Origin of the sequence: Saccharomonospora cyanea NA-134, from assembly GCF_000244975.1 — a bacterium.
In the GTDB taxonomy this organism is placed as follows: domain Bacteria; phylum Actinomycetota; class Actinomycetes; order Mycobacteriales; family Pseudonocardiaceae; genus Saccharomonospora; species Saccharomonospora cyanea.
The window spans coordinates 955,068-1,069,342 of the sequence record NZ_CM001440.1 but is presented as its reverse complement, the minus strand read 5'-3'; the positions used below and the strand labels follow the sequence as shown (position 1 = coordinate 1,069,342).

Genomic DNA, 114,275 nt, shown 5'->3' with positions numbered 1-114,275 from the left:
AGTTCGGTGACCTCGCGCAGCAGCGACTGGCTGCGTTCCTTCTCGCGGTACGCCGACAGGTCGATGGGCTCACCGACGGAGTGCACCACGGTCTTGCGGGGAAACGGGCGGAACTTCTTCGTGTAGCCGTTCCAGATGTCCTGCGTGCCCCAGCGCGCGACGGGGATCACGGGCACGTCGTTCTCGAGTGCGAGCCTCGCCACACCCGTGTAGGAGCGTTTCGGCCAGCCCTGCGGGTCCTTCGTGATCGTCCCCTCGGGATAGATGAGCACCACCTTTCCCTCGCGCAGGGTCTGGTGCGCGGCCCGCAGGCTGTCGCCCGCGTCGCTGGAGTTCCGGTACACGGGGATGCCGCCCGAACCGCCGAGGATCTTGCCGAAGATCGGCACCCGGAACAGGCTGGCCTTGGCCATGAACCGCGGCACCCGCTTGTTGCGGTGCACGAACACGGCGTCCACCGCGGGATCGAGATGCGACACGTGGTTCATCACGAGCAGCACGGGGCCGCTTCGCGGAATGCGGTCGGCGTTGTGGTACACGCTGCGGCCCATCCAGGTCAGCGGGTAGAACAGGACCGCGGCCGCACCGACCCAGAAACCGCCCTTCTCGCGCTCTGCCAAGGCTGTTCCTCCCGAGGTCTTCCCGAACCGTCTCGTGGGTGTCCGATCGATCCCGTCGATCCTGCCACGAGCCGCCGTGCGGCGACGGCAGGGCCACCCGTCGCCGACCGCCGTGGGTGTGTTTTGCGGTAATGATGGTGGCGTGGCTGTCGATCTGATCGTGCCGCTGAAGAGGCCGAGCCTGGGCAAATCCCGGTTGCGCGGCGTGCTCGGGGACGCGGACGGCGAGTACTCCCATACCGATCTGGTGCTCGCGCTCGCGTTCGACACGCTGCGCGCGGCCACCGCCGCGGCCGGCGTCGACCGTGTCCTGGTGGTCGGCTCCGATCCCGCGGCGCTCGCGCTGCTGCGGGAGCTGGAGGTGGACGTCGTCGGCGAACACGCCGTCGGCGGCCCGCCGGACGGCGGTCCACACGACAACCTGAACACGGCACTACGCGCCGGGGAGCGGCTGCTGCGGGCCGACAACCCGGGCGGGACGATCGGCGCTCTCCAGGCGGACCTGCCCGCACTGCGACCGCACGAACTCACCGAGGCCATCACCGAGGCGGGCGGGCGGCGGGCGTTCGTCGCCGACCGGCACGGCACGGGCACCACGCTCTTGCTGTCCTCACCCGGTGGGCGACTGCGCCCCCGCTTCGGTCCCGGTTCGGCCCGCGCGCACACGCTCTCGGGTGCGCGGCCACTGACGGCGGCACTGCCGTCACTGCGCGGCGACGTCGACACCCCCGGTGATCTCGACCACGCTCGCCTGCTGGGGCTCGGCGACCGCACCCGGGCCGTGCTCGACCGCGCCTGCCTGCTGTCCTGAGGCCCCGGCGAAAGCACCGGCCGACTGCGGCGCCGCTCTTCAACAGCGTCACGACCTCACCGATTGGGGGACAATGGCCACGTGAGCGACGAGACCCAGACCCCCGCGGCCAGCAGCTCCGAAGCCTCCGCAGCCTCCGAAGCCTCTGCAGCCTCCGAAGCCCCCGGCGGCTCCCGGCCCGGCGAGCGGGCGGACCTCGGCGACCCCGGGCGTCGGCCCGCCGTCACCTCCCCGCTTCCCCGGCCCGTCGACGGGCACCGCGACTTCGGCTCCGTGCCGTCCGCACCGCCCGCCGCCACCCACAACGGCGGACCTGGGGACGAGCTGCCCGACGACCGGTACTTCAACCGCGAACTCTCGTGGCAGGACTTCAACGCCCGGGTGCTCGCGCTCGCCGAGGACCCGTCACAGCCGCTGCTGGAGCGAGCGAAGTTCCTGGCCATCTTCGCGTCCAATCTGGACGAGTTCTACATGGTCAGGGTCGCGGGGCTGAAGCGCCGCGAGCAGACGGGCCTTCCCGTGCGCAGCGCCGACGGGCTGACCCCCAGCGAGCAGCTCACCTACGTGGCCGCACGCAACGCCGAGCTGGTCAAGCGCCACGCGCTGGCGTTCGAGAAGGGGGTACGCCCCGCGCTCGCCGACGTCGGTATCCGCATCGTCGCCTGGTCGGACCTGGCCACGGACGACCGGGCCCGGCTGTCCGAGTACTTCACCAAACAGATCTTTCCCGTGCTCACTCCCCTGGCCGTCGACCCGGCTCACCCCTTCCCCTACATTTCCGGTCTGTCGCTCAACCTCGCCGTCACCGTCCGCGACCCCGACGACGGCACCGAACGCTTCGCCAGAGTGAAGGTGCCCAACAACGTGCCCCGCCTCGTCCGCATCGAGCGGAGCCGGGACAGCCGCACCGCGACGTTCCTGCCGCTGGAGGAACTCATCGCCGCTCATCTCGACGAGTTGTTCAGCGGGATGCAGGTGAGTGAGCACCACGTGTTCCGGGTCACCCGCAACGCCGACTTCGAAGTCGAGGAGGACCGCGACGAGGATCTGTTGCAGGCCCTCGAACGGGAGCTCGCGCAGCGCCGGTTCGGCCCTCCGGTGCGGCTGGAGGTCGCCAGCGACATGAGCGAGCACGTGCTCGAACTCCTGCTGCGCGAGCTGGAGGTCGATCCGCAGGACGTCGTGGAGGTCCCCGGTCTGCTCGACCTGAACTGTTTGCACCAGCTCCACTCGCTGAACCGCAAGGAACTCAAGGATCCACCGTTCGTTCCCGCCACCCATCCCGCGTTCGGGGAGCGGGAGACGCCCAAGAGTGTGTTCGCGACCCTGCGCGAGGGCGACGTGCTGGTGCAGCACCCCTACCACTCGTTCTCCACGAGCGTGCAGCGGTTCATCGAGCAGGCCGCCGCCGACGACAAGGTGCTGGCCATCAAGCAGACTCTGTACCGGACGTCGGGCACGTCCGGCGAGTCGCCCATCGTGGACGCGTTGATCGAGGCCGCCGAGCGCGGCAAGCAGGTCGTGGCGCTGGTCGAGATCAAGGCACGGTTCGACGAGCAGGCCAACATCGCGTGGGCCCGCACGCTGGAACGCGCGGGAGTGCACGTGGTGTACGGGCTCGTGGGACTCAAGACACACTGCAAGATCGCCCTGGTGGTACGCCAGGAAGGGTCCACGATCCGCCGCTACTGCCACGTCGGCAGCGGGAACTACAACCCCAAGACCGCGCGGCTGTACGAGGACATCGGGCTTTTCACCGCCGACCCCTCCGTCGGCGCCGACCTGACCGACCTGTTCAACGTCCTCACCGGCTACTCCCGCCAGCAGACCTACCGCAACATCCTCACCTCCCCCAACGGCATCCGCCGGGGGCTGCTGCACTTCATCGAGAACGAGATCTCGTTGGCACACGCGGGCAAACCGGCGGGCGTGCGGATCAAGTGCAACTCGCTCGTCGACGAACAGGTCATCGACGGCCTCTACCGCGCGTCGCAGGCCGGTGTCGACGTCGACGTGGTGGTGCGGGGCATCTGTTCGCTCAAGCCCGGTGTTCCGGGGCTCAGCGACAACATCCGGGTGCGCTCGATCCTCGGGCGTTTCCTCGAACACTCGCGTGTCTTCCACTTCCGGGGAGCCGACACCCACTGGATCGGCAGCGCCGACATCATGCACCGCAACCTCGACCGCCGGATCGAAGCGCTGGTCCGGGTGTCCGATCCCCGGCTCACCGCGCAGCTCGACGAGCTGCTGGACTCCGCGCTGGATCCCATGACCCGGTGCTGGGTCCTGCACGCCAGCGGTGAATGGGTACCCTCTCCGACGGACAGCGGGCAGGTCCGCGACCATCAGATGGAAATGCTGCGCAGGCACGGAGCCACAGGGTGAACAAGGTCGTGAAAGCCGCGGGGGCGGTGCTGTGGCGCCGGAGCCCCGCGGGCAGTGAGATCGCGGTCGTGCACCGGCCGCACTACGACGACTGGTCACTGCCGAAAGGCAAACTCGACCCAGGGGAGACCGCCCCCGTCGCCGCCGTGCGGGAGCTGACCGAGGAAACCGGCTACGACGCCGTTCTCGGGCGCTTTCTCACCACCGTCGAATACAGCGTGAACGGCTCGGCGAAAACCGTGGACTACTTCACGGCGACGCCGGTTTCGGGTGAGTTCACTCCCAATGAGGAAGTGGACGAACTCCGGTGGTTGCCGATGTCCGACGCGCGGTCGCTGCTGACCTACGAAGGCGACCGAGACGTGTGCTCCCGCGCCGAGGAACTCCCGGTCGACACCGCCACCGTGCTGCTGGTCCGCCACGCGAAGGCAGGCAGCCGGGACGACTGGGTGGGCGACGACGACCTGCGTCCCCTCTCGGACGCGGGGCGGCGACAGGCTTCGGCGCTGCGGCCGCTGCTGCGCGCGTTCCGGCCCGAAGCGGTGTACTCGGCGCCACGGCTGCGTTGCGTGCAGACGGTGCGCGCCGTGGCCGAGGACATCGACGGCGATGTGCGGCTCGACCCGCTGATGTCGGAGGAGACGTACCGCAAGGACCCCGAGGGCGGGGTCGAATCGCTGTTGTCCGTGGCGAACTCGCACACCACCGCGGTCGTGTGCAGCCAGGGCGGTGTCATCCCCGGACTGGTGGACACGCTGGCGCAGCGGGACGGCGTCACACTGACCCGTAAGCTCACCGGAGAGGTACCGAGCAAGAAGGGCTCGGTGTGGGTCCTGTCCTTCGACACCCGTTGCGGTGAGCCACGGCTCGTGGCAGCACACTACCTGCCCAGCGCGCTGCCCACACCCTCCTGACACGGCAGGGCTCCCCCACTGCGAGCACAGGAGCCCTGCCGGGAGAACCGGACGCCGCGGAGCGCGGCGCCCGGTGTCACTTCGTCGTCTTCTTCGTGGTCCTCTTCGCCGGCGACGTGGTGCGTGCGGTCGCCCTCGCGGTGGTCCGCGGCGTCGTCTTCGCAGCCGCCTTCGTGGTCTTGGCGGGGGTCTTCTTCGTCGTCGACCGCGTCGAGGTCTTGGCGGCGGTCTTCGGCGCCGACTTCGTGGTGCTCGACTTCGCGGCCGTCGTCTTGCTCGCCGCCGACTTCGTGGTCGTCTTGGGCTTGCTCGCGCTCGCACGCGTGGAAGTCGACTTGGTGGTCGACTTGGCGGTGGTCTTCGGTGCCGCCTTGGTGGTGCTCGCCTTCGTCGTCTTCGTCGTGCTCTTCGGCGCGGCCTTGGTCGCCGTGCTCTTGGCGGCGCTCTTGGCCGGCGTCGCCTTGGCCGTACGAGCCGAGGTGGCACGAGTCGTCGTACCCGTGGTGCTGCGCGTGCGGCTGGTGGTGGTGCGCGTGGAAGTGGGACGCGTCGCAGCCGTCTTCGAGGTGCCCGAGGTGGCACGCGAGGTGGAAGCCGTGCTCCGCTTGGTGGTGGCCTTCGGAAGCTTCTTGGCTCCGCTCACCACGTCCTTGAACGTCGTGCCCGCGCGGAAGGCGGGAACGTTGGTCTTCTTCACACGCACGGTCTCGCCGGTGCGCGGGTTCCTCGCGGTACGTGCGGCACGAGCGCGCTTCTCGAACACACCGAAGCCGGTGATGTTGACCTTCTCGCCCTTGTTGACCGTACGGATGATGATGTCGACGAGGTTGTCGACAGCCTGCGCCGCGACCTTCTTGTCGCCCAAGCGCTCGGAGAGCGCTTCGATGAGTTGGGCCTTGTTGGCCATTCCAGTCCTCCAAGAAGAACTACGTGTTACCCGGCCACACCGGCCGACATGCGCACACGGTATTACCAACTCAGCACAAATTCCAAACGGCACGCGGATTTTTTCCTTATCGTGTGCGCCGTTACGCCTCCACAGGTCCTCCAGAGCCTGTTTCCGCGTGCCGTTCGGCGTGGTGTGGGGCCGGTTCTCACGACCGGGTACAAGCCCCGGATTCCCTTTGCGGCGGCAAGGGAATCCGGGGCCGCTGCTCTACCTCGGAGTGGTGACGGGTTTGTGCGACGGGCGCTGCTTCTCGAACGCCGCGATGTCGTCGGCGTGCCGCAGGGTCAGTGCGATGTCGTCGAGCCCTTCCAGCAACCGCCAGCGCGTGTAGTCGTCGATGTCGAAGCGGGCGACGAAGTCCTTTGCCCGCACTGTCTTCTCCCGCAGGTCGACGGACACCTCGGTGCCGGGCTCGTTCTCCAGCAGCTTCCACAACTGCTCGACGTCCGTCTGCTCGCACTGCGCCGTGACGAGCCCCTGCTTGCCCGAGTTGCCGCGGAAGATGTCGGCGAAGCGGGAGGAGATGACGACCCGGAATCCGTAGTCCATCAGCGCCCACACCGCGTGCTCACGCGACGACCCGGTGCCGAAGTCGGGGCCGGCCACGAGCACGGAGCCCCGGCGGTAGGGCTCGTGGTTCAGGACGAACTGCTCGTCGGCACGCCAGCTCGCGAACAAGCCGTCCTCGAAGCCGGTCCTGGACACCCGCTTGAGGTAGACGGCCGGAATGATCTGGTCAGTGTCCACGTTAGACCTGCGCAGGGGCACCCCGACGCCGGTGTGCGTGGTGAAAGGTTCCATGACGTGTGCTCCTCGTCGGTGGTTCGGTGGCCGGGACGTCAGTCGAGGTCCTCGGGCGAGGCCAGGGTGCCCCGCACGGCGGTGGCGGCGGCCACGAGCGGCGACACCAGATGGGTCCGGCCACCCTTGCCCTGCCTGCCCTCGAAGTTGCGGTTGGAGGTCGACGCGCTGCGCTCCCCAGGCTTGAGCTGGTCGGGGTTCATGCCCAGACACATCGAGCAGCCTGCCGCCCGCCATTCGGCTCCCGCCTCCGTGAAGACCTCGTGCAGGCCCTCGGCCTCGGCGGCCTGCCGCACCCGCATGGAGCCGGGCACCACGAGCATCCGCACGCCGTCGGCCACCTTCCTGCCCCGCAGCACCTCGGCGGCGGCCCGCAGGTCCTCCAGACGCCCGTTGGTGCACGAGCCGAGGAAGACCGTGTCCACGGCGATGTCCCGCAGCGGGGTTCCCGGCTCCAGATCCATATAGGACAGGGCCTTCTCGGCGGCGAGACGCTCGTTCTCGTCGGCGATCCGCTCGGGGTCGGGCACCGACTCCGCCAGCGGCAGCCCCTGCCCGGGGTTCGTTCCCCAGGTGACGAACGGCGTCAGCTCGGAGGCGTTCAGGTGCACCTCGGCGTCGAACACGGCGTCGTCGTCGGTGCGCAGCTCACGCCACTCGGCGACGGCGGCGTCCCACTCGGCGCCCTTCGGCGCGTGCGGGCGGTCCTTCAGGTACGCGAAGGTCGTCTCGTCAGGCGCGATCATGCCCGCCCTGGCGCCCGCCTCGATGGACATGTTGCAGATGGTCATGCGCGCTTCCATCGACAGCGACTCGATGGCGCTGCCGCGGTACTCCAGCACGTAGCCCTGTCCACCGCCGGTCCCGATCTTCGCGATGACGGCGAGGATGATGTCCTTGGCGGTGACGCCGGGACGCAGCTCGCCCTCCACGTTGACGGCCATGGTCTTGAAGGGACGCAACGGCAACGTCTGCGTGGCGAGCACGTGTTCCACCTCGGACGTGCCGATGCCGAACGCCATCGCACCGAACGCACCGTGGGTCGAGGTGTGACTGTCACCGCACACCACGGTCATGCCGGGCTGTGTGAGCCCGAGCTGCGGGCCGATGACGTGGACGATGCCCTGTTCGTCGTCACCCATCGGATGAAGCCGGACACCGAACTCCTCACAGTTGCGCCGAAGCGTCTCCACCTGCGTCCGCGACACCGGGTCGGCGATCGGGAGTTCGATCCCGACGGTGGGCACATTGTGGTCCTCGGTGGCGATGGTGAGGTCGGGTCGCCGCACCTTCCGGCCCGCGAGCCGTAGCCCGTCGAACGCCTGCGGGCTGGTGACCTCGTGGACGAGGTGCAGGTCGATGTAGAGCAGATCCGGTTCGGCACCGTCGCCTCGACGCACCGTGTGTGCGTCCCACACCTTTTCCGCCAGTGTGCGGCCCCGCCGTTCGGTCATCAGGGCTCCTCCATTGAACGTGTCAGTCGGAAAGCGAGCGGACTCACTTCGTGAAACGTGGACTTCCCAAATCTCGGGATTGTAGTATCGCCTCGTGGGACAACCCGATGTTAGCAACAGTGGTGCCGAGCAGGTCCAGCAGAGCGGGATCGGCGTTCTGGACAAGGCGGTGTCCGTCTTGCACGCGGTGGCGGAGCAGCCGTGCGGGCTGGCGGAGTTGTGTGCGCGAACGGGGCTTCCCCGGGCGACGGCGCACCGGCTCGCGGTGGGGCTCGAAGTGCATCGGATGCTGCGGCGCGGTCCGGACGGCCGGTGGCGGCCGGGGCCGGCGCTCGCGGAGCTGGCGGGCGGGACGGTGGATCCGTTGCTCGACGCGGCGGGCGTGGTGCTGCCGAAGCTGCGGGATCTGACGGGCGAGAGCGTGCAGTTGTACCGCCGTGACGGCATCGTCCGGGTGTGCGTGGCGGTGGCGGAGCCGCCGAGCGGGCTGCGGGACACGGTGCCGATCGGTGCGCGGCTGCCGATGACGGCGGGGTCGGGCGCGAAGGTGCTGGCGGCGTGGGCTGACGCGCACACGCGGCAGGCCGTGCTGGCGGACGCGGTGTTCGGCGAGCGCACGTTGTTGGAGGTACGCCGCCGTGGCTGGGCGCAGAGCGTGGCGGAGCGGGAACCGGGTGTGGCGAGCGTGTCGGCACCGGTACGTGACAGCACGGGCAACGTGGTGGCGGCGGTGTCCGTGTCGGGCCCCGTGGATCGCATAGGCCGCAGGCCGGGTGCGAAGTGGGCGGGCGATCTCCTGCAGGCCGCCCAAGCCCTCCAGGAACGCCTCTGACGAAGCGGAACGAGCGCGCGAAGGCGCAAGCCGAGCAAAAGGGCCGAGGCGAGTGAAGCGAAGCCAACGGCCCGTCACCAAGCGACGGCACACGAGGGACCACGGCGTGTCTGTGAAGTGCGAACACGCGTACAGGAACCGCGGACACGCGTTCGTAGCCTGCGGACACGCCGAGGGAGCGAGCGAAGCGAAGCGCCCAGCGGCACCCCGGCCGGGAACAGCACCCAAGGCGAGACCACCGACCGACGGGCCCGGCCGAGGGTCCGGGGGCGTGCCCCCGGCTGGGGTGTGGGGGCCCAGCCCCCACAGGACACAAAGAAAGAGCCCCCTCTGCGCTTTCCGCAGAGAGGGCTCTCTCGCTCTTTCCGTACCCCCGATGGGATTCGAACCCACGCTACCGGCGTGAGAGGCCGGCGTCCTAGGCCGCTAGACGACGGGGGCTTGTCGTTCTTTGCGAAGTGAAGCTTACCAGATCGGTTTTTTCGCTTCGCGCTGGGGTACCAGGACTCGAACCTAGACTAACTGAACCAGAATCAGTCGTGCTGCCAATTACACCATACCCCATCGCGGCCCCTCACCGAATCTCTCCGGATCGGCGCCGCTGGAAAGAAATACTAGAGCATGCCCCGAAACGGCCTCACACGGGGGTCCCCACTTCAGCGCTGAGCGGGGACGCCGAGCTTGGCGAACTCGGAAACCAGCAGCTCAGGGAGGTGGGCGAGGGTGGCGAGGACGTGCACGCCCGTCGGGACGTCGGTGTCGAGGCCGCGCCGGTCGAGCCATACACCTCCGAGCCCGGCGTCGCGCGCCCCGACGGCGTCGGTGGTCAGTTTGTCCCCGACGTGCACGGCCTGCGCGGGTTCACAACCGATGGCGGAGCAGACTTTGTGGAACATCACAGGATCGGGTTTGGCGACTCCCATTTCGCCCGCGATGGCGACGTGGTCGAAAAAGCCACCGAGCCCGAGCCGGGCGAGTTTGTCTCGTTGGTGACCGCCTGAGGCATTGGTCACAGCCGCCAGTTTCACTCCCGCGGCGACGAGCCATTCCAGGCAGGGCAGGACGTCGTCGAACAACCGCAGGGAACTCCACAGGAGCTCCTTGCGGCGTAGTTCGAACTCCGCGGCCTGGGCGGCGTCGACGACCACGCCGTGTTCGGCGAGGAACGCCCGGGTGCGCGCGGTGTGCATGTCGGCGTAGGCGAGCTCACCGGACACGACCCGGGCGACGTGGTCGTCCGTGATGCGTTCCCACAGCGGCCAGATGTCGGCCCTGCCGATCAGACTTTCCAGCGAGTTCCGGCCCGCCGCCGTGAAGTCGATCAGTGTGTCGTCAATGTCCAAGCACACCAGTCTCAGCTCGGGCGGTGTCCAAGGAGGAGCACCGTCGAGTTCCGAGGCAGCGTGCGATACCGATGGAAAGCCAGGAGCGAAAGCCACCCACGCGAGGCTAGGGGAGATTTCGCGTCACCAACTCTGCTGAGTAGGTGATAAAACAGCCTCCGTTTCGCCCAGTGGTATCTACGCTCAGTGGCCTGCCAGCGCGCGACGCAACCGCCCGAGTGAAATCTCGCGGCCGAGCAGCTCCATCGATTCGTACAACGGCGGTGACACAGTGCGCCCGGTCACAGCCACTCGCACGGGCGCGAACGCCTTGCGCGGCTTGAGACCCAACCCGTCGACGAGGGCTTCCTTCAGCGCCGCCTCGATGGCGTCGGTGCGCCAGTCGTCGAGCTTTTCGAGAGCCGTCACGGAGGCACGCAGCACGGGCTCGGAGTCGGGGCCGAGGACCTTGGTCGCGGCGGCCTCCTCCGGAGCGAACGTGTCCTCGTCGACGAAGAGGAAACGCACCAGGTTGACGGCGTCCGACAGGACGGTGACGCGTTCCTGCACGAGCGGCGCGATGACGCGGAGCTTGTGCATCTGGTCGTCGCCGGGCTCCTCCGGCAGCACGCCCGCCGCGGTCAGATACGGCACGGTACGCCGGACGAACTCCTCGACGGGCAGCGCACGCACGTGCGTGCCGTTGATGGCCTCGGCCTTCTTGGGGTCGAACCGCGCCGGGTTGGCGCTGACCTTGGTGATCTGGAAGGCCTCCACGAGCTCGTCGACGGTGAACACGTCGCGGTCGTCGGCGATCGACCAGCCCAGCAGGGCGAGGTAGTTGAGCAGACCCTCGCGGATGAAGCCCTGCTCGCGGTAGTTGAACAGGTTCGACTTCGGGTCGCGTTTGGACAACTTCTTGTTGCCCTCGCCCATGACGTAGGGCAGGTGCCCGAACTCCGGGGTGAAGTCGGTGATGCCCACCCGCCGCAGCGCGGCGTACAGGGCGAGCTGGCGCGGCGTCGACGGCAGCAGGTCCTCTCCGCGCAGCACGTGGGTGATGCGCATGAGCGCGTCGTCGACCGGGTTGGTGAGCGTGTAGAGCGGCTGTCCGTTGGCCCGCACGAGGACGGGGTCGGGAATGGTGCCCGCCTTGAACGTGATCTCTCCGCGCACGAGGTCGTTCCAGGTGAGGTCCTCGTCCGGCATCCGCAGGCGGAGCACGGGAGAGCGCCCCTCGTCGCGGTAGCGCTGCTTCTGCTCGTCGGTGAGGTCGCGGTCGAAGTTGTCGTAACCGAGCTTCGGGTCCTGGCCCGCGTCGCGCCGACGCTGCTCCACCTCTTCGTTCGTGGAGAAGGCCTCGTAAAGCTCGCCCGCGTCCAGCAGCTTCCGCGCGACCTCGGCGTAGATGTCACCGCGCTCGCTCTGCCGGTACGGCCCGTACTCACCGCCGGCCTCGGGCCCCTCGTCCCAGTCGAGGCCGAGCCAGCGCAGCGCGTCGAGCAGCGCCGCGTAGGACTCCTCGCTGTCGCGCGCGGCGTCGGTGTCCTCGATGCGGAACACGAGGGAGCCGCCGTGGTGACGGGCGAACGCCCAGTTGAACAGCGCCGTTCGGATCAACCCGACGTGCGGGGTTCCGGTGGGCGACGGGCAGAAGCGGGCACGTACAGCCTTCGTCTCACTCATAGCTCTGTCAGAGTATCGCCCTTGACGGCCGTCGCGACTTCGTGCATGGTGAATTTATTCAACATCCATTGAAATTAGGAGCGGCGATGAGCGAGCGGACGAGTTGCGTCGTTATCGGCGCCGGCCCTGCGGGGATGGTCCTGGGCCTCCTCCTGGCCAGGGCGGGCATCGAGGTGACCGTGTTGGAGAAGCACGCCGACTTCCTGCGCGACTTCCGCGGCGACACCGTGCACCCGTCCACGATGAGACTGCTCGACGATCTCGGGCTCGGCGAACGGTTCGCCCGGTTGCCGCAGACGAAGGTCACCGAAGTCGCCTTTCCCTCCGGCGACGGTGGGCGCATCGTCGTGGGTGACCTCAAGCGCCTGGGCAGGTTCGGTCACCCCTACCCCTACATCGCCATCACTCCGCAGTGGGACTTTCTGAACCTGCTCGCCGACGCCGCGGCCGAGGAACCCACCTTCACGCTGCGCATGCGCTCGGAGGTCACCGAGCTCGTGAAGGAGCGGGGGCAGGTGAAAGGCGTGCGTTACCGCACCGAGGACGGCACCACGCACACGCTGCTCGCCGACCTCACCGTGGCCTGCGACGGGCGTTGGTCGCTGGCCCGTGAGCAGGCGGGGCTGCGGCCGAAGGAGGTGTCCGTGCCCATCGACGTGTGGTGGTTCCGGCTCGACCGCAAGCCGGGCGAAGGCCCCGACCGACTCCAGCCGCACATGCGTGGCACGAAGTTCGGCATCACCATCCCGAGGCGGGACTACTACCAGGTCGCCTACGTCGGCAGGAAGGGACTGGACGCGGAACTGCGCAGGCGGGGCGTCGACGCGTTCCGTCGTGACGTCGCCGAGCTCGTGCCCGAACTCGCCGACCGCGTCGGTGAACTGACCACGATGGACCAGGTCAAACACCTCGACGTGCGGCTGAACCGGCTCGAGCGGTGGCACGCCGACGGACTGCTGTGCATCGGCGACGCGGCACACGCGATGTCACCGATCGGCGGCGTGGGCATCAACCTCGCCGTGCAGGACGCCGTCGGCGCCGCACGCCTGCTGGCAGCCCCGCTGCGCCGGGGCCGGATCGACGAGCGGACGCTGGCGGCCGTGCGACGCAGGAGGATCGTGCCGACCCTCATCGTGCAGACACTGCAACGCATGCTGCACCGCGTCGTCGTCTCACCGGTCGTGGACGGCAGGCGCCCGGGCCCACCGAAACCGTTCACGACGTTGATGCGGCGAGCACCGTGGCTGTCGACCGTGCCCGCCTTCATCGTCGGCGTCGGGCCGAGACCGGAGCGGGCGCCCGCGTTCGCGCGGCGGTGAGTCAGGCGTCCTGGACCGGGTTGGTGAGGGTACCGATGCCCTCGATGGTGATCGACACCTGCTGGCCCGCCTCGATGCGGCCCACGCCCTCCGGTGTTCCGGTGAGGATCACGTCGCCGGGCAGCAGGGTCATCACCGACGACACGAACGCCACGAGGTCGTACACCTTGTGCACCATCGCCGAGGTACGCGCGTCCTGCTTCACCACGCCGTCGACCTCGGAGGTGAGCCTCAGGTCGCTCGGGTCCACCTCCGTGGAGATCCACGGACCGAGCGGGCAGAACGTGTCGAAGCCCTTGGCCCTGCCCCACTGGCCGTCGGAAGCCTGGAGATCGCGTGCGCTGACGTCGTTCGCGACCGTGTAACCGAGAATCGCGGCGGGAGCAGCCTCGGCGGAGATGTTCCTGACGGGCCTGCCGATGACCACGGCCAGCTCGCCCTCGAAGTCGACTCGCGACGAGGCCGGCGGCAGCTTGATGGCCGCGTTGGGCCCGATGACGGTCGTCGACGGCTTCAGGAAGATCATCGGGTCGGACGGGACCTCGTTGCCGAACTCCTCGGCGTGCTTGGCGTAGTTGCGCCCCACCGCGATGACCTTCGTCGGCAGGATGGGAGCCAGCAGCCGGACGTCCGCGAGCGGCCACCGCTTGCCGGTGAAGTTGGGCTGCCCGAACGGATGGTCCGCGATCTCCAGGACCTGGGCCGCGTCGTTGTCGTCGCCGTCGGCTTCGATCGAGCCGAACGCGACACCGTCAGGATGAGCGATCCGAGCCAAACGCACGGCGCCATCCTAACGCGCGCCGTCCACCCCGAGCCCGACACGTCGTGTCCGCAGGCTGCGTACGAGTGTTCGCACCTCACGCACGCGTGTCCGGGGCTTCCGGACGGGACACCGCCAGGGACTTGTGCACGAGCGCGTCACACAGGGCCAACCAGCTCGCCTCGACGATGTTCGGGTGCACACCCACGGTGGTCCAGCTCCGGTCACCGTCGCTCGACTCCACGAGCACGCGGGTGACGGCGTCCGTGCCCGGTTTGCCCGCGAGGATGCGCACCTTGTAGTCGGACAACTCCACGCTGTCCAACCAGGACAGGTGCGAACGCAGTGCCTGCCGCAGCGCGGCGTCCAGCGCGTGCACGGGACCGTTGCCCTCGGCGGTCGCGATGACCCGCTCCCCGCCCACGTGCACCTTGACCGTGGCCTCCGACACGACGTCGCCGCCCATGCGGCGGTCGAGCACCACGCGGTAGGACTCGAGCCGGAACGGCGCCTCGGCGGGCAGGTCGTCGGCTTCCGCGCGCAGCAACAACTCCAGGGACGCGTCGGCGGCCTCGAAGGACCACCCCTCCGCCTCCAGCGCCTTCACCTTCTTCAACGCACTCGCCAACGCCTCCGGCTTTCCCGCGAGGTCGACACCGAGCTGCCGCCCCTTGAGCTCCAGGCTCGCCCTGCCCGCCATCTCGGTCACGAGCACCCGCATGTCGTTGCCCACGACCGCCGGGTCGATGTGGTTGTACAGCAACGGATCCACCTTGATCGCGCTCGCGTGCAGGCCTGCCTTGTGCGCGAACGCCGACGCGCCCACGTAGGCCTGGTGGGTGTCGGGCGCGATGTTGGCCAGTTCGGCCAGCGCGTGCGCCGTGCGGGTCAGTGCCGCCGTGCGCGCGGGCGGCAGCACCGGCATCCCGAGCTTCGCAACGAGGTTGCCCGCCACCGCGAACAGGTCCGCGTTGCCCGCCCGCTCGCCGTAACCGTTGGCGGTGCACTGCACGTGCGTCACCCCGGCCTGCACGGCGGCGACGGTGTTCGCCACGGCACACGCCGTGTCGTCCTGGCAGTGGATGCCCAGGCGCAGGCCCGTCCGCCCCGCCACCTCACGCACGGTCTCGGCGATACCCAGTGGCAGTTGCCCGCCGTTCGTGTCGCACAACACCACGACGTCCGCGCCCGCCTGGCCCGCCGCGTCGAGTACCCGCAACGCCGTGTCCGGGTCGTGGGCGTAGCCGTCGAAGAAGTGCTCGGCGTCCACGAAGACCCGCCTGCCCTCGCCGACGAGGAACGACACCGTGTCACGCACCATCGCGCACGCCTCGTCGACGTCCACACGCAACGCGCGCTCGATGTGCCGGACGTCCGACTTCGCCACGAGCGTCACGACCGGGGCCCGCGAGTCGAGCAGCGCCCGCACCTGGGGATCGTCGGCGACGGCGACACCCGCGCGCCTCGTGGACCCGAACGCGACGAGCACCGCGTGCCGCAGTTCCAGCTCCCCCTCGGCCGCGCGCGCGAAGAACTCGGTGTCCTTCGGCAGTGCGCCGGGCCAACCGCCCTCGATGAACCCGACACCGAGGTCGTCGAGCAACCTCGCCACGGCCAGCTTGTCGGTGATGGAGTACGAGATGCCCTCCCGCTGGGCTCCGTCACGCAGCGTCGTGTCGTACAGGTGGAACTGGTCCCCGAGCGGGGTGTCAGCGGGTTCCGTGCGGCTCACGGGATCTCCTTGCGAGGATGGGCGGACCAACAAAAAAGACCCCCCGCTGGGATGCGAGAGGTCTGCGCGCCGGTGCTGGAGCTTCTCAGCACTACCCGGCGCGCCTGCCGATAATGATCACGCGAGAGGTGGTCATGCCCCACATCCTGCCACAGTCACGGGCAGGCACGCCCGTGAGTCCGTTCCGTGAGAAGTCCGAGGAACCCACCGTGCCGGAGCCGGTGCGCCTGATTCAGGAGAGGACGGCCCGGGCCGTGCCCGCCGAAACCGTGCGGCGTGCGGACGGCTGGTGGTTGCGTGACGCTCCCGCCGCGGCCTGGTGGGTGCGGTCGGTGCTCCCCAACGCGGACGCCTCGGGTGAGCGACTGGTGTGCCGGGTCGAGGCGGCGGAGGAGTTCTACACCCGCCGAGGTTCACTCGCCCGGTTCCAGATCAGTCCCGGGGCGTGCCCGGACTCTCTCGACTCCCTGCTCGCCGAGCGCGGTTACCGCGTGGAGAGCCCGATGTCGTTGCGAACGGCCTCCGTCGCTCGGGCCGTCGACCTCCTCGGCCCGCCTCCGGCGTGGGTGGTGGTGGACGAACACCCGACACGGGCGTGGTTCGACACCTGGCACGCCGTGCACGGCGGCGACTCCCGCGCCGAGTGGGCGCTGCTGGAACGCGTGAGGTGTCCCTCCGGGTTCGCCCGCGCGGTGCTCGGCGGCGACGTGGTGGCGGTGGGCCGGGCCGTCGTCGACACGGGCTGGGCGGGGTTGTTCGGGATCGCGACGCTTCCGCGGGCTCGGGGCAGGGGTGCGGCACGCGCGGTGGTGGCCGCGCTGGCCCACTGGGCGGCCACCCGGCACGCCGACCACCTGTACCTCCAGGTGGAGCGGGACAACGTCGCGGCGTGTCGCCTCTACACGCGAGCCGGCTTCAGGGAACTCTGCGGGTACCACTACCGCACGGCGGCAAGGCCGCCCCACACCGGGGACGGCCCGTAGGCCGAGAAGCCCTGCCGGTGCGGTGTCAGTCCTCGCTGCGCCGCTCGGCCCCGGTCTCGCCGGCGTAACCGAGGTCGTCACCTTCGATTCTGCCGACGAACGTGTCGTTGTGGCCCGGACCGGTGGACGACGGGTTGTCACCCCGCTCGTCACCGGGCCTGCCGCCCGTGGGCCGCGCCCGTGACACGGCGGGGTCGTCGGCGGCGTCGGCCTCCGGCGCGCTGGACGACGCGGGTTCCCGGCGTCCCAGCAGGTTCTTCAACCAGGTGCGCATGGGCGGCGAATACCCCGGGACCGGATGCGGAAACGGCGGTCCGGTCCCGGGCGGCGCTCAGCTCGCCTGGCGGGTGTTCGAGGAGACGAGCGCGGCCAGACGGTCACCGATGGCCTGGGTGCTGCCGGGGGAGTTCTGGTCGCGGGTGGCGAGGTCGAAAGCCACGGACGCCTCGATCCGGCGTGCGGACTCCCGCTCGCCGAGGTGGTCGAGCAGCAACGCCACCGACAGCACGGCCGCGGTGGGATCGGCGAGGTTCTGGCCCGCGATGTCGGGGGCGCTGCCGTGCACGGGCTCGAACATGCTGGGGTTGCGACGCGTGATGTCGAGGTTGCCGCTCGCGGCGAGCCCGATTCCGCCGGTGACCGCGGCGACGAGGTCGGTGATGATGTCGCCGAAGAGGTTGTCGGTCACGATGACGTCGAACCGGCTGGGGTCGGTGACGAGGTGGATCGTCGCGGCGTCCACGTGCGAGTAGGCCACGGTGACGTCGGGGTGCGCCAGCGACTCCTCCTCGACGATCCGCGACCACAGTGAACCGGCGTGCTCGAGGACGTTCGTCTTGTGGACGAGCGTGAGGTGTTTGCGCGGACGCTGCTCGGCGCGGGCGAAGGCGTCGGCCACCACCCTGCGGATGCCGAAGGCCGTGTTGACGCTGACCTCGGTGGCGATCTCCTGCTCGGTGTCCTTGCGCAGCAGGCCGCCGTTGCCCGCGTACGGGCCTTCGGTGCCCTCCCGCACCACGACCATGTCGACCTCGCCGGGGTCGGCCAGCGGGCCGCGCACGCCCGGGTAGAGCCGTCCGGGCCGGAGGTTGACGTGGTGGTCGAGCTCGAACCGAAGCCGCAGCAGCAACCCGCGTTCGAGGATGCCGCTCGGCACGCTCGGGTCACCGACGGCGCCGAGCAGGATGGCGTCGTGCTGCCGCAGCTCACTCAGCACCGACTCGGGCAGCAACTCGCCCGTGGCGTGCCAACGGGATGCGCCAAGGTCGTACTTGGTGATCTCGGCACTCGGGACGACCTCGGCAAGCACCTTCAGCGCCTCGGTCACGACCTCGGGCCCGATCCCGTCGCCAGGGATCACAGCGAGCCGCATCCACACACCTCCGTCAGTCAGGCACCCGGCGCTCCGGAAGCCCATCCGCGATCGAACTCCAGCGACGGCAGGTTACCGTTGGTCGTCGATCGGACGAAGCACGACCACCCATACGCCGCAGCCGGGCAGACACTCGTCACTCAATCGTGTCACAAGGACCGAGGAAAACGGCACCCGAAAGGGGTGCGGTTCACCACGCGTCCGCGAGCTCGATCCATAGTGGAGACTTCGCGGGCACGGAAACGACCCCCACCGGCTCGCGCCGACGGGGGCCGCAGAAGTCCGAAGGGTCAGTCGAAGTCGACCGCCCGGATCATCCTGGCGTCGACCGTGGCACCGATCGGTTCGAGCATGTGACCGCCGACGGCGCGGTCGACCCGCAGCAGCATCACAGCGTCGGAACGGTCGGTGGTCTGGCTGATCTGCGCGGCCTCGATGTTGATGCCCGCCTCGCCGAGCAGGGTGCCGACCCGGCCCATGATGCCCGGCCGGTCGGGGTACTCCAGCAGCAGCATGTGGCCCTCGGCGCGGATGTCGAAGTGCCTGCCGTTGACCTCGATGAGCTTCTCGACCTCGTCCTTGCCCGTCACGGCACCGGACACGGAGTGCGAGCTGCCGTCGTCGTGCACGACGCGCACGGTGACCTGGCTGCGGTAGTTCTGGCTCTCCGGCTCGGTGGACACGCTCACCTGCACGCCGAGCTCCTCGGCGAGACGAGGCGCGTTCACGAACGTCACCTGGTCCTCCACGACGCCGGCGAAGACACCGCGCAGCGCGGCCAGCTGGAGCACGCTCACGTCCTCGGTGGCGAGTTCGCCCGCCGCCGTCACGGACACCGACGCCGGGGCCTTGGTGCTGAACGCGGACAGCACGGTGCCGAGCTTCTGGGTGAGCGACAGGTACGGCCGGACCTCCTCACCGACCGTGCCGCTGGCGACGTTGACGGCGTCCGGCACGAAGTCACCGCGCAGCGCCAGCAACGTCGACCGGGCCACATCGGTGCCCGCCCGGTCCTGCGCCTCCCGCGTCGAAGCGCCGAGGTGCGGCGTGACGACGACGTTGGGCAACTCGAACAACGGACTCGACGTCGTGGGCTCCTCGGCGAACACGTCGATGCCCGCACCGCCGACACGGCCCTCGCGCAGTGCCTCCGCGAGCGCGTTCTCGTCGATCAGGCCGCCCCTGGCCGCGTTCACCACCAGCACGCCCGGCTTGACCTTCGCCAGCGCGGCGGCGTCGATGAGTCCCTTGGTCTCGGGTGTCTTGGGAAGGTGGATCGAAATGGCGTCGGATCGCTCCAGCAGCTCGTCCAGCGACACCAGTTCGACCCCCAGTTGCGCCGCCCGCGCGGCCGAGACGTAGGGGTCGTAGGCGAGCAGCTTCGTGTCGAACGCGGCGAGCCGCGCGGCCACGAGCTGACCGATCTTGCCGAAGCCCACCACGCCGACGGTCTTGCCGGACAGCTCCACACCCGTGTAGGCGCTGCGCTTCCACTCGCCGCTCCGCAGGCTCTGGTCGGCCGCGGGAACGCGACGGGCCACGGCCATCAGCAGGGCGACGGCGTGCTCGGCCGCCGACACGATGTTCGACGTGGGCGCGTTGACCACCAGCACACCGCGCTCGGTGGCGGCGGGGACGTCGACGTTGTCGAGGCCCACCCCGGCCCGCGCGACGACCTTCAGCTTCGGGGCCTCGGCGAGAACCTCCCTGTCGACCTTGGTGGCGGATCGCACCAGGAGCGCGTCGGCCTCCTTCACGGCCTGCAACAAAGCGGGACGGTCGGTGCCGTCCACATGCCGGACCTCGACCTCGTCACCGAACACCGCGACCGCGGACGGGGCGAGTTTCTCGGCGAGGAGAACGACGGGCTGGCTGGAATTGCTCACGATGCGCCTTTCGTCTCAGAAGGTTTGGGGCCGTTCGCAGACGCTCACTTGCAGGCCACGACACTGTGTCCTCGAAGCAGGAAGTCTAGTCCCGGACGACCCCGCCACCGCAACGCGTCCGAATGAAGAGAACAGTAAGAGACAGGAAGAGACCCGGTCCGGACACGGCCACGCACGCGGACGGAGACCGCACGTCCGGCACGCAGCGAACAAGCGCAGGGGTCAGTACGAGCGGTCGAACTCGCCTGCCCTGGCGCCGAGGAGGAAGGCGTCCCATTCGGACGGCGTGAAGACCAGAACGGTGCCGCCCCGGCCCGCCGCCTGCCGTAACGCCACATACGTCACCGAATCGCTGTGTGTGACGAAGGCGTACTCCACAGTGCCGTACTTCTCGGCACCGGCGCCGACGCCGCTGGGAAGGCGCCGCCACCGCGCGGAGGAGAGATCGAGGCCTTCACGAACACCGAACTTGTCGTCGACAACGGAGGAATCGTTTTTCATGGAGGCACGGTAGGGCATCCCGCGGTTCGCGGGCACTCGGAACGGAGCCGGGATCCTCGGGGAATCCCGGCTCCGTCGAGGATCAGGCCGTCTCGGTGATCGGCCGGTCCACCCACGACATCAGACCGCGCAGCTTGCGGCCGGTCTCCTCGATCGAGTGCTGCTCACCGGCCTGCTGCAGCTTGCCGAAGTTCGGGCGTCCCTGCTCGTCCTCGGTGACCCATTCCCTGGCGAACGTGCCGTCCTGGATCTCCCGAAGAATCGCCTTCATGTTCTCCTTGACCTCGGGCGTGATGACCCTCGGGCCGCGCGTGAGGTCGCCGTACTCCGCGGTGTCCGAGATCGAGTACCGCATACGCGCGATCCCGCCCTCGTACATGAGGTCGACGATCAGCTTCAGCTCGTGCAGCACCTCGAAGTAGGCGATCTCCGGCGCGTAGCCCGCCTCGGTCAGCACCTCGAAACCGGTCTGCACGAGCGCGGACGCGCCGCCGCACAGCACGGCCTGCTCACCGAAGAGGTCGGTCTCGGTCTCCTCGGTGAACGTCGTCTTGATGACGCCCGCCCTGGCGCCTCCGATGGCCGCCGCGTACGACAGCGCCAGCGCCTGCGCGTTGCCGCTCGGGTCCTGCTCCACCGCGATGAGGCACGGCACGCCCTTGCCGTCCACGAACTGCCTGCGGACCAGATGCCCCGGGCCCTTGGGCGCCACCATCGCGACGTCCACATTGGCGGGCGGCTTGATGAGGCCGTAGCGGATGTTGAAGCCGTGACCGAAGAACAGCGCGTCGCCGTCCTTGAGGTTCGGTGCGATGTCCTGCTCGTAGATCGCGCGCTGCTTCGTGTCAGGCGTGAGGATCATGATCAGGTCGGCCTCGGCGGCCGCCTCGGCGGTCGTGAGGACCCGCAGGCCCTCGTCCTCGGCCTTGGCCCGCGACTTCGACCCCTCGGGAAGCCCGATGCGGACGTCGACGCCGGAGTCGCGCAGGCTCAACGCGTGCGCGTGTCCCTGGCTGCCGTATCCGATCACGGCGACCTTGCGCCCCTGGACGATACCGAGGTCGGCGTCGGCGTCGTAGAAGATTTCGACTGACATGAGGGGTGGTACTTCCTTTCGATTGGGTTGGGCGAGCGAGGCGTCAGCGGGTCGCCGTCGCCGTGATCGAGCGGGCGCCCCGGCCCACCGCGACCATGCCCGACTGCACGAGCTCACGCACGCCGTACGGCTCCAGCATGCGCAGCAGTGCGTTGATCTTGTCGGCGGTGCCGGTGGCTTCGATCGTCAGAGCTTCCGGCGAGACGTCGACGACCTTCGCCCGGAACAACTGCACGGTCTCCAACACCTGGCTGCGCACCGTCGCGTCGGCCCTGACCTTCACGAGCAGCAGTTCCCGCTGCACCGACTGGGCAGGGTTGAGTTCCACGATCTTGATGACGTTGACGAGCTTGTTGAGCTGCTTGGTCACCTGTTCGAGTGGTTGTTCCTCGACGGCGACCACGATCGTCATCCGGGACACCTCGGGGTTCTCCGTGGGTCCCACGGCAAGGGATTCGATGTTGAAACCACGGCGGGAGAACAGGCCGGAGACCCTGGCGAGCACGCCGGGCACGTTCTCGACCAGAACGCTGAGAGTGTGGTTGCTCATGAGCGCTTCCGCTCCTTTCGCTCCTCGGTACGCGGAAACCTCACTGCGACACCTCGTCCTCGTCGAACAGCGGTCGGATGCCCCGCGCGGCCATGATCTCGTCGTTGCTCGTCCCGGCAGCCACCATCGGCCACACCTGGGCGTCCTTGCCCACGACGAAGTCGATCACCACCGGACGGTCGTTGATCTCCATGGCCCTGCGGATGGTGTCGTCGACGGAGTCCTTGGTCTCACACCGCAGGCCCGCACAGCCGAGTGCCTCGGCGAGCAGCGCGAAGTCCGGGATGCGGTGCTTGTGCGTGCCGAGGTCGGTGTTGGAGTACCTCTCGGCGTAGAAGAGGTTCTGCCACTGCCGCACCATGCCGAGGTTGCCGTTGTTGATGACGGCCACCTTGATGGGCGCTCCCTCGATGGCGCACGTGGCGAGTTCCTGGTTGGTCATCTGGAAGCAACCGTCGCCGTCGATGGCCCACACCTGCTTGTCGGGCCTGCCGAACTGGGCGCCCATGGCCGCGGGCACGGCGAACCCCATCGTGCCGAGACCACCCGAGTTGATCCACGTTCGCGGCTGCTCGTAGGAGATGAACTGGGCCGCCCACATCTGGTGCTGCCCGACCCCGGCCGCGTAGATGGCGTCGGGTCCCACGAGTTTCCCGATGCGCTCGATGACGTACTGCGGCGCCAGCGTCCCGTCGGACGGCCACTCGTAGCCCGCGGGGAACGTGTCCCGCCACGAGTTGAGCTGCAACCACCACGCGGCCAGGTCCGCGGACTCGCCGTAGGACGTCTCGTTCCGCACCGCGTCGATCAACTCGGTGATGATCTCGGCGCAGTCACCCACGATCGGCACGTCGGCCTTGCGGTTCTTGGAGATCTCGGCCGGGTCGATGTCGGCGTGCACCACCTTCGCCTCGGGGGCGAACGACTCCAGCCTGCCCGTCACCCGGTCGTCGAAGCGCGCGCCCAGCGCCACGAGCAGGTCCGCGCGCTGCATCGCAGCGACCGCCGCCACCGAGCCGTGCATGCCCGGCATACCGAGGTGCTGCCGGTGCGAGTCGGGGAACACGCCGCGGGCCATCAACGTGGTCACCACGGGAATGCCGGTGAGCTCGACCAGTTCACGCAACTGCTCGGCCGCCCCGGCCTTGAGCACTCCGCCTCCGACGTAGAACACGGGCCGCCTGGCCTGTGTGATGAGGCGCGCCGCCTCCCTGACCTGCTTGCCGTGGGGACGCAGCGTGGGCCGGTAGCCGGGCAGGTTCAGCTCAGGCGGCCACGCGAACGACGTCGTCTCCTGGAGCACGTCCTTGGGGATGTCCACCAGCACGGGGCCGGGCCGTCCGGTGCTCGCCAGGTGGAACGCCTCGGCGATCACCCTGGGGATGTCGGCGGGCTCGGTGACGAGGAAGTTGTGCTTGGTGATGGGCATCGTGATGCCGCAGATGTCGGCTTCCTGGAACGCGTCCGAGCCGATGAGCGCCCGGGTCTGCTGCCCGGTGATGGCGACCACCGGAACCGAGTCCATGTACGCGTCCGCGAGCGGCGTCACCAGGTTGGTCGCACCCGGCCCGGACGTCGCCATGCACACGCCGACCCTTCCGGTGGCCTGCGCGTAGCCGGTCGCCGCGTGGCCCGCGCCCTGCTCGTGCCGCACGAGGACGTGCCGCACCTTGGTCGAGTCGAGGAGCGGGTCGTACGCGGGAAGGATCGTGCCACCGGGGATACCGAAGACCACCTCGACGCCGACGGCTTCGAGGGACCGCACGAGCGACTGCGCGCCCGTCACCCGAACGGGTACTCCTGCGGGCGGTGTCGGCTTGGGGCGGGGTCCAGAGTTGGCGGGTGACGCCGAGTTCGGTGTCGACCCGGCGGTCGCGTCCGATCGCGAGGTGGCGCTGGTCATCGGTTCTCGCCTCGTGGGATTGTCCGGGTTTTCGGTCGGGGTTCTTCGGTCGTCGTCGCCTGGGGAGCTCCCGCTACGCCGTCCGCGCAACAAAAAACCCCCGCCGACCAGGTGTGGTCGCACGAGGGTCGCGCGTCGACGCAGAGGGACTTCCCCTACGCGCCGACGCGCGGGGAAATTACGAGAACAAGCTGCGGTGTCACGGCGATGACGTTAATCGCCCACGACGAGAAGTGTCAACTCTGCGGGATGGTGATCCCGGATACTGGACCCTCCGACCGTCGGACGCCCCCGGGTGGCACCGCCTCCCACCTGCGGTGCACCATCGTGGAGTGGCGGATCGAGGGCAGGACACGACCATGACGGCGACACGACGCGACGACGAGCACGGCACCGGCTCGGGTGCCGGCTCCCCCGAAAAGGGCAGCAAGGCGGTGTTCCGCGTCCCGGGAACCGCGCTGATCGGCGTGCTGATGTTGTTCATGTGCATGTTCCCGTTCGCGGCCGCGCTGCCGTACCTGCTGGTGCTGCTGCTCGTGCCCATCGTGCTGGCGCTGTGGATCGTCAGGACCCGCACGGTGGCCACCCGCGAGGGTCTCACCGTGCGCACCCTGCTGGGCACCCGCGACCTGCCGTGGGACGCGATCAAGGGCTTCACCATCACCCCGAAGTCCACGGTCGTCGCCGTGCTCGCCGACGACACAGGTGTGCCGCTGCCCTCCGTGCGCACCCGGCACCTGCCTGTGCTGTCGCTGGTCAGCGAGGGACGCGTGCCCGACCCCTCGGGTGTGCTCACCGAGCCCGAGGAGCCGGGCACCGGCGAGCCCGCGGCGAGCGACGAGTCCGGCGAACGCTCCGGCGACGAGAGGCCCGAGGGGCGGTCCGGGGACGACGACGCCCGGTAGCGGGCGCCGACCGGCGGCTTCGGGATCCCCGGCCGGGCGTACAGTTTGCCCATGCCTGCTCTGCGTTCCCGAACCACGACCCACGGCCGCAACGCCGCGGGAGCCCGCTCCCTGTGGCGCGCGACCGGCATGACCGACAGCGACTTCGGCAAGCCCATCGTCGCGATCGCCAACTCCTACACCCAGTTCGTGCCGGGACACGTACACCTCAAGGACCTCGGTGAGGTCGTCGCCGAGGCCGTGCGCGAGGCCGGCGGTGTGCCCCGCGAGTTCCACACCATCGCGGTGGACGACGGCATCGCCATGGGTCACAGCGGCATGCTCTACTCGCTGCCCTCGCGCGAGATCATCGCCGACTCGGTCGAGTACATGGCCAACGCGCACCAGGCCGACGCGCTGGTGTGCATCTCGAACTGCGACAAGATCACGCCGGGGATGCTCAACGCCGCCATGCGGCTCAACATCCCGACGGTGTTCGTCTCCGGCGGTCCCATGGAGGCCGGCAAGGCCGTCGTGGTCGACGGCGTGGCGCACGCACCGACCGACCTCATCACCGCGATCGCGGCCTCGGCCAACTCGGCCGTCGACGACGCCGGCCTTTCCGTCGTCGAGCAGTCGGCCTGCCCGACGTGCGGGTCGTGTTCGGGCATGTTCACCGCCAACTCGATGAACTGCCTCACCGAGGCGCTGGGGCTCTCGCTGCCCGGCAACGGGTCCACTCTGGCCACTCACGCCGCGCGCCGGGAGCTGTTCACGGAGGCGGGTCGGACGGTGGTGGAACTGGCCAAGCGCTGGTACGGCGAGGACGACGAGTCCGCGCTGCCCCGCTCCATCGCCACCAAGCAGGCCTTCGAGAACGCCATGGCACTCGACATGGCGATGGGCGGCTCCACCAACACCGTCCTGCACATCCTCGCCGCCGCGCGGGAGGGCGAGATCGACTTCACACTCGACGACATCGACCGGATCGGCCGCGAAGTGCCCTGCCTGTCCAAAGTGTCGCCGAACTCCGACTACCACATGGAGGACGTGCACCGGGCGGGCGGCATCCCCGCCATTCTCGGGGAGCTGCACCGGGGCGGGTTCCTCAACACCGACGTCCACTCCGTGCACTCCTCCTCGCTCGAGGAGTGGCTGTCCACGTGGGACATCCGGGGCGGTTCACCGTCCGAACGCGCGCTGGAGCTGTTCCACGCCGCGCCGGGCGGGGTGCGCACCACGGAGGCGTTCTCGACGTCGAACCGGTGGTCGTCACTCGACACCGACGCCGCGAACGGCTGCGTCCGCGACGTCGAACACGCCTACACCGCCAGCGGTGGCCTCACCGTGCTGCGCGGAAACCTCGCCGAGAACGGTGCCGTGATCAAGTCCGCCGGTATCGACGAGGAACTGTGGCGCTTCCGCGGCCCCGCCCGCGTGGTGGAGAGCCAGGAGGAGGCCGTCTCGGCGATCCTGAACAAGGAAGTGCGGTCGGGCGAGGTGATCGTGGTCCGCTACGAGGGCCCCGCGGGCGGTCCCGGGATGCAGGAGATGCTGCACCCGACGGCCTTCCTCAAGGGCGCCGGACTCGGCAAGGTCTGCGCGCTCATCACCGACGGCCGTTTCTCCGGTGGCTCCTCGGGAATCTCGGTGGGTCACATCTCCCCCGAGGCCGCCGCGGGCGGCACCATCGGGCTCGTGGAGAACGGCGACGAGATCCTCATCGACGTGCACGAGCGCAAGCTCGAACTGCTCGTGGACGCCGAGGTGCTCGCCGAACGCCGCGCCAAGATGGAGGCGTCCGAGCGGCCGTGGCAGCCGGTGAACAGGCAGCGTCCGGTCACCGCCGCGCTGCGCGCCTACGCACGCATGGCCACCTCCGCCGACACCGGCGCCGTGCGCGACCCGGACAAGTGATCGACCGTGTGTGGGGCGGGCCGCGCTCGCCCCACACACGTCGACGGGACAGCATGGCGAACCGGACCGACCGCATCGCCATCTTCCAGGCGGCGGGGTTCACGGTGCTCGGCGAGGCCGCGGACGCCTCCGGGGTCACTCCATCGGCAGCGATCCGGGCGGTGGCCTCGACGGCCGTGGTTCCCCGCGTACGCATCGGCCTCACCGACGACGGCAGCCTGGTCGCCACCGAACGAGCATGGTGGGAGACAGCCCGCGACGTCGGCCTGTTCGACGAGCACGGGACGTGCTACTTCTGCATCACCGGTCCCGGCGCGTCCACCCTGCCCTGGCTTCGCGCCCGCGCGCCCGAGCGGAGCGGATTCCTCCCGGTACTGTGGGAGAAAACCGGTTCTCCCGACTTCGTCGCTGTCTCAACGCTGGGCACCCCGGTCGTCGGGGTGTCCGAGGAAGAGGACGAGAACTGGATCGTCGTGACGTGATCCGATGAGCGTCGGATCCCCGGGCACCACTCCCGACAAGGGTGACTGTCCTGAACCGACATTGCCACCGGCCGGTCCCTCACAGCTTCCGGGCTCACAGAACGTCGGCGGTGGGTCACCCGCCGAGGATCAGTACTCGCCCTGCACCAGGTTGTCCGGCAGCTCCCCGCGCACGTAGCGCTCGATCTCGGCGGCCACCACCCGGTACGAACGGCGCCGCGCGTCGCGAACGGCCCCGCCGACGTGCGGAGTGATGACCACGTTCGGCGCGGTCCACAACGGGTGGTCGGCGGGCAGCGGTTCCGGATCGGTGACGTCCAGCGCCGCGCTCAACCGGCCGGTGGTGAGCTCGGCCAGCAACGCGTCGGTGTCCACGACCGGTCCACGGGAGGCGTTCACGAGCAGTGCACCGTCGGGCAGCGCGGCGAGGAACGCGGCGTCCACCATCCCCCTCGTGTGTGACGTCAGAGGCGTCACCAACACCACCACGTCGGTGTCCGGCAGGAGCTCCGGCAGTTCCTCGACCCCGTGGACGCCCTCACGGGGGGTGAAGCCCACCATCGTGACCCACGCGTCGAACGGGACGAGCCTGCGCCGCAGCTCGTTGCCCACGTCGCCGGCACCCACCACCAGCACCCTGCTGCCCTGCAACGTGCGTCCGGTGCTCGGGCTCCACGTCCTCGCCCGCTGGGCTTCGGCGAACTCGGGAAGGCCCCGATAGGTGGAAAGCAGCACCGCCATGACCCACTCGGCGGTGCTGCCCCCGTGGGCGCCCCGGCAGGTGGACAGCAGCACCCCGTCCGGCACCTGGTCGGTCCAGTTCTCGGCGCCCGCCGACAACAGCTGGATCAGTCGTAACCTCGGCATGGCATCGAGCAACGGCAGCAACGCGGCGGGCTTGGCGCCCGGAATGAGCACCTCGGCCTCGGCGGCCTCGGCGGGCACGCCCTCGGCGAGGGAGTCGACGTGGTAGCGCACGGCCCGCACGCCAGGCACCTCCGACAGCGCCGTCACGCCGTCGTCATCGGGAACGAGAACGGTGATGGTCACCCCACCATCGTGGCCGATGTGTCGCGACCCACTTACCCGAGGTTCACCTCGGGCCGCCTAGGCTGGACCACTGTGCGCAGGGGTCCGAGACGCTCGTGGTCGATAGCGGTTCTGGCCGCTGTGGCCGTCGTGCCCGTCGGTTGTGCGCGGTTCGACGACTCGACCGCCGCCACCGACTGGCGGGACGCCCCGGAACTCTCGGCGGAGGTGGCACCGCAACCGGAGCTTCCCGAGGTCGACGAGAGCCCCGCTCCCCGCGGGCCCTCCCAGTCGGAGACTCCCGTGCCCCCGCCCGAGGGCTGCACCGACTACGACAAGGCCGTCATCGCCACCTGTCTCGACACGGTGTCAGCCGTCGCGCCGCTGCCGTCAGACGGATCCACCGTGACCGCTCTCGCGGGCGAGCGTCGCAGCGGCCGGGTGTTCCTCGTCGGTACCGACGGTGAGCAGCAGGAGTTCGCGACCCTGGACGTCGAGGCCACCGGTGACGGCGGTCTGACCGGGCTCGCGCTCTCCCCCACCTACGCCGAGGACGGCCTCGTCTTCGCCTACATCACCACCCCGGCCGACAACCGGGTGGTTCGCTTCGCGCAGGGGCAGGCCCCCAAGCCCGTGCTCACCGGCATCCCGAAGGGATCGACCAACAACCGGGGTGCGTTGCTCGCCGGAGCCGACGGGACGCTCCTGGTGGCCACCGGCGACGCGGGCAACGCGAAAGCGACCGCCGACCCCGCCTCTCTCGCCGGGAAGGTGCTGCGCATCGATCCCTCCGGCAAGCCTGCGAAGGGCAACCCCAAGGCGGACTCCGCCGTGTACGCGAGCGGACTGCACGCGCCCGGAGGCATGTGCGGCACGGCCGACGGCTCGCGGCTGTGGGTCACCGACCAGGCGAAGGAACACGACGTGGTGTACCGGATCGAGGAGGGCGAGGACCTTTCGGTGCCCGCCTGGACGTGGAAGGACAAGCCCGGCGTCAGCGGTTGTGCCGACTGGACCGACATGCTCGCCGTCTCCACCGAGGAGGCGGGCAACGTGCAGAACCTGCCGTTGACGGAGGACGGCTCGGTCGGCGGCGAACCACAGATCACGTTGGACGGAGAGAACGGCACCGCCTACGGCCGGCTCGGCAGCCTCGCTCAGGTGACGGGCGACGTCGCCGTCGCGGGAACGGTCAACAAGGACGGCGGCGCGCCGGTCTCCAGCGACGACCGAGTGGTCATCATCGTGCGCCAGCCCGCTTCCGGTTCGGGCCGCGACTGACGGCCGCGCGCACGTCCAGCACGGCCGCCACGAGCGACACCAGCACCGCAACGGCTCCCACGTACCGACCCAGGGCGGCCTGCACAGCCACCCCGCTCTCGGTCAGGAAGGCGTGTTGTTCCTCGCCGAACTCCCAGTCGAGGAACACCCACGCCAGAGCCGTCGCGCACGCGGCCACCACCGCGGCCACCAACCACAGGTGCGGCAGGCCTGCCACCCGCAGAGTGGGCCGCTGCCCGAACACCGCCACGCAGGCACCCGCGATCGCCACGAGCAGCGGCGCGAGCCAGCCGAAGAACGTCGCCCGCCACACCGAGCGATGGACGTCGGAGTCCGGCAACTCGGCCAGCGCGGCGCTCACCTCGGGGTGAGCGGAGCTCAGCTGCGTCCACGGCAGAAACAGCGACCCGACGGCGAGCAGCCCGGCCGCGAGGCCGAGCCACTCACGCCACGAAATCCGGGCAGGCGACCAGCCCGGCTCCCGACGGTCGTGCACCGACACGGTCAGGCGCCGACCCTCTCCAGCACCAGCTCGCGCACGCGCTTGGCGTCGGCCTGCCCCTTCGTCGCCTTCATCACCGCACCGACGATGGCACCCGCGGCCTGCACCTTGCCGCCACGGATCTTGTCGGCCACGTCCGGCTGCGCGGCGAGCGCCTCGTCGACGGCGGCGATCAGCGCCGAGTCGTCGGACACGACCTTGAGGCCCCGCTTGTCCACGACCTCGTCGGGCTCTCCCTCACCGGCCAGCACACCCTGCACGACCTCACGCGCGAGCTTGTTGGTCAGCTCACCGGAGTTGACGAGCTCGATCACGCGCGCCACCTGCACGGGCGTGATGGGCAGGTCCGCCAGCTCCACCTCCCGCACGTTCGCCTGCTGGGTCAGGTACTGCACCCACCAGCTACGCGCCTCGTTCGGCTTCGCCCCGGCCTCCACCGTGGCCGCCACCAGGTCGGCAGCGCCCGTGTTGATGAGGTCACGCAGTTCCTCGTCGGTGAGGTTCCACTCCTCCTTGATGCGCTTGCGACGCTCCCACGGCAGCTCGGGCAGCGTCTTCCGCAGCTCCTCCACCCACTCGCGCGACGGCGCGATGGGCACCAGGTCGGGCTCCGGGAAGTAGCGGTAGTCCTCCGCCGTCTCCTTCACCCGGCCCGCCGACGTCGTGCCGTCGGCCTCCTGGAAGTGGCGGGTCTCCTGCGTGACACTGCCGCCCGAGGCCAGCACCGCCGCCTGCCGCGTCATCTCGTAGCGCACCGCGCGCTCGACGCTGCGAAGCGAGTTCACGTTCTTGGTCTCGGTGCGCGTACCGAACTCGGTCGCGCCCTTCGGCATCAGCGACACGTTGGCGTCGCACCGCAGCGAGCCCTGGTCCATGCGCACGTCGGAGACGTCCATGGCGCGCAGCAGGTCTCGCAGCGCCGTCACGTACGCCCGCGCCACCTCCGGCGCCCGCTCTCCCATACCCACGATGGGCTTGGTGACGATCTCGATCAGCGGCACGCCCGCGCGGTTGTAGTCGAGCAGCGAGTGCTCCGCGCCGTGGATGCGGCCCGTCGCGCCACCGACGTGCAGTGACTTACCGGTGTCCTCCTCCATGTGCGCGCGCTCGATGCCCACGCGCACGACCTCACCGTCGTCGAGCACCACGTCGAGGTAACCGTCGAACGCGATCGGCTCGTCGTACTGCGAAGTCTGGAAGTTCTTCGGCATGTCCGGGTAGAAGTAGTTCTTCCGGGCGAACCGGCACCACTCCGCGATCTCGCAGTTCAGAGCGAGGCCGATCCGGATCGCCGACTCCACCGCCTTGCCGTTGACCACCGGCAACGCACCGGGCAGGCCGAGACACGTGGGGCACACGTGCGTGTTCGGCTCACCACCGAAGCGGTTCGGGCAGCCACAGAACATCTTGGTCTTCGTGTTGAGCTCGACGTGCACCTCGAGCCCGAGCACCGGGTCGTAGGACTCGACGACCTCGGCGTAGTCCATCAGGTCGGCAACCGCTGTCACAGTGTCGGCGCTCCCTTCAGCTCAGGCATCTTGTCCAGCACCGGGCCTCGGGCGGCCTCGTAGGCCGCGCCGACGCGGTAGAGCCGCTCGTCGGCCAGTGCCGGAGCCATGATCTGCAACCCGACCGGCAGGCCGTCGTCGTCGGAGAGTCCGCTGGGCACGCTCATCGCCGCGTTGCCCGCGAGGTTCGCCGGGATCGTGGCGAGGTCCGCCAGGTACATCGCCAGCGGGTCGTCCACGCGCTCACCGAGGCGGAACGCCGTGGTGGGCGTCGTCGGCGACACGAGCACGTCCACCTGCTCGAACGCGGCCGTGAAGTCGCGGGCGATCAACGTGCGGACCTTCTGCGCGGAGCCGTAGTAGGCGTCGTAGTAACCCGACGACAGCGCGTAGGTGCCGAGCATGATGCGGCGCTTGACCTCGGGCCCGAAACCCGCCTCACGCGAGGCCGACATGACCTCCTCGGCGCTGTGGTCACCGTCGTCGGACACCCGCAGCCCGTAACGCATGGCGTCGAAACGGGCCAGGTTGGACGAACACTCGCTCGGCGCGATCAGGTAGTACGCCGACAGGCCGTACGAGAAGTTCGGGCAGGAGACCTCGACGATCTCCGCGCCCAGTTCGCGCAACCGCGCCACCGCGGCGTCGAACGACGCCAGCACACCGGCCTGGTAGCCCTCGCCGGACAGCTCCCGCACCACACCGACCTTCACGCCGGTGAGGTCGCCCCGAGCACCCTCGCGAGCGGCCCGCACCACGGGCGGAACCGGCATGTCGATCGACGTGGAGTCGAGCGGATCGTGGCCCGCGATGACCTCGTGCAGCAGAGCCGCGTCCAGCACCGTCCGTGCGCACGGACCGCCCTGGTCGAGCGAGGACGAGAACGCCACCAGCCCGTAGCGCGAGACACCGCCGTAGGTCGGCTTCACCCCGACGGTGCCCGTGACGGCCGCGGGCTGCCGGATCGACCCGCCCGTGTCGGTGCCGATGGCCAGCGGAGCCTCGAACGCGGCGAGCGACGCCGACGAACCACCGCCCGAACCGCCGGGCACGCGCTCCCGGTCCCACGGGTTGCGTGTCGGACCGAACGCCGAGTTCTCCGTCGACGAGCCCATCGCGAACTCGTCCATGTTGGTCTTGCCGAGGATCGGCACGCCCGCCTCGCGCAGCTTGCGCGTCACCGTGGCGTCGTACGGCGGAACCCAGTTCTCCAGCGTCCGCGAGCCACACGTCGTGGGCATGTCGCTCGTCGTGAACACGTCCTTCAACGCCAGCGGCACACCCGCCAACGCGGAGGTCGGCTCGCCGCCGCCCGCCAGGCTCTCGTCCACGGTCCGCGCGGCGGCCAGAGCGCCGTCGGCATCGACGTGGAGGAACGCGTGGACGTCGGAGTCCACCTCGGCGATCCGGTCCAGATGGGCCTGGGTCACCTCTTCGGAGGACACCTCACGGGAGTGGATCTTCTCCGCCAGTTCGGCGGCGGACAGCCTCGTCAGATCGGTCACTGCTCTTCCCCAAGAATGCGCGGCACCCGGAACCTGCCGTCCTCCGCGGACGGCGCACCCGCCAGCGCCTGCTGCTGACTCAGACCCGGCCGGATCTCGTCCTCACGGAAGGTGTTCGTCAACGGCACGGCATGCGACATGGGCGGAATGTCGTCGGAGGCGACTTCGGACACCTTCGCCACCGCGTCCAGAATCTGGTCGAGCTGGCCCGCGAAGACGTCCAGTTCCTCCTCGGTGACGGCCATCCTCGCCAGTTTGGCCAAATGCGCGACCTCGTCGCGGGAAATGTTCGACACGCGGGCGACTCCCGGATGTTCTCGTTTCTTAAGGCGCGAGTGTTGTCTCAAGTGTTGTCGATTTCGGGTGCTACCCAGGGCAGTCTATGGCGTGCGGCCCCACCCGGTCGTTCCGGGTCCGGGCCGACGGCGACTACCCATGAGGGGGTCGGAACTGTCACAATCATCGGTCGGCGAATGCGAGCAGTGGACGAGGTGAGGACACTGGCCGAGGAAAGGGGTCCACGTTGTCTTTCCTGATCCGGGTCCAGCTCCCGGACAGCCCCGGAGTCCTCGGCGCCGTGGCGAGCGCCCTGGGCCTTGCGGGTGCCGACATACTCAGTGTCGACGTCGTCGAGCGCGGCAACGGCATCGCGATCGACGACCTCGTCGTCGAGCTGCCGTCGGGCCGACTCCCCGACACGCTCATCACCGCGGCCGAGAGCGTCGACGGCGTCGAGGTCGACGCGGTGCGGCCGTACGCGGGTGTCCTCGACACCCACCGGGAGCTGGAGCTCGTCGAGGAGATCGCGGCCCGGCCCGCCTCCGGGCTGGAGTTGCTCGCCGACGGTGTGCCACGCATCGTGCGCGCCGGGTGGTCGCTCGTGGTGCAGTACGACGACGGCGACATCACCCGGCTGGCGTCGTCGACGGCGGCCCCGGAGGCGCCGCTCGGCGAACTGCCGTGGCTGCCGCTGGAGCGCGCCTCGGTACTCGACGCCGAGGAACCGTGGGTACCGGAGATGTGGCGCGAACTCGGCACCGAACTCGCCGCCACGCCCGTGGGCAAACCCGACCGCGCACTGCTCGTGGGCAGGCCCGGCGGCCCGATGTTCCGCGCCGCCGAAGTCGCACGGCTGGCCCACCTGGCGGGCATCGTGGCGGTGGTCCTGGACTCCTGAGCCGTGTCCGCAGCCTGCGCACGCGTGTCCGCACTTCCCGTCGTGCCGAATCGGGCGCGTACCGTCATGCCCTGATGCCCGACCTCGGACCGCCGAACGAGCGGGCGCGGCGGGCCCACGAACAGCTCGCCGTTCCCGTGCTCGCGGCTGCGCTCGTGTCGGTGCCCGCGGTCTTCCTCACCACCACCCCCGGCGTCACGGGAACGATCGGCACGATCCTGAACTGGCTGTCGCTGGCCGTGCTGCTCGGCGAGTCGGCCACACTGCTGTGGGTCAGCGGCAGCGCGCGGGTCTTCGTGCGCCGCTACCGGTTCCAGCTACTGATCGTGGCCCTCGCTGTGCCTGCCGTGGTGTTCGTCGTCGGTCCCGTTCAGGTGCTGCGGGTCCTGCTGGCCTTCGGGGCGTTCCGCATCCTGAAGGTGCGGCGCATCCTGCGCGCGGGCCGGGTGATCGTGCACCGTTTCGGCCTGGACGGCCGGCGCGGTGCCTGGGTGCTCGCCGGGGCGGCGGTGGCCGCGACGGCGTTCGCCTGCGTGGTACTGGCGGACCCGGAGTCCCACAGCCGCCGCGTGCTCACCCATGTGGTCGACCATCTCGGCGTGGGCGGGACGGCCGTCGCGGCTCTCGGTGTGGTGCACGTGCTGCTGGTGGTCGTCGTGCTGCTCCGTCACGACACCCGCTGGTGACCACCGTGCGGGAAGTGCGAACACCTGTGCACAGCCTGCGGACCCGGTGTCCGCTGTGACGCCGGGCCTCAGAGGTCCTTGGTGAACGCCATCAGCAGCAGGCCCCCGTCCGTGTACCAGTCGCGCGAGGGGACACGGTCGAAGCCGAGGCGCTCGTACAGCCGGTGTGCCGTGGTCATCGCGGCGAGACTGCACAGCACCATGCGCCTCGCACCGCGTTCACAGGCCAGGTCCAGCGACGCCCGCGTCAGCGACTCCCCCACGCCGCGCCCCCGCGCGTGCGGGGCCACCGCGACCATGCGCAGTTCCGCCTCACCCTCGCCGCACATCTCCGCCAGCGCGGAACCCGGCTCGGCGACCGTGGCCGTACCCACGAGCTCGCCCGCACCGTCGACGGCCACCAGCAGGTGGGCGTGCTCGGCGCGCCGCGCCGCATCCCGCAGTGACCGCGTGTAGGCACGGCCGTCGCCGTCGTCGAGATATCCGTCGGCCCGGTATGCGGCGACGGTCACCTCCCCCACAGCAGGCAACTCGTCCGGGCGAGCCGGACGTACGACGATGTCACTCACGGCTGTACTCGTCTCCTTTGCGGACGTTCACGTACGTGCGGGAACCGCGAACACGCGTGCGCAGGCCGCGGACACGGTGTCACTCCGACGCCTCGGTGACCTCCGCCACCTCGGCGGCGGCGTCCGGGCCGCGCTCCAGCAGGACGCGGAAGCCGTCCTCGTTCAGCACCGGCACCTTGAGCTGGACCGCCTTGTCGTACTTCGAGCCCGGCGCGTCGCCCACCACGACGAACGCGGTCTTCTTCGACACCGAGCCCGCCGCCTTGCCGCCGCGCGCCATGATGGCTTCCTTGGCCTCGTCGCGCGAGAACCCGGCCAGCGATCCGGTGACCACGATGGACAGCCCCTCGAGGTTCCGGGGGACGGACGCGTCACGCTCGGCCTCCATGCGAACGCCCGCGCGGCGCCACTTCTCCACGATCTCGCGATGCCAGTCGACCGCGAACCACTCCCGCACGGCCCGCGCGATGGTGGGGCCGACCCCGTCGACCTCGGCGAGCCGTTCCTCGTCGGCCTCGTCGATGGCGTCCACCGACCCGAACTCCCGCGCGAGAGCCTGAGCCGCCGTGGGCCCGACATGCCGGATGGACAACCCCACCAGCACCTTCCACAGCGGACGGTCCTTCGCGGCGTCGAGGTTGTCGAGCAGCCGCCTGCCGTTGGCGGACAACGTGCCCGCCTTGGTGACGAACAACTCGACTCGCGACAGTCGCTCCTCGTCGAGCTCGAACACGTCGCCCTCGTCGGTGATCACACCGGACTGGAGCAGCGCGCTCGCGGCCTCGTACCCGAGCACCTCGATGTCGAACGCACCCCGCCCGGCGAGATGGAACAGCCGCTCCCTCAACTGCGCGGGACACGACCGCGCGTTCGGGCAACGGATGTCGACGTCGCCTTCCTTCTCGTACCGCAGGGGAGTGCCGCACTCGGGGCACTCGGTGGGCATGACGAACTCGCGTTCGGAGCCGGTGCGCACGTCGACCACGGGACCGAGCACCTCGGGGATCACGTCGCCCGCCTTGCGGATCACCACGCGGTCGCCGATGAGGACGCCCTTGCGCTTGACCTCCTGGGCGTTGTGCAGTGTCGCCATCGCCACCGTGGACCCGGCGACCTTCACCGGCTCCATGACCGCGTACGGCGTGACCCGACCGGTACGGCCGACGTTGACGCGGATGTCGAGCAGCGTGGTGTTGGCCTCCTCCGGCGGGTACTTGTACGCGATGGCCCACCGGGGGGCTCGTGAGGTCGCGCCGAGCCGCCGCTGGAGCGACACGTCGTCGACCTTGATCACCACACCGTCGATCTCGTAGGACGCGTCGTGCCGGTGCTCTCCCCAGTAGCGGATGTGCTCGACGAGTCCCTCGGGCGAGTCGATCACCTTGCTGTACGGCGACACGGGCAGCCCCCACGCCGCGAGCGCGTCGTAGGACTCGGACTGGCGCGCGGGTTCGAACCCGGTGCGCTTGCCGAGGCCGTGGCAGATGAGCCGCAGCGGCCTGGTGCGCGTGATCTTCGGGTTCTTCTGCCGCAGTGAGCCCGCGGCGGCGTTGCGCGGGTTGGCGAACGGCGACTTGCCCGCCTCCACGAGCTGGGCGTTGAGCTCGGCGAACTCCTCGACACGGAAGTACACCTCACCGCGCACCTCCACCAGCTCCGGTATGCCGAACTCGTCGGTGGCGGTCAGCCGGTCGGGCACGTCCTGCAGTGTGCGGACGTTGAGCGTGACGTCCTCCCCCGTCCGGCCGTCGCCACGGGTGAGGGCCCTGGTGAGCCTGCCGTTCTCGTACAGCAGGTTGACGGCGAGTCCGTCGACCTTGAGCTCGCAGAGGTACCGGGTGCTGCCACCGATCTCGCGCTCCACCCTGTCGATCCACGCCCTCAGCTCGTCGAGGTCGAACGCGTTGTCGAGGCTCAGCATGCGTTCGAGGTGGTCGACGGCGTTGAACTCCGTGGAGAACGTGCCCCCGACCTGTTGGGTGGGTGAGTCGGGCGAGGAGAGCCCCGGGTGCTCGGCCTCCAGGTTCTCCAACTCGCGCAGCATCCGGTCGAACTCGGCGTCGGACACCGTGGGCGCGTCCAGCACGTAGTACCGGAACTGGTGGCCGCGGATCTCCTCCGCGAGCGCCGCGTGCCGCTCCCGCACGTCGGCGGGTACGTCCTTGATGTCCTCGATGTCGGCGTGGCGCGTGGCCTCCCGGCCGCTGTCGGCGACCGCTCCCGACTCCGCCAGCTCCTCGCTCGCCGCCAGGTCCTCAGTGCTCACGTCTGAAGAGCCTAGTCAGGCTCACCGACACTTCCCGCCAGGCCGAGGACGAGGTCGCGAAGTTCACCGAGGCTGATGGTGCTCTGCGGTGGCGCGACCGCGGTCTCCACCCGCCGCAGGCGCTCGCCCGCCATCCGCTCGCCGAGCGTGGCTTCCAACGGCAGGAACGTCATCGCGGTGCGTCCGGACTCGTCGAGGTCGGCGAAGACCGGGTGGTGCACGGCCACGTCGACCACGCCTTCGGCCTCGTCGACCTGGGCCACGACCCGCACGTCCGCCAGCGCGAGCCGGTGCGCGCCCAGGTTGACCGTCACTCCGGCGGGATCGGGCACCGGGGGCACGGAGTCGTGGTACTCCCAGATCGCGTCGTCGGGTGGTGCCGCGGCCTTCCAGGCGTCGGTGTAGGGGCGCAGCGCGGGGTCCTCCCGGCCGCTGACCACGAGCGCGTAGACGGCACGCTGCCCGCGTTCGAGGGAGAACTGCAGCTCCGGGTGCACACGCGCGACGGCCTCGCACAGCAACGTCTCGGCCGCCCGCGGGTTGCCCTCACCGAGCGCGGCACTCAGGTCGGGCAGCACGTCCTGCCAGTGGCGCCAGAACCCGGCCGCCGCCTCCTCCGGGTCGGCGGGAACGGGGCTCTCGGGCCACGGGGTCCGGGGGTCGGGCGCGGGTCCGGCCTCGGGGTCGAGACCGCCCGCGCTGCCGTGGTGCGCTCGCGGACGTCGGCGGAACAGTCGCATGCCCGCCACTACTACCAGCCCTCGACGGGCTCGACGAACGCTTTGCCCAGATCCCTGGCGAGGGAGAGGGCGCGCCGCACCCACTCTCCGGTGGTACCGGCGAGTCCGCAGGTGGGCGTGGGCACGGCACGCTCGGCGAGCATCGACCGCGCGAAACCGAGCCGGTCGACCAGGTCGAACGCCGGACGCGCCAGCTCCCTCAGCTCCGGCCGCCGCTCGGGCGCCACGCTCGGCACCAGCCCCAACAGGAACGTCACACCGGCGTCCCAGGCCTCGCCGACCTCGTCGAGGAGCGTTCCGGGAGCACCGCCGAGCAGGGTCGCGTCGAGCGAGATCGCGTCGGCTCCCGCCCCGTGCAGCAGGCCCACGGGCGGGAGCCGGTCGCAGCAGTGCACCGCCACCGGACACCCCGTGGCGGCGCGGGCGGCCTCGATCACGGTGCCGAGCAGCTCGCGCGCCTGCGGCTCCGGCACGGCGGCCACCGTGCCGTATCCGGACGGCGTGGGCAGGGCACCGGCGAGCACGGCGGGCAGGGAGGGTTCGTCGAGTTGCACCACCACGCGCGCCCCGGTGCGGTCGGCGAGTTCCGTGACGTGCGCGGACAGCCCCTCCACGAGCGAGTCCGTGAAGTCGCGCAGCGCCCCTGGATCGGTGAGCACCCGGTGCCCTCGGGGGAGCTCCGTCCCGGCTGCCAGCGTCCACGGCCCGGCGACCTGTGTCTTCACGACCGGCGGGCGGGTGTGCTCGGCGGCCTCGGTGACCGCGTCGACGTCCCAGCGCAGCAGGTCGACGGCCCGCCGATGGTCGCGTCCCGGCCTCGCCGTGACCCGGTAACCCGAAGGCACGACCTCCACGGCCAGGTCCACGAGCAGCGCCGCGGCACGGCCGATCAGGTCGGCACCGACTCCGCGTGCGGGCAGCTCGGGCAGGTGCGGGAAACCGGGCAGTTCACCGAACACGACGGCGGCCGCCTCCCCCGCGTCGACACCCGGCATCGACCCGACCCCCGTCGCCGCTCCCGGCGCCCAGACGCGCTGTGTCTCACCACTGCTCACGCCACCGATTGTGCCGCCGTCCACACGCGCGGCCACCGCCGGGTCCGCGCTGTTCACCACACGATTCACCGGCACCGGAACACGCCGTCGTGCCGTACCGTCGCAGATGTTCGCGCTGCTTCGTGGAAGGGGAGGTGAGACGCATGAGAGTGGCACTGGCGCAGACCGACTGCCGGCTCGGCGACGTGGAGGGGAACCTCGCGGACGCCGAACGGATCATCAAGGACGCGGCGGCCCAGGACGCCGACCTGGTCGTGTTCCCGGAGCTGTCTCTCACCGGATACGCGTTGGGGCAACTGGCGGACGACATCTCGCTGTGGCCGGACGATCCGCGTCTCGCCACGCTGTCGAAGCACGGCCCCGACGTGGTGATCGGCTTGCTGGAGGACGGGCGCATCCGCAGGCACAACTCGGCGCTGTACCTCTCCGGCGGCAGGCTCGTGCACAACCACCGCAAGCTCTACCTGCCGAACTACCTGATCTGGGAGGAGCGCAAGCACGCCAACCCGGGCCAGCACCTGCGCGCGTTCGACACGGCGCACGGCCGGTTCGCGACGTTGGTCTGCAACGACGCGTGGCAACCGATGTTGCCGTGGCTGGCGGCGCAGGACGGCGCGGAGCTGCTCATCGTTCCGGCCAACAGCGCGGCGAAGCTGACGGGCGGCTCGTTCGACCCCGCCGAGTACTGGCACGACCTGCTCACCTTCACGGCACGCATGCAGCAGTGCTGGGTGGTGTTCGTGAACCGCGTCGGCGACGAGGCGGGAGTACGGTTCTGGGGCGGCTCCCGCGTGCTCGACCCGTGGGGCTCGGCCGTCGCGACGGCGCCCAACTGGGAGGAGTCGCTGACGGTGATCGACATCGACCTCACCGCCGTACGGAGGCGCAGGCGGGAGATCCCGTTGCTCGCGGACGCGCGGATGGGCCTGCTGCGGCGCGAGCTGGAGCGGCTGATGCTCGAAAGCGGCGACGACTGAGCATCCGTTCGGTTGTTCCGGCGCTCGTTCCGGGCTCGCGAACGGCTCGACCTCGGGGTCACGGCCGGGGCCGCAGCCAGCGGGCGAACACGTCCACGAGCTGTCCCACCGCCCGCTCCTCCACCGGGAAGTGCCCCGCGCCTTCCAGCGGCACGTGCTCGGCCTCCACCGCGAGCCGCCGGAAGAACCGAAGGCTCGCCTCCACGGGGGTCCAGCGGTCGTCGGTCGGGTGTGCCAGCACGAGCGTGCCGTTCGTGGCCGCCTCGGGTTCCACGACGGGCGCGGAGTCGAGGTAGCTGCGCAGGAACCCCAGCGGCAGCCTCGTACCGCCGCCACGCCGGTCGCGGAGTACGAGCTCCACGAGCGCGGGATCGTTCGCGATGGCGGGCATGTCGACGAGCCACCGCAGCGGGACGGTCACCGCGGCCAGCGGACCGGCAGCCAGCCGCAGCGCCGGGCGCGCGAGGCGGCCCTGCCACGCCCACCTGCCGATGTGCGCGCGGACGACCGGATCGCGAGGGTCCAGCAGGCAGGTGGCCACGACGTGGTCCGCCAGTCCCGTTCGGGTCGCCGCGTCGTAGGCGAGCATCCCGCCCATGCTCGCGCCCACCACCACGAGCGGCCCGTCGTGGTCGCGCCGTTGGGCACGCAGCAGCTCGCTCACGAGCGCGACCCAGTCGTCGTAGCGAACGCCGGATCGGCGGGGCACGCGGGTCGCCCCGTAACCGGGTAGATCCGGTACCACCACGCGGACGTCGTAGCGATCGGCCAGCAGTCCCGCGTACGGCCACAGCGCGGCGGAGTGTCCGCCCGCGCCGTGGAGCACGACGACGCGGGCGGGGGCGTCGACGCCACCCGCCGTCGCGACGTGGACGTCGTGGTCGCGCCAGCGCCACCACGAGGACGTGGGCCGGGTGGTGGTTCGCCATCGGGGTGGGAGGCATGCGAGGTAGTGTTCGAGCACCTCAGAAGTCTCGACGCCTCCGCATAACCCCGACAACTCGCGTTTGGACCATGACCCACCTCGCCCGGCGCACCCCGCGCCAGCAGCGCTCACGCCACACCGTGGCGGTGCTCGTCGAGGCCGCTGCTCAGGTTTTCGACACCGAGGGGCTCGCCGCGACCACCAACCGGATCGCCGAACGCGCCGGCTACTCGGTGGGAACGCTGTACCAGTACTTCCCCGACAAGGCAGCGCTGCTGCACGCGGTGGCACTGCGGCACCTGGACGACGTGGAGCGCCGGCTGCACGCCACGTTCGCCGAACTGGACGCCACCTCGCCGAGCTGGGAACGCACGGTGCGGCTGGTGGCGGCTACCGTCGTCGCCGCGCATGCCGACCGGCCGAGGCTGCACGCCCTGCTCTACGACCACGCTCCCCGCACCCCGGAGAGCGTCGGAAGGCTCCACGCGCTGTTCGACACGGTGGTCACGCGGTTGTCCCGGCACGCGCTCCGCTGCGGCGTGGTGACCGGCGAGGCCGAGCACACGGTCGCACTGTGGGTGCACGCGGCCGACGCGCAGTGGCACCGCGTGCTGCTCGGCCACACCGGCGATCCGGACGTTCTCGTCCGGTCGTTCCCCGACCTCCGGTGACCACTCCCGCGCGTCGGCTCACCGAGGAGCGAGTCGTTGCCGCAGTTCCCGTTTGAGGATCTTGCCGGAGGCGTTGCGGGGCAGGTCGTCGACGAAGTGGATCGCCTTCGGCACCTTGAAGCCCGACAGGGAGGCCTTGGCGTGGGCGAGGAGTTCGTCGGCGCTCACGTCGCCCTTGGGCACGACGACGGCGGTGATCGCCTCGATCCAGCGGTCGTCGGGCAGACCCACGACGGCGACCTCCGCCACCCCGGGATGCGTGTAGAGCGCGTCCTCCACCTCTCGCGACGCCACGAGCACGCCTCCGGTGTTGATGACGTCCTTGATGCGGTCGACGACGTAGAGGTAACCCTCCTCATCGACCCGTACCAGGTCACCGGAGTGAAACCAGCCGTCGCGGAACGCCTCCTCGGTCTCCTCCGGCTTGTTCCAGTAGCCCGTCGCGAGCTGCGGCGAGCGGTACACGATCTCGCCCTGCTCGCCCGGTGCGACGTCGTTGCCGTCCGGGTCCACCACCCGAGCCTCCACGAACAGCACCGGCCTGCCCGCCGAGTCGGGGCGCTCCTCGTGTTCCTCGGGGCGCAGCACGGTGGCCAGCGGCGCGATCTCCGACTGACCGAAGCAGTTGTAGAAGCCGAGTTGCGGCCACGCTTCGCGCAACCGGTTCAGCACGGGCACCGGCATGATCGACGCACCGTAGTACGCCTTGCGCAACGCCGACAGGTCGCGGTGGGCGAAGTCGGCGTGGTTGGCCAGCGCGACCCACAGTGTGGGCGCGGCGAAGAACGCGCCGTGCCGGTCGTCGGCGAGTCTGCGCAGGATCTCCGTGGGGTCGGGGGTCTCCAACACCGTGTTGGTGGCGCCCACGGCGAGCCAAGGAACCAAGAACACGTGAAGCTGGGCGCTGTGGTAGAGCGGCATCACGTGCAGGGGCGCGTCGTCGGCCGACAGATCGAGGCTCACCACGCAGGACAGGTACTCGTGCACCAGCGCGCGGTGGGTCATCATGGCGCCCTTGGGCCGGGACGTGGTGCCGGAGGTGTAGAGAAGCTGGACGAGGTCGGTGTCGGACACCTCCACGTCCAGGACCGGAAGCTCGCCCTCGCGGGCGACGTCGAGGAGGCTGCCGTCGGCGTCGCGCAACGCCACGACCCGTTCCGGCTCCGCCGAGGTCTCGGCCACGCGTTCCGCGAGGGAAGGGTCGGCGAGGACCACCCGGCTGCCCGACTGCTCCAGCAGGTAGGCCAGCTCGTCGCCGGTGAGGTTGTAGTTCACGGGCACGTGCACCAGACCCGCCCGCGCACACGCGAGGAAGCCGATCAGGAAGGCGTCGGAGTTCTTCCCGTAGGCGGCCACGCGGTCGCCGCGTTCCAGCCCGAGGGAGAGCAGGTGTGCGGCGGCCCGGGTCACCGCCGCGTCGAGTCCGGCGTACGTCCACTCTCGACCGGCGAACCGCAGGGCGATCCGCTCGGGATGGCGCGCGGCACTACGGCGCAGGATGTCGGCAACGGTGCTGGAGCGGACAGGCGGCATCGGCGTCCTCCGGTGGGGCAGTGAGTGTGTCCGCCATTACACGCGACGCAGCCGTGGATGTCGAGAGGCGGCAGCCGCACCGAGCGGGACGACGGAGGCCACCACGGCGGGCCACATCGGACCGGGCAGCCAGGCCAGAGCCGCGACCGCTGTCACGGTCGCGACGGCCACGAGCCCGCTGCGGGTGAACCAGGCGAGCGCCGTCCCGCCGACGAGCAGGACCGCGGCGCCCGTGGGCAACAGCGTCGACGCCCCGAGGAACGCGAGCGCGGCGGACAGCGCCGCGCACACCGCTCCGCCGAGCCACCGGCCGCGTCCCTGTCCCAGCCGCGCCCACCCACCGGCCAGCACGGCGAGGCCGAGGAGCAACGCCGGGACGGTGAGCGGGTCCTCGGTGTGAGTGGCACCCGCCGCCACGCACCCGATGCCGAGCACGAACACGAGAGGCACGGCGAGACCTGTCCCCATGACCTGCCACCACGGCCACGCTCTCCGGTACCAGAACAACAGCGCGAGCCAGCAGGCGAGGGCCGCGTACAACCAGTACTCGTGGGAAGCCCGGGGCACGACCTGGAGGGGGCTGGTGGACAGGAACTGCGTACCGGGCCCCTCGCCCGTACCCGTCAGGACACTGACATACGCGGTTCGTCCGAACGACTCGCCGATGGCGACCGGCACCAGGGTGGGCGCGACGAGTGTCTCGACCACGCTGCCCAGCACGACGGCTCCCAGTGCCACCAGCGGGAACCACACATCACGGCGCACGTCGGTGGATGTCATAGGGACGGGAGCCGATCAGACGGCGCTGCGTGCCTCATGCGATACGCGTACATCCACTCCCGACCGGCGAACAGCCCCGAGCCGGGACGGCAAGGGACGACGGAAACGGTGTTGCGGTGAGTGGGCGGCATCGGTGCTCTCCGATCGGGCGACAAGGCGAGTCGATCATGACACGGAACACAGGCGGGAGTCCGGAGGTGATCGCTGTGCTCCGAGAACGCTGCGCTCCGAGGAGACAGCAACGATGTCCGAGACCAACGCGGACATCGAAGACCGTTCTCCGTGTCCGATCGTGTCCTCTCCGCTACCTTCGCGGGTGATTCCCTTCGCGGAAGCCGTGTCTCCCGGCCAGGCGTCCGGGAGGACTTTCGTGAAGGAACTCGACTCCGCGAACGAGGTGGACGGATGGACACGTTCGGCCGACGTCTACGCAGGTTGCGCGAACAGGCGGGGCTCTCCCAGTCTCAGCTCGCGCGCATGGTGCCGATCTCGCAATCGAGTCTGTCCCGCTACGAAGCCGACCGGCAAACCGTCGCCCGTGACCTCGCCGAACGGCTCGACGAACTGGTCCACGCGGACGGCGCGCTGCTCGGCCTGTTCCGCCGGATCGACACAGCCGAGACCGCGGGCAGCGTGCGCGTGCTGGACGCGGCTGCTGTAGCCGCCTTCGAACACACCCCCGATCTGGCCGCACTCATCGCGGACCGCACCGCCCAGTTCCGTCGGCTCGACGACTTCGTGGGCGGCCGCGAACTGTATCCGTCGGTGCGTCGCTCGTTCGAAGCCGCGTCCGAAGCATGCCGCGACGACACCACCGCGCTTCCTGATCTGTCCGAGCTCGGACAGATCGCGGGCTGGGTCGCCTCCGACGCCGGCCGCACAACTGATGCGGCACACCTCTATCTCACCGCGGCGAAGGCAGGCGAGGCGGCCGGTCGCCTCGACCTCGGCGCCTCAGCGCTGTCGAGCCTCGCCTACCAGCTCGCCAACTCGTCGGCCGTTCCAGATCGGGCAGAGGCAGTGCTGCTCGCGTCCGCGGTCGTCAACCGGGCGGACGGTGTCGGGCGGGCACTGCTACTCGAACGACTCGCGTGGGCGCACGCCCGCATCGGGGATGTCGCGGCCACGTTGCGTGTCCTCGACGAGGTGGACGAGGTGTTCGACGACGCCCGTGAGCCCGCCCCTCCGTGGGCGTACTGGCTCGACCAAGACGAGATCAACGTCATGCGAGGACGGTGCATGGTCGAGTTGAATCGACCGTCCTTGGTGATCAAGCTGCTCAGCGAGGCGCTCAGCCGGTACGACCCCACGCGAGTGAGGGAGCGCGGCCTGTACACGACCTATCTCGCGGAGGCCCTCGTCAAAGAGGGTGACGTTACGGAGGCCCTGCGGCTGCTCGACGACATGCCGCAGGCGGAAAGCGCTCGCCTGCAAGCGCGACTCGATGCACTCGCATAACCACGGGGCCATGCGCATGGCGCAACCCCTTCCCCTGACGACGCTGCCGACCCGATGCTGCCCACATGAGCTGGAGCAGCGGGAGTTGCAGAGCACCCGGCCACGGCCGCGCAAGGCGACACCGCAGAACACGGGGACGGCGAGCGATGATCCTCCGCGACCGCGAGCTGCTGGTGCGCATGTCGAAGGTGAACCGCTGCCTCGGCATCGTGGTGGCCGAGGCGATGGCGCGGCAGCACGACGGCGGACTTCCCCCTCAGCCGCTCCGCGAGATCGGGCAGGCCCTGCGCTCCCTCGCCGACGACCTGATCACCCGGGCTGAGGAGATCGAGTCGCGGCTGGCCATCGAGGTGGCCCCACAGTGCTGACCGACTCCCCCGTCACCGTCCTCGACCACGCCCCCGACGACACCACCGAACGAACCACTCAGCTCTTCCTCGCCCCGTGGCAGTGGCCCACCCGCGACCCCGACGAGACGGTGCTCGACGAAGCCCGACGTGCCCTTCGGCAGCGGCGAACACCCTCGCTCCCGCTCCTGCGGCGTGTCCTCGCGGGACTTCGCGCCCTGGCGGCCCGCCGCTGCGGACTGTGTCACACCGAACCCGTCGCCCGCCCCGACCAGCGCGCCGACACCGTCGACGGCCGCTTCTGCGCGGGCTGCATCGAACGCTGCCTCACCGACACCGACCGCCGCCACTGGTGTCCCGTCGACGCGCTGGGCAGAGGAGCCGCCCCGCGCATCGGCTCCTGCCGCACCACGACCCTCACCGGAGCGGCACCCGACGTGAGCCACCGCCTGGACAACCCACTCGGCGGGTCGGGAAATGAGCAGGGACTCCGCAGGTCATCACCGCCGGACGACTTTTCTCCTCAAAAGCGATGAGTTCTCCCGGCCCGAGGTGTCTCACCATCGTCCGAACAACGCGGGAGGAACACGTGGCTCAACTGCTGAAGGTCCAGAACTTCAACGTCTCGAGTGACGGGATCGGGGCCGGGGAGGACCAAACCCTCGAAAGGCCCTTCGGCCATGTCGATCCGGGAAATCTGTTCGCCTGGGCCGGTGCCACAGCGAGTTGGCCCAACCGCACCGATCCCGGGGGAAGCCGGGGCCTCGACGACTACTTCACCCGGGACTTCGCCCACAACATCGGTGCCGAGATCATGGGCCGCAACAAGTTCGGCCCCCAGCGGGGGCCATGGCGCGACCACGAGTGGCGCGGCTGGTGGGGCGACGAACCCCCGTTCCACACCCCCGTGTTCGTCATGACCCACCACAAGCGTCCCTCGTTCACGCTCTCCGACACCACGTTCCACTTCGTCGACGGCGATCCGGCCACCGTCCTCGACCAGGCGCGGGAGGCGGCGCAGGGCAAGGACGTCCGGCTCGGCGGCGGGGTCACCACCATCCGGCAGTTCCTCGACGCCGACCTCGTCGACACCATGCACGTGGCGGTCTCGCCGGTGAAGCTCGGCTTCGGGCTGCGACTCTGGGACTCGCCCGAGGAACTGCTCGACCGGTTCCACCTCGAAGTCGTGCCCAGCCCGAGCGGCGTGACACACCACCTGTTCTGGCGGAGGTGACCGAAGGCCCACGCCGGGAGGTCAGCACGACCGGTGTGGGCGTTGCGGCGACTGCTCGTGCGGTTCGAGGGCGGCACCCGGCCGGACAGGGGGACGCCGCCGGCGAACCCTGCCGGTCGGGACATCGGCGCGGGAACCGATCCCTCACGCCGTGGCGGCGATCTTCGCGCTGCCCAGTACCACGTCACCGGCGTCGGCGTCCGGCCGGTACAACACCACGACCTGTCCGGGCGCGACCCCGCGCAACGGCTCCCGCAGCTCCACGACCACCCGGCCGTCCACCGCCTCGGCCACCGCCGGAGCGGTGCTGCCGTGAGCCCGTACCTGGGCGACACACTCGGTGGGCCCGGAAAGCGGCGTCTCGCTCGGCCAGATCGGCCGGTCCGCCTCGATGCGGTTCACCGCCAGTTCGCGGGACGAGCCGACCTTCACGGTGCCGGACACGGGCTCCAGCGACAGCACGTACCGGGGCCTGCCGTCGGGCGCGGGCGCGTCGATGCCGAGACCCTTGCGCTGGCCGATCGTGAACCCGTGCACTCCGGTGTGCCTGCCCAGCACAGCTCCCGTCTCGGCGTCGACGAGGTCGCCGGGGCGCTGGCCGAGCCGCTTCTCCAGAAACGACTTCGTGTCGCCGTCCGGGATGAAGCAGATGTCGTGGCTGTCGGGCTTGGCCGCGACGGGCAGGCCGCGCTCGGCGGCCTCGGCCCGCACGTCGGACTTCACCGAGTCACCGAGCGGGAACATCGCATGGCGGAGCTGCTCCGGCGTGAGCGACGCGAGGACGTAGGACTGGTCCTTGCCCTCGTCGGCGCTGCGGCGCAGCTCCGGCACACCGTCCACGACGGACAGTCGTGCGTAGTGACCGGTGCACACGGCGTCGAAGCCCAGCGCCACCGCCTTCTCCAGCAGCGCCTCGAACTTGATCTTCTCGTTGCAGGTCACGCACGGGTTGGGCGTGCGCCCGGCGGCGTACTCGCCGACGAAGGTCTCCACGACCTCCTCGGTGAACCGCTCGGCGAAGTCCCAGACGTAGAACGGGATGCCGAGGATGTCGGCGGCACGTCGCGCGTCGTGGGCGTCCTCGATGGTGCAGCAGCCGCGCGCACCCGTGCGCAGCGTGCCCGGTTTGGCCGACAAAGCCAGGTGCACGCCGACCACGTCGTGGCCCGCCTCGACGGCCCTCGCGGCGGCGACCGCCGAATCCACTCCCCCGCTCATCGCGGCCAGTACCCGCACCGCCTACACCTCCTGATCGCTTCGCGTCTTGCGCATGCCGGACAGCCCCGCCTGCCGCGCCCTGGCCACCACGCCGCCGATCTCGGCCGCGAGCGCGTCGACGTCGGCCTGGGTCGAGCAGTGCCCGAGCGAGAACCGCAGCGAACTGCGGGCCGACGCGGCGTCGGCGCCCATCGCCAGCAGCACGTGACTGGGCTCGGCCACGCCCGCCGTGCACGCCGAGCCGGTGGAGCACTCGATGCCCTTCGCGTCGAGCAGCATCAGGAGGCTGTCTCCGGCGCAGCCGGGGAACGTCAGGTGCACGATGCCGGGCAGCCGGTCGGCGGCGTCCTGCGGGGGGCCGTTCAGCACCACGTCGGCGACCTCGGCACGCACGGCGGCGACGAGGTCGTCGCGGAGCTTGACCAGCCGTGCGGCGTGCTCGGGCCTGCGCTCCACGGCGAGGCTCACGGCGGTGGCCAACGCGTGGATTCCGGGCACGTCCAGCGTTCCCGACCGCACCTCGCGTTCCTGGCCGCCACCGTGCAGCAACGGTGTGCACGCCACGTCGCGTCGCAGCAACAGGGCTCCGACGCCGTACGGGCCGCCGAGCTTGTGCCCGGTGAGGGTGAGGGCGGCGGCGCCGCTCGCGGCGAAGTCCACCTCCACGGCCCCCACCGCCTGCACGGCGTCGGTGTGCAGCGGCACCCCGTACTCGGCGCACACGGCGGCCAGTTCCGGCACCGGGTTCACGGCACCGACCTCGTTGTTCGCCCACATCACCGTGGCCAGCGCCACGTCGTCGGGGTTCTCCTCGACGGCCGCGCGCAGCACGTCGGGTCGCAGACGGCCGTGCTGGTCGACCTCCAGCCACGTGACCTCGGCGCCCTCACGGTCGGCGAGCCACTGCACGGCGTCGAGCACGGCGTGGTGCTCCACAGCGCTCGCGAGCACGCGGCGGCGCCGCGGATCGGCCTGGCGACGTGCCCAGAAGATGCCCTTGACGGCGAGGTTGTCGCTCTCGGTGCCGCCCGCCGTGAAGATCACTTCCGACGGCCGCGCACCCACGGCCTCGGCGATCGCCTCCCTGGCCTCCTCGACCACCCGGCGGGCTCTGCGCCCCGACGAGTGCAGCGACGATGCGTTGCCCAGCGTGGACAGCGCGTCGGTCATGGCCGCGAGGGCCTCCGGCACCATCGGCGTGGTGGCCGCGTGGTCGAGGTATGTCATCGCTTTCCAGGGTAGTCGCGTCCGGAAAACCGCGATGACCGCACTGCTCACGGCAGGCTCGGCTCGACGCCCTCCACCTTCAGCCCCCGCCCGGAGAGCACGGCGCCCAGCACCGCGACGGCGACGAGCGCCACGGCGAGCACGGTGACGCCCGTCGCCGGGTCGCTCGCGCCGCCCGCCACACCGAGCAGTACTCCGCCCGCACCGATCGTGAGCGCCGAGCTGATCCAGTCGCCGAGCTGCGTGGCGGACGTGTTGAACCCCCGCTCCGCCACCGGGGACAGGCGCAGCAACAGCACCGAGAGCGAAGGGAGCCCGATGCCCATGCCCGCGCCGCCGAACGCCGACGCCGCGAACGCGGCCCACGCCGGCGCCCCGCCCCAGGCCACGAGCGCGAACAGCGCGAGCCCGACCGCCACGAGGACGAAACCGGCCCGCAGCAGCGCCGCCCTTCCCCACTCGGGATGCCTGCCCTGGACGGCCGACGCCGCGGACCAGCTCAGCGCGCCCACCGTCAGGGGCAGCCCGGCGAGCGCGGCGTTGTAGCCGTGCACCTGCGACATGGTCAGCGGCAGGTACGCCTCCATCCCGGCGAACGCCCCGCCGAGCAGGGCCCTGCCCGCCACCACGGTCGGCAGCCCCGGCCTCGCCCGGAGCGTGCCGTGGGGCAGCAGTCTCCGCAGCGACACCGCCATCACCACCAGCGCCACCGCGCCGTAGCCGAGGGCGACCGGCGAGGGATGCTGGGCGGCCCAGGTCAGGGCCGCCACCGCGATCGCCACGGCCACCGCCGACGGAATGCCCGCCCTCCTCGCCGCCGGGTCGGGAACGTGGGCGGGCAACCCGCGGACCACCGGAACTAGCAACCCGATGCCCAGCAACATCAGCGGGACGAGCCCGAGGAACACCCAGCGCCACCCCACGGTCTCGGTCACGAGCCCGGCGATCGACGGACCCACGATGGCGGGCAGCACCCACGCCGCCGCGTTGGCCGCGTAGATCACCGGCCGTTCCCGATCGTCGTAGGTGAGCGCGATGAGCAGCGACGTCGCCACCATGAGCGCCCCGGTGCCGAAACCCTGGAGTGCCCTGCCCACGAGCAGCACCTCCATGGTCGGCGCGGCCCCAGCCGCCACCAGACCGGCGAGGAAGATCCACGGGGCGACGAGCAGCGACGGCGTGGGACCACGGCGGTCACACACCCTCCCGGACAGCACCGTGGCGGCGACGCTCGCGACGAGGAAGGCCGTGAACGGCCAGGAGTACAACTCCCCGCCGTCCAGATCGGCGACCATGGTGGGCATCGCGGTGGCCACGCCCATGCTCTCGAACGCCAGCAGGGTGATGACCAGCAGCAGTCCCGCCGTGGTCAGCCGGTGCTCCGGTGTCCAGAGCACCCCGCGGCGCCGCTGTTCGGTGTGTGTCATGGGCATCACCCTGCAACCTCCAGCTAGGTCGATTTCCAGAGGTCTGTGACGCAGAATGGTGCTCGTGCTCAGAACGATCGACTGGGACACCGACGCCGTGGTGATCATCGACCAGACCGCGCTCCCCGGCCGGCTCCGCACGCTCCGGCTGGACACGGTCGACGCACTGGTCGAGGCCATTCGGCGGCTCGCGGTGCGCGGGGCTCCCGCCCTCGGCGCGGCGGGAGCGCTCGGCGTGGCCCTGACGGCCCGCGAGCACGGTACGGCCTCGGCCGAGGCACTCGCGACCGTGCGCGCCGAGGCCGACCGCATCGCGTGCGCCCGGCCCACGGCCGTGAACCTGCGCCACGGTGTGGAACGCGCGCTCGCTCTCCTGGAACACGGCCCCGACGCCGTGCTGGCGGACGCGCTGGCGATGCTCGACGAGGACGAGCGCATCAACCGCGCGGCCTCGCGACACGCCGCCGACCTGCTGCTGCGCCGGTGTCCCGACCGCCCGCTGCGAGTGCTGACCCACTGCAACACCGGGCGGCTGGCCACGGTCGCGTGGGGCACCGCCCTCGGCACCGTCCGGCATCTCCACGCCGACGGCCGCCTGGATGTCGTGCTCGCCGACGAGACCCGGCCGCTGTTGCAGGGGTCCCGCCTGACGGCGTGGGAGCTCGCGGACGAGGGGGTCCCGTGCCGCGTGCTGCCCGACTCGGCGGCGGCCGCGGCGATGGCGCGGGGCATGGTGGACTGCGTGGTCGTCGGGGCCGACCGGGTGGCGGCGAACGGTGACACGGCCAACAAGATCGGCACCTACGGGCTCGCGGTGGTCGCCGCCCACCACGACCTGCCGTTCGTCGTCGTCGCCACCGAATCCACTGTGGACCGCAGCCTGCCCGACGGCTCCGGGATCGTGGTGGAGGAACGCGGTGGTGAGGAGATCACCCACCTCGCGGGGATTCCGGTGGCTCCCGAGGGCACGGCCGTGTTCAACCCCGCCTTCGACGTCACGCCGGTGGAGCTGGTGACGGCCGTGGTCACCGAGAACGGCGTCCTCGCCGAGGGACGTCCCCGAAAACCCGTCGAGGGCACACGCCTGACCCGCTAACGTCCCGGGCATGACCTCCCCGCCGCTGCGGCCGGTGCTCGCCGAGCTCTCCCTGGAGCACCTGCCGACCACGCAGTTCACCAGCGGATCGCTGCCCGTCCACGCCGTCGGCGACGAGCTGGTGTTGAAGTTCTACCCGGCGGAGGAGGCCGCCGAGGCCCGCGTCGAGTCGGCCGCGCTCACCACGCTGGACGGCCGCCTGTCCGTGTCGACTCCGAGCCTGGAGGCCACCGGGACCTCCGAGGGTTGGCACTACGTCCTCATGCGCCGGGTTCCCGGCCTGGGCCTGGACACGGTGTGGGACACGCTGTCCGAGGACGAACGGCGACAGGTGTGTGAACGCGTGGGCGCCGTGGCGGCCGAGCTGCACGCGGTGCCGGAGCGGCCGGGTGCGCTCGCTCACGACTGGGCCGCCTTCGTCAGGGGCCGGCGCGAGGTCGTCATGGACTACCACCGTCGGCAGGAGCTGCCCGCGGCCTGGCTGGACCTGGTCCCGGCGTTCCTCGATGACGTGGACCTCTCCACCGCGTCACCGGTCTTCCTGCACACCGAACTGCTGCGCGAGCACGTGCTGGTGCGCCACGACGGCAGGCGGTGGACGGTCTCGGGGCTCATCGACTTCGAACCCTCGATGCTCGGCGCGGCCGAGTACGAGTTCGTGGCTGCGTCGGTGTACCTGGCGGGCGGCGATCCGGTGCGGTGGCGGAGTTTCCTGCGCGGTTACGGACACACCGCCGCGCATCCCGGCGAGGAGTTCGCCCGCCGCTGCCTGGCGTACACGGTGCTGCACCGGTACTCGTCGCTGCGCCGGTACCTGACGTGGATGCCCGTGCCCGACGAACCCTCCCTGGACGAGCTCGCCCGGCTCTGGTTCGGCTGAGCGGCCCGTGTCCGGCCGATCCCGGCCTCGGGACCGCCCGGTCATGGGAGGATGGGCGGATGCGGCAGATCGACACCGACCGGAGCCTCGCCAAGGCCATCCTTGACGAGCTGCGGGGCGCGATCGTCAGCGGGGAACTCGTTCCGGGAACGCTGTACTCGGTGCGTGAGCTGGCCGCTCGGCTCGGTGTGTCGCGCACCCCGGTGCGGGAGGCGCTGATCCAGCTCGCCCAACGCGGCATGGTGCGTTTCGAACGCAACCGCGGCATTCGCGTGCTGCAGACCTCGCTGCACGACCTGGAGGAGGTCTTCGCGATCCGGCTGCTGCTGGAGGTGCCCGCCGCGTTCCGTGCCACGAGCCAGAAACCGCCGGGGCTCGTCGCGGACCTCCACGCGCATCTCGACGCGATGCGCCGGGCCGCCGACGAGCACGACGAAGCCGCGTTCATGCTGGCCGACCGCAGGTTCCACGAGGCCGTCAACACCGCGTCGGGCAACCTGCGGCTGGCCCGCTACGTCGACTCGCTGCGCGACATGGTGTTCCTGCGTGGCACCTCCACTGTGGACCGCAGCCGGGGGCTGGCCGACATCCTGGCCGAGCACGAGCACATCGCCGCGTGCATCGAGGAGGGCGACGCCCACGAGGCCGCCGAGGCCATGCGGCGGCACCTGCTCACCACGGCGCGGCTCCTCATCGCGCAGGAGTCGGCCGAGTCCGGCGAGCCCGTGCCCCCGGTGTCCTACGACTGGACGCGCCTGTCCGGCTGACCGAAGTCCGGCCGACGACCTGTGCGAGCAAGCCGCTTGACGAGTGGCATGCCACATGCCACGCTCGGAGACCCAGTCGCTCACCGGGGAGAGGCCATGGCCACCTACCTGCACGAGACCGTGTTCACCTGGGGCGCGACCCCGCTGAAGTTCGGCGCGGGCGCCGTCGACGAGATCGGACACGACCTCGCGCAGCAGGGCGCCGAGCGGGTGCTGATCGTCACCGATCCCGGCGTCGCGGCCACCGGTGTCCCCCACCGCGTCGCCGAGGCGGCCCGCGCGGGCGGCCTCACGGTGGAGGTGTACGACGGCGTGCACGTCGAGCCCACCGACGCGAGCGTCCTGGAGGCCGTCGAGTTCGCCCGGCAGTCGACGTGGGACGGTTTCGTCGGCGTCGGCGGAGGATCGGCCATCGACACAGCCAAGGCCGTCAACCTGCTCACGACCCATCCCGCCGACCTGTTCGACTACGTGAACGAACCGATCGGCGCCGCCAAGGCCCCACCCGGACCGCTCAAGCCGCTCGTCGCCGTACCCACCACGGCGGGAACCGGTTCGGAGACCACGCCGGTGTGCATCATGGACTTCTGCGAACTCAAGGTGAAGTCCGGCATCAGTCACCCGTCCCTGCGGCCGGACCTGGCCGTCATCGACCCGCTGCTGACCCTGTCCATGCCGCCGAGGGTCACCGCCGCCAGCGGTATGGACGTGCTGTGCCACGCCCTGGAGTCCTACACCGCGCGGCCGTTCCACTCCTTCCCCCGGCACACGCCAGCCACCCGCGTCGCCTACAACGGCGCGAACCCGATCTCCGACACCTGGACCGAGAAGGCGCTGCACCTGCTCGCGAGGTCGTTCCGCAAGGCGGTGTTGAACGGCGGCGACCTCGACGCGCGCACGGACATGATGCTGGCCGCCACGTTCGCGGGTATGGGTTTCGGCAACGCGGGCGTGCACATCCCCCACGCCTGCGCGTATCCGATCGCGGGGCGCGTGCGCGAGTACCGGCCCGCCGACTACCCGCAGGACGAGCCGCTGGTGCCCCACGGCGAGTCGGTCGCCCTCACCGCGCCGGCCGCCTTCCGGTTCACCTTCCCCACCGATCCGGCCAAGCACCTGCACGCCGCGCGCATCCTCGACCCGGCGGCGCCCGAACAACGCGACCCGCGTGAGCAACTGCCGTCGGCGTTGACCTCGCTCATGCGCGACATCGGTGTCCCCAACGGACTCGGTGGTGTGGGCTACGGACGTTCGGACGTTGCCACGCTCGTGGACGGCGCGCTGAAGCAGCAGCGCCTGCTGACCGTCGCGCCCCGCGCGGTGGGCGAGGACGACCTCGAAGGCATCCTCACCGACTCGCTGGAGAACTGGTGACCGTCCGGCCCACGCTCGCCGAGGACCTGGCCCGCGCCGTCTCGGGCGAGGTGGACGACAGCCCCTCCGCGCGGGCGATGTTCAGCATGGACGCGTCGAACTACCGGCACGTGCCGTCGGCCGTCGTGTTCCCCCGCACCGCCGACGACGTGGCGGCCACCCTGCGCGTCGCCCGTGCGCACGGCGTCCCGGTGACGGCGCGAGGTGCGGGCACCGGCATCGGCGGGCAGGCCCTCGGCGAGGGTGTGGTGCTCGACTACAGCCGCCACCTGAACCGGGTCCTGGAGATCGACCCCGAACGCCGTGTCGCACGCGTGGAGCCGGGGGTCGTGCTCGACACGTTGCGCGCCGCCGCCGCGGAGCACGGACTGACGTTCGGGCCGGACCCCTCCACGCACAGCCGCTGCACGCTCGGCGGGATGCTCGGCAACGACGCGTGTGGTTCGCACTCGGTGGCGTGGGGCCGCACCGCCGACAACGTCGTGTCGCTGGAGGTGGTGACCGGGGACGGGGCCCGGTTGTCCGTCGGCCCCGGCGACCGCGTCACCGGCGAGCCCGCGGGCCGCGCGGCGGAGATCCGCGCCGCACTGCGAGACCTCGCCCAGCGCAACCTCGCCGTGCTGCGCACCGGATTTCCCTCCCTGCCGAGGAGAGTGTCCGGATACGCGCTCGACAACCTCCTGCCGGAGAACGGCTTCGACATCGCCAGGGCACTCGTGGGCACCGAGGGCACGTGCGTGCTGCTGACGCAGGCCACCGTGCGGCTCGTGCCCTCACCCCGGGCCCGGGCGCTGGTGGTGGCGGGGTTCGCCGACGACGTCGCCGCGGCCGACGCCGCTCCCCAGGTACTGCCGCACCGGCCGCTCACGGTGGAGGGCATGGGCGCCGACCTGGTGGAGGCCCTCCTCTCACACGGCCGTCGTCCCGCGGCGCTCGGCGAACTACCCGCCGGACGCGGCTGGTTGTTCGTCGAGGTCGGCGGGGACGATGCCGACGAGGCACGCCGGAACGCGAAAGCCCTGGCAGCGGCACTGGCCCGCGAGACCAGTGCCGCGACGTCGGTGACCACCGACCCGGCGCGGCAGCGGCAGCTGTGGTCCATCCGCGAGTCCGCCGCGGGCATCGCCACTCGCATGGCCGACGGCTCGGAAGCGTGGCCGGGCTGGGAGGACGCCGCCGTGCCACCGGAACGGCTCGGCTCCTACCTGCGGTCGTTCCGCGCCCTCCTCGCCTCCTACGGGCTGCGGGGCATCCCGTACGGGCACTTCGGCGAAGGCTGCGTGCACGTGCGCATCGACTTCGACCTGCTCACCGACGGCGGCGTGGCGACCTTCCGGAGGTTCCTCACCGACGCCGCCGACCTCGTGGTCGCCCACGGCGGATCGCTGTCGGGCGAACACGGCGACGGGCAGGCCAGGGCGGAGTTGCTGCCCCGGATGTACTCGCCCGAGGTACTGCGCCTGTTCGAGGCCTTCAAGGCCGTCTGGGATCCCGACGACGTGCTGAATCCCGGCAACCTGGTACGGCCTCGCCCCCTCGACGCCGACCTGCGCTTCGCCGGACCGGTGAAGGAACTACCCCTCACCCTGCGCTATCCGCACGACGGCGGCAGTCTGGCCACCGCCACGCGGCGCTGCGTCGGGGTGGGCAAGTGCATCGACACCAGCACCGGCGTCATGTGCCCGAGCTACATGGTGACCCGGCGTGAGGAGCACTCGACGCGCGGCAGGGCGCGGTTGCTGTTCGAGATGCTGCGGGGCGAGACCGTCACCGACGGCTGGGACTCCGAGGATGTCCACGACGCGCTCGACCTGTGCCTGGCGTGCAAGGGCTGCCTCTCCGACTGCCCGGTCAACGTGGACATGGCTTCGTACAAAGCGGAGTTCCTGCACCACCACTACGCGGGCAGGCTGCGCCCCGCGAGCCACTACTCGCTGGGGTTCCTGCCGCTGTGGGCGCGGCTGGCGGCCACCGCGCCCGGCGTGGTCAACACCGCGCTACGGTCGCGCGCGGTTTCCAGCCTGGCGAAGCGGCTCGGCGGCATCACCCCCGAACGCGAGCTGCCCACGTTCGCCCGCACGACGCTGCGGAGGGCGTGGCGCCGCAAACCCCGGCGCGAGCCCGGTGGCCGGCCGCGAGTCGTGCTCTGGCCCGACACGTTCACCGACCACTTCGCACCCGAGATCGGCGTGGCCGCCACTCGCGTGCTGGAGCACGCCGGGTTCGACGTGGTGCTCCCCCGCTCCTCGGTGTGCTGCGGCCTGACGTGGATCTCCACGGGCCAGCTCGGCATCGCACGCCGTGTGCTGCGGCGCACGCTGGACGTGTTGAGCGAGGACATCCAGGCGGGCACGCCGATCGTGGGGCTCGAACCGAGCTGCCTGGCCGTGCTGCGCCACGACGTCCACGACCTGCTCGACACCCCGCCCGTGCCCGCGCTGACACTCGCGGAGTTCCTCGACAGGCACGCGCCGGACGCGGAGTTCGGCTCGCTCGGCGTACGCGCGGTGACGCAGCAGCACTGCCACCAGCACGCGGTGTTCGGCAACGACGCCGACGAGCGGATGCTGCGCAGGGCGGGTGTGGACAACCGCACGCTCGACTCCGGATGCTGCGGGCTGGCGGGCAACTTCGGTGTCGAGCGCGGCCACTACGAGGTGTCGGTGGCGGCGGCGAACCGGGTGCTCGTGCCCGAGCTCGAGGCCACGAGCGCCGAGGACCTCGTGCTCGCCGACGGGTTCAGCTGCCGCACCCAGATCGCCGACCTCACCGGGCGCCGCGCCCTCCACCTGGCGCAGGTACTCGACCGGGCGCTCAGCGCCACCGAAACCCCCTCGATTCCTACCAAAGCATGAGATGTGACTCACAACTTTGCGACAAGTGGGTGTCACAGGGTTGAATCATGGGCAAGGGACCGGTAAAGGACCCCGGTCGTGGATGCAAGGGGGCAGAGGTGCCTCAGGACGGTTATGACACAGATCTGAACCATCGCGAACGCGCGACCCTGCAAGCCGTGGCGCAGGGAGACGCCGAAATCGCCACCGGCTGTGGAACGAACCTCTTCGTAGACGGACTCGCCTGCGCCGATCAGGCCACGGCGCACCGGCTCGTCCAGGCCGGGCTCATCGGCCCCGCCTACGCCGGCGAACCCGGCCAGCGGGTCCCCGCCGTACTCACCGAAGCCGGTGAGCGGGCGCTGGAGAACACCCCCGCCCTCGCCGGCCGCTGACACTCACGCGTCCGCCCCCACGGCGCCGACAGGCCTTCGTGGGGGCGGACGCGTTTCGCCGGACGTATGCCAACTCGGCCTCGCCGCACCTCGGCCGCCGCTACACTGCGGGGTCGAACGGTTCCGCTGCAGCCATCCTGGGGGGCTTGGAGTGGCAGAAGAGTTCAGCGAGCAGGGGCAGGCTTACGAGGGGCCGAGCGGCATGGCTGGGGTCATGCACGCCGCCGCTGCCATGTTCAACACCACGGCCAACGCCACCTCGATGGCATCGGCCAAAGCCGCGGCCTCGGACCTAGTGGACTCCGCGAAGAACGGCGGCTTCCGCGTGAGCAAGGAGAGCGCGGATGAGTTGATCAAGGCGATGTCGAGGTTCGTTGATCGCATCGACGTGATGAAGCATGACCTACTCGTGTTCGACCAACGGCCTCAGCTTGGCAACCATGAGTACGGACAGCGGGTCGCACAGCACATGCACGCCGCCGCCAATGGTCCCGATTCAGCTCGAATGGTTGTTCTACAACTCAAGGAAGTCCTCCAAATGAGCGTCGAAGCGCTGCAAAGAGCCTCCGGACAGTACGAAGAGACGGAATCCAACGTGGTCGAGGCAGTAAAACGAACCGGCCGCTCCGTCTGACCACAGGTGAAGGAAGCAATGACTAGGTCCGTCTCACTCTTGTCAGCCCTCGCTGCGGTAGTGCTTGCAGCCGCTGGTTGCGCCGGTGGAGAGTCCGGTATTGCCCAGACCGAGCCCCAACCGAGCGGTTCTGCGACAGCCACGTCTTCAGGAATCCCTCACACCTCCTCCGACCAGCTCAGCGCATCGGTCGACCCATGTGCCGTGATCGAACCGACGGAGGACCTCCAGCAGTACGGGAATTTCTCCCCTCGGCAAGATTCAAGCAAAGATATGGCGGAGGCAAGAGTCTGTTCCTGGCAGAAGGAGAAGCAGGACCCTCTTGAAGACGGCCTCGTCATAGGACTCGCAGTGCGCGACGCGCAAAGCATTGACGCGCTGACCGATGTCGGTGGCGGAGTAAACGCAGGGTCGATCAACGGCAGAAAAGCCGCGGAAGCCCCTAACCCCAGCATGGGTGGCTGTACCTTGGCTGTGGCCATCGACGATGATTCCCGTATCGACGTAAACGTAGCCACCGAAGAGGTCAACGCCGCCTGTGACGTCGCTCGGGAGGTCGCCTACCTCGTCGAGCCTCGCCTGCCGAAGGCCTGAGCTCGTACGCGAACTGCAGACACACGCGCGCAGCCTGCGGACACGCGTGCGCAGGCTGCGGACACGGTGTCAGGGGCTCAGGGGCTCACCCGGAAGGCCGGGATTCCCGTCACCGCCTGGCCCACCGACAGGGCGTGCATCTCCTCGGTTCCCTCGTACGTCAATACCGTTTCGAGGTTCGCCGCGTGCCGCATCACCGGGTACTCCAGCGAGATCCCGTTGGCGCCCAGCATCGACCGCGCGGTGCGAGCCACGTCGAGTGCCGCGCGCACGTTGGCGAGCTTGCCGAAACTCACCTGGCTGTGGTGCAGCGCACCGGAGTCCTTCAGCCTGCCGAGTCGCAACGCCACCAGCCCCGCCCGGTTCACCTCCACGACGAGATCGGCCAGCTTGCGCTGCGTGAGCTGGTAGGCCGCCAGCGGCTGCCCGAACTGGGTGCGCGTGGTGGTGTACTCCAACGCCGTCTCGTAACAGGTGCGCGCGGCCCCCACGACGCCGAACACGATGCCGAACCGCGCCTCGTTGAGGCACGACAACGGCCCGCGCAGTCCCGTCACACCGGGCAGGGCGGCGTCCGAGGGCAGCCGCACGCCGTCGAGCACCAGTTCCGCCGTCACCGAGGCCCGAAGCGAAAGCTTGCGGGTGATCTCGTGGGCCGAGAAGCCGGGCGTGTCGGTGGGCACGACGAAACCGCGCACACCGTCGTCGGTCTGAGCCCACACCACGGCGACGTCGGCCACCGTTCCGTTGGTGATCCACATCTTGGTGCCGTCCAGCACCCAGTCGGCACCGTCCCGGCGTGCGCGCGTGCGCATGGACGCCGGGTCACTGCCCGCGTCCGGTTCGGTGAGCCCGAAGCACCCGATCGCCTCCCCCGACGCCAGCGCGGGCAGCCACTGCCGCTTCTGCTCCTCGCTGCCGTAGCGGTGAATGGCGTACATGGCCAGTGACCCCTGCACGGAGACGAAGCTGCGCAGCCCCGAGTCGACGGCCTCCAACTCGCGGCAGGCGACGCCGTACGCGACGGCGGACGAACCCGCGCACCCGTAGTCCGTAAGGTGCATTCCGAGTACGCCCAGTCGGCCGAAACTTTTCGCCAGATCTCGCGCCGGAAGCGTCGCATTTTCGTACCAATCCGCGACATGGGGGCTCAGTTCCGCCTTCGCGAACCGCCGTACCGTATCGCGGATGTCGCGTTCGTCCGCCGTCAGTTCGGCGTCGACGCCGAGGAAATCACCTGGGTCCGAACCGGTCTCAACCATGCCCAAGACCCTACCGCCTCTGACGTTTGCGCAGGTCAGAGCGCTACGCGCGCGGGAAAGCACAACGATGCCGCGATCGTCAATCCCCTCGTGCTGTTGTTCACGTAACACATCGCGACTATTTGGCTAACCGCTGGTTCACATTACTGTCATAAGACCCGGCGATCCCGGAGAACCATTCGTGCGCCGGATCCGCGACGACCACGTGGTCGGATCCACGGACCGCGCAATGCTCTGCCGCCGCACAGCGCCGTGTGGTCACCCGATGTGTCCGCGACCTTCCGCAATGAAGCGCGAGTGGCGACATCGACCTTTTCGAACTGACCATCGCAACATCGGGCCGAATCGTTAGCCGACCAGTGCGCTACGTCACAGCGCACCGGTGGGGCTCTCGTGGCCCGGTTGTGCCGAGCACGAGGAGGGGCCGCCAGCCGTGACCCGCCCCGCACCGCGCAAACCCTCGGCGCCTTCCGAGGGTTTGTACGACGAGCAGTACGAACACGACGCCTGTGGCGTGGCCTTCGTCGCCGACCTCACGGGCCGCGCGAACCATGACATCGTCGCGAAAGCCCTGGTGGCGCTACGCAACCTGGAGCATCGTGGCGCCCGTGGCGCCGAACCCGACACGGGTGACGGCGCGGGCATCCTCATCCAACTCCCCGACGCCTTCTTCCGCGAGGTCACCGACTTCGACCTGCCCGAACCCGGCGGTTACGCCGCGGGCACCGCGTTCCTGCCACGCGACGAGCAGGCGCGGGGCAGGGCGGTCTCCACCATCGAGCGCATCGCCGCCGAAGAGGGCATGCGCGTGCTGGGCTGGCGTGAGCTGCCCGTGGACACCGATCACGTGGGCGCCATCGCCGCGACCACCATGCCCCACTTCGCGCAGGTCTTCCTCGCACCGCAGCGCGACGAGGTGACCGGCCTCGAGCTGGAACGCGCGGCGTTCTGCGTCCGCAAGCGAGCCGAGCGGGAACTGGCCGAGCAGGACGTCTACTTCCCGAGCCTGTCGTCGCGCACGATCGTCTACAAGGGAATGCTCACCGAGCCGCAGGTCGAGGGGTTCTTCCCCGACCTCACCGACGAGCGGGTCACCAGTGCCATCGGTCTCGTGCACTCCCGGTTCTCCACCAACACGTTCCCGTCGTGGCCGCTGGCGCACCCGTACCGCTACATCGCCCACAACGGCGAGATCAACACGCTGCGGGGCAACCGCAACTGGATGGACGCACGCGAGTCGCAGCTTTCGTCCGAGTTGTTCTCCGGCGACCTCTCCCGCCTGTACCCGGTGATCACTCGCGGCGCGAGCGACTCGGCGTCGTTCGACGAGGTGCTGGAGCTGCTGCACCTCGGTGGCCGGTCACTGCCCCACGCGGTGCTGATGATGATCCCGGAGGCGTGGGAGAACCACCAGGAGATGGACCCGGCGCGCCGGGCCTTCTACGAGTACCACTCGACGCTGATGGAGCCGTGGGACGGCCCCGCGCTGGTGTCGTTCACCGACGGCACGCAGATCGGCGCGGTACTCGACCGCAACGGCCTGCGCCCCGCGCGCTACTGGGTGACCGAGGACGGTCTCGTGGTGCTCGCCAGCGAGGTCGGGGTGCTGGAACTCGACCAGTCCTCCGTCGTCCGCAAGGGACGGCTGGAACCGGGCCGCATGTTCCTCGTGGACACGGCCCAGGGCCGCATCATCGACGACGCGGAGATCAAGGCGGAGCTCGCCGCCGAGCACCCGTACGCGGAGTGGCTCGACGCCGGCCTGTTGCGGTTGGGTGAGTTGCCCGAACGCGACCGTGAGGTGCCGTCGGACGCCTCGCTGACGCGCAGCAGGCAGGCGTTCGGCTACACCTCCGAGGAACTCGGGGTACTGCTCGAACCGATGGCCCGCACCGGCGCGGAGCCGATCGGCTCGATGGGCAACGACGCGCCGCTCGCGCCGCTGACCAGCAGGCCCCGGCAGCTCTACGACTACTTCACCCAGCTGTTCGCGCAGGTGACGAACCCGCCGCTGGACGCCATCCGCGAGGAGCTGGTGACCGCGCTGCGTACGCAGCTCGGTTCGGAGTCCAACCTGCTGGAGGCCGGGCCCCGGCACTGCCGCAAGATCGTGCTTCCCTTCCCGGTGCTGGACGACGACGAACTCGCCAAGCTGGTCCACGCCAACGACGACGGCGACCTGCCCGAGTTCACCTCGCACACGGTGCGCGGCACGTTCGAGGTCGCGGGCGGCGGCGAGGCGCTGGTGCGCAGGCTCGACGAGATCCGCGCCGAGGTGAGCGAGGCCATCGCCGACGGTGCGCGGCTCATCGTGCTGTCCGACCGCGGTGTGGACGCCGAGCACGCGGCGATCCCGTCGCTGCTGCTCACGGGCGCGGTGCACCACCACCTGGTGCGGGAGAAGAGCCGCACCCAGGTGGGCCTGGTGGTCGAGTCGGGCGACGCGCGGGAGGTGCACCACATCGCGCTGCTCATCGGCTACGGCGCCGCGGCCGTGAACCCGTACCTGGCGATGGCCACGGTGCGGGAGCTGGCGGAGCAGGGCAGGCTGGGCGACGTCACGCCCGAGCGGGCCACACGCAACCTCGTCACCGCGCTCGGCAAGGGCGTGCGCAAGACGATGTCCAAGATGGGCGTCTCCACCGTCGCCTCGTACACGGGCGCGCAGATCTTCGAGGCCATCGGGCTCGGCTCCGAGGTCGTCGACACGTGCTTCACGGGCACGACGTCGCGGCTCGGCGGAGTTGGCTTCGACCTGCTCGCCCGCGAGGTGAGCGAGCGGCACCGCCGTGCCTTCCCCGCCGACGGCGTGCGGGCGGCACACCGTGAACTCGAAACCGGCGGTGACTACCAGTGGCGCCGCGAGGGTGAGCCGCACCTGTTCAACCCGCACACGGTGTTCAAGCTGCAGCACTCCACGCGCAGCGGCAGGTACGAGGTCTTCAAGGAGTACACGCGCGCCGTCGACGACCAGTCGCGGCAGCTGATGACGCTGCGCGGGCTGTTCGAACTCAAGGAGGGTGCGCGCCCGCCGGTGCCGATCGAGGAGGTCGAACCGGTCTCGGAGATCGTCAAGCGGTTCGCGACCGGTGCCATCTCCTACGGCTCGATCTCGCAGGAGATGCACGAGACGCTGGCCATCGCCATGAACCGGCTCGGCGGCAAGTCCAACACCGGCGAGGGCGGCGAGGACCCGGAGCGCCTCCACGATCCCGAGCGGCGCAGCGCCGTGAAGCAGGTCGCCAGCGGCCGGTTCGGGGTCACCAGCGAGTACCTGGTGAACGCCGACGACATCCAGATCAAGATGGCGCAGGGCGCCAAGCCCGGCGAGGGCGGGCAGCTGCCCGGCGGCAAGGTGTATCCGTGGATCGCGAAGACCCGGCACTCCACGCCGGGGGTGGGGCTCATCTCACCGCCGCCGCACCACGACATCTACTCGATCGAGGACCTCGCCCAGCTCGTCCACGACCTGAAGAACGCCAACCCGGCCGCGCGCATCCACGTGAAGCTGGTGTCCGAAGTGGGCGTCGGCACGGTCGCCGCCGGGGTGTCGAAGGCGCACGCGGACGTGGTGCTGATCTCCGGCCACGACGGCGGCACGGGGGCGTCGCCCCTGTCGTCGATCAAGCACGCGGGTGGTCCGTGGGAGCTGGGGCTGGCCGAGACGCAGCAGACCCTGCTGAGCAACCGGTTGCGCGACCGCATCGTGGTGCAGGCCGACGGCCAGCTCAAGACGGGTCGCGACGTGGTGATCGCCGCGCTGCTCGGCGCGGAGGAGTTCGGGTTCGCCACGGCCCCGCTGGTGGTGTCGGGCTGCATCATGATGCGCGTGTGCCACCTCGACACGTGTCCGGTGGGTGTGGCGACGCAGAACCCGCAGCTGCGGGCCAAGTTCAGTGGCAAGGCGGAATACGTGGTGAACTTCTTCGAGTTCATCGCGCAGGAGGTGCGCGAGTACCTCGCCAGGCTGGGGTTCCGCTCGATCGCCGAGGCCGTCGGCCACGCCGAGCTGCTGGACACGCGCAAGGCCGTCGACCACTGGAAGGCGTCCGGCCTGGACCTCTCGCCGATCCTCCACGTGCCCGAACTGGAGCCGGGCGCGGCTCGCCACCAGGTGGTGGCGCAGGACCACGGGCTCGACGCGGCGCTGGACAACACGCTCATCCAACTCGCCGAGGGCGCTCTGCTCTCCGGCGACAAGGTGAAGCTCGAACTCCCGGTGCGTAACGTGAACCGCACGGTCGGCACGATGCTCGGCTCGGAGGTCACGAAGCGCTGGGGTGGTGCGGGCCTGCCGGACGACACCATCGACATCACGTTCACGGGCACGGCGGGCCAGTCGTTCGGCGCTTTCGTGCCCAGGGGCATCACGCTGCGGCTGGTCGGTGACGGCAACGACTACGTCGGCAAGGGCCTGTCCGGTGGCCGGATCGTCGTGCGGCCGCCGAGGGAGGCCCGGTTCGCCGCCGAGGACAACGTCATCGCCGGCAACGTGATCGGCTACGGCGCCACCGGTGGTGAGCTCTTCCTCCGTGGCCGGGTGGGCGAGCGGTTCTGCGTGCGTAACTCCGGTGCGCTGGCCGTCGTCGAAGGCGTCGGCGACCACGGTTGCGAGTACATGACCGGCGGGCACGTCGTGGTGCTCGGCCGCACGGGCCGCAACTTCGCGGCGGGCATGTCGGGCGGCGTCGCCTACGTGCTCGACCTGCGGCCCGTCCGCGTGAACCCCGACATGGTGGACCTCGATCCGCTGGACGACGAGGACGAGGAGTTCCTCCGCGACGCGATCGAGCGGCACTACGTGGAGACGGAGTCGGCGGTGGCGCACGCGCTGCTCACCGACTGGGAGTCCGCGCTGGGACGGTTCACGAAGGTCATGCCGAAGGACTACAAGCGGGTCCTGCGCGCGCGTGCCGAGGCGGAGCGCGAGGGGCGGGACGTCAATGTCGCGATCATGGAGGTGGCCAATGGCTGAGAATCACAGCGCAGCCATGCCCGCCGACCGGGTGCGGGTGCCCCGCAAAACACAGAGGCGGCCAATGGCTGACACTGCATACGCAGCCATTGCCGCCGACCGGGTGCGGGTGCCCCGCAAAACACAGAGGTGGCCAATGGCTGACACTGCATACGCAGCCATTGCCGCCGACCGGGTGCGGGTGCCCCGCAAGACACAGGAGGTGGCCAATGGCTGACCCCAAGGGTTTTCTGACCACCGAACGCGAGGTCCCGAAGTCCCGTCCCGTGGACATCCGTATCCGGGACTGGCGGGAGGTCTACGAGGAGTTCGAGTCCTCGAAACTCACCGGGCAGGCCGGGCGCTGCATGGACTGCGGCATCCCGTTCTGCCACCAGGGTTGCCCGCTGGGCAACCTGATTCCGGAGTGGAACACCCTGACGTGGCGGGACGACTGGCGCGACGCCATCGAGCGCCTGCACGCCACGAACAACTTTCCCGAGTTCACGGGCACGTTGTGCCCCGCGCCGTGCGAGGCGGCGTGCGTGCTGGGGATCAACGACGACCCCGTGACGATCAAACGGGTCGAGGTCTCGATCATCGACCGGGCTTGGGACGAGGGGTGGGTCACCCCGCAGCCGCCGGAGACGAGAACCGGCAGGAGGGTCGCCGTGGTGGGCTCCGGCCCTTCCGGGTTGGCGGCGGCGCAGCAGTTGACGCGCGCGGGCCACGACGTGGTGGTCTACGAGCGCGCCGACGCGATCGGCGGTCTGCTGCGCTACGGCATTCCCGAGTTCAAGATGGAGAAGTTCCGGCTCGACCGCAGGCTGAACCAGATGCGGGCGGAGGGCACGGAGTTCCGCACGGGTGTGGACGTCGGTGTGGACCTCTCCGTCGACGAGCTGCTCGCGGGCCACGACGCGGTGGTCCTGGCCGGTGGGGCGACAGCGGCTCGCGACCTGCCGGTGCCCGGCCGGGAACTGCCCGGTGTACACCAGGCGATGGAGTACCTGCCGTTCGCCAACCGGGTCGCCTCCGGTGCGCTGGCGGCCTCGCCGATCGACGCGGCGGGCAAGGACGTCGTCGTGATCGGCGGTGGTGACACGGGCGCCGACTGTGTCGGCACCGCACACCGGCAGGGCGCGCGTTCGGTGACCCAGCTGGAGATCATGCCGAAGCCGCCCGAGGCGCGGTCGGAGGCACACCCGTGGCCGACCTACCCGATGATCTACCGGGTGTCGTCGGCGCACGAGGAGGGCGGTGAGCGGCTCTACTCGGTGAACACGCAGGAGTTCCTCGCCGACGACGAGGGCAGGTTGCGCGCGCTGAGGCTGGTCGAGGTGCGGCGCGAGGACGGCCGGTTCGTGCCTGTCGAGGGCACCGAGCGGGAACTGCCCGCTCAGCTCGTGCTGCTCGCGATGGGGTTCGTCGGCCCGCAGCGGGAGGGTCTGCTGGACCGGCTCGGCGTCGAGCTGGACGCCCGCGGCAACGTCGCCCGCGACGCGTCGTTCGCCACGAGCGTGGACAAGGTGTTCGTCGCCGGTGACATGGGGCGTGGCCAGTCGCTGATCGTGTGGGCGATCGCGGAAGGGCGCTCGGCCGCGGCGGGTGTCGACGCCTACCTCACCGGGCGCGACGTGCTGCCCGCTCCCATCTCACCCACCGACCGGCCGATCGCCTGACCCGTGCCGACCATCGCGGGCGAAAGGCACAAACGTCGCCTTTCGCCCGCGACGGCAGCGGAAAACCGGTGTTGTGGGCGAGAATGTCCGACCATGATGACTGATCCGAGGCGGCGGGTCACCGAGTTCGTGGCCGGACGGCTGGAGGAGGGGGCCCTGCTCCTGCGCAAGTACGGCCGTCGCGCACGTGGCGGTCCGCGCACGCTCGTCCTGGGCGGGGTCCGATCCGGCAAGTCACGACACGCCGAGCAGCTCATGTCGCGGTACCGGTACGTGGTCTACGTGGCGGGCAGCGCACCTCCCGGCGACGCCGACCCGGAGTGGGCGGCGAGAGTCGCGGCCCACCGCGCCAGGCGGCCCGCCCACTGGCGCACGGTCGAGACCATGGACATCTCGGGCGTGCTCCGGTCCACCACCGCGCCGGTGCTCGTGGACTGCCTCGGCACCTGGCTGACCCGGGTGCTCGACGAAGCGGGCGCGTGGGAGCAGCGGTCCGGCTGGCAGCACGCGGTGGACGAGCGGTTGCAGGACTTCGTCGACGCCTGGCACGCCACCACCGTTCCCGTGGTGGCGGTCAGCAACGAGGTGGGTTCGGGCGTCGTTCCCGCCACGCACTCGGGTCGCGTGTTCCGGGACGTACTGGGTGCTCTCAACACCGCCGTCGCGGCGGGTTCGGACTCGGTGCGGCTCGTCGTGGCGGGGCGGGTGATGCACCTGTGAGGTCGGCTGTGAGCACGGCGGCGCCCATCCACGTGCCGCTGCCCGACGCGACGGCGGAGCACCAGGCGCGACGGCGGCTCGACGAGCTGGTCAAACCTGTCGGCTCGCTCGGCAGGCTTGAGGAGCTCGCCGCGTGGCTGTGCGGCGCTCACGGCACGGTACCGCCGCGTCCGCTGGACGACGTGCGCGTCGTGGTGTTCGCGGGCGATCACGGCGTGTCGAGGACGGCGCCGGGTTCGCCGGGTGTGTCCGCGTACCCGCGCGAGATCACCGCGGCGATGGTGCGCGTGTTCTGCGCGGGCACCAGCGGCGTCACCGTGCTCGCGCGCGAGGTCGGCGCGCGGGTGCGGGTGCTGGACGTCGCCGTCGACGCCGAGCTCGACGACGTGCCGCGCGAGGTCGTCGCCCGCAAGGTGAGACGCGGTTCCGGCTCGGTCGACGTGGAGGACGCGCTGGCACCGGGAGAGGCCGAGAGGGCCTTCTCCGTGGGCCGGGCCGTGGCCGACGAGGAGATCGACGCCGGGGCGTGCGTGCTCGTGCCCGGCGACATGGGTATCGGCAACAGCACGGTGGCCGCCGCGCTGACCGGGGCCTCGCTCGGCCTGCCCGCGCGGGAGGTCGTGGGTACCGGCACCGGAGTCGACGAGCCGGGACGCGCTCACAAGGTGGCGGTGGTCGACCGGGCACTGCGCCGCGCCGGGGACCGGGTCGGTGACCCGTTCGACCGGCTCACCGCGCTCGGCAGCGCGTGCGCGGCGGCGACCGCCGGCTTCCTGGTGCAGGCGGCCGTGCGGTCGACCCCGGTGGTGCTCGACGGGGTCTTCTCCGTCGCCGCGGCACTCGTGGCCCGTGACATCGCCCCGGGCGCCGCGCGGTGGTGGCTGGCCGGGCACGCCTCGACCGAACCGGCACAGAGGCTCGGGCTCGCCTCGCTCGGCCTGGAACCGATCCTCGACCTGAGGCTGCGCCTGGGCGAGGGCAGCGGCGCGGTGCAGGCGGTGCCCGTGCTCCGCGCCGCCAGAGCGGTGCTCGCGGGCATGAGCACCCTCGCCGAGGCGACGTGAGGCGGAACTCCCCCGTTCTGCGGGACGGCGTGCTGATGTCGGTGGGCACGTTGACGGTGCTGCCCGTCGCCGCGCCGTCAGTGGTGAACCGCCGCGTGGCCGCCGTGGCCATGGTGCTCGCGCCGCTGGCCGCGCTCCCGCTGGCAGGCGTGGCGGTGCTGGCCGTTCTCGCCGGGACGTGGCTCGGCCTGCCCCCGTTCGTGACGGCGGTCGCCGCGATCGGTGCGGTGGCGTTCGGCAGCCGTGGCCTGCACCTCGACGGGCTGGCCGACGTCGCCGACGGCCTCGCCGCCTCCTACGACCGGGACCGCGCACTGGCGGTGATGCGGCGCGGCGACGTGGGCCCGAGTGGGGTCGTCACCCTGGTGCTCGTGCTGCTCGGCCAGGTGGCGGCTCTCGCGGGCGCGGTGACCGCGGGCGTGGGTGTGCCCGCCGTGGCCGCAGCGGTGCTGGCGGGACGTGCGGTGCTGCCGCTGTGCTGTGTGCGGGGAGTGCCCTCGGCCCGCCCCGACGGGCTCGGCGCGGCGGTCGCGGGCACCGTGCCGCCGTGGGTGGCTGGGGCGCTGGTCTCGGGTGGACTCCTCGCCTGCGCCGTGGTGCCGGGCATCGCCTGGTGGCACGGCTTCCTGGCGCCGGTCCTCGGCTGGGCGTGCGCGGCGGTGTTGCTCGCGCACGCCGTCCGCCGGTTCGGCGGGCTCACCGGCGACGTCCTCGGCGCGTGTGTCGAACTCACCACCGTGGTGGTCCTCGTCGTGCTGTCCGTTCCGGCCTGACCCACGGGAGGGTGACTCGTCGGCCGGGCCGCCACGGCCACTCGGGCTAGCGTGAGGACTGATGGACTCCGCCACCTCGACGCTCCCGGATACTCCGGACGGCGCATCCGGGACCGCGACGGGCCGGTCCCGGATGCGGGCCTGGCGACGGTCGGCGGTGATCTCGGGGCTCGTCACGGTGCTCGCCGCGGTCGTGTTCCCGTTCCTTCCGGTGGTGCAGGAGACCGCCCGCATCACCTGGCCGGTCGGCGGCGACACCACGGCGGTCAACGCGCCGCTGGCGTCGTACTGGGCGCTGGACACCTCCGCGGAGTTACCCTGCGCCGCGGTCCGCTCGCTCGACGCCCGCACGTCCGGCCCGGCGCTGCTGCTGTCCACGATCCCACCCGCCCGCGACGCCAGCGGCGTGGGACTGCGACTGACCGTGCGGGACGGTGAACTCCTCGCGGTCCATCGCGGCGAGCAGGTCGTGCGCACGACACTGCCCGACCGGGGATGCTCCGTCGGGCTGCGCTCCGATCCCGGTGCCACCACGCTGACCGTGGGCGACGCCGTCGTCCATCACGTCGGTGGCGACGTCCGGCCCCGCATCGTGGGCGTCTACTCCGATCTGGACGGTACCCGCGACCCGGTGGCCGGCCTCACCGTGTCGATCACACCGGACACGCGCTACCAGTCGTCGCCCACCACCGTGAAGCTCGCCGTCGCGGTGCTCGGCGTCGTCGCGGCGCTCGGTTGCCTGGCGGCGGTGGCCCGCAGCGACACCGTCCTCGGCCGCCGAGTCCCACGCAGGCAGGGCCACGGCCGGTGGCGGCCCACCGGACGCGACGTGGCCGTGGTCGGCGTGCTCGCCGCGTGGGTCGTCATCGGCCCCGTCACGTCGGACGACGGCTACATCCTCACCATGGCGAGGGTCGCCGACGACGCCGGATACCTCACCAACTACCACCGCTGGTTCGGGGTCGCCGAAGCGCCGTTCGGCTGGTTCTACCACGTCTACGCGCTCCTGGCGGGTTTCAGCGCCGCGCCTCCGTGGATCCGCCTGCCGTCGTTCCTTCTCGGGGTGGCCGCTTGGCTGCTGCTGAGCCGCAAGGTGCTGCCGCGACTGGGTGTGCCCGTGCGCCGGAGTCGCGCGGCGGGGTGGGCCGCCGCGACCGTGTTCTGCGTCTGGTGGCTGCCCTACGACAACGGCGTGCGCCCCGAGCCGGTGGCCGTGCTGGGCTCGCTGCTCACGCTGTGGGCCGTGGAGTACGCGCTGGCCACCCGCAGGCTGCTGCCCGTGTGCCTGGGTGTCGGCGCGGCCGCGTTCACCTTCGCCGCCACACCCACCGGTCTGATCGCCGTCGCCCCGTTCCTGGTGGCCGCCCGGCCCCTGTTCCGCCTGCTGCGCCACCATGCCGGGCACGGCTGGACGGCCACCCTGGTTCCGGTGTTCGCCTCCGGCTCGCTCGTGCTGCTCGCCGTGTTCGCCGACCAGACGCCTCCGAGCGTGTCCGAGGCGATCCGCCTGCGCGACGAGGTGGGGCCGAGCATGTCGTGGTTCGAGGAACTCGCCCGCTACCAGCTGTTGTTCAGCCAGGGAGCCGACGGTTCGCTGACCCGGCGGTTCCCCGTGCTCCTGCTGGTGTTGTGCACGGTGACGTGTCTCGCCGTGCTGCTGCGACGCGACCGTATCCCCGGCGCGGCGCTGGGCCCCAGCCGTCGCCTCATCGGCACCGGGGCACTGTTCTTCGTGCTGCTGGCCCTCACCCCGACCAAGTGGACCCACCACTTCGGCGCGTTCGCGGCCGTGGGCGCGGCCATGGCCGCCCTGACCGCACTCGCCACCAGCGCCTCCGTACTGCGGTCGCGGCGCAACCACGCGGCGTTCGTGGCGGGCCTGTTGCTCGTCGCCGCCGTCTCGGCGACCGCGCCCAACTCCTACTGGTTCGTGTCGCAGGTCGGCGTGCCGTGGTTCGACCGGCCGCCCGAGTTCGGGGGCATCACCCTGTCCACGCTGCTGACACTCGCCGCCTTCGTGGCAGGTGTGGTGGCGTTCGCGGAGAACGTCCGCGCCCAGCGTCCCGGCCCACCGCCACCACCGGAACGGCCCCGTACGGCGCTGTGGCGGGGCTCGGCGGCCGTCGTCGTGGTGTGCGGGGCCGTGGTACTGGCCACGATCGGAAGCATGGTCAAGGCCATGATCGAGCAACGCGGCACCTACAGCCTCGGAGCCACCAACCTCGCCCACCTCACCGGCGACCACTGCGGCCTCGGCGACCACGTCATGGTGGAACGTGACCCGGCGGCCGGCGTGCTCTCCCCGCTGTCCGGCAGCACGGCATCCGGCACCGGTTTCCACACCCGCCCCACCTCCGCGGAGGACCCGATCGACGGCCCCCCACACGGGTTCACCGCGGAGACCACGCCGATGTGGAGCAGCCACGACCAGGCGGCCACACCGACCGGACGGCTCGACTCCCCGTGGTACCGGCTGCCGCGTGACAGCGGGGGCGACGGCTCCGCGCAGGTCGTCGTCGCCGTCGCCTCGCCGCCCGGCAAAGCCACCGGGGTGGACGTCGAGTTCGGACGGCAGGCCCCGCACGGTGTCGAGGAGCTCATCACCCGCACCGCGCTGGCTCCCGGCGCGGGAACCGGCCTGTGGGAGGACGCGCGCCTGTCGCTGTCGGACGTTCCGCGCGAGGCCGACGCGGTGAGGATCACCGCGGTGGACGACGACCTCACCGACGACGGCTGGGTGGCCGTCACCGCACCGCGCGCGCCGTCGTTCACGACGTTGACCGACCGGGTCGGTGACTCCACCGTCTACATCGACTGGCCCGCCTCGTTCGTGTACCCGTGCCTGACGCCGATGAAGATCCGGGACGGAGTGCTGGAGCTGCCCGACTACCACCTCACGGCCGGCTCGCTCGCCGACGAGGCGGGCTGGGCGAGCGCCGCCGCGGGAGGTGTTCTCGGCAATCTCGACGAGGTCGCGGCGAAACCGGAGATCCCGAGTTACCTCGCGGGCGACCCCGGCCAGCCGTGGGGCGCGCTGTACGCCGTCAAGCCGTACGAGGAAGGAAATCCGCCCACGATCCACCGCGACCGCCAGGTCCGCCCGGGCTGGTGGTTCCCGGGCCCGGGCCCGTCCCCCTGACGCCGTGTCCGCAGCTCTCGTACGCGTGTCCGCACTTCCTGTACGCCATGAAGCGGGGTGGGAACGTCACCTGCGAACACCCGCGCACAGCCTGCGGACACGGCGTTGGGCGTCACTCGTTCGGGCGGTCCGGCCAGTTCCACACGGCCGAGGCGAAGCGGCGCGCCACCTCCGGGTGGCCCGCCCAGTGGACGTGCAGGTAGGAGGCGTGCAGGCTCGGCGACGCGAAACCCTCCGCTCCGCCCTCCCACTCCCAGGCCGGGTGCGGCCCGTGGCGCGGCTCGACCACCGTGCGGTGGAACTCGTGCCCACTCACCCGCTGGCCCCGCACCGCCAGCAGCGAGTCGCCGGGCGAGGCGGCGTCACGGTAGCCGAGACCACCACCGCCGGTCGTCCGGCCCACCGCGTCGAGCGCGCCGACCATCGGCGCCCCGTCGAGCTCGCGACACAGGTACAGCAGGCCCGCGCACTCGGCCGCCACCGGCATGCCGCGCGCCACGGCGTCCGCGACGGTCCTCCGAAGCCTGGCGTTTCCCGACAGTTCCCGCGCGTGCACCTCGGGGAACCCCCCGCCGAAGTACAGGCCCGCGCAGCCTTCGGGCAACACCTCGTCGCGCAGCGGGTCGAGATCGACCACGTCGATACCCGCGGCGTCGAGCAACTCCGCGGTCTCGGTGTAGCGGAACGTGAACGCCGCACCCGACGCCGCCGCCACCACGCGCCGACGCGGCCCGGCGGGCACGTGTTCGGCCGGATCCCACACCGCAGCCGGCAAGGTGGGCGCCGACCGTGCCACCCGTACGATCGCGTCGAGGTCCACTCCAGACTCCACCCACGCGGCCAGTCCGGACACGAGGGTGCGCGCGTCGGCACCCCGCTCCCCGGCCGGAACCAGCCCGAGGTGCCGGTCCGGAGCCCGCAGCGACTCGTCGTACGGCAGGACACCCAGCACCGGGATGCCGGTCGGCTCGAGCGCCTCGCGGATCTCGTCCTCGTGAGCCCGCGCGTTGACCCGGTTGAGGATCACACCGGCGAGCCGGACGCCGGGGTCGTAACGGGCGAATCCGAGAACCGTCGCGGCGATGCTGCGGCTGGCCGTCCACGCGTCCACCACGAGGACCACGGGCGCCGACACCAGTGCCGCGACGTGTGCCGTGGACGCACGGCCCCGCGTGCCGAGAGCGCCGTCGAACAAGCCCATCACACCCTCGATCACGGCCACCTCGGCCGAGCGAGCCCCGTGCGCCAGCAACGGCGCGACCCGCTTTCGTCCCTGCAGGATCGGGTCGAGGTTGCGGGGCGGCAGGCCCGTGGCCAGCGCGTGGTAGCCGGGGTCGATGAAGTCAGGGCCGATCTTGTGTCCGGACACCGCCGTCCCACGGGCACGCAACGCCGCCATCAACCCGGTGGCGACGCTCGTCTTGCCGTGCCCGGTGCCCGGTGCCGCGATGACGATTCTGGGGATCCCGGGGATTCCGGTGACCATGCCCGCACCTCCCCGGCCGACCGTAACGCACGACTCCGGGCGCGGTCGTCCGATGCCGCTAAGCTGCGGCCCCATGCCCAGGGTTCTGCTGGTCGAGGACGACACCGCGCTGGCGACGGCGCTCAGCCTCGCGTTGCGGCGGTTGGGACACGAGGTGACCACGAACCCCTCCGGTGAGGCGGCGTTGCGCACCTTGCTGGACGACCGCGTGGTGCCCGACGTGGTGGTACTCGACCTGATGTTGCCTGGAGTCGACGGCTTCGAGGTGTGTCGCCGCGTCCGGGCCGCCCTCACCGTGCCGATCATCCTGCTGACCGCCCGCGGTGACGCCATCGACGTCGTCGCCGGGCTGGAGTGCGGGGCCGACGACTACGTGGTCAAGCCCGTCGAACCGCGCGTGCTCGACGCCCGTGTGAAGGCCGTGCTGCGCCGGGCGGCCCCGTCCTCGACGCGTGATCCGGTGGTGCGGATCGGGTCGCTGGAGTTCGACCGCGCCGCGATGGTGGTCACCCGACACGGTGAGGAACTGAGCCTCAGCGCCACCGAGACGAGGTTGCTGTTCGAGTTCGTCGACCACCCGGGACAGGTGTTGAGCAGACAGTCGCTGCTCAAACGGGTCTGGGACTACGGCTACGTCGGCGACTCCAGGCTCGTGGACGCCACCGTGGCGCGGCTGCGCGCGAAGATCGAGGAGGATCCGGCCAACCCGGTGTTGCTCAGGACCGTCCGCGGCCTCGGTTACCGGTTGACGAAACCGTGAAGCCGCGTCGCCTCGGTACGCGCAGGCGCCGTCCGCTCGGCCTGCGAGCTCGCATCGCCGTGGTCGTGGCCGTGGTCTGTGCCGCGGGGACCACGGTCATGGCGCTGATGGTGTACCGGTTCCAGGCCGACTCCTCCACGGAACGGTTCACCCTGGCGGCGGACGTGGGGTTCGCCTCCGACCTTCAGCAGGCCAGAGCACGAGTCCACCAACATCCGGGCGGCAACCGGCTCGAAACGGTCACTCACTTCGTGCGGGAACGCGAGGGGATGCACTGGGCACTCTACGAGTTCGCCGTCGAAGGCAAGCGTCCCGTCCCGGTCGGCGGTGTCTATTCGGACTCGGTCGCGGACGGGCAGGCGGTGGTCCGGTCGAAGTCGCTGGTCGTCCCGGCCTGGCTGGTCGACCGTGCGCGCACGGGTGCGACCGCCTCCACGGAGTTCCCGGACCGGCACGGCAACCCGGTGTACCTGGTGGCGGGGCTCGTCGAGCCGGACCTCGTGCTCGTCGAGGAGTACAGCATGCGCCGGCTGCACGACGACCTTTCGGCTCTGCGGCACACCCTCGCGGTGGTGGCCGTGGTGGTGACCGTCCTGTCGGCGGGAGCCGCGCTCCAGGCCGCGCACTTCGCCCAACGACCGGTGCGTGCCGCGGCGAGGGCGGCACGGCGGTTCGGGACGGGCGAGCTCTACGTCCGGCTGCCCGTCCGCGGCGGCGACGAACTCGCCGAACTCGCCAGGGAGTTCAACGACATGGCCGAACGCCTCGGCACGGTGATCGCGCAGTTGCACGCCAAGGACCGGCAGCAGCAACGGTTCATCGCCGACGCGGCACACGACCTGCGCACGCCGGTGGCCACCATGGTCGCGTCCGTGGACAGTCTCGACGACCCCGCCACCCGTGCCGTGTCGGCCTCGCTGCTCGGCGAACAGACCCGCAGGCTGGCCCGACTCGTCGAGGACCTGCTGGAGATCTCCCGGTTCGACGCGGGCACGGCACAGCTGCGGCCCGACCGGTGCGAGCTGCCCGAACTGGTCGAGGACGTCGTCTCCCTCGTCGCCCCGGACTCCGATGTCACGGTGCGTGTCACCGGTGACACCACCGTGGTGGCCGACCCCCGCCGGCTGCACACCGTACTGAGCAACCTGATCACCAACGCCCTGGTGCACGGCGCGCCTCCGGTCACCGTGGAGGTCGGCGGCACCGACCCGAACACGGTGGTGCTCCGCGTGGCCGACCACGGCCCCGGTGTTCCCGACGACCTCCTGCCCGCGGTGTTCGACCGCTTCGTCCGGGGCGACGCCGCCCGCACCGACGGAGGGACCGGACTCGGGCTGGCCATCGCCGTCGAGAACGTCACCGTCCACGGTGGACGTATCGAAGTCACCCGAGCCGGCGGTGCCGTGTTCACGGTGACGCTGCCCCGCACCCCGCCTGGCCACACCGGCACGGCGAAGGACTGAGTCACTCCAGCACGAGCCGGCCGACCGTGGTCTGCCCCACGTGCAGTGTCTCCCCGCAGTGCCGCGTGTCCCATCCACCGGAAGCCCGATCCACCCCGGCGAGTTCCGTCCTCGCGTACTCCCGCGCCCGCTCCAGGGCCGCCGGGTCGGTGACCGCGTCCTTACGGACCCAGTCGCCGTTGGGTGGATCGTCCCCCGCGTACAGGTAGAGCGCGTGGTAGTCGCGGGCCAGTCGTGGATCGGAGGGAACACCGTTGCCCGCGCTCCACGGCCCCCGCGAGTGGATGAACGTCGGCTTGACATCCTCGAAGACGTAGTCACGCAGCCCCGCCATGTCGCGGTCGTGGATGTGGGCGGCGATCCTCGGTTCGGCGAGACCCGCCATGTCGACCAGCCGGAGACGACTGGTCATCGCCGAACCACCCAGGTCGGGCAGCAGCACCGAGCCTTCCTCGATCCCGAGTGTGTCGGCGTAGGCGTTGAATCCCCGTCCCAGCCGGTCGGCGACGTAGCACGCCGGGACGTCGACGTTGTCGCGGAACTCCAGCGCGTTCTCCACATGCGAGGCGAGCGATCCACCGAGCACGACGGCGAGTACCGTCGACACCGCCACACGCGACCGCGGCGCCTGGCACCGCCGGAGCAGCTCCGCACCGACGAGCGTGCCGATCAACGCGGCCACCACCCACAGCGGCGTGGCGAACCGGTGCTGCGCCATCCAGTCGCGTTCGAGCACCGAGTACGCCGTCACGGCGAGCCCGGCGACCGTCAGCAGCACGGCCAGAGCGGGCCACCACCACGGTCGCCGCGGCCACAGCGCCCCCAGTGCCGCGACGACGGCGAGCACGGCGGGCGCGCCCGCGTAGGCCACCAGTTCCCCGGACGCCACCACGTCGACCAGCGTGGGCAGGTCCTGCTTCTTGGCGACCGAGGTGTTGGGCAACCACTGGCCGAACACGAGCAGTCGCCACACCACGCAGGCGCCCACAGGCACGGCGAACACCAGCACCGATGTCGCGACCCGGCGACCGAGGACGGCCCATCGGCCTCTCACCAGGAGCACGGCGACGATCGGGTACGCCGCGACGTAGATCATGCCGTCAGGACGCGTCAGCCCGGCGAGCGCGGCGAGGACTCCGGCGACGACGGTCACCTTCCCGGTGAGCAGTCGGCCGTCGAGCGCTGCGCGCACCAGCACGGACGCGAGCCCCGCCACCAGCAGCGCGTACAGGGAGTTCTCCAGTCCGGAGAAGCACCAGATGACGAACGAGGGCACGGACGCCAGGAACGCCCCGGCCACCGCCGTCGCCGCCCACGCTCTGTGTGACACCCTGCGAAAGACCAGGTGGCACAGCACGAGCACGCCCGCGCAACACACCAGTGCCAGCCCCTTGGGGAACAGCACGTAGTCGGGCACGCCCGCGATCGTTCCCCGGTCGAACAGGCCGGCCATGCGGCCGAGTACGAGCAGTACCAGCCACGTCGGGTTGGAGAAGCCCTCCACCGGCTCCGCCCCGGGCTGCAACACGGGGCCGTGTCCCTCGGAGACGTTCCGCGCGTAGGCGAAGGTGATGGCCGCGTCGTCGATGAGCCAGTTGCCGTACAACGTCGCGTGCCACCCGATGGCCGCGGTACCGCCGACCACCGACAGCACGTCAGGCCAACGCCACATCTGGCCTCTCGGGCGCCCGGGACGGGGGCCCGGCACCTCACGCCGTGGCGGTGCCTGCTCCGCTACCAGTGACATCGGCTGCTCCCTGCGGCTGTCGATCTTGATCGACGGCCAAGTTAGGAACGCCGCTCGCCAGGACGGTGACGGCACCGTGACAGTTCCGCACGCCAACGCACGCGTTCGTCACGACGTCGACGGCCGAGGCGACTCACCCTAGAATCGCAGCGACGAACCGGGGGAGGACACGTATGAAGTTGCACGACCGGATCGACGAGCGGTTGCGGGACTTCCTCCTGTCCCAGCCGGTGTTCTTCGTCGGCACGGCCCCGGCGGCGCTCGACGGACACGTCAACGTGTCGCCGAAGGGCCTCTCGGGCAGCTTCACCGTCCTCGGCGACCACCGGGTCGCCTACCTCGACTACACGGCCAGCGGCGCCGAGACCATCGCGCACCTGCGCGACAACGGCCGCATCGTGCTGATGTTCTGCGCGTTCGACGGTCCGCCCAACGTGGTCCGGCTGCACGGCAGGGGCGTGCCCGTCCTGCCCGGCTCGCCCGGATTCGCCGAACTGCTCGCCCGCTTCGACATCGAGCCCGCTCCGGCCCTGCGAGCGATCATCGACGTGACCGTGGACCGCGTGAGCGACTCCTGCGGCTTCTCGGTCCCACTGATGTCCTACCGCGGCGACCGCGACCTGCTCACCCGGCACAACGCTCGCCGGACACCCGAGGACGTGGCCGACTACCAGCGGCGCAGGAACTCCTACAGCATCGACGGGCTGCCCGCGCTGGCCGGTGCGCACGGCCCGACGGCGGACGTCACGGAACCCCCTGCCTGACCTGCACGTAGTCCAGCCGGTGTTCCAGCACGGCACCGTCGGGAAGGTCCGCCACCAGGTCGAGCAGCGAGTCGGCCAGCCCCTCCACGTCGACGATGTCGTAGCCCTGCTCCTCCACACTGGACCGCAGCACCATGACGTAGTCCTCGCGGCTGATGCCGTGCAGGGTGCGAACCATCGCGGTGGTGGTGGCGCGATGGGACGACAACCCGGCGAAGCCGCGCCCGCAGCCGCAACCGCCGTCGGGATCGTCGCGGTCCTTCGAACACGTCGGCGCGATCCACACCAGCTCCCCGTCGACACACCAGTGGTAGTCGTTGTCCCGGAAGCCCTGCGTCACCGACGTGGCCACCAGTGCCTTCACCATGCTGCCTCCCCGTGTGCGGTGCTGTGGTGACAACTGACTATCAGCGGGGGCGGACAGAACCGTGCTGCCGGAGCGCGTGTCCGGAGCCGGAAAATCGAATTCATCCGGTCGGGTCGGGGAATACACTCCGCACCATGGACGAGTTCGCCCTGCTCCGCCGCTCCGGCGGCCCCGTGACACGCAGCAGGATCGGAGCCGACCTCGCGGCCCTCGGTCTGCGAGAGGGCGACACCGTCATGTTCCACACTCGCCTGTCCGCGCTCGGCTACGTCGCGGGCGGGCCCGCCACGCTCGTCCACGCGCTGCTGGACGTGGTCGGTCCACGAGGGACGTTGATGGTCACGTGCGGCTGGAACGACGCACCGCCGTACGACTTCCTCACCTGGCCCCGGCAGTGGCAGGAGCGGATCCGGGCGGAACACCCCGCCTTCCACCCCGAGCTCAGCGAAGCCGACCACGACAACGGCCGGCTACCGGAGGCGCTGCGCCGCTGGCCCGGCGCCGTGCGCAGCAGGCATCCCGACGTGAGCTTCGCCGCCCTGGGGTCGCGCGCGGAGGAGCTGATGGCCGACCACCCGTGGGACGACCCGCACGGCCCGGGCAGTCCGCTCGCCCGGCTGACGGAGGTCGGCGGCCGGGTGCTGCTGCTCGGCGCACCGCTGGACACCATCACGCTGCTGCACCACGCGGAGGCCCTCGCCGACGCCCCGAACAAGATCTTCGTCTCCTACGAGATGCCCATCGAGGTGGACGGCGAGCGAGTGTGGCGGCGGTTCTGCGACATCGACTCCGAGAACGGCGCCTTCGACTACTCGCCCGTCGTGGGGTCGGACGAGGACCCGTTCGGCGTGATCGCGGAGGAGTTGCTGAAAGCGGGTTTCGGGCACACGGGCCAGGTGGGTGCCGCACGCAGCCATCTGTTCGAGGCAGCCGACGTGGTCGACTTCGGGGTCAGGTGGATCGAGGAGAAACTGGGCGCCTGAACGTCACGAGCACACCGCGCCCTCGGAGGCCGAGCGCACGAGCCGTGCGTACTTGCCCAGCACGCCACGGTGCTCGATCCCCGGTGGGCTCCAGCCGTCGCGTCTCCGCGCGAGTTCGGCGTCCTCCACCAGCAGGTCGAGCGTCCGGCTCGACAGGTCGACGACGATCGGGTCGCCGTCGCGAACGAACGCGATCGGCCCGCCGTGCGCGGCCTCCGGTGCGACATGGCCGATGCACAGCCCCGTGGTGCCGCCGGAGAACCGGCCGTCGGTCAGCAACAACACGTCCCTGCCCAGCCCCGCACCCTTGATCGCCCCGGTGACGGCCAGCATCTCGCGCATGCCCGGCCCGCCCCGCGGCCCCTCGTAGCGGATCACCACGACGTCGCCCGCCGACAGCTCCGGCAGTGCAGCCATCGCCGCCTGCTCGCCGTCGAACACCCGCGCTCGGCCCTCGAACCGCGTCCGGTCGAACCCCGCGCTCTTCACCACGGCGCCCTCCGGCGCGAGGGTTCCGTGCAGGATCGTGACGCCACCGGTGGGATGGATCGGGTCGGACAGTTCGCGGATCACCGTCCCGTCGAGCTCGGGCGGCGCCGCCTCCGCCAGGTTCTCCGCCACCGTCCTCCCGGTGACTGTCAGGCAGTCGCCGTGCAGGTGACCCGCGTCGAGCAACGCCTTCATCACCACCGGCACACCGCCGACCCGGTCCACGGCGGTCATGACGTGCCGCCCGAACGGTTTCACGTCCGCCAGGTGCGGCACCCGGTCACCGACCCGCGAGAAGTCGTCCAGCGACAGCGCGACCTCCGCCTCGTGGGCGATGGCCAGCAGGTGCAGCACCGCGTTGGTCGACCCGCCCAGCGCCATCACCACCGCGATGGCGTTCTCGAACGCCTCCCGCGTGAGGACGTCGCGCGCGGTGATCCCACGGCGCAGCAGCCCGACCACCGCCTCGCCGCTCGCGCGGGCGAAGCCGTCGCGACGGCGGTCGACCGACGGCGGGCTCGCCGAACCCGGCAACGCCATGCCGAGAGCCTCGGCGGCACACGCCATCGTGTTGGCCGTGTACATGCCGCCGCACGCACCCTCGCCGGGGCACACGGCGCGCTCCACCCGGTCGACGTCCTCCCTGCTCATCAGCCCGCGCGAGCACGCACCGACGGCCTCGAAGGCGTCGATGATCGTGAGCTCCCGGCCGTCGAGGCGGCCGGGCAGCGTGGAGCCCGCGTAGACGAACACGGCAGCGACGTCGAGACGGGCCGCCGCCATCAGCATCCCCGGCAGGCTCTTGTCGCATCCCGCGAGGAGGACGGCACCGTCGAGCCGTTCGGCCTCCAGCACCGTCTCCACCGAGTCGGCGATGACCTCCCGCGACACGAGCGAGAAGTGCATGCCCTCATGCCCCATGCTGATCCCGTCCGACACCGACAGCGTGCCGAACTCCAGGGGATAGCCGCCGCCCGCGTGCACTCCCTGCTTGCTCGCCTCCGCGAGCCTGCGCAGCGACAGGTTGCACGGCGTGATCTCGTTCCACGAGGACGCGACTCCCACCTGCGGTTTCGCGAAGTCGGCGTCGCCCATACCCACGGCCCGCAGCATGGCCCGGGCCGCCGTGCGTTCGAGGCCGTCGGTGACCTCGCGGCTGCGCGGCCTGGGATCGACCGGGCCGACGGCGTCGGTTTCGGTCATGGGGCCATCATGGGCGCGAAGCCCAGCGGGCACAATTCGGTGTCGTGGCTGACAGGACGTCCCTTCATGACAAGATCGCCGGCGAGCTCGGCGTCCGCCCCGCGCAGGTCCACGCCGCCGTGGCCCTGCTGGACGACGGCTCGACGGTGCCGTTCATCGCGCGTTACCGCAAGGAGGTGACCGGCGGCCTCGACGACACCCAGCTACGCACCCTCGAGGAACGCCTGCGGTACCTGCGCGAACTCGAGGAGCGGCGCACGGTGATCCTCGAATCCATCCGCTCCCAGGGCAAGCTCACCGAGGAACTCGAAGCCCGGATCAGGGCCGCCGAGGAGAAGGCCCGCCTCGAGGACATCTACCTGCCCTACAAGCCCAAGCGGCGCACGAAGGCCCAGATCGCCAAGGAGGCCGGCCTCGAACCGCTGGCGGACGGCCTGCTGTCCGACCCCACGCAGGACCCCACGGCCGCTGCCGAGGCCTTCGTGAACGCCGACACGGGTGTCGCCGACACCGCCGCCGCGCTCGCCGGTGCACGGGCCATCCTCGTGGAGCGGTTCGCCGAGGACGCCGACCTCATCGGCGAACTCCGCGAGACCATGTGGTCGAGGGGATGGCTCACCTCGAAGGTCCGCGAGGGCAAGGAGACCGACGGCGCCAAGTTCGCCGACTACTTCGACTTCGCCGAGCCGCTCGCGAAGCTGCCGTCACACCGCATCCTCGCGCTGTTCCGCGGCGAGAAGGAGGAGGCCCTCGACCTCACCGTCGAACCCACCGAACCCGGCGGCGAGGCCGATCACTACGAGACTCGTATCGCCGAGCGCCACGGCATCTCCGACGCGGGCCGCCCGGCCGACCGCTGGCTGCTCGACACGGTGCGCTGGGCGTGGCGCACCAAGATCCTGCTGCACCTCGGCATCGACCTGCGCATGCGCCTGCGACAGGCGGCCGAGGACGAGGCCGTCCGCGTGTTCGCCGCCAACCTGCGCGACCTGCTGCTCGCCGCACCGGCCGGGACCCGGCCGACCATGGGACTCGACCCGGGTTACCGCACCGGTGTGAAGGTGGCCGTCGTCGACGGCACGGGCAAGGTCGTCGCCACCGACACCGTCTATCCGCACAAGCCGCAGGCGCGCTGGGACGAGGCACTGGCCACCCTGGAACGTCTGGTCCGCGCACACGGCGTCGAGCTGATCGCCATCGGCAACGGCACCGCGTCGCGGGAGACCGACAAGCTCGCGGGCGAACTTCTCAAACGGCACCCCGACCTCGGCGCCACCAAGGTCGTGGTGTCGGAGGCGGGCGCGTCGGTGTACTCGGCGTCCGCCTACGCGGCGCAGGAGCTGCCCGAGCTCGACGTGTCGCTGCGCGGCGCCGTGTCGATCGCCCGCCGCCTCCAGGACCCGCTGGCCGAACTGGTGAAGATCGACCCGAAGTCGATCGGGGTCGGGCAGTACCAGCACGACGTGGCCGAGTCGAAGCTGTCGCGATCCCTCGACGCCGTGGTGGAGGACTGCGTGAACGCGGTGGGGGTCGACCTCAACACCGCGTCCGCTCCCCTGCTCGCCCGCGTGTCCGGCATCGGTACGGGGCTGGCCGAGAACATCGTCGCCCACCGCGACGCCAACGGCCCCTTCCGCACCCGGACGGCGCTCAAGGACGTGGCCAGGCTCGGACCGAAGGCGTTCGAGCAGTGCGCGGGCTTCCTCCGCATCCCGGACGGCGACGATCCGCTCGACGCCTCCGCCGTACACCCCGAGTCGTACCCGGTGGTGCGGCGCATCCTCGACCACGCCCGGCTCGGCATCCGGGAACTCATCGGGGCCACCCGCACGCTGAGGTCGCTGAAGCCGGAGACGTTCGTCGACGAGAAGTTCGGGTTGCCGACGGTCACCGACATCATCTCCGAGCTGGAGAAGCCCGGCCGCGACCCCCGACCGGAGTTCAAGACGGCCACCTTCGCCGAGGGCGTCGACACCATGGCCGACCTCAAGCCGGGGATGCGGTTGGAAGGCGTGGTCACCAACGTGGCGGCGTTCGGCGCGTTCGTCGACATCGGCGTCCACCAGGACGGGCTCGTGCACGTGTCCGCCATGTCGCGCCAGTACGTCTCCGACCCGCGCGACGTCGTCAAGCCCGGTGACGTGGTGAAGGTCAAGGTCCTCGACGTCGACGTGGCGCGCAAGCGCATCTCGCTCACGCTGCGGCTCGACGACGACCCCGGTCCGAGCCAGGACGGGCGCAGGTCGGGCCGCCAGGGCGACGGGCGGCAGGGGCAGGGCAGGCAGGGGCAGGGCAGGCAGGGGCAGAACAAGCAGGGCCAGGGCAGACAGGGTCGCAAACGCGACGACCGGCAGCCCGCCGGTGGTGCGATGGCCGACGCGCTGCGGAAGGCCGGTTACCGGATCTGAGATCGGCGCGTGGCGAGCCGGGCGGCCTGGCACGACAATGGGGCAATGACGTCGACCCCAGGCTTGAGCCCGGCTACCCGCGCGCGTCTGGAACGCGAGCTCCAGACGCTTCGCCAGCAGCGTGAGTCCTTGGCACCGAAGCTCGGTGAGGACCCGCTCGGTGACAGCGCCGACCAGGCCGACCTACTGGAACGCGCGGAAGTGGTCTCGCGGCTGGACCGGCGCATCAGCGAGGTCACCGACCTGCTGTACGGCGGTCCGGCCGCCGAGCAGGAGACCGGGCTGCCCTCCGGGACCCGGGTCACACTGCGCTTCGACGACGGCAGTACCGAGGACATGACGGTGGTCGGTTTCGCCGACGAGGCCGAGGACGACGACACGTCCTCGTTGACGGCCGACAGCCCGTTGGGCCACGCGCTCGTGGGCAGGTCGGAAGGCGACACTGTCACCTATCGAACGCCGCGAGGCGAGGCCAGCGCCCAGATCGTCAAACTCGTCCTGCCCGAGTGACCCGACCCGAACCGGGGTGCCTCGTGTCCGCACCTCATGCGCGCGTGTTCGCACCTCGCGCACCGTCCCGCACGTCGGACCGCGTCAGACACAGTCGCGCGGGATGGTGCGCCGCCAGTTGCGGGACATGACGCGCTCGCTCCCCTCGTAGGCGTCGAGCCTGGCGTGCAGGTGGAACTCGGTGCGCGTGCACGTGAGTTCCTGCCGCGTGACCGTGGTGGCCTCCCAGTCCCCCCTGGAGAAGCCCATGGTCCATTCCGTCACCCCGCCCACCGTCTCGAAGTCGTCGGCCACCCAGCTGTACCTTTCGTTCGCACACCGGGTGACCTCGAGACCGTGGTCCGTGAACGCGATGGTTCCGGCGTCCTTCACGATGTCGAGCGCCGACTCGTACCGCACGAGGTCACGCGACACGGTCCACGCGTGCCTGCCAGGACGCACCTGCGTGGTCTCGATCGGCCGCGCCCCTTCCGGCTCGCCGAACTCGATCACCGGTTCCTCGTGCCCCGCCTCGCGTACCGGCAGCATCAGCTCGCTCGAGCCGGTCCGCACCGACAACCTCACGGGTTCGGGGGGCGGCCAGGCCAGCGGCCAGTACGACGACGACACGGAAAGGCGGATCCGGTGTCCCGCCGGGAACCGCTGCGCGACGGTGTTGAAGTCCACCGCGACCCGGTAGCGCTCACCGGGCACGAGAGGCTCGGGCTGTTCGTGCCCGTCGCGGTGGGTCAGGTTGAGCAGGCCGTAGGTCACCCGCGTCGCCCTGCCGTCCGGCAGCACGTCGGACAGCCGCACGGCCACCATGGCCACCGGACGGTCGGCGGCGACGTCCAGCGTCACGCGAGGCGTTCCCAGGATCTCCAGATCCTCGGCCAGCGGCTCCGTCTCGAACACCAGCGAGCCACCGTCCTCCTCCCGCTGGTCGTACGGCAGGTCGGGCGGCGCGTTGTAGGACGCCCACTTCCCCGCGAACTGCCCCACCGACAACGGCGACTGCACCGTCAGCTCCACACCGGCCACGGACTCGCCGGGCGCGCCCAACCGGTGCCGGGCGAGCGGGAAGACGACCGGCCGCACGTTCGGCGACGGCCATTCCACCTCGCCCACCCAACGCCCGGGTCGTTGGTGGTAGGACGTCGACGGCGGCACACTGTCCTGCATCCACGTCACCAGCATCGGGCCGTCGAGCACACCGTTGTCCACACCCTTCAGCCAGTGGTCCCACCACCGCACGAGCTCCTGGAGGTAGCCGATCGCGGGCCCCGGCTCGCCGAGGTGCGGGTACTTGTGCGACCACGGGCCGATCAGGCCCTTGCGCGGGACGTCCACGTGGGCCAGCAGCCGGGCCACGGCGTTCGAGTAGCCGTCGGCCCACCCGCTGGTGGCCAGCACCGGGCACTGCACGTCGGCGTAGCTCTCGTTGACCGACGCGTGGATCCAGTACGTGTCGCGGCGCTGGTGGTGCAACCACGTGTCCACCCACGGGCCGGCTGCCTCGACCCGCTCGCGCCACATGTCGCGCCACCGCTCGCCCACCAACGCCGGGTCCGGAGGCAGTGTGCTGTAGGCGAACATCGTGCCGGACTCCGCGAGGTTGTCCGACAGCATGCAGCCGCCCATGTAGTGGAAGTCGTCGGCGTAGCGGTCGTCGGTGAACGACGAGATGGCGATGGCCTTCAGGTTCGGCGGCTTGCGGGCCGCCACCTGCAACGCCGCGAACCCACCCCACGAGATGCCGAACATCCCGAGTTCACCGGTGCACCACGGCTGCTCCGCCAGCCACGCGAGCACGTCCTCCGCGTCACGCTGCTCCTCCTCCAGGTACTCGTCGGTGAGCACGCCCTCCGACTCCCCGGTGCCCCGCATGTCGACACGCACGCAGGCGTAGCCGTGCCCGGCCAGGTACGGGTGGTGGATCGAGTCACGGATGGCCGTGAGATCACGCTTGCGGTACGGGATGTACTCCAGCAGTCCCGGCACGGGCTCGCGGTCGGACGGCACGGGCCGCCAGATCTTCGCGGCCAGCCTCGTCCCGTCCGAGACGGTGATCCAGACGTGTTCGTCGACGGTGACGTCGTAGGGCAGCGAGTCGACCTCGCGCAGCACGTTGGCAGCCTCCTTGTCCGGCTTCTAGTCCTCGTCGAACTCGAACGGCAACGCCTCGACGCAGCGCTCGTACTTCCGCACCAGGTCGGTCTCGTCGCGGGCACCGACGAAGATGTGGGCGAGTTCGTAGCTGTAGCTGTCCTGGCCCGGCAGGTCGGACAGGCGCTCGCCGGCCTTCGGCACGACGTCCACCTCGATACCGCCGAGCTCCTCGCGGAGGCGATCGATGTCCTCGGTACTCGGCACCGAGGACACCAACGCGTCGGAGAACCGCCGGTAGTACCACTTCGCGGCGATGTTGTACGGACCTTCGCCGGACGGCAGCTCGGGGTCGCGGCCGAGACCGAGCTGCACCATGGCGTGGTGGTTCGCGATCCCGTCGACGCACTCGAACATCTCGGCGTGCGACTGCGAGTGCCGCGGGTTGATCTCCAGCAACGCCACGTCGTCGCACGACGGGTCGCAGAAGAACTCGATGCTGAACGTCGAGTTGTCCATACCGACCTGGCTGATCACCCGCTTCGAGACGTCGCGCAGTTTGCGTTGTGACGCTTCGGGCAGCTGCGACGGGTACTGGTGCCGCAGGAACGACGACCGGCCGGGGTAGTCGATCGAGTCGAGCACGCCGTACACGACCACCTCGCCGTTGTAGACGTAGCCCTCGGTGGCGCACTGCACCCCGGAGAGGGCTTCCTCCGCCAGGCATGCCTGCCCGCCCACCTCACGGATCTCCTGCGGCAGGTCCAGACGGCCGAGGACGCTGTCGAAGGCCTTGCCGATACGGCCGATGCCCTCGCGGATCTGCGCGACGGCCTGGTCGAACTCGGCGTCGTCGCGGGCCAGGAACGCGAGCTCGGACGAGTACGACTTGACCGGTTTCAACCACATCGGGTAGCGCACGCCCTCGGGCGGGCGGGGCCGGCGTTCGTCCAGGTCCACGATGCCGAAGTGCGGATACTCGTCGATCGACTTCTGCTGTTCGAGGCGAGACCAGTACTTGTGCTCGCACTTCACCACCGACTCCAGGGATGGCCCTGGAAGCCCGTAGCGTTCGCACAGCAGAGCACGGAGCGTGGAGGAAGGAAAGTCCCAGTACGACACGATGGCGTCGATCGACCCGTCGAAGGAGTCCAGTTCGGACACCGCCTTGTCGAGCAGCGCGTCGACGTCGATCTCACCGACCTGGGTCTCCTCCACGGTGAGCAACTGGTGGAACCGGTAGTCGTCGGCGCCTGGAACGGAGTACAGCGTGCGCGTGTTCTCGTCGTCCAGCGCGAGCACAAAGATGTTCTTCACGCTGCCGTGGGTTTCCTGACACCCGGTGGAGTAAACGCTCGCACCGTGTCCGCACTCGGTGTACGCGTGTCCGCATCGCACGTCGCGAACACCCGTACGCAGGGTGCGGACACGATGTCGTCGTCACACCCCGACGGTGCCGTCGACTCCCTCACGCAGGAAGTCGGCGTGCCCGTTGTGCCGCGCGTACTCGTGGATCAGGTGCAACATCACGAGCCGTAGCGACACCTGCTCGCCCGACCGGGGGTCGTACCCGGTGACGTCGAGGGACGCCGCCTCGCGCTCGATGCGGCGGGAGTGCTCGACCTCCGTCTCCCACGCCGCGAACGCCTCCGCCCGCGTCGCCGTGCTCGCGTCGTACGCCACCTGGTAGTCCCCTTCGGCCGACCACACCAGCGGCACGTCCTCGGCGTTGATCACCCGGCGGAACCACGCCCGTTCCACCTCGGCCAGGTGCCGCACGAGCCCGAGCAGCGACAGCCTCGACGGCGGCATCGAACGACGGCGCAGTTGCTCGTCGGTCAGGCCCTCGCACTTCCACGCCAGCGTGGCGCGGTGGTGGTCCAGGAACGTGCGCAGGGTCTCCCGCTCACCGCCCCGGCGGGGCGGCGCGGGGCGCTGGATCCGCATGGCGGTCAGTCAAGCATGGCTCCCCGCCGTTGTCCGGGGAGGGCACCGCGTACAGGAAGTACGGACACGCGTACGCAGCCTGCGGACACGCGTGCGTAAGGTGCGGACACGCGTGCGCAGGCTGCGGACACGGTTACTTCTTCTCGGCCGCGGCTTCCTTGAAGGCGCCGCGCGGTTCCTCGCGGGAGCCGAAGTTCACGACGTCGTGGCCGAACGGCATGCCGACGACCCAGTCGCCGAGCACGCGCACCGTGCGGTTCCACGTCGGGATCTGCGTGGCGTAGTACGCCCTCCGCAGTGTCCACGCCAGGGTGCCGTCCACCTTGTGGCCGAGCACCTCGCCCACGGCCTTGTTCTTGCCGAGAGTGACGAACTCGCCCCGGCTGTTGTACCGGAACGGCTTCACGGCGTGGCCCCGCAACGTCAGCAGCAGGTTCTCCCCGAGCTGTTGCGCCTGCCGCACCGCGTGCTGCGCGGTGGGCGGGCAGGTTCCGCCCTTCTCCGGGTCGGGCACGGCCGCGCAGTCGCCCGCGGACCAGATGTTGGGCTGGCCGTGGACCCGCATGGTGTCGTCGACGACGAGCCTGCCGCGGTCGTCGACGGGAAGGCCGAGCTCACCGATGATCGTCTGCGGCCGCGTCCCGGCGACCCACACCAGCGTGTCGGACGACAGTTTCGTGCCGTCGGACAGTTGCAGCACCCCGTTCTCGGCCGATTCGAGCAACGTTCCGGTGCGGATGTCGATGCCGCGGGCGGTGAGCTCGGTGGTGGCGAGTTCGGCGAGGTCGGCGCTGACGGTGCCGAGGATGCGGTCCATCGCCTCGACCAGGATCCAGCGCATCTCCGACCGGTCGACCTCGGGGTAGCCCTCCAGCACGTCGACGGCCATGTCCTGCAACTCCGCGACGGCCTCCACACCGGTGTACCCGCCACCGACGAACACGAAGGTCAACGCACTGCGCCGCACCTCGGGGTCGGTGGTCGCGGCGGCGATCTCGAGCTGCCTCAGGACGTGGTCGCGCAGGTGGGCGGCCTCCGCCAGCGAGTTGAAGCCGATGCCGCGCTCGGCCAGCCCCGGCACGGGCAGCAGCCGCGACGTCGCGCCCAGCGCGAGCACGAGTTCGTCGTACTCCAGCTCCAGCGAGGGTCCCGCCATGGGCTGCACCGTGGCGGTCGCCCTGGCGGTGTCCAGGCCGGTCAACGCGCCGGAGATGAACCGGGTCTTCCGTAGCACCGCACGCAGCGGCACCACCGCGTGCCTCGGTTCGAGGGTTCCGGAGGCCACCTCGGGCAACAACGGCCGGTACACCATGTAGTTCTCGGGGTTGACGACCGTCACCTCGGCCTCGCCCGGCCGCAGTCCCCGCTGGAGCCGCAGTGCGGTGTAGAGGCCGACATAGCCGCCTCCGACGATCAGAATGCGTTTCGGCACACGGACCTCCCGTTCGGCCGCGAATCAGTCACCGGTCAGGTAGACGATCAGGTAGGTGAGGAAGAACCCCGCGATGAGCGCCACGACCACGATGATGGTGACGAGCCACGCCACGGACATCTTGCGGCTCGGCCGCGGTTCCCGGTGGGAAAGCCCGGACGTCTGCCCCGAGTCCGGCGGCGTGTCGCCGGGGCTCACTCCACCCCCGGGTTCCAGCCCGGGCGTGTTCCGCGGGTCGGGGTCGGGGTTCTGCGCGGTCATGATCTGTCTCCCGGTCCCTCCTCGCGGATCGTCTGCGGACCGTCCCCGGATACCCGGGCGGGCGATCGTCAACCCGGCGTTTCACGCGGGCGGGCCACGGGTAGGCGGGGACGACGAAGGGAGGCGCACATGCATCGGGAGAGCGACACGCACAGTCCCCGCGAGGACGAGGAGCTGAAGGCCGAGATGCAGGGCATGCTGAAAGCCAATCGTCCGAGCCGTGCCGAGGAGTGGCGCGACCCGGAACCGCCCGCCGACGACGACCACACGGCTCCGCCCTTCGACGAGGCGCCCGAGTCCTGACGGCCCGCGGCGTCCCCGCGGAACCCACCTCGACGGCTCACCACGGGCCGGCCCTGGCAAGGCCGGTACCGGGTGGGCCGTCGTCGTGTTCGCCCGCCTCCCACGGGCGGCTGTCTCCCGTGCTCGTCAGCCTTCGGGGTTCGGTGCGCCGTCCCGGTGCGGTTCCGGACCGAGTGCCCGGATCGCGGAGTCAATGGTGCGGGCCAGTCGCGCGGGGTCGTGACCGGCGCGTTCGCGAACACGTAGTCCGAGGACGGTGGTGAACAACAGTTCCACGGCCGCGTCGACATCGAGATCGGCGGAGAGTTCACCGTCTCGGCAACCGCGACGCAGCACGGCTGCGATGGCCTCGCGGGTGGCCTCGAACGCGGCCTCGGTCCGCCGCCGCACCTCAGGGTCCGCCGTACCGAGCTCGGTCGTCGTGTTGACCACGAAGCAGCCCAGGTCGGGGTACTCCTCGTCGCCCGAAACCAACCACAGCAACCACGCCCGCAGTACGTCGCGACACGGGCCGTCGCTGTTCAGGCGCACTCCCGCCTCCGCCGAATCCGTCGCGCGGTAGTGGTCGAGCGCGCGGAGGAACAACGTGTGCTTGTCGCCGAACGTGCGGTAGAGACTGCTGGGCGTGAGCCCGAGCTCGCCGCCGAGATCACGGGTCGAGGTGGCGTGGTAGCCGTAGCGGCGGAAAAGGCGTGCCGCCCGGGCCACCACCTCGTGCTCGTCGAACTCACGGGGTCGTGGCATGCCCCACAGCGTACCAAGATTGCGGAACGATCGCTCCCATACTAGTTTCACAGCATACGGGAGCGATCGCTCCCATATCTGTGAGGGAGATCGAACGGTGACGACCGCAGACCCTGCGATCCAGCCCCGGACACGTCGAACCGACCGCTGGCTCGCGGTCGTCGTCGTGTCGTTCGGAACGTTCCTGCTGGTGACCGCCGAGCAACTACCTGTCGGACTGCTGACCCGCGTGGAGTCGGCACTGTCGGTGTCCGCGGGCACGGCCGGCTTGATGGTGACCGTGACCAGCGTCGTCGCCGGGCTGGCCGCTCCGGTGGTACCGGTTCTTGTCGGCCGGATGGACCGGCGGTGGTTACTCGTCGGGCTGATGGGTCTGATGACCCTGGCCAACGTGGTCTCCGGCCTCGCGCCGAACTTCGGCGTACTCATCGCCTCGCGGGCCCTCGTCGGGGTGGCGATCGGTGGCTTCTGGGCCGTCGCCGGTGGGCTGGCTGTCCGCCTGGTGAGCGCCGACCGGGTACCACGCGCCACCGCCATCATCTTCGGCGGTGTCGGGGCCGCGAACGTCTTCGGCGTGCCGATCGGCACGGTTCTCGGTGATCTCACCGGATGGCGCGTCGCCTTCGCCACGCTCAGCGGTCTCGCCCTGGTCGTACTGATCGCCCTGCTCGGAATGCTGCCACCGTTGGCCGCGTCTCGTCCGGTCGGACCTCGGGACCTGGTCGACCAGTTCCGCAACCGGGCCGTGCGCATCGGTATCCTCGCGACCCTCCTGATCGTGACGGGCCACTTCGTCGCTTACACCTTCGTGCGCCCGATACTCCAACAGCTGTCCGGTGTCAGTGACGACCTTGTGGGACCGCTGTTGTTCGGATTCGGCCTGGCGGGCATGGCGGGCAACTTCCTCGCGGGCGCGACCCTGGCACGACAACTCCGCCGGACGGTGCTGGTGATCGTCGGCGCCCTGGCAGCGGTGCTGCTGCTCTTTCCCGCGGTGGGCTCCTCCGCAGCGGGCGGGATCGCTCTGTTGATCGCATGGGGACTGGCGTACGGCGGCGTGTCCGTGAGCCTGCAAACCTGGATGATCAGGGCGGCACCACAGGCCGTCGAGGCAGCGTCCAGCCTGTGGGTGTCCGTGTTCAACCTGGCGATCGGCCTCGGCGCACTGGCCGGCGGCGTGATCGTCGACGCCCTCACGCTCGAAGTCGTGTTGTGGCTCGCCGGAGCTTCCTTCCTTGTGACCGGACTGTTGGTGTGGAGGGTCCGCGCCGTCGGCAGCCTCCGCTGACCACACCGGCATGGTCGTCCCCGCCCGGTGCGGGGAGGCGCCCCGGTCGATCGTCGGGTCTGACCTGGTCCGTCATCTCGGCCGCGGTCGGCATGGCATCGACGGTCACGGACCGGTACGCGGGCTTCGCGCCGGTGAGCGCAGGCGGGATCCCCTACTCACGACCCCGTACGATGGTGGGCTCCAGGTCGTCGTCATCGTCGAACGAGGTGGTGACGACGACTCCACTCGCTGCGGACACTCCGGCGGCCACGGTGTCGCCCGGCTCGACAGCCTCGGTCTGGGTGGGGTCGATGTCGCGCATCACTCGCTCCTCTCGCGAACGCTGGATGATCTTGCGGGATATACCCGGAAAAGAGACGGAAAACACACCGCACTGCCTTCCCGTCCGGTGAAAATCGGTCAGGACGCACCGAGTCCTCAGCCTGCTTCCGTGTGATTGAGCCCGTGCCCCGGACGCGTCGCAGGCGTCGGGGAGCGGGACGAGCGTTCCGGCCCGGCCGGGCCGCTACAGTCACGCCGTGTCGCTCGCCGCCCACCTGTCCGCGTTCCTGCCGGCCTCGGCCGACTCCACCTGCACCGTCACCGACGACGAGGCGACGCTTTCCCGGTTCGCCCGCGACTGGGGCGGGCTGGTGCGTCTACGCCCCGGTGCGGTGGTGCGGCCGTCCTCCACGGCCGACGTCGCCGCGGTGCTCTCCTTCGCGTCCGACACCGGAACACCCGTGGTGCCCCGCGGCTCCGGTCACTCGTGCTTCGGGCAGAGCCTCACGGAAGGCGGTCTCGTGCTGGACCTCACGGGCATGGCCCGCGTACACCCCGGCGTGGGCGCGGAAGTGGTGGCCGACGCGGGGGCGTCGTGGCGCCGGGTCACCGAGTCGGCACTCGCCCGAGGTCTCACGCCGAAGGTCCTTCCCGACTACCTCGGCCTCTCCGTGGGCGGCACCCTGTCGGTCGGTGGCGTCGGCGGAGCGAGCCACCGGCACGGGGCCCAGACGGACACGGTCACCGAACTGGAGGTGGTGACCGGCAGCGGGGAGGTCGTGCGCTGCTCGCCTGAGCGGGAACCCGAACTCTTCGACGCGGTGAGGGCGGGGTCGGGGTGGTGCGGCGTGATCACGCGCGCGACGGTCGCCCTCGGTGGCGCGGCACAGCGCGCCCGTCGGCGTAAGCTGTACTACCGCGACCTCGCGACGTTCGTGGCCGACCAGCGCACCGTGGTGGCCGAGGAGCGGTTCGACCACGTCGAAGGCCGCGCGCTGCTGGACGTCGCGGGCGAGTGGCTCTACCGCGTGGACACCACGTCGTACTTCCTCCTACCGTCCGAAGTGGATGAAACCACGCTGCTGGACGGGTTGTCGTTCGACGCCTCGCTCACCGAGACGGCCGAGTACTCCTACGGCGGGTTCTGCGACCGGATGGCCGACGGCGAGGTCTCGCTGCGCGACAGCGGCGAGTGGTTCCGCCCGCATCCGTGGCTCACGGTGTTCCTGCCCGACGACGCGGTCACCGACGTCGTCGCCCACGCACTGGCCGGGCTGGAACCCGGTGCGTCGGACACCGTGCTGCTCTACCCGCTGCGGGCCGACCGGATCGCCACGCCGCTGTTGCGGTTACCTCGGGCCGAGCCCACGGACACTCCCGTGTGGTTGCTCGGCCTGCTGACCGTCGCCGATCCACGCGACCCGATCGGGCTGGCCCGCGAGCTGGAACGCAACGCGGCACTGTACGAGCGCGTCGTCGCCGCGGGCGGCACGGTCTATCCCGGAAGCGCGCTGCCGAGGGGCTCGGTCGACCGGCAGTGCCACTTCGGTGACGCGTGGTCGGCGCTGACGGCGGCACGGCGGCGTTACGACCCGGCGGACGTGCTGGCGGCGGCCCACTCCTGGTAGCTCCGCGCGAACTCACCTTCGGGGTCGGACAGGGTGAGGTCGCGCAGGTCGTCGAGCGCCGGGTCCGCCACGGCCGCGCCCGTGGCGAGACAGTTGCGCAGAGCCTTGAGGTCGGCGACCAGATCGTCGGCCGTCTCCGCCCGCACCACCGACCGGGGGACGTGGTCGACGATGCCGTCCACGGCCGTGGCGAGGGCCCGCGTGAGCCGCGCGGCACTGCGGACGGCCGCGCGAAGGGCGCGGACGTCGTCGCCACGCCGGGCAAGCGTCGTGCAGGCTCGTTGCAATCCCTCACCCGCCCGTTCCACGGCCCGAGCCGCGTCGTCGAGCTCGGAAACCGCCGGAGAGTTCAGAACAGTCACGACAGTGTCACCCACTTTTCTATCGAGTGCTTCTGGTTACCTGCCAACTGAACCCATAAAACTTATATCGATCAATGAAGATTGGGTCAACCGACGGCCCTAGTTAAACTAGGTGGGATGGTCCCGAAGTACGTTGCTGGGAGCGTGCCGCGATGAACCTGCGGAAGCTCGACGACGAGCACTACCCCGCCTTCAGCACAGGCCAGGCCGCCGAGCTGCTGGGAGTGGAACAGCCGTTCCTGCGCAGCCTCGACAACGCGGGCGTCGTCACGCCGCAGCGGTCGAGCGGTGGCCACCGCCGATACTCCCGCCACCAGCTCGGCCTCGCGAACCGGCTGCGGGAGTTGTTCGACGAGGGCCACAACCTCGCGTCGGCACAGCGCATCCTGCGACTGGAACGCGAGCTGGAGGAGGCGCGGAAAGAGATCGCACGGCTCCGGCAACACCTCGCCGAACTCGGTGAGCAGCACCCGGAAGGGCCAACCGGCGACAGCACGGGGTGAATGCCGTCCGCTCACCTGGCAGTGCCCGCGACCAGGGGCGATTCTTGAGTCCATGGTGCAGGACAACCGGTCGGCGTCGTACCCGGAGCCGGGCGCGTCCCCGGCCACCTCGCCCACTGCCGCACCCGGCCACGCCGAACGCGTGGCGGCGTTGCGGGCCCGACTCGCCGCCCAACCCCCGGATCTCCCCGTGCGGCTGGCCAAGCGGACCTCGAACCTCTTCCGCTCCCGGAGCCGGACCTCGGCCGGGCTGGACGTCTCGGAGCTGACACACGTCCTCGACGTCGACCCGGTGGCCCGCACGGCCGACGTGGAGGGCATGGTCACCTACGAGCGACTGGTGGACGCGACCCTGCCGCACGGGCTGATGCCGCTGGTGGTGCCGCAACTCAAGACCATCACCGTCGGCGGGGCCGTGACGGGGCTCGGCATCGAGTCCTCGTCGTTCCGCAACGGCATGCCGCACGAGTCGGTGCTGGAGGCGGAGATCCTCACCGGTGACGGCGAGGTGGTGATCGCCCGGCCGGATGGCGAGCACTCCGAACTGTTCTTCGGCTTCCCCAACTCGTACGGCACGCTCGGGTACGCGCTGCGGCTGCGCATCGAGCTGGAGCCGGTGCGACCCTACGTGCGGCTGCGGCACGTGCGACACACCGATCCCAGCACCTACTTCGCCGAGCTGGCCAGGGTCTGCGCGGAGGGTGCGGCGGACTTCGTCGACGGCACGGTGTTCGGCTCGGACGAGCTGTACCTGACCCTGGGCACGTTCACCGACGAGGCGCCCCGGCTCAGCGACTACACGTGGCTGGACATCTACTACCGGTCCGTCCGCGAGCACGACATCGACTACCTGCACACGCGGGACTACCTCTGGCGGTGGGACACCGACTGGTTCTGGTGCTCACGCGCGTTGGGCGTGCAGAACCGTCCGGTGCGCCTGCTGCTCGGCCCGCAGCGACTGCGTTCGGACGTGTACTGGAAGGTCGTGGCGTTCGATCGCCGGTACGACCTCTCCAACCGCGTGAACCGGCTGCTGGGCAGGCCGCGGCGCGAGGCCGTGGTGCAGGACGTCGAGGTGCCGGTCGACGCCGCGGCGGAGTTCCTCGACTTCCTGCACCGCGACGTCCCGCTCAGTCCGGTGTGGATCTGTCCGGTGCGCCAGCGGCATCCCGACCGGCAGTGGCCGCTCTACGAACTCGACCCGAACACGCTGTACGTCAACTTCGGGTTCTGGGGCACGGTGCCGACACGGAAGGGCGCGCCCCGTGGCGTGCACAACCGGTCGGTCGAGGAGAAGGTCACCGAGCTCGGCGGTCGCAAGTCGCTGTACTCGGAGGCGTTCTACGACGAGCGGACGTTCTGGAGCCTCTACGGCGGCGTGGCCTACGAGCGGCTCAAGCGCCGCTACGACCCCCGTGGCCGCCTGCTGGACCTCTACGCCAAGTGCGTCAGAGCCGAGTAGCGCGAGGAGAGGAGTGTGAGTCGGATGGGTAACGCGGCGCCCGACACCACGTGGGAGCCGTCGGCACCGCCGCCGACGGGTAACGGACAGCGGACCGTGCGGACGCCGAGGCGACCGCACCCGACGGTGTGCTCAGCGCTCGCACACCTGCTGTCCGCCGATTCGTCCGTGGCCATCACCGCGTACGACGGGAGCGCCGTGGGTGACGCGTCCGCGCCTCTGCGCCTCGAATTGCGCTCGCCCACGGCACTGGCCTACCTGCTCTCGGCACCGGGCGAACTCGGGCTCGCGCGCGCGTACGTGACCGGCGAGCTCGGCGTCACGGGAGACCTGTACGAGGTGCTGCGCGCGCTGACGAGCGTGATGGACGGTCTCGGCCCGGCCCAGGCCTGGGCGCTCCTGCGCGACCTCGGCCCACGCTATCTGCGCTGGGTGCCGCTGCCGCCGGAGGAGGCACCGGGCCGGGTGAGGAGGGCACTGGGGGGCCTGCGGCACTCGAAGCGCCGCGACAGCGTGGCGATCACGCGGCACTACGACGTGTCGAACCGGTTCTACGAACTGGTCCTGGGGCCGTCGATGGCCTACACCTGCGCGTGCTACCCCACCCCCGAGGCCGGTCTCGAACAGGCGCAGTTCCACAAGTTCGACCTCGTGTGCCGCAAGCTCGGGCTGCGGCCGGGCATGCGCCTGCTCGACGTCGGCTGCGGCTGGGGCGGCATGGTGGCGCACGCGGCCGAGCACTACGGGGTGCGGGCCGTGGGCGTGACGCTGTCCCGCGAGCAGGCGGAGTGGGCGCGGGAGGAGCTGCGGCGGCGCGGGCTGACCGACCGCGCCGAGGTGCGGCACGGCGACTACCGCGACGTCCCCGAGACCGGGTTCGACGCCGTGTCCTCCATCGGCCTCACTGAACACGTGGGCGCGCGAAACCTACCGGGATACTTCCGGTTCCTGGCCGCCCGGCTGCGGGAGGGCGGACGGCTGCTCAACCACTGCATCACCCGCCCGAGCACGCGGGAGCGGCATCGCACCGGCCCGTTCATCGACCGCTACGTCTTCCCCGACGGTGAGCTGGTGGGTGTGGGCACCATCGTGTCGGCCATGCAGGACAACGGCTTCGAGGTGCGGCACGAGGAGAACCTGCGCGAGCACTACGCGAGGACGCTCGCGGCGTGGTGCGAGAACCTCGACGCGAACTGGGCCGAGGCCGTGAGCGAGGCCGGGGTTCGGCGGGCGCGCGTGTGGGCGCTCTACATGGCGGCGTCCCGGCTCGCCTTCGAGCGCCGCCGCATCGAGTTGCACCAGGTGCTGGGTGTGAAGCCGTCGGCGTCGGGTGCGGCGTCGATGCCGCTGCGTCCCGACTGGGGGGTGTGAGCCTCCCCCGTTCCGCCTCTTGCGCCACCCGTCGCCGATCGCCACAATCGTGAATCTCATTCATATCTACGACGAAGTAGGTAGGCGCGATGCGGAAGCGACTCCGGCGGCTGGGCGCTGCCGCCACCTCGGTAACCCTGGCGGCTCTGGTGTTCACACTCCCCCCGACGGCACACGCCACGCCGATGAGCGACGTGATGTTCGTCGGCAACAACTGGGACGGCACGGTCGACCTCGTCGACGCGCGCACGTTCGAGAAGTACCAGCGCATCGACGTGGTCGGGGACTTCGACGAACGCGTCTGGCAGATGCGGATCGACCAGCGCATCGCCATGGCGGTGGTCCGCAACACGGCAGGCGAGGGCCACGACCAACTCGTCGACGACATCATGGTGTCGCCCGACGGCCGCACCATGTACGTGTCGCGGCCGAGCCTCGGTGACGTCGCCGCGTACGACATCGCCAGCGGGGACCAGCTCTGGCACCGCCGGGTCCACGGCTACCGCTCCGATCACATGGCGTTGTCCCCCGACGGCAGCAGGCTGCTCGTGTCGGCCACCACCGCGGACGTGGTCGACGTCGTGGACACCGCCACCGGCGAGATCGTCGCCGATGTCCCCACCGGCGACTTCCCCCACGAGAACCGCTTCTCCGCCGACGGCGGCACCATCTACAACGCCTCGATCGGCAACGTGATCGCACCCGACGCCGAGATCCTCGACGGCCTCAAGGGCAACCGGGAACTCACGATCATCGACGCCGAGACGCTGGAGGTCGAGAAGGTCATCGACTTCGGCGTGGGCATCCGGCCGTTCGTGGTGCTGCCGGACAACCGCACGATGTACGCGCAGCTGTCGTTCCACAACGGCTTCGTCGAGTACGACCTCGAAGAGGAACGCCGCACGCGCACCGTGCACCTCCCGCTTTCGGACGAGGCGAAGGAGCTGAAGCGACGCGACTACCCGCTCGACTCGGCGCACCACGGGCTCGCCATGAACGACGACCACACCAAGATCTGCGACGCGGGAACCATCTCCGACTACGCCGCGATCCTGTCGGTGCCCGCGCTGACCGTGGACGCGATCGTGCCGACCGGTGACAAGCCCTACTGGGCCGCCACCACCCCGGACGGGCGGTACTGCTTCCTGTCCAACAGCGACAGTGACGACATCTCGGTGGTGTCGTACGACAACCCCCGCGAGGTCGCCCGCATTCCCGTCGGCGACCACCCGCAACGGGTCCGCGGCTACACCGTGCCGACGGAAGTACTGCACCGATGACCGCCTCCGGGAAGCGCCACACGAGACTCACCGCGCTCGGCACCGCGATGGCGCTCGCCGTGGTCACGCTCGCCGGGACGGCACCGGGGCACGCACAGCCGGAACCCACCGACACCGCGACCGCCGAGGTCACCGCGCCCGGCCGGGAGTACCTCGTCGGGCGGGGAATCGCCGACGCGACCGGCGAGATCGCCGAGGTCGGCATGATGGGCTACGGCCGCCTCGACCAGCAGGCCGAAGGGCTCCACAACCGGCTGCGCGCACGGTCCTTCGTCATCGTCGACGCGGCCACCGACGAGCGGGTGCTGCTGGTCGTCGTCGACTCACCGATGATCTTCTCCAGCGTGCACCAGGAGGTGCTCGCCAGACTCGCCGACGACTACGGCGACCTCTACACCGAGCAGAACGTGCTGCTCACCGCCACCCACACCCACTCCGGGCCCGGCGGGTACTCGCACCACCTGCTCTACAACCTCACCACGCTCGGCTACCACGAGAAGACCTTCGACGCGATCGCCGACGGCATCGTCGAGTCGGTGCACCGGGCACACGACGACCTCGCCCCGTCGACGCTACGGCTCACCCACGCCCACCTCACCGGCGCGAGCGCCAACCGGTCGGAGGAGGCGTTCGCCCGCAACCCCGAGGCCGAGCGCGCGTTCTTCCCCGACGCCGTCGATCCCCAGACGACTCTGCTGCGCATCGAACGCCGGGGGGAAGCGGTGGGGGCGATCAACTGGTTCCCGACACACAACACGAGCATGTCGGGCGACAACCGGCTCATCAGCTCGGACAACAAGGGCTACGCCGCCTACCACTGGGAACGCCGCGTGGAGGGCGTGGACTACCTCGACGACACCACGCCCGGGTTCGTGGCCGCGTTCGCACAGACCAACGCGGGTGACATGTCCCCGAACCTCGACCTCACACCGCCGTCCACCCCGGAGGACCGGCACCGCACGAGAGAGATCGGACTGCGGCAGTACGAGGCCGCCGCGGGCCAGCTCGACGATCCGGGCACCCGCCTGCGCGGTGGGCTCGACGCCGCCACGGTCTACATCGACCTCTCCGACGTCACCGTGCGACCGGAGTTCACCTCCGACAGCCGTGAGCACCGCACCTGCGACCCGGCCGTCGGCGCCGCCATGGCGGCGGGCAGTGCCGAGGACGGCCCGGCGTTCCCGTTGTTCGCCGAGGGCGACAACCCGCTGCTCGACGCGGTGTCGGACACGATCCTCTACGAGGTCTCGCCCGAGCTGAGGCAGTGCCAGGCCCCCAAGGGCGTGGCGGTGCCGATCGGCGCGATGAACGAGCTGTACCCGTGGGTGGCGGAGACGGTGCCGGTGCAGCTCGTTCGCATCGGCTCGCTGTACCTGGTGGCCATCCCCGGCGAGGTGACGATCGCGGCGGGGTTGCGGTTACGGCAGACCGTGGCCGAGGCGGTGGGCGCGGACGTGCGCGACGTGCTCGTCGCGGGATACAGCAACGGCTACGTCCACTACGTCACCACACCCGAGGAGTACGACGCTCAGCACTACGAGGGCGGCTCGACGCTGTTCGGCCGCTGGGAGCTCGACGCCTTCCGGCAGACGGCCCACGACCTGGCCACCGCGATGCGGGACGGTGAGACACCGCCTGCGGGCACCGCGCCGCCGGATCTGTCGGACCGGCAGCTCACCCTGCAACCCGGCGTCGTGCTCGACACACCTCCGCTGGGCGGGAAGTTCGGTGACGTGCTCGCTCAACCGAGGTCGGCGTACCTCCCCGGCGAGCGGGTCACGACCGTCTTCGCGGGCGCGCATCCCGGCAACGACCTGCACCGGGGTGGCACGTACCTGGAGGTGCAGCGACTCGTCGAAGGCGGATGGCAGCGGGTCGCCGACGACGGGGACTGGTCGACCATGTTGCGCTGGAAGCGCCGAGGAGTGTCCGCTTCGGAGGTGACCGTGTCCTGGGAGGTCCCCGCCGACGCCCCGGAAGGCACCTACCGCGTCCGATACCACGGGGACGCCAGGAGTCTGTCCGGAGTGGTACGGGAGTTCACCGGCACGAGCGGGGAGTTCCGGGTCGTGACCTCCGGCCGGTGAGTGCGGTCGGCTGCTCCGTTCGGACCAAGATCGTTCCGCGCTCCGGGGAACGGTGCTACGTTCGGTGCCCGGTCGATTACCCGATCTTGAAACAACCGAACCGAAATGGCTGCCGAGGAGTGCCGCATGACACCCCGTGTGTCCTGGTCGGACCGTACGGCCGAGACAGTACGAACCCTGCTCACCGACATGGCCGCCGACGTGAACGGGCAGTACGAACCGTGCGTCTACGAGACCGGGCGACTCGTCACCCTGGCGCCGTCGCTGCCGCACCACCGGCAACGGGTGGAGTTCCTGTTGCGCACGCAGCGGGGCGACGGCCGCTGGGGCGGTCCGGGTGAGTACGACGTCGTCACCACCCTGAGCGCCACCGAGGCACTGCTCGTCGAACGACGACGGCCGGGCGCCGGCCCTGCGGTCGCGCAGGCGGCCGACCGCGGTGTGGAGGCCCTGTCCCAGCGGCTGGCGCAGGCCGACTCGTTGCCGGACACCGTCGCCGTGGAACTCGTCGTGCCCGCGTTGCTCTCCGAGATCAACGCGCACCTCGCCCGCCTCGGGCGTGCGCCGTTGCCCGAACCCGCGGGCACGCGGCCCGACCTGCTCGACGCCGTACGCGGTGCGCTGGCACAGGGGCACGAGCTGCCCGAGAAGCTGTGGCACTCGCTGGAGCTGTTCGGACCGGCCGCTCGCGGCGCCGCCTCCGTGCGACCCGTCGACGGCCGCCTCGTGGGATGTTCCCCCGCGGCCACGGCGGCGTGGCTGGGTGACGACGTGCTGCGGGAAGGACGAGACCCCGGTGTGGCGTACCTGCTGTCGGTGCAGCACGAGAACGGCGGGGTGCCCGTCGCCGCGCCGCTGACGCTGTTCGAGCGATCGTGGGTGCTGTGCACGCTGCTCGAAGCCGGGGTGCCGCTCACGGCTCCGCAGCCGGTGATGCGGGAGCTCGTCCAGAGCCTGCACGACGCGTTCGGCGACGACGGCGCGGCCGGAGGCCCCGGTCTGCCCGTCGACGTCGACGACACGGCGGTCGGGTTGCACGCCCTGGCCCTGCTCGGCAGCCCCCGCTCACCGGACTGCCTGCGACAGTTCCACCGAGGCGACCACTTCTTCTGCTTCCCGGAGGAACGCACCCCCTCCACCAGCGCCAACGCCCACGTCGTGCAGGCGCTGGGCACGCTGCTCGCCCTGCCGCCGGACACCTCTCCCCTCAGCGACGCACAAAGGCGGTGGTGCACCGACGACCTCGCCACCGTGGTGCGGTGGCTCGTCGAGAACCAGCATCCCGACGGGTACTGGACGGACAAGTGGCACGCCTCCCCCTACTACGCCACCGTCTGCTGCGTGGCCGCGCTCGCCCGCCACGGCGGTGCGGCAGCGCGGGAAGCCCTGGATCGCGCCGTCGACTGGGTTCTCACCTCCGAACGCGAGGGCGGCACCTGGGGCCGGTGGTTCGGCACCCGCGAGGAGACCGCGTACGCGGTGCGGGCGCTTCTCACGGCCGGTGAGCCGGACAGCGAACCCGTCGCACGAGCCGCCGCACGCGGGGCGCGCTACCTGCGCGATCACTGGTCGGACGAGCGGGAGCACCCGCCACTGTGGCACGACAAGGACGTCTACACGCCCACCCGCATCATCCGCACGGAGATGCTGGCGAGCCTCCACTCGGCGCACACCGATCCGCGCACCGCACCGCTGCTGGCCGACTCCGACCTGCCGGTACCGACGGGATCGGCATGAACCGCACCGAGTTGCGGATGGCGCTACGGACACTGCCGTTCCTGGACGCCCACCGCACCGACCCGGCGCGGCACGTCCGGCTGGCGGACGACCCGCCGAAGCTGCTCGTCTGGGAGCCCGAGACGATCGGCTGGCTGTTCGGCTCGGACCCCGAACTCGATCACCCGGGCAGCCGCAGCCTCAAACCGCTGTTCGGCGACCACTCACTGCTGTGGGTCGACGGACCCCGGCACGCCGCCTACCGGAAGTTGCTCGGCCCACCGTTGCGCGGCCGTCGCCTGGCGGCCTACACGCCCCTGGTAGCCGACACCGTGCACGAGGCGGTGGACGCGCTGCGCGTGGGACAGACCGTGGCGCTGGCCGACTGGACCAGGCACGTCGCCCTGCGGGTCATCGCCCGGCTCGTACTCGGCGACGTGGACGACCGCACCGGCGAGGTCCTCGACGACTTCACCACCTGGATCGACGACGCACTCGGCTCACGGCCCCGCACCCTGGCGCATCGCTTCCTGCGAGGCGGACTGCCCCGGTCCGGACCGGAACTGGATGCCCGGCTCGTGGAGTGGGCGCGTTCGGGGCGAGGGCACGAACCCCCGACGCTGGGCTCGCTGTTGCTGGACGCCGAGGGCCCGCTGGCCGGACTCGGCGGCGGCGATTCGGACGACCTCCGAGATCAGCTCGTGTCGTTGTTGTTCGCCGGGCACGAGACCACGGCGTCGGCCGCGGCGTGGACCCTGTACTGGCTGGCTCGCGACGAGTCGTTGCGCCGTGACGTCCTCGCCGAGCTCGACGCGACCACCGACGACGCGCCCGCGGCCTCGGCGGTGCCCCTGCTCACCGCCGTGATCTCCGAGGCACTCCGACTGGCGCCCCCGGTGACGGTCGCCGAGAACCGGCGCCTCCGCGGTCCCGCCCGGCTTCTCGGCCGGACGCTGCCCGCCGGAACGACCCTGACGACGAGCATCTACCTCGCCCACCGGCAGGACGACACGTTCGCCCGGCCGCTCAGGTTCGACCCCACCAGGTTCCTCGACCACAAGTTCTCGCCGGCGCACTACCTGCCGTTCGGCGGCGGCAGCAGGCGGTGCCTCGGCAGCCAGCTCGCCATGCTGGAGCTGCGTCTGATCACCGCGACGGTGTTGCGGCGACGGGAGTGGCGTCTCGTGAACCCGTCGGCGGGGAGGTTGCAACTGCGGGGCCACGCGATGGCACCGTCGTCCCGGCTTCGCATGCGGGTCACGGCATGCCGCGACTGACGGTGCGGGAGCTCGCGGCCGTGCACCGGCTGGAGTTCCCGTTCTGGCTCAACACGTTGTGCCAGGCGCTGTGGGGCGTGTGCTTCGCCGCGGCGGCGCCCGCGGACGTGCTGACCTGGCCCGCGCTGGCCGCCGTCACCGCCGCCGTACTGCTCATGGAGGCGGGGCTGGTGCTCAACACCGCCGCCGATCTCGACAGCGACTCCCGCCATGCCGAGCGTTCCCGGCTCTCCTCTGCCGCACACCGGCTCGGCAGACGGGGCGCGCTACGGCTCGCCGCGGGTGAAGCCGTGGCGGGACTGCTGCTCGCCCTCGCGGTGTCCCTCCATATCGGACACTTCATCGTGCTGCTGGGCGCGGTGGGCACGCTCGCGGCCCACGTCCTCTACAACGTCGAGCCTGCGCGCCTGAAGTCACGCGGGCTCGCGGGCGCCGTGGTGTTCGCCTGCGGGGCCGTCGCACTGCCGTGCCTGCTCACGCACGCCGCACTGCGTCCCGACGTGCCCGCGTCGACCGCTCTCGTGTTCACCGGGCTGACCGCGCTGGCCGCGGGACGGGTGGTGTGGTGGTCGGTCCCCGACCGCGACGCCGATGCCGCGGCGGGCCAGCGAACGACGAGTGTGCGGCGCGGTGCCGCCGGTGCGCTCCACGTGGCCTGCCTGCTGCTGTCGGCCGGTCTCGCGGTGCTCGGGTGGGGACTGTGGTGGTCCGGTGGAGTGGTCGCGGTGGCCGTGGGCGCGGCGGGACACGCGGTGTTCACCGGATCGGCCGTCGTGCTGAGCCGCCGCGTCTCGGCGGGGGCCCCGGTGAGTTCCACGAGGCTGCGCAGGACCGTCATGCCGGTGGTGCTGGCGGCCGACCTGGCGATCGTCGGCGTGGCGCTGTCGGCGTGACCTCGCCGAAGGTCAGTTCTTCCTTCCGACACCCGCGTACATGCGCACCTCGTTCGGGTTACGCACCGTCTCCTCGTCCGGGCCGGGACGCCACAACGGTGCGGGCACCACACCCGGCTCGACGATGTCGAGGCCGGTGAAGAACTCCGCGACCCGCTCCTGGGAACGCAGGCTCACCTCGGGGAACCGTCCGAACCTCAGGCTTTCGAAGATCCGGAAACCCTTGAGCACCTGGTCGTCCTCCCCGAAGTGGGAAACGGCCAGGTAACTGCCCGGCGGCATGGCCGCCACCCACGAGGACACGAGTCCCTCCGGGTCCTCGGAGTCGGGCACGTGCAGCAGCAGTTCGGTCATCAGCACCGCGAACGGCGTGGCCGGGTCGAGCACCGCGCGCACGTCGCGGTGGTCCAGCACACCGGCGACGTCGCGGCAGTCCGCCACCACGAACCGCGTGTTCGCCGAGCCCTCGAGAAGTTCCGCGCTGTCGGCCGCGATCGAGTCGTCGGCGTCCACGTACACCACCCGGCACGCGGGGTCCACTTCCTGCGCCACGTGGTGCACGTAGCCCTGATCGGGCAGACCCGAACCGAGGTCGAGGAACTGGGTCACGCCCTGCTCCGCGAGGTAACGCACCTGGCGCTGGACGAGCGAACGCTGCGCACGGACGAGGTAGGGGATGTGCGGACAGCACAGTTCGATACGCCGCGCCATCTCGCGGTCGCCGGCCTCGTGGCGGTCACCGTTCAGCCAGAAGTTCCTGATGCGGGCGATGTTGGGCACGACCGCGAAGGTCGCCCCGTCCGGGTTCAGTGCTCCCTGGGGCATTGCCACTTCCGAGCACGCCTCCTCAAGATCCATCGGCGCCACGCACGCCGAGGTTTCGGTCCTCCGACCCGACATCGGAAATCCTACTGGCCGGAAACTCTTCACGTATCCGGACGAACGCGCTGTGTCACGATCACGGAAAACGCGCACTTTCCCTGAAACAGGCGGAAAAACGCGGCTGTGATTCCACAGTGGCGCGTCGTGCCGCGCCACTCCGCGTCAGTCCACAATGGCGTAAAGTGATCTGCGGCACAGTCCCAGAGTGCGGCCCTGGCGGCCCCGTTCCGGGGGCCAACTACGATGGCGGCCGTGAAACACCTGCATGCGGGCAAGGTCCGCGACCTGTACGAGGACCGAGGTGAGTTGTTGCTCGTCGCCTCCGACCGCGTGTCGGTGTACGACGTTCCGCTGCCCACTCCCATCCCCGACAAGGGCGCCCTGCTCACGCAACTGTCGGTGTGGTGGTTCGAGCGGTTCGGTGACCTCGTGCCCAACCACCTCGTCTCGGCCACCGACGTCCCCGCGGAGTTCGCGGGCCGGGCCGTGCGCTGCCGCCCACTCAGCATGATCAAGGTCGAGTGCGTGGCGCGGGGCTACCTCACCGGCTCGGGGCTGACCGAGTACCAGCGTTCGTCCACCGTGTGCGGTGTTCCGCTGCCCCCGGGCCTCGTGGAGGGCAGCAAGCTGCCCGAACCGATCTTCACGCCCACCACCAAGGCCGACTCCGGCCACGACCTGCCGATCACGTTCGACGATGTCGTCGCGCAGGAGGGCCGCGACACCGCCGAACGACTGCGCGAACTGACACTGCGCATCTATCGCGAAGGCGCCGAGTACGCGGCCGAGCGCGGCATCATCGTGGCCGACACCAAACTGGAGTTCGGCTGGGACGCCGACGGCGAACTCACGCTCGCCGACGAGGTACTGACCTCCGACTCCTCCCGCTTCTGGCCCGCCGACGAGTGGGAACCCGGCCGGCCGCAGTACTCGTTCGACAAGCAGTACGTGCGCGACTGGGCCACCTCGACCGGTTGGGACAAGACCCCGCCGGGACCGGCCGTCCCGGACGAGGTGGTGGAGGCCACGCGGCAGCGCTACATCGACGTGTACGAGCGGCTCACAGGCCGAACCTGGAGTTCCTGACGCGTCCTACTCCAGACGCCGGTGCCGGGGCGGCGTGTCGTTCCACCGCGTGACATGCAGGCACGCCGCCGCCGCGAGGCACACCGCCCCGAAGAAGATCAGCCCGAAGTTGAGCGTCGCCGCGCCCAGCACGACGAGGAAGACCGCCAGGGCGTCGATCGTGTACCGCAGGGTACGGGAACGTGCCCAACCGCCGGGACCGCCGACCTGACCGAGCGCCCTGGCAAGGTGCGGATCGTCGCGCTCGAACCACTCCTGTATCTGTTCCAGCCTCCGCCGTTCGTAGTGGCTCAGCATGGCGTACTCCCGAAAAAAGACGCTCAGTCGTCGTTGGCCTTCGCCCCGGCGGCGTGCAGGAGCTGCTTGCTCCCGTCGTAGCCGAGCTGAAGCAGGTCCGATACCGCGACAGCGGTGAGCATGGTGTTCACCAGCCGGGTCATCCTCGGTGCGAAGACGAGACCGGCCGTCAGAGCGGTCGCCACCCACACCGAAAGGCAGAAGGGGCACGTCACGAGCTCGCCCACGGCGTGCCGCACCCCGTGTCCCCGCACCGACTCGTTGAGCTCGGCCTCGCCCGCCGGCTCGGAGTAGGTGGTGAACGGCGCCCTCAGCGGGCTGGTGACGGCGTCCTTCGCGAACAGGCGGCTCGCCTTGTGCGTCGCCACGGACAGCAACACCGTGTCAGCGACGCTCACCCTCTCGGGCAACCGCACGCGCCTGGCACGCCCCAGCACCGTCAACGCCGCCGTGCCGACCGCGTACGCCGCCATCGCGCCCGCGTAGCCACCCAGCGGTCGTGACGCCGAACCCTCGTATCGGCTGCGCGTCCTCCGCGCTCGCCGAAGTGCCTTCGTCACCGGGCCCATGCCGCTGGGCTACCCCGTTCCGGCGATGACAAACGGTCACCGCAACCGGCGTCGCGCACTCGGTTGGGCACTGGTTTTGATCTCCCCGGCAGCGGTTACCCGGCCCGAAGGTCAACGAGCTCACCGGTGGCGTCGCTGGAGGTGCCATGTCCGAGCCCGCCGTGAGGTTCACCTCCGGCACGCTCCGCCGCGCGGCCGTCGTCGCCGCCCAGCTTCTCGTGCTGTTCGCGGCGCTCTGGGCGTTGCGAAACGTCACCAAGCACCTGAGTTACGTCCTCATCCCACTGTTCACGGCGTTGCTGCTGACGGCGATGCTGGAGCCCGTCGTCGGATGGCTCACCAAGCGCCGCTGGCCACGCTCCCTCGCCGTGCTCGCCGCGCTCGTGCTGGGGCTCGTCGTCGTGGGAGGTCTCGTCACCTTCGTGGTGTTCTCGATCATCGACTCCTACGACGAGCTGCGCCTGCGGGTACTGGAGAGCATCGAACGAGTCGAGTCCTGGTTGGCGCAGGGTCCCTTCCCCCGCAGCGGTGAACTGCTGGGCCGGGTGCAGGAGTGGCTCGGCGGCAACCAGGGCCAGGTGCTCACCCAGGCGCTCACGGCGTTCAGCACCGTGGGGACGTTCCTGGTGGGCCTCGTGATCGCCGTGGTGTTGTTCATCATGTTCCTCTACGCGGGGCCACGGCTGTGGGCGGCGACGCTGCTGCCGTGGCGGCCCAGCACCCGCGTCGTCGTGGACGACGCCGGGCGCCGCGCCTACCGCGGCGTCGTGCTGTACGTGCGTGTGACGGCACTCGTCGCCCTCATCGACGCGCTCGGCATCGGCATCGGTCTCGCGGTGGTGGGGGTGCCACTCGCCGTACCGCTCGCGGCACTGACGTTCATCGGCGGCTTCATCCCGTACGTCGGTGCCGTGGTGTCGGGCTTCCTCGCCGTGGCCGTGACGCTCGTCAGCAACGGTCTGGTGGCGGCGCTCATCATCCTCGGCGTGGTACTGGCGGTGCAGCAGCTCGAAGGTCAGGTGCTGCACCCTCTCCTGCAGGGCAGCTTCAGCAACCTGCACCCCGCCGTGGTGCTCGTGGCGCTGGTGATCGGGGGCGCGGAAGGGGGCATCGCCGGTGCGCTGTTCGCGGTGCCCGTCGTGGCGGCGGTCCGGGGCGTGGTGCTCGCCGTGGCCGAACACCACGCGGCACGGGAGAGAACGGAGGAACAGACCGAGCCGGAAACCGGAACCGGAACCGGGCCCGACACCGGGTCGAGAGCCGGCGACGCCGGTGGCTCCGAGCGCGGCCAGCGCTGATGGCGGTTCACGCCAGGCGTCGCGTCTCCTCCACGCGGCGAGCGATGGCCATCTCCACGGCGTTGAGCAGCAGGTAGGTGGTGGAAGCCGCGAACGAACCGACAAGCCACGCCGCCGTGACGGGCAACCAGGCACCCGCCGCGGCCGTCGCGCCCAGGGCCACACCCACCGACAGCACCCCGATGGAGCTTCCCAGCGCGACCACCTTCGTCTTCTCCTCGCCACCGAGCGAGCGGCGGAACACGTTCGTGGCGACCGCCTCCACGACGAGGAAACTGAGGACCGCGCCGAGGGCGAACAGCATGATCTGCAGCGGGTTCGGTGACGAGTGCTGTGCCGACAGCATGGCCAGCGAACAGGTGATCATCACCGAGTAGCCGAAGGCCCCCGAGTTGTTGCGCAGCGACGTCCGGACTTCCTTCACGTACAGATCCGGTGTGGCAGCCATGATCCCGACCCCTCCTCGAATCCCCGTTGCTCAGTGCGCGTCGACGGACTCGTCGTCCTCCACCCTGCTGCGCAGCACCGCGACGGGGCAGGGCGCGTGGTACAGCACGGCGTGGCTCACCGAACCCAGCAACGCCCTCGTCACCGGTCCCCGGCCGTGGCTGCCGACCACCAGAAGTCGTGCGCCCTCTCCACGTTCGAGCAACGCGTGCGTGGGCCGGTCGGTGACGGACTCCCACGCCACCGCCACGTCCGGGTGCCTGCCCGCGGCCTGCTCGACCTCCTCCCTCGCCGCTTGCTGGACGGAGTCGTCGACGTGGTAGAGCCCGGCCTGCGCGGGTGGCGCGGTGGCGTAGACGTCCAGCGGCCAGTCCGTCCACGAGTGCACGGCCCGCACCGCGACGCCGTGCCGTTCGGCGAAGGCCAGCGCGAACTCGATGGCCCTGGCACTCGTACCCGAACCGTCCACGCCGACCACCACGGGTGCCTCCGGCGGCGCGGGTTCGCCCCGCACCACCACGAGCGGTTGCGGCAGGAACCTGGCGAAGTAGGCCACCGTGGACCCGAGCAGCATCCGCGACAGCGCGCCGCGGCCGGACGCGCCCGCGACCACCATGGCAGGCCCGACCTCGTCCGCCAGCTGCGTCACCGTGACCTCCGGTGCGCCGTCGGGCATGGCCGTCAGCACCGTCAGTCGCGGGTACAGCGACCGGCAGTCCTCGGCGACCCGGGCCAGCTCCTGCCGGGTGCTCTCGATGACGTCCCGGGCTTCGAGGTTCTCCGCCGCCACCTCCCCCCGGGTACGCGGCGGGTCCCATTCCAGCGACCACACGATCACCAGTGGACGTTGCCGGGCGGCGGCCTCCCCCGCGGCCCACCACACGGCCCGGCGGCCGCCTTCGGAGCCGTCGAAGCACGCCAGTACCGCGTCCCGCGCGTCCCCGGCCGGCCACGCCTCCGTCATGCGGACTCCTGCTCGGTGGCCCTGGCCCGGCTGCCCCATCGCGCGCCGAGCACGAGCGCGGCGACCGACAGCGCCATCACCACGGCGCCCACGACGACGTCGTTGGTCATGGCCGCACCGGCCTCACCGCCACGGTAGTCGAGCGCGAACGGCGCGATGATCAGCAAGGCACCCACGACCAGCGCGGCCCAGCCCGCCCACGCCGCCCGAAACGGCGACACCGCCTTCGCGCCACCGAACACGGCGAGCAACACACCGGCCACGATGTCCGGCACGGCGGAGCCGACGCCGAGGACCGTGGAGGGCTGGTCGATCAGCCAGGAACACACGACGAGCCACACGCCGGCGAGGAACACGATCGCCGCCGGAAGCCCTGCCAGGACGTCCCGGTAGGGAACCGGGGACGTCGACGAAACCTCACGCTGTCCCTGGGGCACCGCGGACGGGTTGGCGTACGGCGGACGCATGCCCTGCCACGGGCCGGTGTTGTCCTCCGGTGCGAGCGGGTGGACGGGCTCCTCCGGCGGTGCGGCCCTCCTGCGGAGCTGGTGCCGAGTCACGTTGAGCCTCCTTCGACGAGGTCGGCGTCATCGACGACGAGCGGCGTCCCCTGCATACAGGTGGTGGCCATTTCGGGCCGCAACGTGCCACGCACGGCGATCTCCACACCCGGCCGCACGTCGGGCCCGGCCTCCAGCAGCAGGTACTCCCGCCCGCCGGTCGCCAGCACCAGGCAGTTCGGCTCCACCCCGCGCGTGACGGTGCCGCGCAGTGTCACCTCGGCACCCTCCGGGGCTTCGGGAGCCGGCTGCTCGGGTGTGGTCGCGGGCGGGCGATCCGGGGACGGCCCTTCCGGCCCGCCATCCTCGGAGCATCCGGCGAGGCCCACGGCCGTGAGCGCGAGTACCACCACGACGATTCCGCGCACGGCCGCTCACCTCCCGTTGCTCGACGCGACCACGGCGACGCCCACCGGATTCCCGGACCTCGGCGCGATCAACCCTCCACACCGAGGTCGGCCGAGGTTCCGCACCTTCGCTCCTACTTCACCGCGCCCATCGACAGGCCCCGGACCAGGTGCTTCTGCGCGATCCAACCGATGATCATCACCGGCAGGGAGGCGAGCAGCGCGGCGGCGGACAGCTGCGCCCAGTACAGGCCCTCACTCGTGATGAAGCCCGACAGGAACACCGGCACCGTGCCCGCGCGGGCGGCCGTGAGGTTGATCGCGTAGAAGAACTCCGTCCACGCGAAGATCACGCAGATCAGTGCCGTCGCCGCGATGCCGGGCGCCACCACGGGGAGCACCACGCGGCGCAGCAACGTCGGCAACGAGGCCCCGTCGATCCTCGCCGCCTCGATCATCTCCTTGGGCACCTCCAGCAGGAACGACCGCATCATCCACACCGCCAGCGGCAGGTTCATCGCGGTGTAGAGGATGACGAGCGCCCACACGTGGTCGAGCAACCGCACGTTCTGCGAGATGACGTAGAGCGGAATGATCGCGGCCACGATCGGCAGCATCTTCGTCGACAGGAAGAACCCGAGCACGTTCTCGGTTCGCTTGATCGGCGCGAGCGACAGCGCGTACGCGGCGGGAATGCCGAGCAGGAGCACGAACACCGTCGAGAGCACCGTCACGAACGCCGAGTTGGCGAGATACGGCAGGAAGCCGCGCTCGACGACCCCGGCGAACTGTTCCCAGGTCGGCGTGAACACCACCGACGGCGGGTCGGTGTAGGCGTCGGCCTCCCGCTTGAACGCCGTCACCACCATCCACACCACGGGGAACACGAACAGGATCGCCACCAGCCACGTGAACGCGGTCAGCGACGCGCGAGAAAGCTTCACTTCACGCCTCCGCTCACGTCGAACGACCGGAACATCAGGCGCAGGGCGAACGTGGCGACCACCAGGGTCAGCACCACCACGATGACACCCATCGCCGACGACTGGCCGATGTCGAAGCCCTCGAAGGCCCGTTGGTAGATGTAGAACGGCAGGTTGGTGCTCGCCGTGCCGGGGCCACCCTGGGTCATGAGGTAGATCGCGTCGAACGAGTTGACGATGTAGATCGCACCGAGCAACGCCGCCAGTTGCAGGTATCTGGCGAGCTGCGGCAGCGTCACCGAAGCGAAGGTGCGCCACCGTCCCGCGCCGTCCATCTGCGCCGCCTCCAGCACCTCCTTCGACTGTGCCTGGAGACC

103 protein-coding genes and 2 tRNA genes (2 of these 105 cut by a window edge) are annotated in these 114,275 nt (G+C 70.5%); 51 read left to right on the top strand and 54 right to left on the bottom strand.

Going from position 1 to position 114,275, the window contains the following annotated elements; translation table 11 throughout:
• Positions 1-620 carry the 5' portion of a lysophospholipid acyltransferase family protein gene (locus SACCYDRAFT_RS05185; RefSeq protein WP_005454255.1) on the bottom strand. Its footprint begins 88 nt before the window's first position, so 620 of the gene's 708 nt are visible here — the first part of the coding sequence; its start codon is at positions 618-620; the stop codon falls past the left edge of the window.
• A 142-nt stretch (positions 621-762) separates the two neighbouring features.
• On the opposite strand from SACCYDRAFT_RS05185, the gene cofC reads away from it, so the two are divergent.
• The 3 genes from cofC to SACCYDRAFT_RS05170 all read left to right on the top strand — a co-directional run bounded on the left by cofC (position 763) and on the right by SACCYDRAFT_RS05170 (position 4,730).
• Entirely contained in the window at positions 763-1,431 is a 669-nt protein-coding gene (cofC, locus tag SACCYDRAFT_RS05180; protein WP_043536175.1) for a 2-phospho-L-lactate guanylyltransferase, read from the top strand.
• 63 nt (positions 1,432-1,494) lie between these two features.
• Positions 1,495-3,816 (top strand): RNA degradosome polyphosphate kinase, encoded by a 2,322-nt coding sequence (locus tag SACCYDRAFT_RS05175; protein WP_043536174.1) that lies wholly within the window; start codon positions 1,495-1,497, stop codon positions 3,814-3,816.
• Complete coding sequence (locus SACCYDRAFT_RS05170) at positions 3,813-4,730, top strand: NUDIX hydrolase (RefSeq protein ID WP_005454252.1); 918 nt, start codon at positions 3,813-3,815, stop codon at positions 4,728-4,730. The genes SACCYDRAFT_RS05175 and SACCYDRAFT_RS05170 overlap by 4 nt, the downstream gene beginning before the upstream one ends.
• A 76-nt stretch (positions 4,731-4,806) precedes the next feature.
• Here SACCYDRAFT_RS05170 and SACCYDRAFT_RS05165 read toward each other — a convergent pair whose 3' ends face one another.
• The 3 genes from SACCYDRAFT_RS05165 to leuC form a co-directional block, all read right to left on the bottom strand.
• Complete coding sequence (locus SACCYDRAFT_RS05165; RefSeq protein WP_005454251.1) at positions 4,807-5,637, bottom strand: HU family DNA-binding protein; 831 nt, start codon at positions 5,635-5,637, stop codon at positions 4,807-4,809.
• 249 nt (positions 5,638-5,886) lie between these two features.
• Positions 5,887-6,480, bottom strand: coding sequence for a 3-isopropylmalate dehydratase small subunit (gene leuD / locus SACCYDRAFT_RS05160; protein WP_005454250.1), 594 nt, complete (start codon positions 6,478-6,480; stop codon positions 5,887-5,889).
• 38 nt (positions 6,481-6,518) lie between these two features.
• On the bottom strand, positions 6,519-7,934 hold the full coding sequence (gene leuC / locus SACCYDRAFT_RS05155) for a 3-isopropylmalate dehydratase large subunit (RefSeq protein WP_005454248.1): 1,416 nt from the start codon (positions 7,932-7,934) through the stop codon (positions 6,519-6,521).
• A 94-nt stretch (positions 7,935-8,028) separates the two neighbouring features.
• Between leuC and SACCYDRAFT_RS05150 the strand changes: the two genes are divergently transcribed.
• Positions 8,029-8,766, top strand: coding sequence for an IclR family transcriptional regulator (locus SACCYDRAFT_RS05150; RefSeq protein ID WP_005454247.1), 738 nt, complete (start codon positions 8,029-8,031; stop codon positions 8,764-8,766).
• A 368-nt stretch (positions 8,767-9,134) separates the two neighbouring features.
• Here SACCYDRAFT_RS05150 and SACCYDRAFT_RS05145 read toward each other — a convergent pair.
• The 4 genes from SACCYDRAFT_RS05145 to gltX all read right to left on the bottom strand — a co-directional run bounded on the left by SACCYDRAFT_RS05145 (position 9,135) and on the right by gltX (position 11,774).
• Positions 9,135-9,207, bottom strand: a tRNA-Glu gene (locus SACCYDRAFT_RS05145).
• A gap of 51 nt (positions 9,208-9,258) precedes the next feature.
• Positions 9,259-9,330, bottom strand: a tRNA-Gln gene (locus SACCYDRAFT_RS05140).
• A 92-nt stretch (positions 9,331-9,422) separates the two neighbouring features.
• Positions 9,423-10,115: an HAD family hydrolase gene (locus tag SACCYDRAFT_RS05135; protein WP_005454245.1), complete on the bottom strand. Its 693-nt coding sequence runs from the start codon at positions 10,113-10,115 to the stop codon at positions 9,423-9,425.
• Positions 10,116-10,292: 177 nt separating this feature from the next.
• Positions 10,293-11,774, bottom strand: coding sequence for a glutamate--tRNA ligase (gene gltX, locus SACCYDRAFT_RS05130; protein ID WP_005454243.1), 1,482 nt, complete (start codon positions 11,772-11,774; stop codon positions 10,293-10,295).
• Positions 11,775-11,860: 86 nt separating this feature from the next.
• Here gltX and SACCYDRAFT_RS05125 point away from each other — a divergent pair, with 86 nt between their 5' ends.
• The gene (locus SACCYDRAFT_RS05125) at positions 11,861-13,093 is read left to right on the top strand and encodes an FAD-dependent oxidoreductase (protein ID WP_005454241.1); all 1,233 of its coding nucleotides are present in this window, start codon (positions 11,861-11,863) and stop codon (positions 13,091-13,093) included.
• 1 nt (position 13,094) lies between these two features.
• Here the strand turns inward: SACCYDRAFT_RS05125 and SACCYDRAFT_RS05120 are convergent, their stop codons facing one another.
• Positions 13,095-13,874: a fumarylacetoacetate hydrolase family protein gene (locus SACCYDRAFT_RS05120; RefSeq protein WP_005454239.1), complete on the bottom strand. Its 780-nt coding sequence runs from the start codon at positions 13,872-13,874 to the stop codon at positions 13,095-13,097.
• Between the two features lie 76 nt (positions 13,875-13,950).
• Positions 13,951-15,585 (bottom strand): citramalate synthase, encoded by a 1,635-nt coding sequence (cimA, locus tag SACCYDRAFT_RS05115; RefSeq protein ID WP_005454236.1) that lies wholly within the window; start codon positions 15,583-15,585, stop codon positions 13,951-13,953.
• Between the two features lie 209 nt (positions 15,586-15,794).
• Between cimA and SACCYDRAFT_RS05110 the strand changes: the two genes are divergently transcribed.
• Positions 15,795-16,568 (top strand): GNAT family N-acetyltransferase, encoded by a 774-nt coding sequence (locus SACCYDRAFT_RS05110; RefSeq protein ID WP_043537082.1) that lies wholly within the window; start codon positions 15,795-15,797, stop codon positions 16,566-16,568.
• A 25-nt stretch (positions 16,569-16,593) separates the two neighbouring features.
• Here the strand turns inward: SACCYDRAFT_RS05110 and SACCYDRAFT_RS05105 are convergent, their stop codons facing one another.
• From SACCYDRAFT_RS05105 to SACCYDRAFT_RS05075, 7 genes are all read right to left on the bottom strand, one after another.
• Positions 16,594-16,842 (bottom strand): hypothetical protein, encoded by a 249-nt coding sequence (locus SACCYDRAFT_RS05105; RefSeq protein WP_005454232.1) that lies wholly within the window; start codon positions 16,840-16,842, stop codon positions 16,594-16,596.
• Between the two features lie 57 nt (positions 16,843-16,899).
• The gene (locus SACCYDRAFT_RS05100) at positions 16,900-17,940 is read right to left on the bottom strand and encodes a 3-isopropylmalate dehydrogenase (protein WP_005454230.1); all 1,041 of its coding nucleotides are present in this window, start codon (positions 17,938-17,940) and stop codon (positions 16,900-16,902) included.
• A gap of 290 nt (positions 17,941-18,230) precedes the next feature.
• Positions 18,231-19,826 (bottom strand): phosphoglycerate dehydrogenase, encoded by a 1,596-nt coding sequence (serA, locus tag SACCYDRAFT_RS05095; RefSeq protein ID WP_005454228.1) that lies wholly within the window; start codon positions 19,824-19,826, stop codon positions 18,231-18,233.
• Positions 19,827-20,048: 222 nt separating this feature from the next.
• The gene (locus SACCYDRAFT_RS05090; RefSeq protein WP_043537081.1) at positions 20,049-20,327 is read right to left on the bottom strand and encodes a DUF397 domain-containing protein; all 279 of its coding nucleotides are present in this window, start codon (positions 20,325-20,327) and stop codon (positions 20,049-20,051) included.
• Positions 20,328-20,409: 82 nt separating this feature from the next.
• Positions 20,410-21,423: a ketol-acid reductoisomerase gene (ilvC, locus tag SACCYDRAFT_RS05085; RefSeq protein WP_005454223.1), complete on the bottom strand. Its 1,014-nt coding sequence runs from the start codon at positions 21,421-21,423 to the stop codon at positions 20,410-20,412.
• 43 nt (positions 21,424-21,466) lie between these two features.
• Positions 21,467-21,973, bottom strand: coding sequence for an acetolactate synthase small subunit (gene ilvN / locus SACCYDRAFT_RS05080; protein WP_005454221.1), 507 nt, complete (start codon positions 21,971-21,973; stop codon positions 21,467-21,469).
• A 40-nt stretch (positions 21,974-22,013) separates the two neighbouring features.
• Positions 22,014-23,876: an acetolactate synthase large subunit gene (locus SACCYDRAFT_RS05075; RefSeq protein ID WP_043536172.1), complete on the bottom strand. Its 1,863-nt coding sequence runs from the start codon at positions 23,874-23,876 to the stop codon at positions 22,014-22,016.
• Between the two features lie 359 nt (positions 23,877-24,235).
• Here SACCYDRAFT_RS05075 and SACCYDRAFT_RS05070 point away from each other — a divergent pair, with 359 nt between their 5' ends.
• From SACCYDRAFT_RS05070 to SACCYDRAFT_RS05060, 3 genes are read left to right on the top strand one after another with little or no spacing between them, the layout of a single operon-like run.
• Positions 24,236-24,781 carry a PH domain-containing protein gene (locus SACCYDRAFT_RS05070; RefSeq protein WP_005454217.1) on the top strand — a complete coding sequence of 182 codons (546 nt, stop codon included), beginning with the start codon at positions 24,236-24,238 and terminating at the stop codon, positions 24,779-24,781.
• Positions 24,782-24,832: 51 nt separating this feature from the next.
• Positions 24,833-26,677 carry a dihydroxy-acid dehydratase gene (gene ilvD, locus SACCYDRAFT_RS05065; protein WP_005454216.1) on the top strand — a complete coding sequence of 615 codons (1,845 nt, stop codon included), beginning with the start codon at positions 24,833-24,835 and terminating at the stop codon, positions 26,675-26,677.
• 53 nt (positions 26,678-26,730) lie between these two features.
• Positions 26,731-27,159 carry a hypothetical protein gene (locus tag SACCYDRAFT_RS05060; RefSeq protein WP_005454214.1) on the top strand — a complete coding sequence of 143 codons (429 nt, stop codon included), beginning with the start codon at positions 26,731-26,733 and terminating at the stop codon, positions 27,157-27,159.
• A 129-nt stretch (positions 27,160-27,288) separates the two neighbouring features.
• Here the strand turns inward: SACCYDRAFT_RS05060 and SACCYDRAFT_RS05055 are convergent, their stop codons facing one another.
• Entirely contained in the window at positions 27,289-28,209 is a 921-nt protein-coding gene (locus SACCYDRAFT_RS05055; RefSeq protein ID WP_043536170.1) for a 2-hydroxyacid dehydrogenase, read from the bottom strand.
• Positions 28,210-28,281: 72 nt separating this feature from the next.
• On the opposite strand from SACCYDRAFT_RS05055, the gene SACCYDRAFT_RS05050 reads away from it, so the two are divergent.
• On the top strand, positions 28,282-29,469 hold the full coding sequence (locus SACCYDRAFT_RS05050) for a PQQ-dependent sugar dehydrogenase (RefSeq protein WP_005454210.1): 1,188 nt from the start codon (positions 28,282-28,284) through the stop codon (positions 29,467-29,469).
• On the opposite strand, the gene SACCYDRAFT_RS05045 is transcribed toward SACCYDRAFT_RS05050, so the two are convergent.
• Genes SACCYDRAFT_RS05045 through gatC form a run of 4 tightly spaced genes read right to left on the bottom strand, consistent with a single transcriptional unit; the run spans position 29,429 to position 33,280 of the window.
• Positions 29,429-29,971: a hypothetical protein gene (locus SACCYDRAFT_RS05045; protein WP_005454208.1), complete on the bottom strand. Its 543-nt coding sequence runs from the start codon at positions 29,969-29,971 to the stop codon at positions 29,429-29,431. The two genes, SACCYDRAFT_RS05050 and SACCYDRAFT_RS05045, sit on opposite strands and share 41 nt — an antisense overlap.
• A gap of 2 nt (positions 29,972-29,973) precedes the next feature.
• Entirely contained in the window at positions 29,974-31,479 is a 1,506-nt protein-coding gene (gatB, locus tag SACCYDRAFT_RS05040; RefSeq protein WP_005454205.1) for an Asp-tRNA(Asn)/Glu-tRNA(Gln) amidotransferase subunit GatB, read from the bottom strand.
• Entirely contained in the window at positions 31,476-32,984 is a 1,509-nt protein-coding gene (gene gatA / locus SACCYDRAFT_RS05035; protein WP_005454204.1) for an Asp-tRNA(Asn)/Glu-tRNA(Gln) amidotransferase subunit GatA, read from the bottom strand. The genes gatB and gatA overlap by 4 nt, the downstream gene beginning before the upstream one ends.
• Positions 32,981-33,280, bottom strand: coding sequence for an Asp-tRNA(Asn)/Glu-tRNA(Gln) amidotransferase subunit GatC (gene gatC / locus SACCYDRAFT_RS05030; protein ID WP_005454202.1), 300 nt, complete (start codon positions 33,278-33,280; stop codon positions 32,981-32,983). The genes gatA and gatC overlap by 4 nt, the downstream gene beginning before the upstream one ends.
• A 227-nt stretch (positions 33,281-33,507) precedes the next feature.
• On the opposite strand from gatC, the gene SACCYDRAFT_RS05025 reads away from it, so the two are divergent.
• Positions 33,508-34,161, top strand: a complete 654-nt coding sequence (locus SACCYDRAFT_RS05025; protein WP_005454200.1) for an ACT domain-containing protein — start codon at positions 33,508-33,510, stop codon at positions 34,159-34,161.
• 74 nt (positions 34,162-34,235) lie between these two features.
• On the top strand, positions 34,236-34,847 hold the full coding sequence (locus tag SACCYDRAFT_RS05020) for a hypothetical protein (protein WP_005454198.1): 612 nt from the start codon (positions 34,236-34,238) through the stop codon (positions 34,845-34,847).
• A gap of 68 nt (positions 34,848-34,915) precedes the next feature.
• Here the strand turns inward: SACCYDRAFT_RS05020 and SACCYDRAFT_RS05015 are convergent, their stop codons facing one another.
• The 4 genes from SACCYDRAFT_RS05015 to SACCYDRAFT_RS05000 all read right to left on the bottom strand — a co-directional run bounded on the left by SACCYDRAFT_RS05015 (position 34,916) and on the right by SACCYDRAFT_RS05000 (position 39,477).
• Positions 34,916-35,416: a GNAT family N-acetyltransferase gene (locus tag SACCYDRAFT_RS05015; RefSeq protein WP_005454195.1), complete on the bottom strand. Its 501-nt coding sequence runs from the start codon at positions 35,414-35,416 to the stop codon at positions 34,916-34,918.
• 79 nt (positions 35,417-35,495) lie between these two features.
• On the bottom strand, positions 35,496-37,682 hold the full coding sequence (ligA, locus tag SACCYDRAFT_RS05010; protein WP_005454193.1) for an NAD-dependent DNA ligase LigA: 2,187 nt from the start codon (positions 37,680-37,682) through the stop codon (positions 35,496-35,498).
• Positions 37,683-37,693: 11 nt separating this feature from the next.
• Entirely contained in the window at positions 37,694-38,422 is a 729-nt protein-coding gene (locus SACCYDRAFT_RS05005) for a hypothetical protein (protein ID WP_408640298.1), read from the bottom strand.
• Positions 38,423-38,433: 11 nt separating this feature from the next.
• Positions 38,434-39,477 carry a methionine synthase gene (locus SACCYDRAFT_RS05000; protein ID WP_043537079.1) on the bottom strand — a complete coding sequence of 348 codons (1,044 nt, stop codon included), beginning with the start codon at positions 39,475-39,477 and terminating at the stop codon, positions 38,434-38,436.
• A 143-nt stretch (positions 39,478-39,620) separates the two neighbouring features.
• Here SACCYDRAFT_RS05000 and SACCYDRAFT_RS04995 point away from each other — a divergent pair, with 143 nt between their 5' ends.
• Positions 39,621-40,454 carry a nitrilase-related carbon-nitrogen hydrolase gene (locus SACCYDRAFT_RS04995; RefSeq protein WP_005454186.1) on the top strand — a complete coding sequence of 278 codons (834 nt, stop codon included), beginning with the start codon at positions 39,621-39,623 and terminating at the stop codon, positions 40,452-40,454.
• A 58-nt stretch (positions 40,455-40,512) separates the two neighbouring features.
• Here the strand turns inward: SACCYDRAFT_RS04995 and SACCYDRAFT_RS04990 are convergent, their stop codons facing one another.
• On the bottom strand, positions 40,513-41,418 hold the full coding sequence (locus SACCYDRAFT_RS04990) for an alpha/beta hydrolase (protein WP_005454184.1): 906 nt from the start codon (positions 41,416-41,418) through the stop codon (positions 40,513-40,515).
• Positions 41,419-41,468: 50 nt separating this feature from the next.
• Between SACCYDRAFT_RS04990 and SACCYDRAFT_RS04985 the strand changes: the two genes are divergently transcribed.
• Positions 41,469-42,050: a TetR/AcrR family transcriptional regulator gene (locus SACCYDRAFT_RS04985; RefSeq protein ID WP_005454182.1), complete on the top strand. Its 582-nt coding sequence runs from the start codon at positions 41,469-41,471 to the stop codon at positions 42,048-42,050.
• A gap of 18 nt (positions 42,051-42,068) precedes the next feature.
• Here the strand turns inward: SACCYDRAFT_RS04985 and SACCYDRAFT_RS04980 are convergent, their stop codons facing one another.
• Complete coding sequence (locus tag SACCYDRAFT_RS04980) at positions 42,069-43,583, bottom strand: acyl-CoA synthetase (RefSeq protein WP_005454181.1); 1,515 nt, start codon at positions 43,581-43,583, stop codon at positions 42,069-42,071.
• Between the two features lie 36 nt (positions 43,584-43,619).
• Positions 43,620-44,363 carry a hypothetical protein gene (locus tag SACCYDRAFT_RS04975; protein WP_005454179.1) on the bottom strand — a complete coding sequence of 248 codons (744 nt, stop codon included), beginning with the start codon at positions 44,361-44,363 and terminating at the stop codon, positions 43,620-43,622.
• 405 nt (positions 44,364-44,768) lie between these two features.
• Between SACCYDRAFT_RS04975 and SACCYDRAFT_RS04970 the strand changes: the two genes are divergently transcribed.
• The 4 genes from SACCYDRAFT_RS04970 to SACCYDRAFT_RS04950 all read left to right on the top strand — a co-directional run bounded on the left by SACCYDRAFT_RS04970 (position 44,769) and on the right by SACCYDRAFT_RS04950 (position 47,402).
• A complete protein-coding gene (locus tag SACCYDRAFT_RS04970) occupies positions 44,769-45,821 on the top strand; it encodes a helix-turn-helix domain-containing protein (RefSeq protein WP_005454177.1) in 1,053 nt (350 codons plus the stop codon).
• A gap of 146 nt (positions 45,822-45,967) precedes the next feature.
• The gene (locus SACCYDRAFT_RS04965; RefSeq protein WP_005454175.1) at positions 45,968-46,189 is read left to right on the top strand and encodes a hypothetical protein; all 222 of its coding nucleotides are present in this window, start codon (positions 45,968-45,970) and stop codon (positions 46,187-46,189) included.
• Positions 46,183-46,704 (top strand): hypothetical protein, encoded by a 522-nt coding sequence (locus SACCYDRAFT_RS26580; RefSeq protein ID WP_005454172.1) that lies wholly within the window; start codon positions 46,183-46,185, stop codon positions 46,702-46,704. Before SACCYDRAFT_RS04965 ends, SACCYDRAFT_RS26580 begins: the two co-directional genes overlap by 7 nt.
• A 53-nt stretch (positions 46,705-46,757) precedes the next feature.
• A complete protein-coding gene (locus SACCYDRAFT_RS04950; protein WP_005454170.1) occupies positions 46,758-47,402 on the top strand; it encodes a dihydrofolate reductase family protein in 645 nt (214 codons plus the stop codon).
• A 144-nt stretch (positions 47,403-47,546) separates the two neighbouring features.
• Here SACCYDRAFT_RS04950 and mnmA read toward each other — a convergent pair whose 3' ends face one another.
• From mnmA to SACCYDRAFT_RS04935, 3 genes are read right to left on the bottom strand one after another with little or no spacing between them, the layout of a single operon-like run.
• Positions 47,547-48,638, bottom strand: a complete 1,092-nt coding sequence (gene mnmA / locus SACCYDRAFT_RS04945; protein WP_005454169.1) for a tRNA 2-thiouridine(34) synthase MnmA — start codon at positions 48,636-48,638, stop codon at positions 47,547-47,549.
• 3 nt (positions 48,639-48,641) lie between these two features.
• Positions 48,642-49,847, bottom strand: coding sequence for a cysteine desulfurase family protein (locus tag SACCYDRAFT_RS04940; protein ID WP_005454167.1), 1,206 nt, complete (start codon positions 49,845-49,847; stop codon positions 48,642-48,644).
• Between the two features lie 47 nt (positions 49,848-49,894).
• Positions 49,895-51,280, bottom strand: coding sequence for an MFS transporter (locus SACCYDRAFT_RS04935; protein WP_005454165.1), 1,386 nt, complete (start codon positions 51,278-51,280; stop codon positions 49,895-49,897).
• Between the two features lie 49 nt (positions 51,281-51,329).
• Here SACCYDRAFT_RS04935 and mtnA point away from each other — a divergent pair, with 49 nt between their 5' ends.
• The 8 genes from mtnA (at position 51,330) to SACCYDRAFT_RS25695 (ending at position 59,848) form a co-directional block, all read left to right on the top strand.
• Positions 51,330-52,370: an S-methyl-5-thioribose-1-phosphate isomerase gene (gene mtnA / locus SACCYDRAFT_RS04930; protein ID WP_005454163.1), complete on the top strand. Its 1,041-nt coding sequence runs from the start codon at positions 51,330-51,332 to the stop codon at positions 52,368-52,370.
• A 10-nt stretch (positions 52,371-52,380) separates the two neighbouring features.
• Entirely contained in the window at positions 52,381-53,250 is an 870-nt protein-coding gene (locus SACCYDRAFT_RS04925) for a phosphotransferase family protein (RefSeq protein WP_005454161.1), read from the top strand.
• Positions 53,251-53,309: 59 nt separating this feature from the next.
• Positions 53,310-54,017: a GntR family transcriptional regulator gene (locus SACCYDRAFT_RS04920; protein ID WP_005454159.1), complete on the top strand. Its 708-nt coding sequence runs from the start codon at positions 53,310-53,312 to the stop codon at positions 54,015-54,017.
• A gap of 96 nt (positions 54,018-54,113) precedes the next feature.
• The gene (locus SACCYDRAFT_RS04915; protein WP_005454157.1) at positions 54,114-55,391 is read left to right on the top strand and encodes a hydroxyacid-oxoacid transhydrogenase; all 1,278 of its coding nucleotides are present in this window, start codon (positions 54,114-54,116) and stop codon (positions 55,389-55,391) included.
• Entirely contained in the window at positions 55,388-58,246 is a 2,859-nt protein-coding gene (locus tag SACCYDRAFT_RS04910; RefSeq protein WP_005454155.1) for an FAD-binding and (Fe-S)-binding domain-containing protein, read from the top strand. The genes SACCYDRAFT_RS04915 and SACCYDRAFT_RS04910 overlap by 4 nt, the downstream gene beginning before the upstream one ends.
• Positions 58,247-58,293: 47 nt before the next feature.
• Positions 58,294-58,620, top strand: coding sequence for a hypothetical protein (locus SACCYDRAFT_RS04905; protein ID WP_005454153.1), 327 nt, complete (start codon positions 58,294-58,296; stop codon positions 58,618-58,620).
• Positions 58,621-58,771: 151 nt separating this feature from the next.
• On the top strand, positions 58,772-59,254 hold the full coding sequence (locus SACCYDRAFT_RS04900; RefSeq protein ID WP_005454151.1) for a hypothetical protein: 483 nt from the start codon (positions 58,772-58,774) through the stop codon (positions 59,252-59,254).
• Between the two features lie 18 nt (positions 59,255-59,272).
• Positions 59,273-59,848: a DUF3558 domain-containing protein gene (locus SACCYDRAFT_RS25695; protein WP_083844729.1), complete on the top strand. Its 576-nt coding sequence runs from the start codon at positions 59,273-59,275 to the stop codon at positions 59,846-59,848.
• A gap of 77 nt (positions 59,849-59,925) precedes the next feature.
• Here SACCYDRAFT_RS25695 and SACCYDRAFT_RS04895 read toward each other — a convergent pair whose 3' ends face one another.
• Entirely contained in the window at positions 59,926-61,110 is a 1,185-nt protein-coding gene (locus tag SACCYDRAFT_RS04895; protein WP_005454148.1) for an acyl-CoA dehydrogenase family protein, read from the bottom strand.
• Positions 61,111-61,543: 433 nt separating this feature from the next.
• Between SACCYDRAFT_RS04895 and gltB the strand changes: the two genes are divergently transcribed.
• From gltB to SACCYDRAFT_RS04865, 6 genes are all read left to right on the top strand, one after another.
• Positions 61,544-66,085, top strand: coding sequence for a glutamate synthase large subunit (gene gltB, locus SACCYDRAFT_RS04890; RefSeq protein ID WP_005454146.1), 4,542 nt, complete (start codon positions 61,544-61,546; stop codon positions 66,083-66,085).
• A gap of 209 nt (positions 66,086-66,294) precedes the next feature.
• Positions 66,295-67,746, top strand: a complete 1,452-nt coding sequence (locus tag SACCYDRAFT_RS04885; protein WP_005454142.1) for a glutamate synthase subunit beta — start codon at positions 66,295-66,297, stop codon at positions 67,744-67,746.
• A gap of 93 nt (positions 67,747-67,839) precedes the next feature.
• Complete coding sequence (locus SACCYDRAFT_RS04880) at positions 67,840-68,466, top strand: bifunctional adenosylcobinamide kinase/adenosylcobinamide-phosphate guanylyltransferase (protein WP_005454140.1); 627 nt, start codon at positions 67,840-67,842, stop codon at positions 68,464-68,466.
• Positions 68,467-68,474: 8 nt separating this feature from the next.
• The gene (gene cobT, locus SACCYDRAFT_RS04875) at positions 68,475-69,530 is read left to right on the top strand and encodes a nicotinate-nucleotide--dimethylbenzimidazole phosphoribosyltransferase (RefSeq protein ID WP_005454138.1); all 1,056 of its coding nucleotides are present in this window, start codon (positions 68,475-68,477) and stop codon (positions 69,528-69,530) included.
• A complete protein-coding gene (locus tag SACCYDRAFT_RS04870) occupies positions 69,527-70,303 on the top strand; it encodes an adenosylcobinamide-GDP ribazoletransferase (RefSeq protein ID WP_005454136.1) in 777 nt (258 codons plus the stop codon). Before cobT ends, SACCYDRAFT_RS04870 begins: the two co-directional genes overlap by 4 nt.
• 61 nt (positions 70,304-70,364) lie before the next feature.
• Complete coding sequence (locus SACCYDRAFT_RS04865; protein WP_005454134.1) at positions 70,365-73,442, top strand: arabinosyltransferase domain-containing protein; 3,078 nt, start codon at positions 70,365-70,367, stop codon at positions 73,440-73,442.
• A gap of 112 nt (positions 73,443-73,554) precedes the next feature.
• Here the strand turns inward: SACCYDRAFT_RS04865 and SACCYDRAFT_RS04860 are convergent, their stop codons facing one another.
• Complete coding sequence (locus tag SACCYDRAFT_RS04860) at positions 73,555-74,928, bottom strand: cobyrinate a,c-diamide synthase (RefSeq protein ID WP_005454133.1); 1,374 nt, start codon at positions 74,926-74,928, stop codon at positions 73,555-73,557.
• 73 nt (positions 74,929-75,001) lie between these two features.
• Between SACCYDRAFT_RS04860 and SACCYDRAFT_RS04855 the strand changes: the two genes are divergently transcribed.
• Both SACCYDRAFT_RS04855 and SACCYDRAFT_RS04850 read left to right on the top strand, forming a co-directional pair.
• The gene (locus tag SACCYDRAFT_RS04855; RefSeq protein ID WP_005454131.1) at positions 75,002-75,688 is read left to right on the top strand and encodes a response regulator transcription factor; all 687 of its coding nucleotides are present in this window, start codon (positions 75,002-75,004) and stop codon (positions 75,686-75,688) included.
• On the top strand, positions 75,685-77,151 hold the full coding sequence (locus SACCYDRAFT_RS04850) for a HAMP domain-containing sensor histidine kinase (protein WP_005454129.1): 1,467 nt from the start codon (positions 75,685-75,687) through the stop codon (positions 77,149-77,151). The genes SACCYDRAFT_RS04855 and SACCYDRAFT_RS04850 overlap by 4 nt, the downstream gene beginning before the upstream one ends.
• Position 77,152: 1 nt before the next feature.
• On the opposite strand, the gene SACCYDRAFT_RS04845 is transcribed toward SACCYDRAFT_RS04850, so the two are convergent.
• Positions 77,153-78,898 carry a hypothetical protein gene (locus tag SACCYDRAFT_RS04845; RefSeq protein WP_005454127.1) on the bottom strand — a complete coding sequence of 582 codons (1,746 nt, stop codon included), beginning with the start codon at positions 78,896-78,898 and terminating at the stop codon, positions 77,153-77,155.
• Between the two features lie 173 nt (positions 78,899-79,071).
• On the opposite strand from SACCYDRAFT_RS04845, the gene SACCYDRAFT_RS04840 reads away from it, so the two are divergent.
• The gene (locus SACCYDRAFT_RS04840; RefSeq protein ID WP_005454125.1) at positions 79,072-79,662 is read left to right on the top strand and encodes a pyridoxamine 5'-phosphate oxidase family protein; all 591 of its coding nucleotides are present in this window, start codon (positions 79,072-79,074) and stop codon (positions 79,660-79,662) included.
• On the opposite strand, the gene SACCYDRAFT_RS04835 is transcribed toward SACCYDRAFT_RS04840, so the two are convergent.
• Positions 79,643-80,029: a DUF7715 family protein gene (locus SACCYDRAFT_RS04835; protein ID WP_005454123.1), complete on the bottom strand. Its 387-nt coding sequence runs from the start codon at positions 80,027-80,029 to the stop codon at positions 79,643-79,645. The two genes, SACCYDRAFT_RS04840 and SACCYDRAFT_RS04835, sit on opposite strands and share 20 nt — an antisense overlap.
• Before the next feature lie 134 nt (positions 80,030-80,163).
• On the opposite strand from SACCYDRAFT_RS04835, the gene aac(3) reads away from it, so the two are divergent.
• Positions 80,164-81,012: an aminoglycoside 3-N-acetyltransferase gene (gene aac(3) / locus SACCYDRAFT_RS04830; protein ID WP_005454121.1), complete on the top strand. Its 849-nt coding sequence runs from the start codon at positions 80,164-80,166 to the stop codon at positions 81,010-81,012.
• A 3-nt stretch (positions 81,013-81,015) separates the two neighbouring features.
• Here the strand turns inward: aac(3) and ilvD (SACCYDRAFT_RS04825) are convergent, their stop codons facing one another.
• The gene (gene ilvD, locus SACCYDRAFT_RS04825) at positions 81,016-82,704 is read right to left on the bottom strand and encodes a dihydroxy-acid dehydratase (protein ID WP_005454119.1); all 1,689 of its coding nucleotides are present in this window, start codon (positions 82,702-82,704) and stop codon (positions 81,016-81,018) included.
• A gap of 44 nt (positions 82,705-82,748) precedes the next feature.
• Between ilvD (SACCYDRAFT_RS04825) and SACCYDRAFT_RS04820 the strand changes: the two genes are divergently transcribed.
• Both SACCYDRAFT_RS04820 and SACCYDRAFT_RS04815 read left to right on the top strand, forming a co-directional pair.
• Positions 82,749-85,112: a Tex family protein gene (locus SACCYDRAFT_RS04820; RefSeq protein ID WP_005454117.1), complete on the top strand. Its 2,364-nt coding sequence runs from the start codon at positions 82,749-82,751 to the stop codon at positions 85,110-85,112.
• 45 nt (positions 85,113-85,157) lie between these two features.
• Positions 85,158-85,622 carry a GreA/GreB family elongation factor gene (locus SACCYDRAFT_RS04815; protein ID WP_043536161.1) on the top strand — a complete coding sequence of 155 codons (465 nt, stop codon included), beginning with the start codon at positions 85,158-85,160 and terminating at the stop codon, positions 85,620-85,622.
• Between the two features lie 84 nt (positions 85,623-85,706).
• On the opposite strand, the gene SACCYDRAFT_RS04810 is transcribed toward SACCYDRAFT_RS04815, so the two are convergent.
• The 5 genes from SACCYDRAFT_RS04810 to SACCYDRAFT_RS04790 all read right to left on the bottom strand — a co-directional run bounded on the left by SACCYDRAFT_RS04810 (position 85,707) and on the right by SACCYDRAFT_RS04790 (position 91,347).
• Entirely contained in the window at positions 85,707-87,725 is a 2,019-nt protein-coding gene (locus SACCYDRAFT_RS04810) for a CocE/NonD family hydrolase (protein WP_043537062.1), read from the bottom strand.
• A gap of 27 nt (positions 87,726-87,752) precedes the next feature.
• Positions 87,753-89,024, bottom strand: a complete 1,272-nt coding sequence (locus tag SACCYDRAFT_RS04805; protein WP_005454111.1) for an ATP-grasp domain-containing protein — start codon at positions 89,022-89,024, stop codon at positions 87,753-87,755.
• A gap of 123 nt (positions 89,025-89,147) precedes the next feature.
• Positions 89,148-89,654, bottom strand: coding sequence for a DinB family protein (locus tag SACCYDRAFT_RS04800; RefSeq protein WP_005454109.1), 507 nt, complete (start codon positions 89,652-89,654; stop codon positions 89,148-89,150).
• 133 nt (positions 89,655-89,787) lie between these two features.
• Positions 89,788-91,086: an NAD(P)/FAD-dependent oxidoreductase gene (locus tag SACCYDRAFT_RS04795; RefSeq protein ID WP_005454107.1), complete on the bottom strand. Its 1,299-nt coding sequence runs from the start codon at positions 91,084-91,086 to the stop codon at positions 89,788-89,790.
• Positions 91,087-91,110: 24 nt separating this feature from the next.
• The gene (locus SACCYDRAFT_RS04790) at positions 91,111-91,347 is read right to left on the bottom strand and encodes a DUF6480 family protein (RefSeq protein ID WP_005454105.1); all 237 of its coding nucleotides are present in this window, start codon (positions 91,345-91,347) and stop codon (positions 91,111-91,113) included.
• A 129-nt stretch (positions 91,348-91,476) separates the two neighbouring features.
• On the opposite strand from SACCYDRAFT_RS04790, the gene SACCYDRAFT_RS26575 reads away from it, so the two are divergent.
• Positions 91,477-91,650, top strand: a complete 174-nt coding sequence (locus SACCYDRAFT_RS26575; protein ID WP_005454104.1) for a hypothetical protein — start codon at positions 91,477-91,479, stop codon at positions 91,648-91,650.
• Between the two features lie 126 nt (positions 91,651-91,776).
• On the opposite strand, the gene SACCYDRAFT_RS04785 is transcribed toward SACCYDRAFT_RS26575, so the two are convergent.
• Positions 91,777-92,394, bottom strand: coding sequence for a TetR/AcrR family transcriptional regulator (locus SACCYDRAFT_RS04785; RefSeq protein WP_005454102.1), 618 nt, complete (start codon positions 92,392-92,394; stop codon positions 91,777-91,779).
• 97 nt (positions 92,395-92,491) lie between these two features.
• On the opposite strand from SACCYDRAFT_RS04785, the gene SACCYDRAFT_RS04780 reads away from it, so the two are divergent.
• Complete coding sequence (locus SACCYDRAFT_RS04780; protein ID WP_005454100.1) at positions 92,492-93,682, top strand: MFS transporter; 1,191 nt, start codon at positions 92,492-92,494, stop codon at positions 93,680-93,682.
• 154 nt (positions 93,683-93,836) lie between these two features.
• On the opposite strand, the gene SACCYDRAFT_RS26570 is transcribed toward SACCYDRAFT_RS04780, so the two are convergent.
• Positions 93,837-93,986 carry a hypothetical protein gene (locus SACCYDRAFT_RS26570; RefSeq protein ID WP_005454098.1) on the bottom strand — a complete coding sequence of 50 codons (150 nt, stop codon included), beginning with the start codon at positions 93,984-93,986 and terminating at the stop codon, positions 93,837-93,839.
• 217 nt (positions 93,987-94,203) lie between these two features.
• On the opposite strand from SACCYDRAFT_RS26570, the gene SACCYDRAFT_RS04775 reads away from it, so the two are divergent.
• Positions 94,204-95,574 (top strand): FAD-binding protein, encoded by a 1,371-nt coding sequence (locus tag SACCYDRAFT_RS04775; RefSeq protein WP_005454096.1) that lies wholly within the window; start codon positions 94,204-94,206, stop codon positions 95,572-95,574.
• Here SACCYDRAFT_RS04775 and SACCYDRAFT_RS04770 read toward each other — a convergent pair.
• Entirely contained in the window at positions 95,532-95,936 is a 405-nt protein-coding gene (locus SACCYDRAFT_RS04770) for a hypothetical protein (RefSeq protein ID WP_198284972.1), read from the bottom strand. The genes SACCYDRAFT_RS04775 and SACCYDRAFT_RS04770 overlap by 43 nt on opposite strands.
• A gap of 152 nt (positions 95,937-96,088) precedes the next feature.
• Between SACCYDRAFT_RS04770 and SACCYDRAFT_RS04765 the strand changes: the two genes are divergently transcribed.
• The 8 genes from SACCYDRAFT_RS04765 to SACCYDRAFT_RS04730 all read left to right on the top strand — a co-directional run bounded on the left by SACCYDRAFT_RS04765 (position 96,089) and on the right by SACCYDRAFT_RS04730 (position 106,525).
• Positions 96,089-96,439 carry a MerR family transcriptional regulator gene (locus tag SACCYDRAFT_RS04765; protein WP_005454092.1) on the top strand — a complete coding sequence of 117 codons (351 nt, stop codon included), beginning with the start codon at positions 96,089-96,091 and terminating at the stop codon, positions 96,437-96,439.
• Between the two features lie 52 nt (positions 96,440-96,491).
• Positions 96,492-97,901, top strand: a complete 1,410-nt coding sequence (locus SACCYDRAFT_RS04760) for an FAD-binding protein (protein ID WP_005454091.1) — start codon at positions 96,492-96,494, stop codon at positions 97,899-97,901.
• 24 nt (positions 97,902-97,925) lie between these two features.
• Positions 97,926-99,272: an SAM-dependent methyltransferase gene (locus SACCYDRAFT_RS04755; RefSeq protein ID WP_005454089.1), complete on the top strand. Its 1,347-nt coding sequence runs from the start codon at positions 97,926-97,928 to the stop codon at positions 99,270-99,272.
• A gap of 89 nt (positions 99,273-99,361) precedes the next feature.
• Positions 99,362-100,552 (top strand): YncE family protein, encoded by a 1,191-nt coding sequence (locus SACCYDRAFT_RS04750; RefSeq protein WP_005454087.1) that lies wholly within the window; start codon positions 99,362-99,364, stop codon positions 100,550-100,552.
• The gene (locus tag SACCYDRAFT_RS04745; protein WP_005454085.1) at positions 100,549-102,639 is read left to right on the top strand and encodes a neutral/alkaline ceramidase; all 2,091 of its coding nucleotides are present in this window, start codon (positions 100,549-100,551) and stop codon (positions 102,637-102,639) included. The genes SACCYDRAFT_RS04750 and SACCYDRAFT_RS04745 overlap by 4 nt, the downstream gene beginning before the upstream one ends.
• 126 nt (positions 102,640-102,765) lie before the next feature.
• Positions 102,766-104,376, top strand: a complete 1,611-nt coding sequence (locus SACCYDRAFT_RS04740) for a prenyltransferase/squalene oxidase repeat-containing protein (RefSeq protein ID WP_005454083.1) — start codon at positions 102,766-102,768, stop codon at positions 104,374-104,376.
• Positions 104,373-105,632: a cytochrome P450 gene (locus tag SACCYDRAFT_RS04735; RefSeq protein ID WP_005454081.1), complete on the top strand. Its 1,260-nt coding sequence runs from the start codon at positions 104,373-104,375 to the stop codon at positions 105,630-105,632. Before SACCYDRAFT_RS04740 ends, SACCYDRAFT_RS04735 begins: the two co-directional genes overlap by 4 nt.
• A complete protein-coding gene (locus tag SACCYDRAFT_RS04730; protein ID WP_005454079.1) occupies positions 105,620-106,525 on the top strand; it encodes a UbiA family prenyltransferase in 906 nt (301 codons plus the stop codon). Before SACCYDRAFT_RS04735 ends, SACCYDRAFT_RS04730 begins: the two co-directional genes overlap by 13 nt.
• Positions 106,526-106,537: 12 nt before the next feature.
• On the opposite strand, the gene SACCYDRAFT_RS04725 is transcribed toward SACCYDRAFT_RS04730, so the two are convergent.
• Positions 106,538-107,350, bottom strand: a complete 813-nt coding sequence (locus SACCYDRAFT_RS04725) for an SAM-dependent methyltransferase (protein WP_043536158.1) — start codon at positions 107,348-107,350, stop codon at positions 106,538-106,540.
• A gap of 300 nt (positions 107,351-107,650) precedes the next feature.
• Between SACCYDRAFT_RS04725 and SACCYDRAFT_RS04720 the strand changes: the two genes are divergently transcribed.
• On the top strand, positions 107,651-108,493 hold the full coding sequence (locus SACCYDRAFT_RS04720; RefSeq protein ID WP_005454075.1) for a phosphoribosylaminoimidazolesuccinocarboxamide synthase: 843 nt from the start codon (positions 107,651-107,653) through the stop codon (positions 108,491-108,493).
• 6 nt (positions 108,494-108,499) lie between these two features.
• On the opposite strand, the gene SACCYDRAFT_RS04715 is transcribed toward SACCYDRAFT_RS04720, so the two are convergent.
• Positions 108,500-108,790, bottom strand: a complete 291-nt coding sequence (locus SACCYDRAFT_RS04715) for a DUF3040 domain-containing protein (RefSeq protein WP_005454073.1) — start codon at positions 108,788-108,790, stop codon at positions 108,500-108,502.
• Between the two features lie 23 nt (positions 108,791-108,813).
• Positions 108,814-109,359, bottom strand: a complete 546-nt coding sequence (locus tag SACCYDRAFT_RS04710; RefSeq protein ID WP_043536156.1) for a DUF1360 domain-containing protein — start codon at positions 109,357-109,359, stop codon at positions 108,814-108,816.
• 146 nt (positions 109,360-109,505) lie between these two features.
• Here SACCYDRAFT_RS04710 and SACCYDRAFT_RS04705 point away from each other — a divergent pair, with 146 nt between their 5' ends.
• Complete coding sequence (locus SACCYDRAFT_RS04705; RefSeq protein ID WP_005454069.1) at positions 109,506-110,657, top strand: AI-2E family transporter; 1,152 nt, start codon at positions 109,506-109,508, stop codon at positions 110,655-110,657.
• A 7-nt stretch (positions 110,658-110,664) separates the two neighbouring features.
• Here SACCYDRAFT_RS04705 and SACCYDRAFT_RS04700 read toward each other — a convergent pair whose 3' ends face one another.
• From SACCYDRAFT_RS04700 to SACCYDRAFT_RS04675, 6 genes are all read right to left on the bottom strand, one after another.
• Positions 110,665-111,105, bottom strand: a complete 441-nt coding sequence (locus SACCYDRAFT_RS04700) for a hypothetical protein (RefSeq protein WP_005454067.1) — start codon at positions 111,103-111,105, stop codon at positions 110,665-110,667.
• Positions 111,106-111,135: 30 nt separating this feature from the next.
• Positions 111,136-112,068, bottom strand: a complete 933-nt coding sequence (locus tag SACCYDRAFT_RS04695; RefSeq protein WP_005454065.1) for a universal stress protein — start codon at positions 112,066-112,068, stop codon at positions 111,136-111,138.
• Complete coding sequence (locus SACCYDRAFT_RS04690; protein WP_005454064.1) at positions 112,065-112,628, bottom strand: SPW repeat domain-containing protein; 564 nt, start codon at positions 112,626-112,628, stop codon at positions 112,065-112,067. Before SACCYDRAFT_RS04690 ends, SACCYDRAFT_RS04695 begins: the two co-directional genes overlap by 4 nt.
• Positions 112,625-112,996 (bottom strand): hypothetical protein, encoded by a 372-nt coding sequence (locus tag SACCYDRAFT_RS04685; RefSeq protein ID WP_005454062.1) that lies wholly within the window; start codon positions 112,994-112,996, stop codon positions 112,625-112,627. The genes SACCYDRAFT_RS04690 and SACCYDRAFT_RS04685 overlap by 4 nt, the downstream gene beginning before the upstream one ends.
• 113 nt (positions 112,997-113,109) lie before the next feature.
• Positions 113,110-113,919, bottom strand: a complete 810-nt coding sequence (locus SACCYDRAFT_RS04680; RefSeq protein ID WP_005454060.1) for a carbohydrate ABC transporter permease — start codon at positions 113,917-113,919, stop codon at positions 113,110-113,112.
• Positions 113,916-114,275, bottom strand: the final stretch of a protein-coding gene (locus SACCYDRAFT_RS04675) for a carbohydrate ABC transporter permease (RefSeq protein ID WP_005454056.1). It continues 570 nt past the right edge of the window; only the last 360 of its 930 coding nucleotides appear in the window; its start codon lies beyond the right edge, outside the window; its stop codon occupies positions 113,916-113,918. Before SACCYDRAFT_RS04675 ends, SACCYDRAFT_RS04680 begins: the two co-directional genes overlap by 4 nt.

Coding starts and splice junctions, on each gene's coding strand:
- SACCYDRAFT_RS05165 (WP_005454251.1), bottom strand. CDS start 5,637: ATGGCCAACAAGGCCCAACTCATCGAAGCGCTCTCCGAGCGCTTGGGC.
- leuD (WP_005454250.1), bottom strand. CDS start 6,480: ATGGAACCTTTCACCACGCACACCGGCGTCGGGGTGCCCCTGCGCAGG.
- leuC (WP_005454248.1), bottom strand. CDS start 7,934: ATGACCGAACGGCGGGGCCGCACACTGGCGGAAAAGGTGTGGGACGCA.
- gltX (WP_005454243.1), bottom strand. CDS start 11,774: ATGAGTGAGACGAAGGCTGTACGTGCCCGCTTCTGCCCGTCGCCCACC.
- SACCYDRAFT_RS05125 (WP_005454241.1), top strand. CDS start 11,861: ATGAGCGAGCGGACGAGTTGCGTCGTTATCGGCGCCGGCCCTGCGGGG.
- SACCYDRAFT_RS05105 (WP_005454232.1), bottom strand. CDS start 16,842: ATGCGCACCTGGTTGAAGAACCTGCTGGGACGCCGGGAACCCGCGTCG.
- SACCYDRAFT_RS05100 (WP_005454230.1), bottom strand. CDS start 17,940: ATGCGGCTCGCTGTGATCCCTGGCGACGGGATCGGGCCCGAGGTCGTG.
- SACCYDRAFT_RS05090 (WP_043537081.1), bottom strand. CDS start 20,327: ATGAAAAACGATTCCTCCGTTGTCGACGACAAGTTCGGTGTTCGTGAA.
- ilvC (WP_005454223.1), bottom strand. CDS start 21,423: ATGTCAGTCGAAATCTTCTACGACGCCGACGCCGACCTCGGTATCGTC.
- ilvN (WP_005454221.1), bottom strand. CDS start 21,973: ATGAGCAACCACACTCTCAGCGTTCTGGTCGAGAACGTGCCCGGCGTG.
- SACCYDRAFT_RS05075 (WP_043536172.1), bottom strand. CDS start 23,876: ATGACCAGCGCCACCTCGCGATCGGACGCGACCGCCGGGTCGACACCG.
- SACCYDRAFT_RS05070 (WP_005454217.1), top strand. CDS start 24,236: ATGACGGCGACACGACGCGACGACGAGCACGGCACCGGCTCGGGTGCC.
- ilvD (WP_005454216.1), top strand. CDS start 24,833: ATGCCTGCTCTGCGTTCCCGAACCACGACCCACGGCCGCAACGCCGCG.
- SACCYDRAFT_RS05060 (WP_005454214.1), top strand. CDS start 26,731: ATGGCGAACCGGACCGACCGCATCGCCATCTTCCAGGCGGCGGGGTTC.
- SACCYDRAFT_RS05020 (WP_005454198.1), top strand. CDS start 34,236: ATGCCCGACCTCGGACCGCCGAACGAGCGGGCGCGGCGGGCCCACGAA.
- SACCYDRAFT_RS05005 (WP_408640298.1), bottom strand. CDS start 38,422: ATGCGACTGTTCCGCCGACGTCCGCGAGCGCACCACGGCAGCGCGGGC.
- SACCYDRAFT_RS04995 (WP_005454186.1), top strand. CDS start 39,621: ATGAGAGTGGCACTGGCGCAGACCGACTGCCGGCTCGGCGACGTGGAG.
- SACCYDRAFT_RS04985 (WP_005454182.1), top strand. CDS start 41,469: ATGACCCACCTCGCCCGGCGCACCCCGCGCCAGCAGCGCTCACGCCAC.
- SACCYDRAFT_RS04980 (WP_005454181.1), bottom strand. CDS start 43,583: ATGCCGCCTGTCCGCTCCAGCACCGTTGCCGACATCCTGCGCCGTAGT.
- SACCYDRAFT_RS04975 (WP_005454179.1), bottom strand. CDS start 44,363: ATGACATCCACCGACGTGCGCCGTGATGTGTGGTTCCCGCTGGTGGCA.
- SACCYDRAFT_RS04970 (WP_005454177.1), top strand. CDS start 44,769: ATGGACACGTTCGGCCGACGTCTACGCAGGTTGCGCGAACAGGCGGGG.
- SACCYDRAFT_RS04965 (WP_005454175.1), top strand. CDS start 45,968: ATGATCCTCCGCGACCGCGAGCTGCTGGTGCGCATGTCGAAGGTGAAC.
- SACCYDRAFT_RS04940 (WP_005454167.1), bottom strand. CDS start 49,847: ATGACATACCTCGACCACGCGGCCACCACGCCGATGGTGCCGGAGGCC.
- SACCYDRAFT_RS04935 (WP_005454165.1), bottom strand. CDS start 51,280: ATGCCCATGACACACACCGAACAGCGGCGCCGCGGGGTGCTCTGGACA.
- mtnA (WP_005454163.1), top strand. CDS start 51,330: ATGGTGCTCGTGCTCAGAACGATCGACTGGGACACCGACGCCGTGGTG.
- SACCYDRAFT_RS04925 (WP_005454161.1), top strand. CDS start 52,381: ATGACCTCCCCGCCGCTGCGGCCGGTGCTCGCCGAGCTCTCCCTGGAG.
- SACCYDRAFT_RS04920 (WP_005454159.1), top strand. CDS start 53,310: ATGCGGCAGATCGACACCGACCGGAGCCTCGCCAAGGCCATCCTTGAC.
- SACCYDRAFT_RS04915 (WP_005454157.1), top strand. CDS start 54,114: ATGGCCACCTACCTGCACGAGACCGTGTTCACCTGGGGCGCGACCCCG.
- SACCYDRAFT_RS04905 (WP_005454153.1), top strand. CDS start 58,294: ATGGGCAAGGGACCGGTAAAGGACCCCGGTCGTGGATGCAAGGGGGCA.
- SACCYDRAFT_RS25695 (WP_083844729.1), top strand. CDS start 59,273: ATGACTAGGTCCGTCTCACTCTTGTCAGCCCTCGCTGCGGTAGTGCTT.
- SACCYDRAFT_RS04895 (WP_005454148.1), bottom strand. CDS start 61,110: ATGGTTGAGACCGGTTCGGACCCAGGTGATTTCCTCGGCGTCGACGCC.
- SACCYDRAFT_RS04885 (WP_005454142.1), top strand. CDS start 66,295: ATGGCTGACCCCAAGGGTTTTCTGACCACCGAACGCGAGGTCCCGAAG.
- SACCYDRAFT_RS04880 (WP_005454140.1), top strand. CDS start 67,840: ATGATGACTGATCCGAGGCGGCGGGTCACCGAGTTCGTGGCCGGACGG.
- SACCYDRAFT_RS04865 (WP_005454134.1), top strand. CDS start 70,365: ATGGACTCCGCCACCTCGACGCTCCCGGATACTCCGGACGGCGCATCC.
- SACCYDRAFT_RS04860 (WP_005454133.1), bottom strand. CDS start 74,928: ATGGTCACCGGAATCCCCGGGATCCCCAGAATCGTCATCGCGGCACCG.
- SACCYDRAFT_RS04855 (WP_005454131.1), top strand. CDS start 75,002: ATGCCCAGGGTTCTGCTGGTCGAGGACGACACCGCGCTGGCGACGGCG.
- SACCYDRAFT_RS04845 (WP_005454127.1), bottom strand. CDS start 78,898: ATGTCACTGGTAGCGGAGCAGGCACCGCCACGGCGTGAGGTGCCGGGC.
- SACCYDRAFT_RS04840 (WP_005454125.1), top strand. CDS start 79,072: ATGAAGTTGCACGACCGGATCGACGAGCGGTTGCGGGACTTCCTCCTG.
- SACCYDRAFT_RS04835 (WP_005454123.1), bottom strand. CDS start 80,029: ATGGTGAAGGCACTGGTGGCCACGTCGGTGACGCAGGGCTTCCGGGAC.
- ilvD (WP_005454119.1), bottom strand. CDS start 82,704: ATGACCGAAACCGACGCCGTCGGCCCGGTCGATCCCAGGCCGCGCAGC.
- SACCYDRAFT_RS04815 (WP_043536161.1), top strand. CDS start 85,158: ATGACGTCGACCCCAGGCTTGAGCCCGGCTACCCGCGCGCGTCTGGAA.
- SACCYDRAFT_RS04800 (WP_005454109.1), bottom strand. CDS start 89,654: ATGCGGATCCAGCGCCCCGCGCCGCCCCGCCGGGGCGGTGAGCGGGAG.
- SACCYDRAFT_RS04790 (WP_005454105.1), bottom strand. CDS start 91,347: ATGACCGCGCAGAACCCCGACCCCGACCCGCGGAACACGCCCGGGCTG.
- SACCYDRAFT_RS26575 (WP_005454104.1), top strand. CDS start 91,477: ATGCATCGGGAGAGCGACACGCACAGTCCCCGCGAGGACGAGGAGCTG.
- SACCYDRAFT_RS04785 (WP_005454102.1), bottom strand. CDS start 92,394: ATGCCACGACCCCGTGAGTTCGACGAGCACGAGGTGGTGGCCCGGGCG.
- SACCYDRAFT_RS26570 (WP_005454098.1), bottom strand. CDS start 93,986: ATGCGCGACATCGACCCCACCCAGACCGAGGCTGTCGAGCCGGGCGAC.
- SACCYDRAFT_RS04765 (WP_005454092.1), top strand. CDS start 96,089: ATGAACCTGCGGAAGCTCGACGACGAGCACTACCCCGCCTTCAGCACA.
- SACCYDRAFT_RS04760 (WP_005454091.1), top strand. CDS start 96,492: ATGGTGCAGGACAACCGGTCGGCGTCGTACCCGGAGCCGGGCGCGTCC.
- SACCYDRAFT_RS04755 (WP_005454089.1), top strand. CDS start 97,926: ATGGGTAACGCGGCGCCCGACACCACGTGGGAGCCGTCGGCACCGCCG.
- SACCYDRAFT_RS04750 (WP_005454087.1), top strand. CDS start 99,362: ATGCGGAAGCGACTCCGGCGGCTGGGCGCTGCCGCCACCTCGGTAACC.
- SACCYDRAFT_RS04745 (WP_005454085.1), top strand. CDS start 100,549: ATGACCGCCTCCGGGAAGCGCCACACGAGACTCACCGCGCTCGGCACC.
- SACCYDRAFT_RS04740 (WP_005454083.1), top strand. CDS start 102,766: ATGACACCCCGTGTGTCCTGGTCGGACCGTACGGCCGAGACAGTACGA.
- SACCYDRAFT_RS04735 (WP_005454081.1), top strand. CDS start 104,373: ATGAACCGCACCGAGTTGCGGATGGCGCTACGGACACTGCCGTTCCTG.
- SACCYDRAFT_RS04730 (WP_005454079.1), top strand. CDS start 105,620: ATGCCGCGACTGACGGTGCGGGAGCTCGCGGCCGTGCACCGGCTGGAG.
- SACCYDRAFT_RS04725 (WP_043536158.1), bottom strand. CDS start 107,350: ATGCCCCAGGGAGCACTGAACCCGGACGGGGCGACCTTCGCGGTCGTG.
- SACCYDRAFT_RS04720 (WP_005454075.1), top strand. CDS start 107,651: ATGGCGGCCGTGAAACACCTGCATGCGGGCAAGGTCCGCGACCTGTAC.
- SACCYDRAFT_RS04715 (WP_005454073.1), bottom strand. CDS start 108,790: ATGCTGAGCCACTACGAACGGCGGAGGCTGGAACAGATACAGGAGTGG.
- SACCYDRAFT_RS04710 (WP_043536156.1), bottom strand. CDS start 109,359: ATGGGCCCGGTGACGAAGGCACTTCGGCGAGCGCGGAGGACGCGCAGC.
- SACCYDRAFT_RS04705 (WP_005454069.1), top strand. CDS start 109,506: ATGTCCGAGCCCGCCGTGAGGTTCACCTCCGGCACGCTCCGCCGCGCG.
- SACCYDRAFT_RS04700 (WP_005454067.1), bottom strand. CDS start 111,105: ATGGCTGCCACACCGGATCTGTACGTGAAGGAAGTCCGGACGTCGCTG.
- SACCYDRAFT_RS04695 (WP_005454065.1), bottom strand. CDS start 112,068: ATGACGGAGGCGTGGCCGGCCGGGGACGCGCGGGACGCGGTACTGGCG.